The 112,895-nt window shown below is 70.5% G+C and carries 102 protein-coding genes, 1 tRNA gene and 1 pseudogene (2 of these 104 running past the window's edge); 53 read left to right on the top strand and 51 right to left on the bottom strand.

The genetic code is table 11. From position 1 onward, the window contains the following. The 3 genes in view from RUR_RS03540 to RUR_RS03530 are tightly spaced (at most 19 nt apart) and all read right to left on the bottom strand, a layout consistent with a single transcriptional unit that may run on beyond the window. On the bottom strand, positions 1-289 hold the start of the coding sequence (locus RUR_RS03540) for an ATP-binding cassette domain-containing protein (protein WP_283133389.1). Its footprint begins 668 nt before the window's first position; only the first 289 of its 957 coding nucleotides appear in the window; its start codon is at positions 287-289; its stop codon lies beyond the left edge, outside the window. After that, entirely contained in the window at positions 286-1,635 is a 1,350-nt protein-coding gene (locus RUR_RS03535) for an acetyl-CoA carboxylase biotin carboxylase subunit (RefSeq protein WP_283133388.1), read from the bottom strand. Before RUR_RS03535 ends, RUR_RS03540 begins: the two co-directional genes overlap by 4 nt. A gap of 19 nt (positions 1,636-1,654) precedes the next feature. Continuing rightward, positions 1,655-2,161: an acetyl-CoA carboxylase biotin carboxyl carrier protein gene (locus RUR_RS03530; RefSeq protein WP_283133387.1), complete on the bottom strand. Its 507-nt coding sequence runs from the start codon at positions 2,159-2,161 to the stop codon at positions 1,655-1,657. Positions 2,162-2,536: 375 nt separating this feature from the next. On the opposite strand from RUR_RS03530, the gene RUR_RS03525 reads away from it, so the two are divergent. Both RUR_RS03525 and cydB read left to right on the top strand, forming a co-directional pair. Beyond that, entirely contained in the window at positions 2,537-3,796 is a 1,260-nt protein-coding gene (locus RUR_RS03525; protein WP_346349009.1) for a cytochrome ubiquinol oxidase subunit I, read from the top strand. A gap of 26 nt (positions 3,797-3,822) precedes the next feature. After that, positions 3,823-4,785 carry a cytochrome d ubiquinol oxidase subunit II gene (gene cydB / locus RUR_RS03520; RefSeq protein WP_283133385.1) on the top strand — a complete coding sequence of 321 codons (963 nt, stop codon included), beginning with the start codon at positions 3,823-3,825 and terminating at the stop codon, positions 4,783-4,785. 15 nt (positions 4,786-4,800) lie between these two features. Here the strand turns inward: cydB and RUR_RS03515 are convergent, their stop codons facing one another. After that, positions 4,801-5,121 carry a PadR family transcriptional regulator gene (locus RUR_RS03515; RefSeq protein ID WP_283133384.1) on the bottom strand — a complete coding sequence of 107 codons (321 nt, stop codon included), beginning with the start codon at positions 5,119-5,121 and terminating at the stop codon, positions 4,801-4,803. A gap of 31 nt (positions 5,122-5,152) precedes the next feature. Next, the gene (locus tag RUR_RS03510; RefSeq protein WP_283133383.1) at positions 5,153-5,488 is read right to left on the bottom strand and encodes a hypothetical protein; all 336 of its coding nucleotides are present in this window, start codon (positions 5,486-5,488) and stop codon (positions 5,153-5,155) included. 617 nt (positions 5,489-6,105) lie between these two features. On the opposite strand from RUR_RS03510, the gene RUR_RS03505 reads away from it, so the two are divergent. Further along, positions 6,106-6,831 carry a hypothetical protein gene (locus tag RUR_RS03505; RefSeq protein ID WP_283133382.1) on the top strand — a complete coding sequence of 242 codons (726 nt, stop codon included), beginning with the start codon at positions 6,106-6,108 and terminating at the stop codon, positions 6,829-6,831. A gap of 77 nt (positions 6,832-6,908) precedes the next feature. On the opposite strand, the gene RUR_RS03500 is transcribed toward RUR_RS03505, so the two are convergent. After that, positions 6,909-7,307, bottom strand: coding sequence for a hypothetical protein (locus RUR_RS03500; protein WP_283133381.1), 399 nt, complete (start codon positions 7,305-7,307; stop codon positions 6,909-6,911). Positions 7,308-7,589: 282 nt separating this feature from the next. After that, positions 7,590-9,308, bottom strand: coding sequence for an acyl-CoA dehydrogenase family protein (locus RUR_RS03495; protein WP_283133380.1), 1,719 nt, complete (start codon positions 9,306-9,308; stop codon positions 7,590-7,592). Positions 9,309-9,488: 180 nt separating this feature from the next. Between RUR_RS03495 and RUR_RS03490 the strand changes: the two genes are divergently transcribed. The 7 genes from RUR_RS03490 to RUR_RS03460 all read left to right on the top strand — a co-directional run bounded on the left by RUR_RS03490 (position 9,489) and on the right by RUR_RS03460 (position 19,056). After that, the gene (locus tag RUR_RS03490; RefSeq protein ID WP_283133379.1) at positions 9,489-11,183 is read left to right on the top strand and encodes a fatty acyl-AMP ligase; all 1,695 of its coding nucleotides are present in this window, start codon (positions 9,489-9,491) and stop codon (positions 11,181-11,183) included. Between the two features lies 1 nt (position 11,184). Continuing rightward, on the top strand, positions 11,185-11,445 hold the full coding sequence (locus RUR_RS03485) for an acyl carrier protein (RefSeq protein ID WP_283133378.1): 261 nt from the start codon (positions 11,185-11,187) through the stop codon (positions 11,443-11,445). 14 nt (positions 11,446-11,459) lie between these two features. Beyond that, on the top strand, positions 11,460-13,676 hold the full coding sequence (locus tag RUR_RS03480) for a type I polyketide synthase (RefSeq protein WP_283133377.1): 2,217 nt from the start codon (positions 11,460-11,462) through the stop codon (positions 13,674-13,676). Positions 13,677-13,784: 108 nt separating this feature from the next. Next, positions 13,785-15,800 carry an ArnT family glycosyltransferase gene (locus RUR_RS03475; RefSeq protein WP_283133376.1) on the top strand — a complete coding sequence of 672 codons (2,016 nt, stop codon included), beginning with the start codon at positions 13,785-13,787 and terminating at the stop codon, positions 15,798-15,800. Then, entirely contained in the window at positions 15,797-16,483 is a 687-nt protein-coding gene (locus RUR_RS03470; protein ID WP_283133375.1) for an N-acyl homoserine lactonase family protein, read from the top strand. Before RUR_RS03475 ends, RUR_RS03470 begins: the two co-directional genes overlap by 4 nt. Before the next feature lie 302 nt (positions 16,484-16,785). Beyond that, positions 16,786-18,453, top strand: a complete 1,668-nt coding sequence (locus RUR_RS03465; protein WP_283133374.1) for an alpha/beta hydrolase — start codon at positions 16,786-16,788, stop codon at positions 18,451-18,453. Between the two features lie 69 nt (positions 18,454-18,522). Beyond that, positions 18,523-19,056: a hypothetical protein gene (locus RUR_RS03460; RefSeq protein ID WP_283133373.1), complete on the top strand. Its 534-nt coding sequence runs from the start codon at positions 18,523-18,525 to the stop codon at positions 19,054-19,056. Positions 19,057-19,224: 168 nt separating this feature from the next. Here the strand turns inward: RUR_RS03460 and RUR_RS03455 are convergent, their stop codons facing one another. Then, a complete protein-coding gene (locus RUR_RS03455; RefSeq protein WP_283133372.1) occupies positions 19,225-20,388 on the bottom strand; it encodes a cytochrome P450 in 1,164 nt (387 codons plus the stop codon). Positions 20,389-20,515: 127 nt separating this feature from the next. On the opposite strand from RUR_RS03455, the gene RUR_RS03450 reads away from it, so the two are divergent. After that, positions 20,516-22,528: an FAD-dependent monooxygenase gene (locus RUR_RS03450; protein WP_283133371.1), complete on the top strand. Its 2,013-nt coding sequence runs from the start codon at positions 20,516-20,518 to the stop codon at positions 22,526-22,528. 35 nt (positions 22,529-22,563) lie between these two features. Continuing rightward, entirely contained in the window at positions 22,564-22,815 is a 252-nt protein-coding gene (locus RUR_RS03445; RefSeq protein WP_283133370.1) for a PhdYeFM domain-containing protein, read from the top strand. A 636-nt stretch (positions 22,816-23,451) separates the two neighbouring features. On the opposite strand, the gene RUR_RS03440 is transcribed toward RUR_RS03445, so the two are convergent. After that, positions 23,452-25,053: an FAD-dependent monooxygenase gene (locus RUR_RS03440; protein WP_283133369.1), complete on the bottom strand. Its 1,602-nt coding sequence runs from the start codon at positions 25,051-25,053 to the stop codon at positions 23,452-23,454. 11 nt (positions 25,054-25,064) lie between these two features. On the opposite strand from RUR_RS03440, the gene RUR_RS03435 reads away from it, so the two are divergent. Next, positions 25,065-26,612, top strand: a complete 1,548-nt coding sequence (locus RUR_RS03435) for an FAD-dependent monooxygenase (RefSeq protein ID WP_283133368.1) — start codon at positions 25,065-25,067, stop codon at positions 26,610-26,612. Positions 26,613-26,678: 66 nt separating this feature from the next. Then, entirely contained in the window at positions 26,679-27,023 is a 345-nt protein-coding gene (locus tag RUR_RS03430) for a helix-turn-helix transcriptional regulator (RefSeq protein ID WP_283133367.1), read from the top strand. On the opposite strand, the gene RUR_RS03425 is transcribed toward RUR_RS03430, so the two are convergent. Then, on the bottom strand, positions 27,024-27,986 hold the full coding sequence (locus RUR_RS03425; protein ID WP_283133366.1) for a beta-ketoacyl-ACP synthase III: 963 nt from the start codon (positions 27,984-27,986) through the stop codon (positions 27,024-27,026). 205 nt (positions 27,987-28,191) lie between these two features. Here RUR_RS03425 and RUR_RS03420 point away from each other — a divergent pair, with 205 nt between their 5' ends. From RUR_RS03420 to RUR_RS03410, 3 genes are read left to right on the top strand one after another with little or no spacing between them, the layout of a single operon-like run. Beyond that, positions 28,192-28,644, top strand: a complete 453-nt coding sequence (locus RUR_RS03420; protein ID WP_283133365.1) for an anthrone oxygenase family protein — start codon at positions 28,192-28,194, stop codon at positions 28,642-28,644. Between the two features lie 23 nt (positions 28,645-28,667). Continuing rightward, positions 28,668-29,861: a cytochrome P450 gene (locus RUR_RS03415; protein WP_283133998.1), complete on the top strand. Its 1,194-nt coding sequence runs from the start codon at positions 28,668-28,670 to the stop codon at positions 29,859-29,861. Between the two features lie 2 nt (positions 29,862-29,863). Then, the gene (locus RUR_RS03410; RefSeq protein WP_283133364.1) at positions 29,864-30,232 is read left to right on the top strand and encodes a SchA/CurD-like domain-containing protein; all 369 of its coding nucleotides are present in this window, start codon (positions 29,864-29,866) and stop codon (positions 30,230-30,232) included. Positions 30,233-30,308: 76 nt separating this feature from the next. Here the strand turns inward: RUR_RS03410 and RUR_RS03405 are convergent, their stop codons facing one another. Both RUR_RS03405 and RUR_RS03400 read right to left on the bottom strand, forming a co-directional pair. After that, complete coding sequence (locus tag RUR_RS03405; protein ID WP_283133363.1) at positions 30,309-32,270, bottom strand: AfsR/SARP family transcriptional regulator; 1,962 nt, start codon at positions 32,268-32,270, stop codon at positions 30,309-30,311. Between the two features lie 307 nt (positions 32,271-32,577). Further along, positions 32,578-34,692, bottom strand: a complete 2,115-nt coding sequence (locus RUR_RS03400) for a heavy metal translocating P-type ATPase (RefSeq protein WP_283133362.1) — start codon at positions 34,690-34,692, stop codon at positions 32,578-32,580. Positions 34,693-34,863: 171 nt separating this feature from the next. Here RUR_RS03400 and RUR_RS03395 point away from each other — a divergent pair, with 171 nt between their 5' ends. Continuing rightward, positions 34,864-35,724 carry an LLM class F420-dependent oxidoreductase gene (locus RUR_RS03395; RefSeq protein WP_283133361.1) on the top strand — a complete coding sequence of 287 codons (861 nt, stop codon included), beginning with the start codon at positions 34,864-34,866 and terminating at the stop codon, positions 35,722-35,724. Between the two features lie 6 nt (positions 35,725-35,730). Here the strand turns inward: RUR_RS03395 and RUR_RS03390 are convergent, their stop codons facing one another. From RUR_RS03390 to RUR_RS03380, 3 genes are all read right to left on the bottom strand, one after another. After that, positions 35,731-36,216, bottom strand: coding sequence for an adenylyltransferase/cytidyltransferase family protein (locus RUR_RS03390; RefSeq protein ID WP_283133360.1), 486 nt, complete (start codon positions 36,214-36,216; stop codon positions 35,731-35,733). A 241-nt stretch (positions 36,217-36,457) separates the two neighbouring features. Further along, complete coding sequence (locus tag RUR_RS03385; RefSeq protein ID WP_283133359.1) at positions 36,458-36,727, bottom strand: metal-sensitive transcriptional regulator; 270 nt, start codon at positions 36,725-36,727, stop codon at positions 36,458-36,460. Positions 36,728-36,814: 87 nt separating this feature from the next. Next, complete coding sequence (locus RUR_RS03380; RefSeq protein ID WP_283133358.1) at positions 36,815-37,216, bottom strand: ATP-binding protein; 402 nt, start codon at positions 37,214-37,216, stop codon at positions 36,815-36,817. 168 nt (positions 37,217-37,384) lie between these two features. Here RUR_RS03380 and RUR_RS03375 point away from each other — a divergent pair, with 168 nt between their 5' ends. The 4 genes from RUR_RS03375 (at position 37,385) to RUR_RS03360 (ending at position 41,340) form a co-directional block, all read left to right on the top strand. After that, positions 37,385-38,221: a helix-turn-helix domain-containing protein gene (locus RUR_RS03375; protein WP_283133357.1), complete on the top strand. Its 837-nt coding sequence runs from the start codon at positions 37,385-37,387 to the stop codon at positions 38,219-38,221. Then, positions 38,218-38,424 carry a DUF397 domain-containing protein gene (locus RUR_RS03370; RefSeq protein ID WP_283133356.1) on the top strand — a complete coding sequence of 69 codons (207 nt, stop codon included), beginning with the start codon at positions 38,218-38,220 and terminating at the stop codon, positions 38,422-38,424. The genes RUR_RS03375 and RUR_RS03370 overlap by 4 nt, the downstream gene beginning before the upstream one ends. Before the next feature lie 506 nt (positions 38,425-38,930). Continuing rightward, positions 38,931-40,760, top strand: coding sequence for a DUF4082 domain-containing protein (locus tag RUR_RS03365; RefSeq protein WP_283133355.1), 1,830 nt, complete (start codon positions 38,931-38,933; stop codon positions 40,758-40,760). Between the two features lie 397 nt (positions 40,761-41,157). After that, complete coding sequence (locus RUR_RS03360) at positions 41,158-41,340, top strand: hypothetical protein (RefSeq protein ID WP_283133354.1); 183 nt, start codon at positions 41,158-41,160, stop codon at positions 41,338-41,340. Between the two features lie 21 nt (positions 41,341-41,361). Here the strand turns inward: RUR_RS03360 and RUR_RS03355 are convergent, their stop codons facing one another. The 7 genes from RUR_RS03355 to RUR_RS03325 form a co-directional block, all read right to left on the bottom strand. Continuing rightward, entirely contained in the window at positions 41,362-42,144 is a 783-nt protein-coding gene (locus tag RUR_RS03355) for a dioxygenase family protein (protein ID WP_283133353.1), read from the bottom strand. Beyond that, on the bottom strand, positions 42,144-42,428 hold the full coding sequence (locus RUR_RS03350; RefSeq protein ID WP_283133352.1) for a DUF2218 domain-containing protein: 285 nt from the start codon (positions 42,426-42,428) through the stop codon (positions 42,144-42,146). Before RUR_RS03350 ends, RUR_RS03355 begins: the two co-directional genes overlap by 1 nt. Before the next feature lie 85 nt (positions 42,429-42,513). Next, positions 42,514-43,158, bottom strand: a complete 645-nt coding sequence (locus tag RUR_RS03345; RefSeq protein ID WP_283133351.1) for a hemerythrin domain-containing protein — start codon at positions 43,156-43,158, stop codon at positions 42,514-42,516. A gap of 77 nt (positions 43,159-43,235) precedes the next feature. After that, positions 43,236-43,553 carry a hypothetical protein gene (locus tag RUR_RS03340; protein WP_283133350.1) on the bottom strand — a complete coding sequence of 106 codons (318 nt, stop codon included), beginning with the start codon at positions 43,551-43,553 and terminating at the stop codon, positions 43,236-43,238. Further along, the gene (locus RUR_RS03335) at positions 43,550-44,389 is read right to left on the bottom strand and encodes a DODA-type extradiol aromatic ring-opening family dioxygenase (RefSeq protein ID WP_283133349.1); all 840 of its coding nucleotides are present in this window, start codon (positions 44,387-44,389) and stop codon (positions 43,550-43,552) included. Before RUR_RS03335 ends, RUR_RS03340 begins: the two co-directional genes overlap by 4 nt. Next, complete coding sequence (locus RUR_RS03330) at positions 44,382-45,248, bottom strand: amidohydrolase family protein (RefSeq protein ID WP_283133348.1); 867 nt, start codon at positions 45,246-45,248, stop codon at positions 44,382-44,384. Before RUR_RS03330 ends, RUR_RS03335 begins: the two co-directional genes overlap by 8 nt. After that, positions 45,245-46,354, bottom strand: coding sequence for a CaiB/BaiF CoA transferase family protein (locus RUR_RS03325; RefSeq protein WP_283133347.1), 1,110 nt, complete (start codon positions 46,352-46,354; stop codon positions 45,245-45,247). Before RUR_RS03325 ends, RUR_RS03330 begins: the two co-directional genes overlap by 4 nt. Positions 46,355-46,752: 398 nt before the next feature. On the opposite strand from RUR_RS03325, the gene RUR_RS03320 reads away from it, so the two are divergent. The 8 genes from RUR_RS03320 (at position 46,753) to RUR_RS03285 (ending at position 53,590) form a co-directional block, all read left to right on the top strand. Further along, positions 46,753-47,715: an ABC transporter substrate-binding protein gene (locus RUR_RS03320; protein WP_283133346.1), complete on the top strand. Its 963-nt coding sequence runs from the start codon at positions 46,753-46,755 to the stop codon at positions 47,713-47,715. Between the two features lie 44 nt (positions 47,716-47,759). Then, complete coding sequence (locus RUR_RS03315) at positions 47,760-48,461, top strand: ABC transporter permease (protein ID WP_283133345.1); 702 nt, start codon at positions 47,760-47,762, stop codon at positions 48,459-48,461. After that, on the top strand, positions 48,458-49,207 hold the full coding sequence (locus tag RUR_RS03310) for an ABC transporter permease (protein ID WP_283133344.1): 750 nt from the start codon (positions 48,458-48,460) through the stop codon (positions 49,205-49,207). The genes RUR_RS03315 and RUR_RS03310 overlap by 4 nt, the downstream gene beginning before the upstream one ends. Before the next feature lie 106 nt (positions 49,208-49,313). After that, positions 49,314-50,036 carry an ABC transporter ATP-binding protein gene (locus tag RUR_RS03305; RefSeq protein ID WP_283133343.1) on the top strand — a complete coding sequence of 241 codons (723 nt, stop codon included), beginning with the start codon at positions 49,314-49,316 and terminating at the stop codon, positions 50,034-50,036. A 5-nt stretch (positions 50,037-50,041) separates the two neighbouring features. After that, positions 50,042-51,394, top strand: coding sequence for an amidohydrolase family protein (locus tag RUR_RS03300; RefSeq protein WP_283133342.1), 1,353 nt, complete (start codon positions 50,042-50,044; stop codon positions 51,392-51,394). Next, complete coding sequence (locus RUR_RS03295; protein ID WP_283133341.1) at positions 51,394-52,179, top strand: MBL fold metallo-hydrolase; 786 nt, start codon at positions 51,394-51,396, stop codon at positions 52,177-52,179. The genes RUR_RS03300 and RUR_RS03295 overlap by 1 nt, the downstream gene beginning before the upstream one ends. Continuing rightward, the gene (locus RUR_RS03290) at positions 52,164-53,036 is read left to right on the top strand and encodes a sulfurtransferase (protein ID WP_283133340.1); all 873 of its coding nucleotides are present in this window, start codon (positions 52,164-52,166) and stop codon (positions 53,034-53,036) included. Before RUR_RS03295 ends, RUR_RS03290 begins: the two co-directional genes overlap by 16 nt. Further along, the gene (locus RUR_RS03285; protein ID WP_283133339.1) at positions 53,033-53,590 is read left to right on the top strand and encodes a YceI family protein; all 558 of its coding nucleotides are present in this window, start codon (positions 53,033-53,035) and stop codon (positions 53,588-53,590) included. The genes RUR_RS03290 and RUR_RS03285 overlap by 4 nt, the downstream gene beginning before the upstream one ends. Before the next feature lie 491 nt (positions 53,591-54,081). Here the strand turns inward: RUR_RS03285 and RUR_RS03280 are convergent. The 13 genes and pseudogenes from RUR_RS03280 to RUR_RS03220 all read right to left on the bottom strand — a co-directional run. Next, a pseudogene (locus tag RUR_RS03280) lies at positions 54,082-55,320 on the bottom strand (MFS transporter); the annotation flags it as partial. 141 nt (positions 55,321-55,461) lie between these two features. Continuing rightward, the gene (locus RUR_RS03275; protein WP_283133337.1) at positions 55,462-56,892 is read right to left on the bottom strand and encodes an MFS transporter; all 1,431 of its coding nucleotides are present in this window, start codon (positions 56,890-56,892) and stop codon (positions 55,462-55,464) included. A gap of 3 nt (positions 56,893-56,895) precedes the next feature. After that, positions 56,896-57,633: a GntR family transcriptional regulator gene (locus RUR_RS03270; protein ID WP_283133336.1), complete on the bottom strand. Its 738-nt coding sequence runs from the start codon at positions 57,631-57,633 to the stop codon at positions 56,896-56,898. Positions 57,634-57,734: 101 nt separating this feature from the next. Beyond that, the gene (locus RUR_RS03265; protein ID WP_283133335.1) at positions 57,735-58,433 is read right to left on the bottom strand and encodes an isochorismatase family protein; all 699 of its coding nucleotides are present in this window, start codon (positions 58,431-58,433) and stop codon (positions 57,735-57,737) included. Between the two features lie 8 nt (positions 58,434-58,441). Then, positions 58,442-59,176 carry an ABC transporter permease gene (locus RUR_RS03260; protein ID WP_283133334.1) on the bottom strand — a complete coding sequence of 245 codons (735 nt, stop codon included), beginning with the start codon at positions 59,174-59,176 and terminating at the stop codon, positions 58,442-58,444. Then, complete coding sequence (locus RUR_RS03255; protein WP_283133997.1) at positions 59,173-59,943, bottom strand: ABC transporter permease; 771 nt, start codon at positions 59,941-59,943, stop codon at positions 59,173-59,175. Before RUR_RS03255 ends, RUR_RS03260 begins: the two co-directional genes overlap by 4 nt. Before the next feature lie 35 nt (positions 59,944-59,978). Beyond that, complete coding sequence (locus RUR_RS03250) at positions 59,979-60,971, bottom strand: ABC transporter substrate-binding protein (RefSeq protein WP_283133333.1); 993 nt, start codon at positions 60,969-60,971, stop codon at positions 59,979-59,981. Between the two features lie 32 nt (positions 60,972-61,003). Further along, a complete protein-coding gene (locus tag RUR_RS03245; protein ID WP_283133332.1) occupies positions 61,004-61,777 on the bottom strand; it encodes an ABC transporter ATP-binding protein in 774 nt (257 codons plus the stop codon). Further along, positions 61,764-63,458: a thiamine pyrophosphate-binding protein gene (locus RUR_RS03240; protein ID WP_283133331.1), complete on the bottom strand. Its 1,695-nt coding sequence runs from the start codon at positions 63,456-63,458 to the stop codon at positions 61,764-61,766. The genes RUR_RS03245 and RUR_RS03240 overlap by 14 nt, the downstream gene beginning before the upstream one ends. Then, a complete protein-coding gene (locus RUR_RS03235; RefSeq protein ID WP_283133330.1) occupies positions 63,455-64,879 on the bottom strand; it encodes an aldehyde dehydrogenase family protein in 1,425 nt (474 codons plus the stop codon). Before RUR_RS03235 ends, RUR_RS03240 begins: the two co-directional genes overlap by 4 nt. A gap of 69 nt (positions 64,880-64,948) precedes the next feature. Continuing rightward, entirely contained in the window at positions 64,949-65,923 is a 975-nt protein-coding gene (locus tag RUR_RS03230; RefSeq protein WP_283133329.1) for an LLM class flavin-dependent oxidoreductase, read from the bottom strand. 6 nt (positions 65,924-65,929) lie between these two features. Further along, positions 65,930-67,291, bottom strand: coding sequence for a dihydroorotase (locus tag RUR_RS03225; RefSeq protein ID WP_283133328.1), 1,362 nt, complete (start codon positions 67,289-67,291; stop codon positions 65,930-65,932). Beyond that, entirely contained in the window at positions 67,281-68,213 is a 933-nt protein-coding gene (locus tag RUR_RS03220; protein ID WP_283133327.1) for an alpha/beta hydrolase, read from the bottom strand. Before RUR_RS03220 ends, RUR_RS03225 begins: the two co-directional genes overlap by 11 nt. Before the next feature lie 199 nt (positions 68,214-68,412). Here RUR_RS03220 and RUR_RS03215 point away from each other — a divergent pair, with 199 nt between their 5' ends. Together RUR_RS03215 and RUR_RS03210 are read left to right on the top strand one after the other, a co-directional pair. Continuing rightward, positions 68,413-69,255, top strand: coding sequence for an ABC transporter ATP-binding protein (locus tag RUR_RS03215; protein ID WP_283133326.1), 843 nt, complete (start codon positions 68,413-68,415; stop codon positions 69,253-69,255). A 130-nt stretch (positions 69,256-69,385) separates the two neighbouring features. Next, complete coding sequence (locus RUR_RS03210) at positions 69,386-70,432, top strand: alcohol dehydrogenase catalytic domain-containing protein (protein WP_283133325.1); 1,047 nt, start codon at positions 69,386-69,388, stop codon at positions 70,430-70,432. A 525-nt stretch (positions 70,433-70,957) separates the two neighbouring features. On the opposite strand, the gene RUR_RS03205 is transcribed toward RUR_RS03210, so the two are convergent. After that, positions 70,958-73,672 carry a helix-turn-helix transcriptional regulator gene (locus tag RUR_RS03205; protein ID WP_283133324.1) on the bottom strand — a complete coding sequence of 905 codons (2,715 nt, stop codon included), beginning with the start codon at positions 73,670-73,672 and terminating at the stop codon, positions 70,958-70,960. A gap of 108 nt (positions 73,673-73,780) precedes the next feature. Further along, entirely contained in the window at positions 73,781-75,022 is a 1,242-nt protein-coding gene (locus tag RUR_RS03200; RefSeq protein ID WP_283133323.1) for a S8 family peptidase, read from the bottom strand. Positions 75,023-75,127: 105 nt separating this feature from the next. Here RUR_RS03200 and RUR_RS03195 point away from each other — a divergent pair, with 105 nt between their 5' ends. From RUR_RS03195 to RUR_RS03185, 3 genes are all read left to right on the top strand, one after another. Then, positions 75,128-77,707, top strand: a complete 2,580-nt coding sequence (locus RUR_RS03195) for a CHAT domain-containing protein (RefSeq protein WP_283133322.1) — start codon at positions 75,128-75,130, stop codon at positions 77,705-77,707. 96 nt (positions 77,708-77,803) lie between these two features. Further along, complete coding sequence (locus tag RUR_RS03190) at positions 77,804-78,385, top strand: RNA polymerase sigma factor (protein WP_283133321.1); 582 nt, start codon at positions 77,804-77,806, stop codon at positions 78,383-78,385. Between the two features lie 62 nt (positions 78,386-78,447). Next, positions 78,448-78,894, top strand: coding sequence for a hypothetical protein (locus RUR_RS03185; protein WP_283133320.1), 447 nt, complete (start codon positions 78,448-78,450; stop codon positions 78,892-78,894). Positions 78,895-79,280: 386 nt separating this feature from the next. Here the strand turns inward: RUR_RS03185 and RUR_RS03180 are convergent, their stop codons facing one another. Further along, on the bottom strand, positions 79,281-80,675 hold the full coding sequence (locus RUR_RS03180; RefSeq protein ID WP_283133319.1) for a S28 family serine protease: 1,395 nt from the start codon (positions 80,673-80,675) through the stop codon (positions 79,281-79,283). A 250-nt stretch (positions 80,676-80,925) separates the two neighbouring features. Between RUR_RS03180 and RUR_RS03175 the strand changes: the two genes are divergently transcribed. Together RUR_RS03175 and RUR_RS03170 are read left to right on the top strand one after the other, a co-directional pair. Then, positions 80,926-81,129: a hypothetical protein gene (locus tag RUR_RS03175; protein ID WP_283133318.1), complete on the top strand. Its 204-nt coding sequence runs from the start codon at positions 80,926-80,928 to the stop codon at positions 81,127-81,129. Further along, the gene (locus RUR_RS03170) at positions 81,126-81,515 is read left to right on the top strand and encodes a type II toxin-antitoxin system death-on-curing family toxin (RefSeq protein ID WP_283133317.1); all 390 of its coding nucleotides are present in this window, start codon (positions 81,126-81,128) and stop codon (positions 81,513-81,515) included. The genes RUR_RS03175 and RUR_RS03170 overlap by 4 nt, the downstream gene beginning before the upstream one ends. Before the next feature lie 173 nt (positions 81,516-81,688). Here RUR_RS03170 and RUR_RS03165 read toward each other — a convergent pair whose 3' ends face one another. From RUR_RS03165 to RUR_RS03155, 3 genes are all read right to left on the bottom strand, one after another. After that, positions 81,689-83,686, bottom strand: coding sequence for a Xaa-Pro dipeptidyl-peptidase (locus tag RUR_RS03165; protein ID WP_283133316.1), 1,998 nt, complete (start codon positions 83,684-83,686; stop codon positions 81,689-81,691). Between the two features lie 108 nt (positions 83,687-83,794). Next, complete coding sequence (locus RUR_RS03160; RefSeq protein WP_283133315.1) at positions 83,795-84,964, bottom strand: alpha/beta hydrolase family protein; 1,170 nt, start codon at positions 84,962-84,964, stop codon at positions 83,795-83,797. A 130-nt stretch (positions 84,965-85,094) separates the two neighbouring features. After that, positions 85,095-88,133, bottom strand: a complete 3,039-nt coding sequence (locus RUR_RS03155) for a glycosyl hydrolase family 18 protein (protein ID WP_283133314.1) — start codon at positions 88,131-88,133, stop codon at positions 85,095-85,097. A gap of 374 nt (positions 88,134-88,507) precedes the next feature. Here RUR_RS03155 and cas6 point away from each other — a divergent pair, with 374 nt between their 5' ends. From cas6 to RUR_RS03125, 6 genes are all read left to right on the top strand, one after another. Beyond that, positions 88,508-89,173, top strand: coding sequence for a CRISPR-associated endoribonuclease Cas6 (cas6, locus tag RUR_RS03150; RefSeq protein ID WP_283133313.1), 666 nt, complete (start codon positions 88,508-88,510; stop codon positions 89,171-89,173). 338 nt (positions 89,174-89,511) lie between these two features. Further along, complete coding sequence (locus RUR_RS03145) at positions 89,512-90,192, top strand: Crp/Fnr family transcriptional regulator (protein WP_283133312.1); 681 nt, start codon at positions 89,512-89,514, stop codon at positions 90,190-90,192. A 638-nt stretch (positions 90,193-90,830) separates the two neighbouring features. Then, the gene (locus tag RUR_RS03140; protein ID WP_283133311.1) at positions 90,831-91,637 is read left to right on the top strand and encodes a hypothetical protein; all 807 of its coding nucleotides are present in this window, start codon (positions 90,831-90,833) and stop codon (positions 91,635-91,637) included. Next, on the top strand, positions 91,634-93,817 hold the full coding sequence (locus RUR_RS03135) for a hypothetical protein (RefSeq protein ID WP_283133310.1): 2,184 nt from the start codon (positions 91,634-91,636) through the stop codon (positions 93,815-93,817). Before RUR_RS03140 ends, RUR_RS03135 begins: the two co-directional genes overlap by 4 nt. 33 nt (positions 93,818-93,850) lie before the next feature. Further along, on the top strand, positions 93,851-94,513 hold the full coding sequence (locus tag RUR_RS03130) for a TetR/AcrR family transcriptional regulator (protein WP_283133309.1): 663 nt from the start codon (positions 93,851-93,853) through the stop codon (positions 94,511-94,513). A gap of 159 nt (positions 94,514-94,672) precedes the next feature. Beyond that, positions 94,673-95,512, top strand: a complete 840-nt coding sequence (locus RUR_RS03125) for an MBL fold metallo-hydrolase (protein ID WP_283133308.1) — start codon at positions 94,673-94,675, stop codon at positions 95,510-95,512. A gap of 31 nt (positions 95,513-95,543) precedes the next feature. Here the strand turns inward: RUR_RS03125 and RUR_RS03120 are convergent, their stop codons facing one another. Together RUR_RS03120 and RUR_RS03115 are read right to left on the bottom strand one after the other, a co-directional pair. Beyond that, positions 95,544-96,365 (bottom strand): SAM-dependent methyltransferase, encoded by an 822-nt coding sequence (locus RUR_RS03120; RefSeq protein ID WP_428846926.1) that lies wholly within the window; start codon positions 96,363-96,365, stop codon positions 95,544-95,546. 394 nt (positions 96,366-96,759) lie between these two features. Beyond that, entirely contained in the window at positions 96,760-97,002 is a 243-nt protein-coding gene (locus RUR_RS03115) for a hypothetical protein (RefSeq protein ID WP_283133306.1), read from the bottom strand. Between the two features lie 50 nt (positions 97,003-97,052). Here RUR_RS03115 and RUR_RS03110 point away from each other — a divergent pair, with 50 nt between their 5' ends. After that, a complete protein-coding gene (locus tag RUR_RS03110) occupies positions 97,053-97,484 on the top strand; it encodes a DUF2000 domain-containing protein (protein ID WP_283133305.1) in 432 nt (143 codons plus the stop codon). A 10-nt stretch (positions 97,485-97,494) separates the two neighbouring features. On the opposite strand, the gene RUR_RS03105 is transcribed toward RUR_RS03110, so the two are convergent. Further along, positions 97,495-98,445, bottom strand: coding sequence for a DUF2867 domain-containing protein (locus RUR_RS03105; protein ID WP_283133304.1), 951 nt, complete (start codon positions 98,443-98,445; stop codon positions 97,495-97,497). 63 nt (positions 98,446-98,508) lie between these two features. Between RUR_RS03105 and RUR_RS03100 the strand changes: the two genes are divergently transcribed. Next, positions 98,509-99,195 carry a TetR/AcrR family transcriptional regulator gene (locus RUR_RS03100; RefSeq protein ID WP_283133303.1) on the top strand — a complete coding sequence of 229 codons (687 nt, stop codon included), beginning with the start codon at positions 98,509-98,511 and terminating at the stop codon, positions 99,193-99,195. 426 nt (positions 99,196-99,621) lie between these two features. Here the strand turns inward: RUR_RS03100 and RUR_RS03095 are convergent, their stop codons facing one another. From RUR_RS03095 to RUR_RS03085, 3 genes are all read right to left on the bottom strand, one after another. Continuing rightward, positions 99,622-100,074 carry a hypothetical protein gene (locus RUR_RS03095; protein ID WP_283133302.1) on the bottom strand — a complete coding sequence of 151 codons (453 nt, stop codon included), beginning with the start codon at positions 100,072-100,074 and terminating at the stop codon, positions 99,622-99,624. A 512-nt stretch (positions 100,075-100,586) separates the two neighbouring features. Beyond that, positions 100,587-101,051, bottom strand: coding sequence for a hypothetical protein (locus tag RUR_RS03090; protein WP_283133301.1), 465 nt, complete (start codon positions 101,049-101,051; stop codon positions 100,587-100,589). 88 nt (positions 101,052-101,139) lie between these two features. Then, a complete protein-coding gene (locus tag RUR_RS03085) occupies positions 101,140-101,634 on the bottom strand; it encodes a MarR family winged helix-turn-helix transcriptional regulator (RefSeq protein ID WP_428846922.1) in 495 nt (164 codons plus the stop codon). A 260-nt stretch (positions 101,635-101,894) separates the two neighbouring features. On the opposite strand from RUR_RS03085, the gene RUR_RS03080 reads away from it, so the two are divergent. The 6 genes from RUR_RS03080 (at position 101,895) to RUR_RS03055 (ending at position 107,513) form a co-directional block, all read left to right on the top strand. Next, positions 101,895-102,593 carry a response regulator transcription factor gene (locus RUR_RS03080; protein WP_283133995.1) on the top strand — a complete coding sequence of 233 codons (699 nt, stop codon included), beginning with the start codon at positions 101,895-101,897 and terminating at the stop codon, positions 102,591-102,593. Continuing rightward, complete coding sequence (locus tag RUR_RS03075; RefSeq protein WP_283133300.1) at positions 102,590-103,942, top strand: sensor histidine kinase; 1,353 nt, start codon at positions 102,590-102,592, stop codon at positions 103,940-103,942. Before RUR_RS03080 ends, RUR_RS03075 begins: the two co-directional genes overlap by 4 nt. 142 nt (positions 103,943-104,084) lie before the next feature. After that, a complete protein-coding gene (locus RUR_RS03070; protein WP_283133299.1) occupies positions 104,085-104,591 on the top strand; it encodes a hypothetical protein in 507 nt (168 codons plus the stop codon). Further along, entirely contained in the window at positions 104,588-105,634 is a 1,047-nt protein-coding gene (locus RUR_RS03065; protein ID WP_283133298.1) for a peptidoglycan-binding protein, read from the top strand. Before RUR_RS03070 ends, RUR_RS03065 begins: the two co-directional genes overlap by 4 nt. Then, positions 105,631-106,317, top strand: a complete 687-nt coding sequence (locus RUR_RS03060) for an ABC transporter ATP-binding protein (protein ID WP_283133297.1) — start codon at positions 105,631-105,633, stop codon at positions 106,315-106,317. Before RUR_RS03065 ends, RUR_RS03060 begins: the two co-directional genes overlap by 4 nt. Further along, the gene (locus tag RUR_RS03055; RefSeq protein WP_283133296.1) at positions 106,314-107,513 is read left to right on the top strand and encodes an ABC transporter permease; all 1,200 of its coding nucleotides are present in this window, start codon (positions 106,314-106,316) and stop codon (positions 107,511-107,513) included. The genes RUR_RS03060 and RUR_RS03055 overlap by 4 nt, the downstream gene beginning before the upstream one ends. An 87-nt stretch (positions 107,514-107,600) precedes the next feature. Here RUR_RS03055 and RUR_RS03050 read toward each other — a convergent pair whose 3' ends face one another. Then, on the bottom strand, positions 107,601-108,248 hold the full coding sequence (locus tag RUR_RS03050) for a leucine-rich repeat domain-containing protein (RefSeq protein WP_283133295.1): 648 nt from the start codon (positions 108,246-108,248) through the stop codon (positions 107,601-107,603). 442 nt (positions 108,249-108,690) lie between these two features. On the opposite strand from RUR_RS03050, the gene RUR_RS03045 reads away from it, so the two are divergent. Together RUR_RS03045 and RUR_RS03040 are read left to right on the top strand one after the other, a co-directional pair. Beyond that, positions 108,691-110,166 (top strand): alpha/beta fold hydrolase, encoded by a 1,476-nt coding sequence (locus tag RUR_RS03045; protein WP_283133294.1) that lies wholly within the window; start codon positions 108,691-108,693, stop codon positions 110,164-110,166. 29 nt (positions 110,167-110,195) lie between these two features. Continuing rightward, positions 110,196-111,029 carry a trypsin-like serine peptidase gene (locus RUR_RS03040; protein WP_283133293.1) on the top strand — a complete coding sequence of 278 codons (834 nt, stop codon included), beginning with the start codon at positions 110,196-110,198 and terminating at the stop codon, positions 111,027-111,029. Between the two features lie 58 nt (positions 111,030-111,087). On the opposite strand, the gene RUR_RS03035 is transcribed toward RUR_RS03040, so the two are convergent. The 3 genes from RUR_RS03035 to RUR_RS03025 all read right to left on the bottom strand — a co-directional run. Then, positions 111,088-111,957 carry a leucine-rich repeat domain-containing protein gene (locus RUR_RS03035; RefSeq protein WP_283133292.1) on the bottom strand — a complete coding sequence of 290 codons (870 nt, stop codon included), beginning with the start codon at positions 111,955-111,957 and terminating at the stop codon, positions 111,088-111,090. Between the two features lie 257 nt (positions 111,958-112,214). Continuing rightward, positions 112,215-112,288: transfer RNA gene (locus RUR_RS03030), tRNA-Pro, on the bottom strand. An 89-nt stretch (positions 112,289-112,377) separates the two neighbouring features. Then, positions 112,378-112,895, bottom strand: the end of a protein-coding gene (locus tag RUR_RS03025) for a SpoIIE family protein phosphatase (protein ID WP_283133291.1). Its footprint extends 1,120 nt past the window's final position; only the last 518 of its 1,638 coding nucleotides appear in the window; its start codon lies beyond the right edge, outside the window; it ends in the stop codon at positions 112,378-112,380.

Below are 112,895 nucleotides of genomic sequence, written 5' to 3'. Positions count from 1 at the left end.
GGTTCTCCCGGCCGGTCAGGTTCTCGTCGACGGCGGCGTACTGGCCGGAGAGCCCGATCACCCGCCGGACCCGGTCGGCTTCGCGGACCACGTCGTACCCGGCGACCCGGGCGGTGCCGGCGTCGGGTTCGAGGAGGGTGGTGAGGATCCGCACCGTGGTGGTCTTGCCCGCCCCGTTCGGACCGAGGAGGCCGAGCACGGACCCCTGCGGGACGGCCAGGTCGAGTTCGCGGAGCGCGGTCGCGGCGCCGTACCGCTTCACCAGGCCGGTGGTCTCGACGGCGTTCACGACGTCACCATCTGGTCGACGAGGCCGGTGTCGTGCTTGGCGTCCCGGAACCGGGGGTGGGCGATGACCTCGCGCAGGAACGGGGCGGTGGTGGAGACGCTCCGGCTCCGCACCACGAGTTCGCTGAGGGCCCGGTCCATCCGGGCGATCGCCTGGTCCCGGTCGGGGGCCCAGGTGATGAGCTTGGCGAGGAGCGAGTCGTAGTCGGCGGTGATCCGCATCCCGGAGTAGGCGTGGCTGTCCACCCGGACGAACGGGCCGCCGGGGGCGTGGAACTCGTCGATCAGCCCGGGGGTGGGCAGGAAGTTCCGCGTCGGGTCCTCGGCGTTGATCCGGCATTCGACGGCGAACCCGCGCGGCAGGACGTCCTCCTGGCGGATCGCGAGCGGCCGGCCGGCGGCGACGTTCAACTGCTCCCTGATCAGGTCGATGCCGGTGACCATCTCGGTGACCGGGTGTTCGACCTGGATCCGGCTGTTCACCTCGATGAAGTAGAACCGGTCGTCCCGGTCGACCACGAACTCGAAGGTGCCGGCGCCGACGTACCCGGCCTGTTTCGCCCCGCGGACCGCGGCCGCGCCCATCTCCGCCACCAGGTGTGGCGACAGGGACGGCGGCGGGGACTCCTCGATGAGTTTCTGGCGGCGCCGCTGGACGGAGCAGTCGCGGGCACCGAGGTGGACGACGTCGCCGTACCGGTCGGCCAGGATCTGCACCTCCACGTGGCGGGCACCCTCCAGGTACTTCTCCACGTAGACGCGGGAGTCGCCGAAGAGGGCGAGCGCGGCCGACCTGGTCTCGGCGTAGGCGCGCAGGAACTCGCGCGGTTCGCGGACCACGCTCATGCCGCGCCCGCCGCCGCCCGCCACCGCTTTGATGATCACGGGGTAGCCGATGCCGGCGGCGACCTCGGCGGCCTCCGAGCCGCATTCCAGCCGGGGCGAGCTGCCGGGGAGCACGTCGAGCCCGCTCGCGACGGCGAACTCGCGGGCCTGCCCCTTGTCGCCCAGGAGCGCGATGACCTCGGCGGACGGGCCGATGAAGGTGAGGCCGTGCTCCCGGCAGATGTCGGCGAAGTCGGCGTCCTCGGAGAGGAAGCCGTACCCGGGGTGGACGGCTTCGGCGCCGGTCTGCTGGGCGGCGGTGACGATCGCGGCGGCGTTGAGGTAGCTGCGCCGCCCGGCGGCCGGTCCGATCTGGACGGATTCGTCGGCGAAGCGGACCGGCGCGGAGTCCCGGTCGGCGGTCGAGTGCGCCACGACCGTCCGGATGCCGAGTTCCCGGCAGGTACGGGCGACGCGGAGCGCGATCTCGCCGCGGTTGGCTATGAGGACCGTTGTGAACATCGCTGTCCTTTTCCCAGGGTCATTCTGCGGTGGCCGGGACCAGGAGGAGGAGCGGCTGCTCGTACTCCACGGGGGTGCCGTCGGGCACGAGGACCTCCACGACGCGGCCGGGCCGGTCGGCCTCGACGGCGTTCATGAGCTTCATCGCCTCCAGGATCCCGATCTGGGTGCCGGGTTCCACGAGGTCGCCGACGTCGACGAAGGGCTTGGCGCCGGGTTCGGGGGACCGGTAGAAGGTGCCGACGGCCGGTGCCGGCAGGGTCCACGACCCCGGGTGCCGGGCCTCGGGTTCGCCGGGTTCCCGGCTATTCACCCCGCTTGCGGGGGCGGGTACGGCGACCGCGGCGCTTTCGCCGCCCGGCGGCCGTACCGCCCACTCGATCTCGACGGTGACCGCGCCGGCGTGCACCTTCACCCGGCGCAACGGCGCGGGGCCGACGCGGTCGAGCTGGGCGGCCCGCCGTACCAGGGTGTCGAGCAGGAGTTCGGTGTCAGGCACGGGGTCGGGGTGACGTGGCTCGGCCACGGGGCGCCTCCTCACGCGGGACGGGGTGGACGGGCCACTCCGCCGGCGGCTCGGGTGGCGGCGCGGGGACGAGGCCTGTGGACCAGCCCAGGTGTGCGAGCCCGTCCACCACCTGCCGCAGGGCCGCACGCAAAACTGTCCGGGTCATGTCGGGAGCATCGGGGCGGCGACTCTCGTCGCGGTCGACGTCCGCTCGTGGCGCCGGTCGATCCGCTCTTCAGTTCGTCGCGAGGGGGCGGCGGCAGGATGCGGGAGAGGGCTCGGTACGGCTGTCGCGGCGGTGCTGCGGACGGATAGTGCGCGAAGCCATAGAAAGGCAGACAGACTACATATAGGCTATCGACACTACTTGGCTGGAAGTGGTTGGGGGCTGTGATGGCACTGGACCTTGCGCGTCTCCAGTTCGCGTTGACGACGAGTTTTCACTTCCTCTTCGTCACGCTGACGCTCGGCCTCGCCCCGCTGGTCGCGATCATGCATACCCGGTACGTCCTCACCGGAAAGCAGATCTTCGAGCGGATGACGAAGTTCTGGGGTCAGATCTATGTGATCAACTATGCGCTCGGCATCGTGGTGGGGCTGGTGCTGGAGTTCCAGTTCGGGTTGAACTGGAGTGGCCTGGCGTACTTCGCCGGCGACGTGTTCGGCCCGCCCCTGGCGATGGAGACGCTGACCGCGTTCTTCATCGAGTCCACCCTCCTGGGCGTGTGGATCTTCGGCTGGGGCCGGCTCAACAAGGTCGTGCACCTGCTCGCGTTCTGGCTCGTCACGATCACCGCCTACGCGTCCGCGTACTGGATCATGATGGCCAACGGCTTCCTGCAGAACCCGGTCGGACATGTGATCAGCGACGGCGTGGCCCGGATCACCGACCTGGGGGCCTTGCTCACCAACCCGGCCGGGCTGAACGCGCTCTACCACGTCGTCGCCGGATCACTGGTCGCCGGCGGGCTGTTCGTCGGCGGGGTCAGCGCCTGGCACTTCCTGCGCCGTACCGAGGAGGTCGAGTTCCACCGGCGCTCGATGCGCCTGGGGCTGATCGTCTTCGGCCTCGCCGCGTTCATGGTCGTCGGGCTCGGCTACACCCAGCTCGACTTCCTGGAAGGGACCCAGCCGCTCAAATACGCCTCGATCTGGCGGGGCGAGGACCTGAACCAGCTCCAAGCCGAGATGGCCGCCAAGTACGGGCCGGGCGACTACATCCCGCCCAGCTGGATCGGCGGCGCCTTCACCGCGATGTACATCGTGGGCACCCTCTGCGAGTACCTGTTCTGGTTGCCGCCCCTGCTGCTCGTCCGCAACTTCCTGGAACGGCGCCGCATCCTGCTGCGGATCTTCGTCTTCCTCGTGCCGCTGCCGTTCATCGCCATGATCGGCGGGTGGCTGGTCCGCGAGGTCGGCCGTCAGCCCTGGCTGGTCTACGGGCACCTCACGGTCGCCGACGCGGTCGGCTCGGTGAGCACCGGAGTCGTCCTCACCTCCCTCATCCTGTTCACCGCGACGTTCGCGGTGCTCGCGGTGGTCGACTACCTGCTGATCGCCCGGGTCGCGCGACGGGGACCCGACGGGGTCTTCCTCGGCACGACGCTCGGGCGGGTGCTCACCCCGGAGGGTGAGCGGACGACGACTCTGTAACCACCCCTTCTGGACAAGGAGCGCAGATGGACGTCATCTGGCTGATCGCCCTCGGACTCCTGCTCGGCGGCTGGTTCGTGCTCGACGGCTTCAACCTCGGCCTCGGGATGCTCCTGCCGTTCCTCGGCCGGGACGAGGCCGAGCGGCGGACGGTCCTGGCCGCGATGGGCCCGTTCTTCCTCGCGGGCGAGGTCTGGCTGGTCGGCACGGCCGGGGTGCTCGCCGGGGCCTTCCCGTTCCTCGAGGCCGACCTGCTGCACGGCCTCTACCTGCTGATCGTGGCGCTCCTGCTCTCCTGGGTGCTGCGGGACGCCGGGGTGTGGTTCCGCAGCAGGCGGGAGTCGGCGCGGTGGCGGCGCGGCTGGGACCGGGTGATCGTGGGCGGGAGCTTCGGCCTGGCCGGGTCCGCCGGGTTGCTGATCGGCAACGTGCTCGACGGCGTTCCGCTCCGGGGCGCCTCGGAGGGGCTGGGTATCCTCGACCCCTTCGCCGTGCTCTGCGCGGCCACCGTGATCGCGATCTTCGCCGTGCACGGCGCGGCCTTCGGCGCCCTCAAGCTTCCCAGGGAGCACGCGCTGCGCGCCGGGCGGCTCGGGATGCGGCTCGTCCCGGTGGTGCTCGCCCTGGCCGGGGCGTCCACGGTGCTCGGGTTCCTCTTCACCGGGGTGCGCGAATCGGTCGTGCTGCCCTGGCCCGCCCTGGCCGTGGTCGTGATCGGTGTCCTGGCCGTGCCGCTCGCGGGCCGGATGCTCGCCGCGGGGCATGAGGTACGGGCGTTCGCGCTCACCGCGCTCGCCGCGGCGACGCCCGTGCTCACGGTGGGGGCCGGGCTGGCCCCCCGGCTGCTGGAGGGGGTGGCGCACGCGATGACCCTGGACCGGCTTTCGATGATGGCGCTCCCGGTCATCCCGGTGCTGGTCCTGCTGCAGGTCTGGATGTGGTGGGTCTTCCGCCGGCGTGTCGGCGCGGACTCGGTGGTGTTCTTCTGATTCCGGCGGGTGCGGTCAGGCGGGACCGAGCATGGTGCCGATGACGGTGGAGAAGGAGTGCCAGGCGTCGCGCTCGGCCGCGAGCGCGGTGCGGCCCGTCGCGGTCAGCCGGTAGGTGCGCCTGCGGCGCCCGCCGACCGTGCTCCACGCGCTGTCGAGGTATCCGATCCGCTCCAGGCGGCGCAGCGCGGGATAGAGGGTGCCCGTCGGGATCTCGACGGCACCCCCGCTCCGCTTCTGGAGGGCCTCCATAATCGCGTAGCCGTGGAGCGTCTCGCTTTCGAGCACGGCGAGGATGAGCGCGTCTACGTGACCACGGAGCTCGTCCGGCTTCATGTTGCTAGTCTACATGTTCGGGTTGTCGCGGCTAGTTCCCCAAGGCAATAGGTGTAATAGACAACAAAAGGTTCTCCTCCAGCTGAGACTCCAGCCGGTCCGTCACCTCCGGCAGGAAGACGGGGCTCAGCTCCTGCCCGGCGTCGAGCCGCTGAAGCAGCCGCTGCAGGCAGAACACCACCCAGGCATGGCCGGTGTACCGCTCCCGGTTGTGCAGCCAGGTGAGGACCGCGCAGGCGGCCGCGTGGCAGACGCAGTGGATCTTTGCCAGGGTGAGAGCGCGCTGGGACGTTCCGGTCCCGGTGGCCGCGCGCTGCACACCGGCGGGTCCGACGCCTTGGTGCTGCTCCTGGTGGACCCGTACCACTAGGGGTATGTGATCGGCGGGATCATGTTCGGCCTGTGGCTGCTCATGCTGCTCGACGGGCCCACCGCGACGCGTCCTGGACGGGGGTAAGTCGCTGAGCAGGGAAGCCACCAAGGGTTGATCGCCTCAGGCGGCCGGTACGCGGGTCCCCTGGCCGTAAGGCGCTTGGCTCGCTGGACCCGATCAATGGCCTTGGGATAGAGGTTTCTGCTACCACAAGCCAGTGGTCTCCACCCACCGGGTCAGACGAAGTCTCAGCAATGGACGAAAGGGAGATCCAAGGCAGAATCAGCGTCGTATAAACCTCTGAGTTGGAATCGGATAGCTAAGTTGACGGCCGGGCACACAGCGAGATTTAGCACGCGATTGTTTGCGATTTTGGTGTGTATCTATACCCATGAGCTGTTCGGTTGTTCATGAACTTCATGGCTGTTCGTCGCTATTGACTGCGAGGCTTGTCAATGGTGTTGACACATCTACAAAAGGCCTCGTGCTCTCCTAAATACTCGCCCGAGTAATGAGATTGGGTGAGTCGAATCGTAAGTCCTGCGAGCGGAGTCGCCTGGACAGCATATTCCGCCCGCAGGGCACCTTAGTGCAAGGAGGAGTATACTCCCATGCCTCTCAAAAGGCTCGTGTTTGCCGGGTTGTTCATCCTGGCAAGCATCTTGGTGCCGCTGGTCTCGAGTGCCTCTACTGCCTCTGCGGCGACTGACCTGCCTGTCTCCCTCGGGCTGCGTGGAGAGCGCGTCTCACCAGAGGGGATCGCCGCAGGAAAGACTCTAGAACCTGCTGTTCTGTCGGAGTCACATCCGGTACCGAAGACGAGGAAGGAACTACAAGATCAAGTCGATGAGGTGGTTTCTGGGCGGGGCGGGAAGCAGACGGCCCTGAACGAGATCACATGGACGTACCAGGACGGCATGGAGGTTCGCCTGCTTTTTCCTGCGCCGGCTCACCTCACGGCCGAAGTTCAGGAGTCTCGTAACAACGGGACCCTGGACACCTTCTACTCGTACGGGTGCCCCTATTCGAGCTCCGGCACTCGCTGGGCATGCATCTACGAGAACTACAACTTCAACGGACTCAGTTCAAACGCTGTGGGCCCTGGAAACGGTCGGATGTTGCAGTTCAGGGACATCCATGTTGTACAGGATCTGGGGCAATGGAATTTCAGGGACATGACCTCTTCTGCACGTGACACCACCGGATATTCGTTCTGCGGGTTCGATAGTGTTAGTGGCGGATACATCACGACATTCAGAGTTCGGAACGGTGGCCTCGGTGGCTTGGGTGCACTGAATGATAGAACCGACAAAATCGGGATAGGGTACAACTGCTAAGCATCTGACTACATGCAACCGGCTGGTTCTCCCCGGTCTCGGGGAGAACCAGCCTCGAGCTATGCGTACTGGATTGACTAATGCAGTACGGCGGATATTCCTATGAGAAATCCCTGCAGCATGGTGATTCCAATAGCGGTTCGAAGCGCCATGAGCTTCCATAGAAGTGTTCGCTCGGCATTCTCCGCAAGAAACTGCGGGGAGTTGTCATGGTCGCTGGTGGAGTGACTCGCCCGAGATGGTCTCGGGTAAGGTCGGCGCCAGAGGCCGGCAACCAGCAGGGCCGCTGCGCCAACAGCACATGCTTGGGAGATTAGGTTGGTTATTGCGGACAGTGAGCCAAATGTCGCAATCTGCCGCGCAATAGTAAACAATGTCCCTACGCCGACTAATGAGGCTACAATGGCGATGTCCACGTAAAAGATCTTGCGGCGATTGCGGGCAGTATTCGAGGGGGGTGGAATCTGCTCAGTCACGCAGTGACCGTAGCATGTCAACCAAGATTCAGGTATCTGTCCCATCATTTTTTGCCAAAAAAGTGATTTGGTGGCATATTGTATTGGGTCGAGTATCCATAAGAAGGCTGTCAAAGATGCTCTGTGCATCTCACGCTCGCCCTAACAGGATGTGTCACCCCCTTCTGGATTCGGTTGCTCGCGGCACTCTCAAGCGCACCGACCGACCGCCGGAGTATCACGGATTGATCCTCAACATGCCGGCGATGACGATCCCCATGGCGCGTGGTTATGGACAGACCGCTAGTTCGCCAGGGTAATCGGTGCGAGAGATAACAAAAGGTTCTCTTTCCGCTGGGTTTCCAGCTGCCGCTCCAGCTCGGGCAGGAGCGCGGTGTCGAGTTCGGCGGAGGCGTCCAGCCGCTGGAGCAGCCGCTGCAGGCAGAGCACCACCCAGGCCTGGCCGGCGTACCGCTCCCGGTTGTGCAGCCAGGTGAGGACCGCGCAGGCCGCCGCGTGGCAGACGCAGTGGATCTTTGCCAGGGTGAGCGAGCGCGCCGGGACGTGCCGGTCCCGGTGGCCGTCGGCCTGGGCGAGCACCTCCGCGGAGTAGCGGGCGCGCCAGCGGCCGAACTCCGCCATCACCGGCACCAGCGCCGTGGCCGTCCGATCCCCGGAGCCTGCCAGCCGGGCCACCTCGGCCACGGCCGGTTCCCAGCCCGCGGTGATCTCGTCGTGGCCGCCGTTGGTGAGCTGTAGGTCGGCGCCGCGGGGCTGCCAGGCCCGGGCGTCGCGGGAGCGGGAGAACAGCGCGGTCAAGGCGGGCTCGGGGTCGCCGCCGGGCTTGCGGTCCAGCACGAAGGGGAGCTGGGCGGCGATGGAGCCGAGGTTCACATGGCTGGTGCCTTCGAAGATCCCGGCGATGGCGTGGTCCCGCTGCAGCCGCTGGAAGGTGCGCGCCGCGACCGTGTCACGCAGGTAGTACCGGGCGCTCAGCACCGTCGCCAGGTCCGCGACGGCCTCCTCCGCCAGGAGCGGGACGAAGTACTTGACGATCGCCGACCAGAGGCTGAGCCGTCCCGGGGCCTCGGTGATGGCGCGGGTTGTGGGAATCGCCAGGCATTCGCCGATCAGCAGGTCCAGATAGGCACGGAGCAGGACGTCCCGTACGGCGGGCAGCTCGCTCGCCGGGGCGCCGTACAGCCGTCGCCCGGCGGCGTGCGCCGCGGCGATGCGCAGGCAGGTGTCCAGCGTGCCCAGCGACATGGCGGAGATCAGCGTCCGGGTGATCTGGAGTGCCTTGAGTGTCTGGACCAGCCCGGTGCCCTCGTGGCCGAGGAGCGCGTCGCCGGGGACGGAGCAGCCCTCGAAGACGATGCCGCTCAGGTCGTGACCGCGCAGCCCCAGGGTCGGCACCGCCGGCAGGTTGCGCCAGCCGCCGGGGGAGAGCTCCCTCTTGTCGACCAGCAGCAGGGAGAAGTCACGGCGTCCGGTCTTGGCGTAGAGGGTGAGGAACTCTCCCCTGCTCGCATTTCCGACCAGCCATTTCTCCCCCCGCAGGACGAAGTCGTCACCCTGCCGCTCCGCCGCGCAGGCGCATCCGGCGAGGTCGCTGCCGTGGTCGCGCTCGGACATCGCGAACGAGCCGAGCCCGCCGGTGAGGATATGCCCGGCGACGAGCCGCTGCTGGGCGGAGGTCCCCCACAGCCAGACCGGGTTCGCGCCGAGCAGGGTCGAGCCGTAGGCGACGATCGGCCGCAGGTCGCGGCGGGCAACGGAACGGCAGAGGGCGAAGAACTCCTCCAGGGAGCGCAACCGCCCCCCGAGCCGTTCGGGGACGAGGAACCGGTGGAAGCCGAAGGCGCGGAGCGCGGCCATGGCGGCCCACGGCATCTGCTTGGAGTCGTCGGCTTCGGCGAGCTGGACGTGGGAGAAGGGGCCGGTCGGCCGGGCCGGGTCGCCGAGCGCGCGCTCAAGGTCTTCCGCCGTCCGATAGCGGGTTCCGGCAATCTGATTTCTCATTCCGTTTCTCCTGCCGAGAGGAAATCGGGGTTAGTTTCCCCGCTATCCACCGCAGAACGATTGAGCGCGTGACCGGGGTTCTCCAGCGGGGATTGAGCGCAGCTATAGAACCGCCGCCTACGGTTCGGCTGAACCGATCTGGTGAGGTAATCAATGAAGGATCCGCAATTCACTGACCTTGTGGAAGTGGCCCGCCACCGGGTGGCGGCGCACGGGGACTCCGAGGCGCTGCGCTTCCTGGCAGGGACCGAGTCGGTGTCGCTCACCTACGCGGAACTCGACGACGCCGCCCGGCGGACGGCGGTCTACCTGCGGGGACGCCTCCCGGTGAGCGGGGGATCGGGAGAGCGGGTACTGCTGCTTTACCCCGCCGGAGTCGATTTCGCCGCAGGGTTCCTGGGCAGCCTGTACGCCGGGGCGGTGGCCGTGCCCGCGCCGATGCCGGAGGGCCACCGCTCCCATGTGGACCGTCTCCGGCGGATCATCGCCGATTCGGGTGCGCGCGTGGTGCTGACGGACCGGGCCGACGTCGAGGAGATCGCGTCGGCGTTCGGCGGTGCGGTGACCGTTCAGGGGACCGACGATCTCGCCGACGTGGATCCCGGTGACTGGCGGGCCCCGGAGCTCTCCGGTGATTCCCTGGCCTTGCTGCAGTACACCTCGGGGTCCACGAACGATCCCAAGGGCGTCATGGTCACCCATGCCAATCTGCTGCACAACATCGCGAAGATCCATCGCGAACTGGACATCACCCACCGCACCGCTTTTGCCGGATGGTTGCCCTTTTTTCATGACATGGGGCTTATCGGGCAGCTGCTCACGCCGCTCCTCGCAGGCGGTCGCCTCGTCTTCATGTCGCCGATCGCCTTCGTCAAGCGGCCCCACCTGTGGCTCAAGGCGATCCACGACCACGGCGCGGACATCGCCGTCGGACCCGACTTCGGCTACGACCTGTGCGTACGCCGGGTCACCGACACCCAGGCCGCCGGGCTGGACCTCTCCCGCTGGACGGCCGCGCTGAACGGCTCGGAGCCGATCTCGGCGCGCACCCTGCGCCGCTTCGCCGAACGGTTCGCCCCGGCGGGGCTGCGGCCCGAGGCGCTCCACCCGTGCTACGGGCTGGCCGAGGCGTCCCTGTACGTCACCGGGGACCGGAGGGGGCGCCTGCCGGTGATCCGGCGGGTGGACCCCGACGAGCTGGAGCTCGGGCGGTTCGTCCCCGTCGGCCCGGAGACGGTCTACGGCAGGGAGCTAGTCGGCAGCGGAGTCGTGGGCGACTACGACCTGCTCATCGTGGATCCGGGGTCCGGCGAGCCGCTCCCCGACGGCCGGGTCGGCGAGATCTGGCTCCGCGGCGGCTCCGTCGCCCGGGGGTACTGGCGGAACGCGCGCGCCACCCGGGAGACGTTCCGCAATACCGCCTCCGGCGGGCAGACCGGCTACCTGCGCACCGGTGACCTCGGCGTCGTCCACGAGGGCGAGCTCTATGTGACCGGACGCCTGAAGGACCTGATCATCGTGCACGGCCGGAACCTCTACCCCCAGGACATCGAGGCCGCGGTGCGGGCCGTCCATCCGGCGCTCGCCGCCGGCGCGGGCGCCGTCTTCCAGATGCCCGAACCCGAGCAGGAGCTCGTCGTCGTCCAGGAGGCCAAGGCCCGCGAGCTCGGCGACACCACGGCCGAGGAGCTGATCGCGCGGATCAAGCGGGAGATCGGCCGGGAGTTCGGTGTCGGCGTCGCCCAGGTCGTCCTGGTCCGCTCGGGGCAGGTGCCCAGGACGACCAGCGGAAAGGTGCAGCGTTCACTCACCCGCGGACTCCTGCTCACCGGATCGCTGGAGCCCGCCGCGACAACCACAGTGAAAGGGATCTGACATGAGCGTCGAACTCGCCGAGCGCACACCCGAGGCGCTGCGTGAGTGGCTGACCAACCGGGTCGCCTACTACCTGGACGCCGCGCCGGACGACATCGACCCCGAGACGCCGCTGGCGGAGTACGGCCTCGGCTCCGTCTACATCGTCAGCGTGTTCGGCGACTTCGAGGACCGGTACGGGCTGAGCCTGGAACCCACGCTGGCCTGGGACCACCCCACCATCGAAGCCCTCGCCGAACACCTGTCCACGATGCTCGCTTGAGGTGAGGCGACATCATGCGCGACGCCATCGCGATCGTCGGCATCGCCTGCCGTTTCCCCGGAGCGGCGGACAAGGACGACCTCTGGAGGATGCTGCTCGACGGTGAGGAGGCGGCGGGCCCGGTGCCGGACTCGCGCTGGCAGGCGGACCGCCTCCACTCGGCCTCCGGGGAACCCGGCACCGCCAACACCGTCACGGCGGCGCTCCTGCCCGACCTGGACGTCTTCGACAACGCCTTCTTCCGGATCGGCGCCGACGACGCCGCGGCCATGGACCCCCAGCAGCGGCTGCTCCTGCCGTGCGCCTGGCACGCCGTCGAGGACGCCGGGATCGACCCGGCGTCGCTCGCGGGCAGCCGTACCGGCGTCTACATCGGGGTGATGGGCACCGACTGGCTCTGGGACGCCGCGTCCTCCCCCGACCCGCGGGCCTTCACCGTCAAACACGGCGCGGGGCTCGGCCACCACATGGCGGCCAACCGCCTCTCCTACCACCTGGATCTGCGGGGCCCGAGCGTCGCGGTCGACACCGCCTGCTCGTCCTCGCTGGTCGCGGTGCACCAGGCCTGTTCGGCACTGATCCTCGACGAATGCGACCAGGCCCTCGCCGGCGGGGTGAACGCGGTGCTCACCCCGGTGAACAACGTCTACTTCACCCTGCTCGGCATCTCCGCGCCGGACGGCCGCTGCAAGCCGTTCAGCTCACTCGCCGACGGTCTGGCCAGGGGCGAGGGCGTCGGCGTGGTCGTGCTGCGCCGGCTCGACGACGCGCTCGCCGCCGGGCAGCGGATCTACGCGGTGATCCGGGGCGGCGCCGTCTCCCACAACGGGCGCAGCAACGGGCTCACCGCCCCCGCGCGCTGGGGGCAGCAGGAGGCGATCCGCGCCGCCTACCGGCGGGCGGGGGTGAAGCCCGCCGACGTGAGTTTCGTCGAGGCCCACGGCACCGGGACCCGCTTCGGCGACATGATCGAGGTACGGGCGCTCGGCGCCTTCCACGGCGGGCGCGGCGACGACCTCTGCGCGCTCGGCTCGATCAAGGGCAACCTGGGGCATCTCGAGGGCGCCGCGGGCGTGGCCAGCCTGATCAAGGCCGCGCTGGCGTTGCACCACCGGACGATCCCGCCGAGCCGCAACAGCGCCCCGGAGAACCCCGAGCTGCAGCTGCGCGCGAACGGCCTGCGGCTGGTGACCGAGCGGCTCGCCCTCCCGGCGGGCCCGGTGGTCGGCTCGGTCAGCGCGTTCGGCGTCTCCGGGACCAACGCCCACCTGGTGCTGGAAGGGGTCGAAGCGGAGGAGCCCGACACGCGGCCCGGGATCGGCGTCTTCACCCTCTCGGCGCCCGACCCCGAGTCGCTCCGCCGGAACCTCGCCCGCCAGGCCGATCACGTGGCGGCGCGGCCGGCCGGGGAACTCGCCGGGCTCTGCCGTACCAGCAACCGGGTCAAATCCTCCCTGCGCCTGCGGTTCGCCGTTCCGGCCCGGTCCCACCGAGGGCTGGTACGGTCCCTGCGGGACGCCGCCCGCGACCGTACCCTCCCGGACGACCTGGTGGGGAGCGGACGCGGCCCCGTCAAGATCGGGCTCTTCCTCGGCGGAGCCGGCGACTGGGCCGACGGCCGCGTGATCGGGGTGGGGGAGGGGCCGGAACCGTTCCGGCGCCACCTGGAGGAGGCGGAGGACGCGCTCTGCCGGAGGCTGGACGACTCGGGGGCCTGCTGCGGCACCGCGGAGGGGAGCGGACCCGGCGGGGAAGCCGCGTTCTGCGTCGGCTACGCCTTCGGCCGTACCCTCCTCGACCTCGGACTGGAGCCGGTCTTCGTGGCCGGGCACGGCGTCGGCCGGATCGCCGCCGACTGCCTCGCCGGGGCGATCCCCCTCGCCGACGCGGCGCGGCTGGTGATCGGCCTGCCCCGGCACGGTGAACGCGTCGTCCCGCGCATCCCGATCCTCGAGCCGGAGGAGAGCCAGGGCCCGGCCCCCACCCACCTGGTCCTGCTGGGAAACCCGGGAGGCATTGCCGAGCGGTTCCCCGGCGCCCGGCCGCTGCCCGCCCGCGTCGCGGAGGCCGGGGAAGACCTGCTGGAGGTGGTGGCCGCGCTCTACCGGGACGGGGCACGCCCCCTCTGGGAGGAGCTGTACCGCCAGGGTCCCGTCCCGCCGCCGCTCGGCCTCTACTCCTTCGCCGACACCCGGTTCCCCGTCCGCACCTCGCCGAGGCGCCCCTGGTGATCGGGCCCGCTTCGACCCGACCTCTACCGTGCCACGAGCCGGTCCGGTGAGCCTTGTGGTCTCCACCGAACAGGACACCGAGCAGGAAGACGAATCCCAGTGGACGACGTGAGTTCCGCCGTGGGCGTCCGGGCCACCCCCGCCCCTGCAGTCGTACCCTCCCCGATCGACGATGCGCCTCCGGCGTCGCCCGGTCGGCGCCGCATCCCGTTCACCGGCTTGATCGTGCTCGCCACCGCGTTCGCCGGTGCCCTGTACGCCTTCGGGATCACCGGTTCCCCCGCCAACCTGTACTACGCCGCCGCGGCGCGAAGCATGTCGCTGAACTGGGAGAACTTCCTGTTCGGCGCGTTCGACCCGAGCGGTTTCACCACGATCGACAAGAGTCCCGCCGGGATCTGGCCGCAGGCCCTCTCCGTCGCGCTGTTCGGCCCGCACGCCTGGGCACTGCTGCTCCCGCAGGTACTCGCGGGGGCGGCGACGGTCCCGATCCTCGCCGTCGCGGTACGTCGCTGGGCGGGGCCCGCCGCCGGTGTCCTGGCCGCCTTCGTGTTCACGCTCACCCCGATCACGGCGGCCACCGCCCGGGTCAACCTCCCCGACACCTTCCTCGTGCTCACCCTCGTCACGGCGGTCGCCCTGTTCCAGAGCGCCCTGGCGACCGGGCGGCTGAGCCGGCTCGTCCTCGCCGGGGTCGCCCTCGGCCTGGCCTTCAACGTCAAACTGGCGCAAGGGCTCGTTCTCCTTCCCGTCCTCGGCCTGGTCCACCTGTTCCGCGCCGAGGGACCGCTGCGTCGCCGCCTCGCCCATTCGGCCGTCTTCGGCGCGGTCACCATCGGGGTCTCCTCGCTCTGGCTGCTCGCCGTGGCGCTCACCCCCGCCGGCTCCCGGCCGTACGTGGACGGGAGCGTCGCCGACTCCGCCTGGCAGATGGCGTTCGGCTACAACCTGACCGCCCGGGCCGCGATCCCCGACATCCCCGAGGGGCAGGGCTTCCCCTGGCCGCTCGGCGACGGGCAGCCGATCCCGCTCAACCAGGGCGGCTGGCCGGGTCTGGAGCGGCTGCTCAACCCGCAGCTCGGCGGCCAGATCTCCTGGCTGCTTCCGCTGGCGGCGCTGCTGCTGTTCGCCGGGCTGCGGACGACCCGGAAACGGGGGCGCACCGACGCCGAGCGCACCGGCTGGTATCTGTGGGGCGGCTGGCTGACGCTGTACGCGCTGCTGCTCAGCGGGGCCGTGGGCATCCACCCCTACTACACGGTGGTCCTGACCCCGGCGATCGCCGCGGTCGTGGGCGTCGGTACGGTCCTGGCCGTCCGCGCCTGGCGGGAAGGGGTCCGGTTCACCTGGGTGCTCCCGGTGGGGATCGTCGTCACCGGGGCGTGGGCGACGGTGGTGCTCTCCCGGACACCCGACCACCTGCCCTGGCTCTCCCCGGTCGTCGGGACCGCCACCGCCGTCTCGGTCGTCGCGCTCGGGGTGTTCCGGTTCCGCCGGATCGCCCGGAGCGCCTCCCCGGCCCTGCTCGCCCCGGTGGCCGCCGTCGCCGTCGTCGCCGTGCTCGCCGCCCCGCTCGCCTGGACGCTCAGCACGCTCAACCCGCCGGGCAGCCCCCTGGCGACGTTCTTCCAGACCTTCGATCCGCTGGCCGGGCCGCGGCCCCCCGGCGACGCGCCGGCCGGCGAGGACTCGCCGCCCGCCCGGGGTGAGCTGCCGGGCACGGCCGACCTGTGGGGCATGATCCCGGTGGTGGATCCGCGCCTCCGCGACCTCCTGCTGGCCGAGCGGCGGGGCGAGCGCTACCTGATGGCCACCACCGGAGCCACCGCGGCCACGCCGTACATCGCCGGGCTCGGGCTGCCGATCCTGCCGATGGGCGGTTTCGCCGGGACCGCCCCGGCCCCCACGCCGGACGGACTCTCCACGTTGATCAAATCCGGTGAGCTGCGGTACGTGCTGCTCGGCGGCTTCCACTTCGACAGCCCCACCGGCCTGGCCCGCAAGCGCTGGCTGGCAGCCAACTGCTCCCGGGTCGAGCCGAGCCGGTACTCGGCCGATCCGAAGGCCGGGTCCGTCTCGGTCCTGTACGACTGCGTCCGCCATCGAACGGAGACAACCCGATGATCCTCCATCCGCTGCGGGTCGGCACGGTCCGGGCCACGGGCGGGCCCGTCGCCGCCTACCTGATCAGGACCGGCTCGGGGAACGTGCTGGTCGACACCGGCTACCCGGCCGAGCTCGGCGGCCAGGCCGACGGGCCGATCCGGGTGGCCGAGGGCGAGGACGTGGTCAGCCGCCTGGCCGCGCTGGGGTTCGCCCCCGCCGATGTCGCCCATGTGGTCTGCTCCCACTTCGACCCCGATCACGCGGGCAACCACGGGGCGTTCCCGGACGCCGAGTTCTGGGTGCAGGACGGCCACTACCGGGTCGCGACCTCGGGGACCGTCCCACGTATCGAACGTTTCCGGAAATATTGGGATCTGCCGGAGCTGCGGTATCGCCGTGTCACGGGCGACCACACCCTGCTGCCCGGCATCGAGCTCATCGAGAGCGGCGGGCACGTGCCGGGGCACCAGTCCGTCCTGGTCCGGCTCCCCACCCGCCCGGTCCTGCTCGCCGTCGACGCCATCCCCACCGCCGCCGCCCTCGACCCCGAGCGCCGGCCCGTCTACCCCTTCGACCTCGACGAAGCCGCCGTCCGCGCCGCCACCGCCAGACTCGTCAAGCTCGCCGAGTCGGAGAACGCCCTCATCGTCCACGGCCACGACCCCGTCCAATGGGAAACCCTCCCCGCGACCCTTTCCTAGGCCCGCGATCGTCCGGTACGGGCGGCGCGTGCCCCGCCATGCCCGAGTGGTCGAAGGCGCAGCCCGTACCGGACGACGACCCGCTTCCGGCCTGCGGCGGCTCAAGCGAGTTGGAGCCCAGGTTTCTCCGCCGGGAGTAAAGCCGGTGTGTCAGATTGGGTTGGCGAACCTTCGGCGCTGTGCCATTGTGATCACTCGTGGATACCGGGGTGGGATCCGCTAGGGCAGAAGAGCAAGCGCTCGGCCGGATTATTCGCATCGCAGGGGAAACGCATCGGCTCCTCGACGGACCGCTGGTGTCGATGAGCGGCCTGACCTGGGTCGGCGGTGGCTCCACCAAGTTCACCGACGAACTCACGCAGCGGCGGCGCGCCCTCCAGCAGGCGCTCACCGAAGCCATGGAGAACGTCGCGCATCGGATCAGACAGCTCGGCGGGCAGGTCCCGGCGCTCCCACGGGTGTCAACCCAAATCACCGTGGCCACCTCCCCACCGGGCTCGTTCACCGGCATCGACCCGGCACGGTTGGAGCACCTGATCGCCGAACTCCGGCGGGCCGGCGACCAGCTCACCCAGGCCGGTCCCCGGATCCACGGCGAACTCACCGCCCTCTGCGTGCCCGCGGCCCCCGGCCGGACCGTCGGGACAGCCGGGGAATGGGCGGCCGGCCAGGTCACCGACCTCGCCCGGCGGCTCGACGCGATCCGCCGTACCGGCCCCGAACTCCCGTTCACCGCGGGGATGACCGGATACGGGCTGTTCGGCGGGCACGCCCCCGACCCCGCGGGCGCCGGCAAACTCCTCGCGGAGGCCCAGACCGGGGACGACGCCTCCTTCGACCGGCTCATGAAACTCCAGGAACGCGGGACCGACCCCGGCCTGGCGGCCCGGATCAACACCTGGTGGATCACCCTGGACGCCGCGACCAGAGCCGCGTTGCTCGCAAGCGATCCCGTCGGGCTGGGCAGGCTCAACGGCATCCCGTCCGGGGTCCGCGACAGCGCCAACCGCACGGTGCTGGGGCAGCGCAAGGCCGCCGCCCAACGTGCCCTGAACGACATCCTGTCCCGCAAACCCGAAGGCTGGGAGGAGAAGGCGGCGGAACAACGCCGGATCCTCCAGCGGGTCGGCCAGGTGGAAGGCGGGCTGGCCGCCGGCGGGATCAACGGCCGTCCCGCGGCCCTTCTCCTCGCCTTCGACCCCGGAGGCCCGGTCGGCCGCGCCGTCATCTCCTACGGCGACCCCGACACCGCCGACCAGGTGGTCGCCTACGTCCCCGGCCTCACCACCAACCTGGACAGCGCCGCAGGGGACTTCGAAAGAGCTCGGAAGCTCTGGGACGAGACCCGTCGATGGGGCGAGGGACAGACGGTCGCTTCGATCGCATGGTTGGGTTATGACGCCCCGCAGCTCTCTGCCTCCGACATAACGAACCCGGGAAAGTCGGTGGTCCTGGACAACCCTGCGGAGAGGGGAGGGGCCATCCTGGCGGGATTCACCGACGGGCTGCGGGCCACCCATCGGGGGGAGGGACCGGACGGGCTGACGATCCTGGGGCACAGTTACGGGTCGCTGGTGACTGGAAAGGCGGCTGAGCTGAGGCCGGGTGCTTTGGCCGACCGGTTCGTCTTCGTGGGTAGCCCCGGGGTCGGGGTTCGTGAGGCGTCTCATCTTGGGATTGACCCCAGGAAGGTGTGGGTGGGGGAAGTGGAAGGGGATCCGGTAGCTGACTTTCGATGGTTCGGGCAGGATCCCAGTGAGCCGCACTTTGGCGCCCGTGCGCTCCCGGTAACGCAGGGACCGGTGACAAACCCCCACTCCAGCTACTGGGATGTGTATTCGACATCGCTGCAGTCCCTGGCCAAGGTCGTGACCGACCACAAGGACATCCACACTTGGCCGCTGCCGGACCCCTCGGAAGCGAACTCGAAGTACCCGAAGAGCCCGAAGAGAGGGTCACTATGGGAGTAACCCACCTGGTTCCTTGGGGGTCATCGCAGTCGGTCACGGTTGTATGCCGATAGTGGAGAAGGTGTGCTAATGCCCGGATTGCGTCAGGCGATCGCGGCGGTGGTTGTTCTTTCTGTGCTGACCGGTTGCGGACGGGGAATGACGATGCGAGACGACGACAAGCCGACCATCACACAGCCACAGGTGATCGCCCGGCTGGAAGAGCTGGTGCAGCAGGCCGTGGCGGGGGTCGAGCCCAGGCCTCGTTTGGAGCTGTTTGAGCCGTCGCTAACCCCGGCACACTGTTTGGATCCGACAGATGGGGGGTCGGAGGAGCGGTTGGTCCTGTCCCGCGGCTACTGGCTGCGTGATGTTCCGGCAGGGCGACTTGTTGAGGTTGCCCGGAAGATACAGCGTAACTGGGAGAGCAAAGGCTACTCGATCAGGAGCGCACGCGGTTTTGAGGAGGGTGAACCCGAGCTCAACGGCTTCAGCACACCTGATGAGTTCATCCTCGCCATGAACAAGTCGGATGATCAGACCCTCCATATCGGTGTGACATCCACCTGTTTCTGGCCGAACGGGACGCCTGAGCCGAGTCCTGCGGAAGGCACCGGATTCTAGCCTCGCCGCGGGTGAACCAATGATCGGTCAGTCGTTGGGGTTTTGTCAGATAGCCGCCGGTACGGGTGTTCTCGACCCCGGCGAAGTCGAGGGTTCTCCGTGGCGACCTCTTGTCGGAAGGTCGTCCGGGCCGACCGGCGTGACGCCGTACAGCCGCCGAGTCCGGTGCTAAGGGGAGTCCCACATCACCGGGAGTTCTCGCGGGCCGCGGATCATGCCGTTCCGGCGCCAGGGGATGTCGGTGAGGGGGGCGGCGAGGCGGAGCGAGGGGAGGCGGGCGGCGAGGACGCCGAAGGCGACCTGGAGTTCCATTCTGGCCAGGTGGGCGCCGAGGCAGCGGTGGATGCCGTGGCCGAAGGCGATGTGCGGGTTGGGGTCGCGGGCGATGTCGAAGACGTCCGGGTCGGGGAAGACGGCGGCGTCCCGGTTGGCGGAGACGGTGGCGGGCAGCACGGCCTCACCGGTCCGGATGGGTACGTCGCCGATGGCCGTGTCGCCGGTCGCCACCCGGATCGTGCCGCCGCTCACCGAGATCGGGGTGAAGCGCAGCAGCTCCTCGACGGCCGAGGGGACCAGGCCGGGGTGGTCCCGCAGCCGGGTGAACAGGGGCGGGCGGAGTAGCAGGACGACGGTCCCGGCGGCGATCGTGTTGGCCACGGTCTCGTACCCGGCGACGATCAGGGTGATGCCGAGGGAGACCAGCTCGTCCCGGCTGAGCCGGTTCTCCGTGGCGAGCGCGCCGATCAGGCCGTCCCCGCCGCCGTCGGCGATCAGGTCGGTGAAGTACGCCCGGAGGGCGGCGTCGGCGGCGCGGATCGCCTCGGGGGAGGTGCCGAGGTGGTCCTCGGTCCACCGGCGGAACCTCGGCCGGTCCCCCTCCGGTACGCCGAGCAGCTCCCCGATGACGGCGATGCTCAGCGGCCGGGCGTAGCCGGCGACCAGGTCACCGGGGGGACCGGCCGCCCGCAGGTCGTCCAGCAGGGTGTTCGCCAGCGCGTCGACCCCCGGGCGCATGGCCTCCACCCGCGAGGCGGTGAACGCGCCCATCACCGTCCGGCGGATCCTGGTGTGCTCGGGCGGGTCCATGGTGGTGAGGGCGCAGGGGTCCAGCGGGGCGGCGCGGAGCCGGGGCGCCCCTTCGGCGGCGGACGCGGCCCGGCTGAGCAGCGGGTCGGCGAACAGGCTGCGGTTGCCCGCGTAGCCGGTGACCAGCCATGCGCGGTCCCCGCTCGGCAGCCGTACCCGCGCCACGGGGCAGCTCCGCCGCAGGGTGGCGAACTCGGGTGCGGGCTCCAGCGGCACCGGGGCGGTGAGGGGGAATTCCAGCTCCATGCCGACGAGGGTGCGGCACGGCGGTCGACGCCCGCTGGAGTCCGGGGAGCACGCTCGATCACGCCTTGAGCCGGCCCTGGCAGGCTGCCACCCGACCGGCGGGGCCGCCGGAAAGGGAGGTAGCACGGTGTTTCCCCAGACCACACAGGTGCTTGTCGTCGGAGGGGGATTGGTCGGCCTGTCGATGTCGGCCTTCCTGTCCTGGCACGGGGTGGACTCGCTGACCGTGGAGCGCCGGCGCGGCCTGTCCACCCACCCGCGCGCCCGGGGGATCAACCCGCGGACGATGGAACTCCTGCGGGTCCTCGGGCTGGAGGAGCGGGTGCTGGCCGCCGAGTCGGCCCGGGCGCTCGCCGGGAACAGCGGGGTGATCGCCGCCGAGACCCTCGCCGGGCCCGAGGTGGGGGAGCTGCGGCAGGAGTACTTCATGTTCGGCTCGGCGCCGTACGCGGGGCTGAGCCCGTCCTCGTGGTGCATGTGCCATCAGGACGAGCTGGAGCCGCTGCTGCGGGGGCGGGCGGCCGAGCTGGGCGGGGAGATCCGGCTCGGCGTCGAGCTCACCGGGTTCGAGCAGGACTCAGCCGGGGTACGGGCGGTGCTGCGCGACGCGTCGGACGGCGAGGAGCACGTCGTCCACGCGGAGTACCTGATCGCGGCGGACGGGGCGGGAAGCCCGATACGGCGGAGTCTCGGCATCCCCTTCGACGGGGCGGGGACGCTCGGCCACTTCGTGAACATCCAGTTCGAGGCCGATCTGCGTGCCGCGCTCGGCGACCGCAGGTTCATCATGTGCTACCTCACCAAGGCGGGTGTGCCCTGCGCGCTGCTGCCGGTGAACAACGCCGACCGCTGGATGCTGCACGTGATGACCGGCCCGGACGGCGCGGCGGGTTTCACCGAGGAGCGCTGCCGGGAGCTGGTACGGGCCGCGGCCGGACTCCCCGAGCTGGAGGTGGCGATCAAGGGCGCCCTGCCGTGGGAGTCCGCGGGACGGGTGGCGGAGCGGTTCGGCGACGGCCGGGTGTTCCTGGTGGGGGACGCGGCCCACGTCATGCCGCCGACCGGGGCGTTCGGCTCGAACACCGGCATCCAGGACGCGCACAATCTGGCCTGGAAGCTCGCCGCCGTGCTCCGCGGCCAAGCGGGGGCCGCCCTGCTCGGCACCTATGACGCCGAGCGGCGCCCGGTCGCCGAGGCGACCGTGACCCAGGCTGTGCTGCGTTCCAGGGAACGGCCCCGGATCGGCGCGGGCGGGCCGCCCCCGGCCGCCGACCCGGCGATCGTCTCCGACCGGACGGTCGTGCTCGGCCAGGCCTACGACGACGGGGCCTGGGAGGACGTCCCGTCGGGCCGCGTCGGCACCCGGGCACCCCACGTCGCCCTGGCCGACGGCCGCTCCACGATCGACCTGTTCCGCCGGGGCTTCACCCTTCTGACCGGCCCGGACGACACGGCGTACCGCCGGGTTGCGGGCACCTGCGCGGCGGGTCTCGGCGTTCCCCTGGCCTGCTACGTCGTCGAGGACCCCTCCGTGGACAAGGCCGGGGCGACCCTGGTCAGGCCCGACGGGTTCGTCGCCTGGCGATCCGGCCCCGATCCTGTAGACCCGGCCCGCGAGCTCGGCGAAGCCCTGGCGCACGCGCTCCGCCGTACCCTCCCGTCGGAAGCCGACTCCGGTACGGCCGCGGCGCTTTCGGTGGGACCCAAGGATGTCCCCGGTTCGTCCGCGGACGCGATCCGCCAGGTCGGGGCGGCGCTCGCCGAATCCGTTCACGACGCTACGGAGGTGCTGGCCGATGCGGCGCCTCGCCCGGAAACCCCGCGGGTCCGGGTCGTCGTGTATCTCAGGGAAGGCGCGGACGAGCGCGGGTCGGTCGAGGCCGCCTACGGGCGTACCCGCGACCACCTGGAGGGGGTTCCCGGCCTGTACGGCGACGAGCTGCTCAAGGCCAAGGCCGGCCTTGGCCGCTACCTGCTCGTCATGGACTGGGCCAACCTCAAGGCCTTCACCACCTGGGAGCGCGAGCACCGCAGGAAGGGCCACCCCTCAGCCCTCCGCCCCTTCCAGGACCGAGACCGCCCCAACGGCCACTACGAGATCTACACCCTCACCGCCTCCCAGACGTTCCCCCCGTTTTAGCCCACCCTCGATGTTCGACGTGCTACATCTGGGTTATGGCAGCCATCACCGAACAGGAGTTCTTCGGCAACCTGGAGTCCATCCTGGACTCGGTGGAATCGGGCGAGACCTATCAGATCACCCGGAACGGCATCGGGATCGCGGAGCTCCGTCCGCTGCCCCGCCGACCACGCCTGACCGCGGAGGAACTTGTCGCCCGCCACCGCAGGCTGCCGAACGCCGACCCCGAGGAGCTCCGCCGAGAGCCCGACGGGCACCTTGGCACAGCCGGCCCTTTCGACAACTGAGAGCACTCCTCGACGAACACACGAGGCCTGGCCATGCCCAGCCCGTGAGACAGGGCAGGTCAGAGGCTATATCCGGTAAGCCCGAGACTCCCTACAGGGCTACCACATCCGGTTGTCGGTATAGCCGGCGGTGGACGGGTAGGCACGGCCGGGGGAGGACAACGCACGTGGGGACCGCGTTAAGCGAAGTCACCGTCAAGAACCAGTATCTTTGGGCCGAGCTCCGCTCGGCCGGCTCGAAACGCCGACAAGGCAGCGTCTTCCCTCCTGAATTTTGCGCCGCTGGCGCGGCGCAAGATTCACTCAGTCCAGACGCTGCCGCGTTTCGAGCGTGCACGTGCCTACCCAGCAAGACAGAGCAGGTCAGAGGCCGCACCCAGTAGGCCCGGGGGTTTCTATGTGGTATCCAGGTTCTGGTTGTCAGTATGGCTGGATGCTAGCTAGGTGCTTGAGGTGTTACGTCCGTATTCGCACGCCGCACGTCCTTTGCGGCGGGCGAATACGCGCGGCGGTTCGCGCCGGACGGTCTTTGTCCGGCGCGAACCGACCGCGGTCAATGTCAAAAAATACTGTTCTTGTAAGCCCGGACTCACCTGACGGGGGTACCGCACGTCCGTTGTTTCTCCTGGACTGTGCCTACAGGGCGAGCAGGCGGTCCACCACGTCCCGAAGCTCGGCATGCCCCCCGGCGGGGGAGCGCCAGGCGACGAAGCCGTCGGGGCGGACCAGGACGGCGCCTTCCGGGGTGAGGCCGTAGACGTCCGCGAAACGCCCGGTCACGTCCTGGACGTCGCCGTCCAGGAGGTAGGTGACGACGCCTGCGGCGTGTCCGGCTTCGGCCCACTCTGTGGCCTTGGGCGCGGCGAGCAGGACCGGGGCGGCGCCGAACAGGTCCAGGATCGAGTGCCGCAGGCCGTACCGCTCGACAAGGACATGCGGCGCCCGGGTGCCGGGCTGCCCGGTGAGCTCGTGCGGGGGCAGCGCGGCGGGCAGCGGCTCACCCGCCTCGACGGCGGCGGAGCGGTAGGTGTGTCCGAAGACCACCGCGTCGTAGTCGCACGGTTCGGCGAGGTACTCGGCCGGGACCGGGCGTCCGGTGCGGTCGACGAGCTGCAGGAGCGCCTGCCGCAGCGTGAAGTCGGCGACGGGGCGGCGTTCGGCGTCGTAGGTGTCGAGCAGCGCGTCCCCGGCCCGGCCCCGTAGTACGGCGGCGAGCTTCCACGCCAGGTTGTGCGCGTCCTGGATGCCGGTGCTGGCCCCGAACGCGCCGGTGGGCGGCATCACGTGCGCGGCGTCGCCGACGAGGAAGACCCGGCCGGCGCGGAAGCGCTGCGCGACGCGGCCTTCGATCTCGTAGGCGAGGGCGGTGGTGCCGTCGGCGAGCTGGGGTTCGACGGTGACGGCGAGGCCGGGGAGCCCGGCGGCGGCGCGGACGGTCTCGGCGCAGCGGTCGGGGGTGAAGTCGGCGAGGGTCTGTCCCTGTTCGGGGTGGTAGGGGATGCCGAGGACCCAGCGCCCTGCGCCGTCGTGCGGGAGCAGGACGGTGCCCGGTTCCGGCTCGGACAGGTGGGCGACTCCGATGTGCCTGCCGCGCATGGCCTGCCCGAGGTCGGCGGTGAACACGAAGTTGACGGTACGGCCGAGTCCGCCCGGTCCGGTCGCGGGGATGCCGAGCAGGTCACGGACGAGGCTGCGGTGGCCGTCGGCCCCGATCGCGTACCGGGCCCGGATCCGGCCGCCGCCGGCGAGGGTCGCGGTGACGCCGGTCTCGTCGTGGGCGAGGGAGACGAGCTCGGTGGAGAACCGGACGTCGGCGCCGAGCGCTTCGGCGCGAGCCCGTACCAGGATCTCGAGTTTGTCCTGGTCGATGGGGGCCCACGGGCAGGGACTGACGGCGTCGCCTCCGTTCGGCGGGGCGGGCGGGGTCATCGGGACGCGCCGCAGTTCCTCGCCGGTGAGCGTCTCCGCGTAGAGGATCTCGGAGCGGTCGTCGTAGACGCGGGAGCGGCCCTTGAGGATCGCCTCCTCCAGGCCGACCGACCGGTAGAGCTCGACGGTTCGCGGGTTGATCGCCCTGGCCCTCGGGTGGAGCAGTTCGTGCGGGCGCCTTTCGACGACCGTCGTCCCCACTCCGTGCCAGGCGAGAAAGACCGCGGTGGAGAGGCCGACCAGGCCGCCACCGACGACAAGGACTTCGCACTGCTCTGTCATCGCCAACCCCGGGGTAGTCGTCGTCACCGGTGTCGATCATGGGTGAGGCGGCTGGAGCGCCGGTCGAGGCCCGCTCTCGCGCCGGGGTCCAGGAGGGTGCGAGCAGGCTGGGCCACATTCGCGGCATGGACGTGGATGTGATTGTCGCCGGGGCGGGGCCGGTCGGTCTGACCGCGGCCGTGACCCTCGCCGGGTACGGCGTGCGCTGCCGGATCGTGGACGGGCGTCCGGGCCCGCAGCCGGGTACCCGGTGCTGCAACCTGTGGCCGGCCACGCTGTCGGCGCTCTCCCTCGCGGGGGTTCCCGTCGGCGAGCTGGCGGTACGGGCCCAGCCGATGCGGGCCAAGGTCTTCCATCTCGGCCGGGACGCCTTCCGGCACGAGTTGAACGAGCCGGACCACCCGTGGCCGACCCCGTTGATCTGCCCGCAGGAGGTCACCGAGCGGGTGCTCACCAGGCAGCTGGAGCGGCTCGGGGTCCGGGTGGAGTGGGGGGTCCGGGTGACCCGGGTGGAGCAGGACGACGACGCCGTGACGGCCGTACTGTCCGGAAAGGACACGGCTGAGGCGGCGTGGTTCGTCGCCGCGACCGGGGACGCCGGTACGGTGCCGGGTCTGCCCGGGCAGCCGCCCGCGACGCGCTATCCGGGGGTGGGGATCGCCCAGCTGGACGCCCGGGTGTTCCCCGCCGGGCGGTTCCCGCACGACGAGGAGCACGTGTTCCTGGTGGAGTCGGGGACGGCCGGGTTCGTGCCGCTGCCGGGTGGCCGGCACCGGATGTTCCTGATGACGGGCGACCTGCTCGACGGGGACGCCGAGCCGGGGGTGGCCCGGGTGGTGTCGGCGCTGCGGGACGCCACCGGGCTGGACATCCGGCCGGAGGCCGAGCCCTGCCTGTGGACGGCCCGGCCGAGGAGCCGGGTCGCGGGGTCGTTCCGGTCGGGGCGGTTCCTGCTCGCGGGCGGCGCGGCGACGCTGCTGCCGATGACCGTGCAGGGGATGAACAGCGGTGTCCAGGACGCCTTCAACCTCGGCTGGAAGCTGGCCCATGTGGTCCGGGGGTCCGCGCCGCCGTTCCTGCTGGACAGCTACGACGCCGAGCGGCGCCGGGTGGCGCTGGAGCTGGCGGAGCGTACCGGGCGGGTGCTGGAGTACGGCACCAGCGCCGACCCGGAGGCGACGCACCGGCCGCGGCTGAGCGTGGGGCGGGTGGACGTCCGGACCCAGCCGCCGGTGGTCTACCGGGAGAGTCCGCTGTCGGTGGACCGCTGGCCGGGCGACGATCGGGGGCTGCCCGGGATCGCGGCGGGCGGGCGGCCCCCGGCGGGGCTGGTTCCGGGGGTGTCGGCGGGGGGACCCGGCTGGACGCTGCTGGTCTTTCCCGGGTTGTCCGGGCGCGAGGGGCCGGCGGCGCCGGCGGCGCTGGCCCGGAGGCACGGCGCGGAGGTCCGGGTGGTGGCGGACGGGTACGCGCCGGTGCCCGCGATCTGCCTGGTACGGCCGGACGGCCACGCGGGGCTGTGCGGCCCCGCGGGTGACCTGGACTCACTGCGCCGCTACCTCACCGGAGTCCTGCCGGTCACCTGATTCTGAACAACAAACGAAAGTCGCATGATATGTAGGCAGTCGTACCATTATGTGTAGACTGCCTACATGGATGTGGATCCAGGGCAGGACGAGGCGGACGACCTCATCCTTGCCGTCCTCAGGGACCGTCAGCTGGAGGGCTACGCCGTCATGCAGGCGATCTCCACCCTCGTCGGCAGGCGGTTCACCCCGCCGCTCGGCAAGCTGCTCGGTTCGCTGCGCAGACTGGAGCGACTCGGGCTCCTCACCGCCTCCTGGCGGTTCTCGGCGGGCCGGCTGCGCCGCGCCTACCGGATCACCCGCGCCGGGCGCCGGGTGCTCGCCGGCCGGCGCAAGCGCCGCAAGGCGCAGGCCACGGCCGTGTCCCGGCGCGCGCGGCGCGCCGGCTGCTTCCTCGCCCGGGCCGCGTAGTCAGGGGACCGTCACCACCTGCGCCGCGTAGGTGAGCCCGGCGCCGAACCCCAGCAGCAGGGCGGGCGCCCCGGACGGGACCTCCCCGCGTTCGATCATGCGGGAAAGCGCCAGCGGGATCGACGCCGCCGAGGTGTTGCCCGACTCGACCACGTCCCGGGCGATGACGGCGGTACCGGCCTGAATCTTGGCGGCGATCGCCTCCACGATCCGCAGATTCGCCTGATGGGGGACGAACGCCGCCAGGTCCGACGGGTCCACCCCGGCCCTGCGGCACGCCTCCAGCGCCACGGGGTGGAGCGATGTGATCGCCCAGCGGAACACGGCCTGACCCTGCTGCCGGATCGACGAGTGCCGATCCTTGATGGTGATCTTGTCCCCGAGATGGCCCGCGCTGCCCCAGACCACCGGGCCGATCCCCGGCCGGGCGCTCGGGCCGACCACCGCGGCGCCCGCTCCGTCGGCGAAGATGATCCCGGTCGTCCGGTCGCCGCCGTCGGTCCACGCCGACATCTTCTCCGCGCCCACCACCAGCACGTGGCGGGCCGACCCGGCCCGTACCCCGTCGCTGGCCAGTGCGAGCGCGTAGCTGAAACCCGCGCAGGCCGCGTTGACGTCGTAGGCGCCGGGACTCGGCACCCCCAGCGCGTGCGCCACCTGGGAGGCGGCGTTCGGCATGCTGCTCTCGGAGCTGCAGGTGGCCACGATGACCAGGTCGATCACATCCGGGGTCAGGCCACCGGCGGCCAGCGCCTTGCTCGCCGCCGCCGTCGCCATGTCGACCACGCTCTCCCCGGGGTCGGCGATCCGCCGGGCGGCGATCCCCACCCGATTGCGGATCCACTCGTCCCCGATGCCGATCGACGGCGCCAGATCGGCGTTGGTGACCACGTTCGCCGGCTGATAGTGACCCATCGAGACGATTCGGGTGCCCGAAGCCCCCGGTGGCACCGACAAACCCATCACCAGGCCTCCATCCGCGAGACGGTTCGTCCGCACCGAGACTGCCCGCCCCCCTTAGCCCCCGGATCGAGCCCTCCTCGACGACCACTTGTCGCCGGTACGGCCTGCGGCGGCCGTCCCGTGGGCCCCGCGCCCCAGCGGGGCTCTAGCCCGCGGGCACATCCTGGTCCCGATCTCCCGGACCACCTCGCGGAGGAGAAGGACGTTGACGGGTCTGCTGAGCGTCGTGGCCCTGCTGGGCGGCGGCCTGATCGCCGGGGTGCTGTTCGCCGTCGCGCTGAGCACGGTGCCCGCGCTCATGGCGATGCCGCCGGGCCGCTACATCTACACCCACAAGCTGCTCGGCCGTAACTGGGATCCGACCATGCCGGCCATCGTGCTCACCACGACCGCGGCCGACGTGGCGCTGGTGTTCCTCGCCCCCGGCGGGCTCCCGGCCGCGCTCTTCCTGGTCGCCGCGGTCCTGCTCCTCGGCGTCTCCGTCGTCTCGCACCTGTGCAACGTGCCGATCAACCGGCAGATGCGGGCGCTGGACCCCGAGGACATGCCGGGCGACTGGACCGACCCCCGGCCGCTGTGGCGGCGGTGGCATCTGCTGCGCACCGCGCTGGCCGTACTCGCCCTCGTGGCCGGCAGCGTGGCCGCCACGCTCACCTGAAGGAGCCGAACGCTGTGAAGACCATGCCGGTCCTCGACTTCGACCCGCTCGACCCGGCTTACCGAGCCGACCCCTATCCGTCCTATCACCGGCTCCGGCGGGAGGCGCCCGTCTACCGGACCCCGCGCGGGCACTGGCTGCTGAGCCGGTACCGGGAGTGCGCGGAGGTCTTCCGGGACCGCCGGTTCGGGCACGGCAGCGGGCGGGTGCTGCAGGAGAACAGCTTCCGCCGGCCCGTGGAAGGCCGGAGCAAACCGTTCATCCTGCTCGACCCGCCGGAGCACACCCGGCTGCGTTCCCTGGTCAACAAGGCCTTCACCCCGCGCATCGTCGACCGGCTCGCCGGCCGGATCCAGGAGGTCGTCGACGCGCTCCTCGACGAGGTCGTCGGGGCGGGGCCGGTCGACTTCATGGCGACCTTCGCGCACCCGCTCCCGGTCACCGTCATCAGCGAGCTGCTCGGGGTGCCCGCCGCCGACCGGCACCTGATCAAAGAGCTGTCGCACGTGGTCGCCCGGGGCGTGGACCCCGACTTCCGGCACGAACCCGACCAGGTGCGCCGCAGGGCGGAGGCGTTCACCGCGTTCGACGAGTACTTCCGGGCCCTCATCGCCGAACGCCGGGACCGGCCCGCCGCCGACCTGCTGTCCGAATTGGTCGCGGCCCGGAGCGAAGGGGAGGGCCTCACCGAGGGCGAGCTGCTCACCACCTGCATTCTGCTCTACGTCGCCGGCCACGAGACGACGATGGACCTCCTCGGCAACGGGGTCCTCGCCCTCATGCGCAACCCCGGGGAGTGGCGGCGGCTCCGGGACGATCCGGGTCTGGCCGAATCCGCGGTGGAGGAACTGCTCCGCTACGACCCGCCCACCCAGATGAGCCGGCGGACCGTCCTCGCCGACGTGGAGATCGACGGGTATCCGATCGCGGAGGGGGAGCAGGTGGTCATCCTGCGCGGGGCGGCCAACCGCGACCCGGAGGTCTTCCCCGACCCGGACCGGCTCGACCTCACCCGCCGGGACAACCGGCACCTCGCCTTCGACGGGGGCATTCACTTCTGCGTCGGCGCCCCGCTGGCCCGGCTGGAGGGGCGGATCGCCTTCGCCTCCCTCGCCCGCAGGGCCCCGGGCCTGACGCTCGCCGGCGGGGAACTCGGCTACCGCGACAACCTGATCATTCGTGGCCTCGCGGCGCTGCCCGTGGACGCAAGGAGCTGACCATGCCTTTCACCGCCATCACCTACGACATCAAGCCCGGATACGAGGACGAGATCGCCGAGGTCTTCGCCCGCTTCCGCCGGGTTTCCGACCCGGTCGTCCGCAACGCCGCCGGCGAGGACGTGGGCCGGGTGCTCGGCACCGCGCTGTTCATCAAGGACGCCACGATGGTCCGCTTCATCGAGTACGAAGGCGACCTGGCGGAGGTCGCCCGGTACATGGCCGTCCAGCCCGGGGTGCGGGAAGTCGAGGAACGCCTGGTCCCCTACCTGTCCGCCCCCCGCGACACCGCCACGGTGGAAGGCTTCGCCGCCACCTTCGCCAAGAACACGATGCGCTGCCTCTCCCAGTTCTTCGCCCCCCGCGGGTAAGCGCCCCGCACGCCGGACAAGAGGCGGCGGGAACCGGGTGTCGGCCCGGTTCCCGCCGCCTCTTTCTCTGGGTTGGCTACGCGATCCTGCCCTGGACCTCGCCGTAGTCGAGGCCGGGGGTGCGGATCAGGGACTTCTTGGCGGCCATCTGGGTCTGGGCCGCCTGGTAGACGACGCCCGGCCGGGGAGCCGGAACCTCGGTGACCCGGGGCACCTCACTCAGGAGCGCGTCCAGCCGCTCCCGGGCGTAGAACCGGGTCAGCTCGGGGTAGGTGTAATGCACCAGCCCGGAGCCGTCGTGCCGGGTCACGAGGAGGAGATGGCTCTCCACCAGCCGTCCGAGCATCGTCTCGGCCGTGTCGGCGTCGCAGGTGAGCAGGGTGGCGGCCTTGGCCGCCGTGAACTCGCCGGCCGGGAGGAGGCTGAGCACGCGGAACGCGCTCTTCTCCGACTCGCCCAGCCGCTGGTAGCTGCTGTCGTGGCTGGCCCGTACGTCCAGGTCGCCGACTCGGAGCATGCTGAGGCGGGTCCGGGAGTTGGCCAGCTGGTCGGCGAGTTTGCTGAGCGGCCAGCCGTGGGTGGCGGCGAGCCTGGCCCCGGCGGCGCGGAGCGCGAGCGGGAGCCCGCCGCACATCGCGACGATCCGCTCGGCCGCCTGGCGCTCCATGCTCACCCGGAACTTGCCGAGCGTCCTGGTGAGCAGCTCAAGCCCCTCGTCCGGCTTGAGCATGCCGAGCGTCACGCTTTCGGCGCCCACCGGGATGTGGAACCGGCCGGTCACGATCACCGAGCATTCGGCGGACCCGGGGAGCAGCGGAAGCACCTGTGCGGCCGACCTGGCGTCGTCCAGGACGATGAGGACCTGGTTGCTCGCCGTCCAGGTGCGGAAGAGCTTGCTGCGTTCGCTCAGCGTCGCCGGGATCTCCTCGGGGGCGATCCCCGCGGCCCCGAGGAACTGGGCGAGCACGTCGGAGGGGTGGACGGGGTTGTTGCTGAGCCCGCGGAGGTCGGCGTAGAGCTGACCGCCGGGGAATCCGGCGCGGACCCGATGGGCGAGCCGGACGCCGAGGGCGGTCTTGCCGGAGCCCGGCATTCCCGCGATCGAGACGACCCGGGGCGCGGTGCCCCGGTCGCCGCCGGGAAGCAGCGCCCGTTCGAGCCGCCGCAGGATCTCCTCCCGGCCGGTGAAGTCGGCGATGTCCGGGGGGAGCTGTGCCGGTGGCAGGCGCCTGGGCCTCGCCGGTCCCGCCGGCGGTGCGGCGCCGACTGCTCTGACCTGGACCTCCGGTGCCGGTGGGGAGTCCGAGGACAGCAGCATCTGGTGGAGTTCGGCCATCTCCGCGGAGGGTTCCAGACCGAGTTCCCGGATCAGTGTCTTTCTCAGGTCCTGATAGGCCTGGAGCGCCTCGTACCGTCTGCCGGATCGGTGAAGCGCCAGCATGAGCTTGCCGTGGAACGCCTCGTGCAACGGGTGCGCCGAGATGAGGGTTTTGAGCTCGCTGATGAGCTCGCGGTGCCGCCCCAGCCGGAGATCCGTCTCGATTCTCAGCTCCAGGGCCCGCAGTCGGCGCTCCTCCAGCCGGGTGATCTCGGCGGTGAGGATCTCCCCCGCCTCGACGTCGGCCAGAGCAGGCCCCCGCCAGAGCGAAAGTCCTTCGCTCAGCAGGGCCGCCGCCTTTTCCAGCTCGCCCGCGTCGAAGGCTTCCTGTCCCTCCGCCAGGAGCCGTTCGAACCGGCGATAGTCCAGATCGTCCGGTGGGACGACGATGACGTACCCATAGGCTTTGGTACGCAGCATCTCGCCAAGCTGATCTTCCGCCAAGATTTTTCGCAGCTTGTAAATGTAGGTCTGGAGCGTTGCCAAAGCGCTCTGCGGTGGATTCTCTGCCCACAGCTCTTCGATGAGTACGCGCGTTTGAACGATGTGATTGTGTCGAAGTAGGAGAAGTGCCAGCACCTGGCGGATTTTTGGTGCTGTTGGCGTGAGATCCCCACTTCCGCACGTGACTTCGAGTGCCCCCAGTATGTGGAACTGCATACTCGCTCCTAAGGACTCCACCGTCTTGTGGTGGAGCCGATTGCCTTCACCATTCGAATGGCGGCTTTTATCCCGCCACTTCCAGGCTTCAAGGAACGATTTTCAATGATAGCTTCCCGGGTATATGTAGGCAAGCTACATCGAGTCGTGTTCAGGTCGTTACAATCTGTATATAAATGGAGCTGGGGGGCTGTTTTTCCGGGGGTGGTAGATCAAATACACTTCACCGCACGACATTCGGAGCGCCGAATGCCGTGCGGTGTAGCTTTAGTGGATGAAATGCCTCCTCATTCAAAATTGAGCCGTTTCACATTGAGTGGGCGTGGGTGCCCTTCTCCGGCTCCGCGACCGACTTCGGGCGGAGGTCCAGACGGCGCAGCAGCTGGGCGTTGAGCGCCACCACGATCGTGGAGAGGCTCATCAGGACGGCGCCGATCTCCATGGGGAGGACGAAACCCACCCCGGCCAGCACCCCCGCGGCCAGCGGGACCGCCGCCACGTTGTAGCCCGCCGCCCAGATCAGGTTCTGCTGCATCTTCCGGTAGACGCCCTTGGAGAGCGTCCGCACCCCGAGCACCGAACGGGGGTCGTCCGAGGCGAGCACCACCCCGGCCGACTGCACGGCCACATCGGTGCCCGCCCCGATCGCGATGCCCACGTCCGCGCGGGCCAGCGCGGGCGCGTCGTTGACCCCGTCGCCGACCATGGCGACCCGGAGCCCTCGCGCCTGCAACTCGGCGACCTTGGCGTCCTTGTCCTCCGGCAGGACCTCGGCGAAGATCTCGTCCACGCCGAGTTCGGCGCCGACCGCCTCGGCGACCTGCCGGGCGTCCCCGGTGATCATCGCCACCCGGATGCCGGCCGCGTGCAGGTCCCGTACGGCCTGCCGGGACTCCGGCCTGATGCCGTCCTCCATCGAGACCGCGCCGGCGACCGCGCCGTCGGCGAGGACGTACAGGACCGCGGCGCCGCGGCGCTTCCACTCGTCGGCGTGGGCCAGGACCTCCTCGGGCGGGACGGCCCCGCTCTCCCGGAGCAGGGTCGGGCCGCCCACCGCGATGCGGGCACTGCCCACCAGGGCCGTCACCCCGCGTCCGGTGATGGACTGGAAGTCGGTCGCCTTGGGCAGGGCGCCGCGGGTGGACGCGGCTTCGACGATCGCCTTGGCCAGGGGGTGCTCGCTGTCGGATTCGGCCGCTCCGGCCACCGCGAGCAGCGAGTCCTCGGTCCACCCGGCGGCGGGCGCGACCCCGGTGACGGTGGGCCGTCCCTCGGTCAGGGTGCCGGTCTTGTCGAACAGCACGACCTGGACGTCACGCATGCGCTCCAGCGCCTTCCGGTCCTTGATCAGAATGCCCTGACCCGCGGAGAGCTCGGTGGAGATGGAGACCACGAGCGGGATGGCGAGTCCGAGCGCGTGGGGGCAGGCGATGACCAGCACCGTGACGGCCTGTTCGACGGCGGTGCCGCCGTTGCCGAGGATCGACCAGACGAGCAGGGTCAGCAGCGCCGCCCCGGCCGCGTAGTAGAACAGGAGGGCGGCGGCCCGGTCGGCGAGGACCTGCCCGCGGGAGCGCGAGGCCTGCGCGTCGGCGACCAGGCGCCGGATGCCGGCGAGCGCGGTCTGCTCCCCGATCGCGTCCACCTTCACCCGGACCGAGTTGTCGGTGGCGACGGTGCCGGCGACGACCCGGTCGCCGGGGGTGCGCGCCACGGCGCGGGACTCCCCGGTGATCATGGATTCGTCGAATTCGGCCGTCCCCTCGGAGATCACGCCGTCGGCGGGCACCCGGCCACCCGAGCGGACCAGGACCAGGTCGCCGACGCGCAGATCCCCGGTCGGCACCCGCTCGACGCCGCCGTCGGTCACCCGCTCGGCCTCGTCGGGCAGGAGCGCGGCGAGCGCGTCGAGGGCGCCCGAGGCCGCGCCGAGCGCGCGCATCTCCAGCCAGTGGCCGAGCAGCATGATGTCGATCAGCAGCACCAGCTCCCACCAGAAGTCCAGCCGGTGTGAGGCGAGGTGGAGGGAGGCGGCCAGGGAGGCGACGAACGCGACGCTGATCGCGGTGGAGATCAGGAGCATCATCCCCGGCTCGCGCCGGGAGATCTCGTACTTCGCCCCGGAGAGGAACGGCAGGCCGCCGTAGAGGAAGACGACCGTGCCGAGCACCGGGGCGACCCAGGTGGAGAGCGGGAAGGTGGGTACGGTGTATCCGACCAGGTGGGCGAACATGGGGCTGAGGCCCACCACCGGAACGGAGAGGAGCAGGCTCAGCCGGAACTTTCGCCGGAAGACCTCCCCGTGGGCACCGTGCCCGGCGTGCTTGTCGTGGTCGCCATGGCCTTCGTGGGCGGCCTTCCCCTGCGGCGCCTGGCCGTGGGTTGTGTGCCCCGCGTGTGGGTCATGGTCCAGATGGCTCATGTGGTCCATGTATGTCCGCCCCTCCTACTGAAAAACCTGCGCCGAAGAATCAGCACGTCACAGTGGTGAACATATTACCCCCCAGGGGTATTCCGGGCGAATCGGAGGCCTGGTGCGCGGGACACTGGTCTACCCTGACCGGGAGACCGGGCGCGGCCGACGGAGGCGGACATGAAGATCGGATTGCAGATCCCCGATTTCACCTGGCCCACCGGACCCGCCCGCCTGGGTCCCGAGCTGGCGGCGGTGGCGGCGGCCGCGGACCAGGCGGGGTTCGACTCCCTCTGCCTGATGGACCACTTCTTTCAGATCCGGTACCTGGGACCGCCCGAGCACGACATGCTGGAGGCGTACACCACTCTCGGCTTCCTCGCCGCGCACACCTCGCGGGTGAAGCTGATGACCATGGTCACCGGGGCGATCTACCGGCAGCCGGCCGTCCTGGCGAAGATCGTCTCCACCCTCGACGTGCTCTCCGGCGGGCGGGCCTGGCTGGGGATCGGCGCGGCCTGGAACGAGGAGGAGTCCCGGGGACTGGGGCTGGACTTCCCCCCGCTCGCCGAGCGGTTCGAGCGGCTGGAGGAGACGCTGGAGATCTGCCTGCGGATGTGGCTCGGCGACGAGCGGCCCTACGCGGGCAGGCATTATCGGCTGGAACGGCCTCTGGGCGTTCCAGCGCCGCTCACCAAGCCGCATCCGCCGATTCTGATCGGCGGCGCCGGCGAGAAGAAGACGCTGCGTCTCGTCGCCAGATACGCCCAGGCGTGCAACCTGTTCCCCGGCCCCGAGCTGGCCCGGAAGCTGGAGGTGCTCCGCGCGCACTGCGAGCGGGAGGGCCGCGACTACGACGAGATCGAGAAGACCTGTCTGTACGCCTTCGACGCGAACGACCCCAAGAAGATCGTGCGGGAGCTGCGGATCCTGGCGGCGAGCGGCGTCCAGACCGTGATCGGGTCGGTCGCGGACGTCTGGCGGGTCACCCCCGTGGAGGTGATCGGGCGCGAGGTGATCCCCGCGGTCGCCGGGCTGTGACGCCGCTCAGATCTCGGTGAGCTCCAGCAGGCTGTCCAGCATCGCCGTCGTGGACCTCCCCTTGGTGAGGGAGATCTCCCACGCCTCGGCGCCGAGGCTCTCGGCCCCCCGGCGTTTGGCGTCGGCGTAGGTGTCGCCCCGGGTGAAGGCGAGCGCGGCCGGGGCGAGGGGGCGGAGCAGCTCCGCGTAGTCACCCCATCCCGCGCAGGAGGGCGGACCGGAGATCACGAACACCCCGGCCGTGCAGCGCAGGGCGGCCAGGATCTCGGCCCGGTCGTCCGCGGTGTTGACGGGCCGGCCCGGGCCCTTCCAGGAGCGCACCCGCAGGTCGTCCTCGACCCCGATGACGAGGGGGAGGCCGCGTGCGGCCACGTCCGTGAGGAAGCGGACGTGCCCCACGTGGAGGAGGTCGAACACACCCGTCACGATCACCGAACCCGGCGACCGCACCGGCTGGCCGTACCATCGGCTGGTCAGCGCTGCCTCATCCATGTTCCCGATCCCCCCGCATGGGCTAGGTGCGATCCCCGGTCAACCAAAGAGCGCGCGGCCGGTCTCCGCTATTCCGTATCTTTCGGGTCCGGCCACCGTGGGGATCGTCGCCCGGTACGGACACGTCGCGGTTGCGCGCCGTACCGCGTCGCGGCGGACGGCACGGTTCAGAGCGTACGACGGCACGGGCCGTCCGGCTCACGCGCCCCCGCCGTACCGGACGTGTGCCCCGGAGCCGGGGTCAGGCGAGGGAGAGGAAGAGTTTCTCCAGCTCGTCTTCGCTCATGGGGGGCTGCTCGCCGCGGTTGCGGGCGGCCTGGCAGTGCCGCATCCCGCTCGCCACGAGCTTGAACCCCGCGCGGTCCAGCGCCCGGGAGACCGCGGCCAGCTGGGTGAGCACCGCGGTGCAGTCACCGCCGTCCTCGATCATCTTGATCACACCGGCGAGCTGCCCGTGGGCGCGGCGCAGTCGTACCAGCGCCTCTCCGGTCAATGCAGGGCCCATCTCCATGGGCGGATTATACCGGAGGGGGTAAATCTCCACCGGTGTGCCGTCCCCACCTGCCCCGCCGCAGGTGGGGACGGCGGCCTGTGGGGGCTACCGGTCACGGAGCTCGAACCAGACCCCGGGGTCGGGCAGGGTGCGCACGAGTCCGCTGCGGGCGGCGATGAGCTCGACCAGGTGGAGTCCTCTGCCGAGGGTGACCCCGGGGACGGCCCAGCATCCGCAGCCGGGGGAGAGCACGGTGACGCCGACGGAGTCCGGTTCGGCGCGGACGGACACCGTGAACTCGGGGGTGTCCCGGCCGAAGACGCAGATCTGCGCGTGATACATGATCACTGTGGCGAGCTCGCTGGTGAGCAGTGCGGCGTCGTAGAAGCAGGGATGGTTCCGCCCGAGGAGGTCCGCGAGGAACCGTCGCGCGGCACCGACATCCCGATACGCCCCGGGGAAGCGGTGCGATACCGGAATTCTCTCCGACAGGTTAAGGATTGTCATCCTGCGGTCACTCCCTGTATATCCAACAGGCCGTCAGGTATGGGCAGGCGTGGCAGACTTCAGCCATCGTGACCCGGCCGCCGAGAAAATGCAATACTGCAGACGCAATATTTCAAAGTATCTGCCGACTGCCGGGAGCCGATCATGCACCTCCAAAGGGGGAGACCTGTGGCGAGTCCCACGGTACGGCTGCGGCGTCTGGCCAGTGAGCTGACGCGTCTCCGCAAGGTGTCGGGCCTTTCCCGCGAGGAGGTGGCCGAACGGCTGGAGCTCGCGCCCTCCACCGTGTATCGGATCGAGACGGGGCACACCCGCCCACAGAGCAGGACGATCCGGGACATGCTCGACCTGTACCGCCTGGAGGGGGCGGAACGTGAGGCACTCCTCAACCTGGCGAAGGAAGCGGGACGGCGCGGCTGGTGGCACGCCTTCGGGGACGTCGTCTCCGGGCCCTACATCGGGCTTGAGGCCGAGTCGTCCTCGCTGCGCAACTACGAGCCGCTCATGATTCCCGGGCTGCTGCAGACTGAGGGGTACGCGCGGGCGGTGGTGAGCGCGGCCCTCGTGGAGGACCCGACCGAGATCGAGCGCCGGATCGCCCTGCGGATGGAGCGCCAGCGGCGGCTGATCGGCCCCGGGCACTTCACCCTCTGGGCGGTCGTCGACGAGGCGGTGCTCCGCCGGCCGGTGGGCGGGCGTGAGGTGCTGCTTGAGCAGCTGGCCCAGCTGGTGGAGACGGCGGCCCGGCCGAACGTCACGATTCAGGTCGTACCGTTCGAGGTCGGTGCCTATCTCGGCATGGGGAACCCCCTGGTGATCCTCGGGTTCCCCGACCCCGAAGACCCCGACGTGGTTTTCCTGGAGAACATGGGAGGTGAGCTCTACCTGGAAGACTCCGGGCTGATCAGCAGATACACGCAGGTGTTCGATCACCTGAGGGCTGCGGCGCTCGGCCCCGAGCAGTCAATCGCCAAGATCCAATCGGTAGAGAAGGAGATGACATGAGCGACAACCCCGGCACGCAGTGGCGCCGGTCGAGCCGGTCGAACACGCAGGGCAATCAGTGCGTCGAGGTCATCGTGGGCAGCACCGTGGTGGCGGTCCGCGACTCCAAGGACCCCGACGGCCCGCGGCTCGTGTTCACGCCCCGTGAATGGGAGGCGTTCGTCGGCGGCGTCAAGGACGGCGAGTTCGACCTGACGGCGTAGCCCGGTCGGCCGCGGAGGACTCCCGGCGGGGAAGCACCGGAAACAGGACCGGTGGTGTGCGGGAGAAGCGCACACCACCGGTCCTGGAACGACTGTACGCCGTGTCGCCGGAACTCCGGGTCGGAAGGGTCGCGCCGGTGTTCGCCCCACCGTCGTCGTGCCACGCGGGAGCCCACCCGCCGGACGACGGCGGTGATCGGCGCCTCGCCTCGGGTTTGCGGGGCTTCGCCACGTTTATCTCCGGCCGGGACGCTGTCTCCGGCCGGGACGCGCGCCGGTGCCGGAGGAGGTGTCGTCACCGGAGGAGACCAGGTGAACGCGCACGGCGATATTTGGTGGGTACCGGTGGGCCGAATCACCGATTAAGTCCTTAAATAGTGATTGCTTTGGCTCGTTTGGCTTGTGGGATCGTGCCTCAGCCGTAACATTGGCCCCGCACAGACTTACCGACAAGCGATACCGCCAGACATTGATGAACCGAGCGCCACTGGCGCGGAGGTCCGCTCATGAGTTCAACGAACGATCACCGCCACGACGGTCCCGAGCGCGAGCCACGGCGCCGCGTCTCCCGGACGACGATGGCGGCCCTGCTGACGAGTGCCCTGCTGGTGGTGACGGTCCCGGTGGCGATCTGGGCGCTGCGCAACGCGCCCAAGCCGGAGGGGACCGCCCCGGTGGCCCCGGTCCCGGTTTCGGTCGAGGAGATCCTGGAGGCCAGTTTCTGGGAACCCGCGGGCCAGGTCAAGGCGCGCAAGAACGCGGACCGGGCCCCCGTCGAGCTGGGGGTCAAGTTCACCCCCGACCGGGACGGCGCCGTCACCGCGATCCGGTTCTACAAGGCCTCCGGTGAGCGCGGCAAACACGTCGGGACACTCTGGGACGCCCAGGGCAAGGTGCTCGGCCGGGTGAACTTCGGCCGCGAGACCAAGTCGGGCTGGCAGCAGGCCGCGTTCGCCACCCCGGTGAACATCAAGGCCGGACGGGTCTACACCGTCTCCTACCACACCACCTACGGCACCTACGTCGCGTCCCGGGACTTCTTCAACAGTCCGCACACGGCCGGGCCCCTGACGGCTCCCGCCGGCGGCAACGGCGTCTTCGCCTACGGCAAGACCAGCCGGTTCCCGGCGAACGCCCACCGGTCGAACATGAACTACTACGTCGACCTGGTCTTCCGGTACAAGACGCTCCGTACGGTCCCGGCTCCGACCGGCAGCCCGAGCGCCCCGTCCACCCAGGTCCCCGAGGCCCCCCGGCCCACGGTGACCCCCAAGCCGACCGTCAAGCCGTCGCCGACCGCGACGGTCAAGCCCACCGAGCCCACCGAGAATCCGACGCTGCCGAGGGATCCGGAGGAGACCCCGACCGCGAAGCCCACCACCAAGCCCTCGCCCCCGGCGCAGACGCCGACCGAGAAGCCCACCCAGAAACCGACCGAGAAGCCGTCGCCGCCGGTGGAGACGCCGACCGAGACTCCCTCGACGGAGCCGCCGACGAACAACCCGGTCCCACCCTCGGGTGACTTCCCGAACGAGTCCAACACCGGCCCGGCCGCGGGCACGCTCAAGAAGATCCCCGGTGGCCAGATCCGGGAGAACGGCAAGGTCCTGGACGGGGTCGAGATAACCGGCGGCCTGGACGTCTACGCCAACAACGTGACGATCCGCAACTGCCGCATGATCGTCGACGGCTACTGGGCGATCCAGCTCCGCGACGGGTTCACGGGCCTCACCGTGGAGAACTGCGAGATCGGGAGCAACGGGAGCCGCCTCGGCATCGGCATCAGCAACGCCGGGGATGGGGCGATCTTCGTACGCCGCAACAACATCCACGGCACCAGCAACTCCGGGGTCACCACCTCCAACGGGGTGGTCGAGGGCAACTACATCCACTCCCTCAAGCGGGTCGACTCGACCGACCATGTGGACGGAATCCAGAACAACGGGTCCAAGGCGAAGGGGTCGCTGCTGATCCGCGGCAACACCGTGATCAACCCCGGCTACGAGACCAGCGCCATCATCCTCGGCGCGGCGTTCGGCCCGATCCACGATGTTCGGGTGGAGGGCAACCTGCTGGGAGGCGGCGGATACTGCATCTACGGCGGGGCCAAGCACGCGGGGCACGCCTACGCCCCGTACAATGTTGTGATCAAGGACAACGTCTTCAGCAGCGCGGTCTTCGCCAAGTGCGGGGCCTACGGGCCGGTGGCGCACTTCGACGAGGGCGCCCCCGGGCACGTCTGGAGCGGCAACGTCTGGGAGGACACCGGTGTGACCATCGGGCCCGACGGCAAGTCCGAGACCCCTGACCCGAACCCCAAGGCGACCTCACCCTGATCGGATGTCAACCGCGGCGGGTGGTCCGGATCGATCCGGACCACCCGCCGTTTTCTTGCGGGCCGGAGCCGGTACGGCGGCGGTTCGGCCCCGACGTGTCCGTACAAGGCGGGATGGGACCGGGTCACCCATGCCGGATATCCCTTTCGTCTCCCGTCGGGACCGGGGAGCGCATAGGGTCTCGCCGACGGCGCGCGAGTGGTTGCGGGGAATCGCCGAGGGCGCCGTAGACCTTGATCTCCCGGGTCCCGGATCACCGGTGGTGGCACGGGATGCCGTGGCACACGGCGGATCCCGGCGCCCGTGGCGGGAAGCCGGGATCCGGCGAGGACATGCCCTGGTGTATCGATTGTTATGGAGGGAGGATTAGGGAGTGTTATGCCAAATGTGTAATGGGGTGCGCCCCGCAAGAACAACCGCCGACTACACGCTCGCCCGGGCCAGGCAGATCCTGCGCCACGGGCTCTGCTCGTGCGCCACGACTCCCGAGCCTCAGCAGGCGCCTGCGCCGCTTCCGGTGCGGGAGATCGGTCCGGAGCCGGTACGGGCACAGCCCGCGAGTGTCATCGAGTCCCGTTGACCGGCCCGCGGGCCCGTACCGTCAGTTGAACTGGAAGGAGCGCTTCGCCAACCCGTACCAGTAGCCGTCGATCACGGCGTCCTGGGTGCGCAGGTCGTCGACTCCGGCGCCCAGCGCCACGAAGAGGGGGGCGAAGTGCTCGGTGCGCGGATGCGCCATCCGGGCCGCGGGCGCGCGGTGCCCGAAGTCGAGGAGCGCGTCCACGTCGTGGGCGGCGACGGTGCGGTCCACCCATTCATCGAACTCCGACGACCAGGTGGGCGGGGTTCCCCCCGATCCGAGCGCCGGGTTGAACGCGCTGAGGTTGTGCGTGGTGAAGCCGCTGCCGACGATGAGCACCCCCTCGTCCCGGAGCGGGGCGAGCCGACGTCCGATCTCCAGGAGGGCGGACGGGTCGAGCGTCGGCATCGAGACCTGCAGGACCGGGACGTCGGCCTCGGGGTACATCTCGGCCAGCGGGACGTAGGCCCCGTGGTCCAGCCCGCGGGCCGGTTCGTCGTGCACCGGAATCGCCGGGGAGCACAGGAGTTTGCGGACGTCGTCCGCGAGCTCCGGGGCGCCGGGCGCCTCGTAGCGGACCTGGTAGAAGCGCTGGGGGAAGCCCCAGAAGTCGTAGATCAGGGGCACGGTGCTCGTCGCCCCGAGCGTGAGCGGTGCCTCCTCCCAGTGCGCGGACACCATGAGGACGGAACGGGGGCGGGGCAGGCCGGCGGACCATTCGGCCAGCTGGCGGGTCCACACCGGGTCGTCGGCGAGCGGCGGGGCACCGTGGCTGAGGTAGATCGAGGGCATCCTCCCGGTCATCACGCACGTTCCCAGGTCACGGTGAGCTCGCTCCGCTGCCCGAACCGCTCCAGGTGTCGGCCGAGGACGTCCTCGATCACGGCGAGGGTATCGGCGTTCTCGGCGACGGCCCGCATGACCAGCCGGTCCGTCCCGGGCTCCAGGAAGCCCGCCCCGCCTTCGAAGACCAGCCGCCGCCCGGTCTCGGTGTCCTCCACCGTGAGCTTGCGGCCGAGGTGCGCGGCGAGCTGCTTGGCGTACCGCGCGGGCGCGTCGGTGACCACCGTCGCCGTGGAGTTGAACATGCCTGCCTCCGGGAAGTAGTTGAGCGTTCAATACTCTCTACGCATCCCGTAACAGGGCGACGGGCGGAGAAATTCCGCCCCGCAATCACCTGGGGTGTTCGCGGAGAAACGTGCTCCGCCGGCGGTACTCCGCCCGCAACTCGGGCAGCCTGGCCCGCAGGCCTTCCGGCAACGTGGCGAAGACCCGTTCGGCGACCGCCGGGTCGAGGCCGTCCTCGATCCACGGCAACGCCTCCGCCGGAGGGGGCGGCGGCGTTCGATCACCCAGCCGCAGCCCGTCCGCCGACCGCTCGTTCATCACCGGCACCAGATGCTCCTCCTCGGTGTCGAGGTGGGCGTCGAGCAGGTCCTTGAGCCGGGTGAACAGCGCGACCCCCTCCCGGACCCCGCCCGGCTCCGGCAGCGCGGGCAGGACCCGGGCGACCTCGGCGAGCAGCACGTCGAGCTCGTGGTGTTCGGCGTCCAGCCGGGCGAGCACGCCGGCCAGCGCCGGTTCCTCGGCCAGGAGGAGCGGGAAGATCAGGTCGTCTTCAAGCCGGTGGTGCCGGTCCAGCATGTCCGCGTAGAAGGCCCAGCTCCCGGCGAGCTCGGCGGCGGCCTCCCCGTCCGCGGGGCCGAGCGCGGCGACGGCGGCGGGATAGCGCGCCGCGTCCCTGCGCAGCCCGTGGTGGATGAGGAGGAACATCGACGCCGGGGTGACCTCCCCGGCTGAATCGAGGATCTGTGCCATGGTGTCCCAGACTCTAGTGGAGGGTGATCGCCGGGCGACTCGGAGTCTTCCGCCCGGCGATCACGTGCGGGGGGTTCTCAGGTGGCGCAGTCCGGGTAGCCGTGGGCCCGGGCCTTCACCCGGTAGTCCTCGACCAGCTCAGGGCGGGTGATCTCGGGGACCCAGACCGCCTCGGCGAAACTCCACAGCAGATAGGGGTGGGCGCCGAGGCCGTACAGGGCGCCGTAGTCCCGCCGCTCCAGGGCGGCCCGCTCCTCCGCGGTGAGCGCGGAGGCGGGTCCGGCCGCGGCGACCCAGGAGGCGACGAAGCCGGGGGGATCAGCCAGGTAGGCGCGGTGGCAGTCCCGCTCCATGTTGACGTCCCGCATGAAATGGTTGATCGCGTAGATGCTCACGACATCCGCCATTCGAAGAAGGGCGAGGTCGCGAACCGGGAGTGGGCCCCGTCGGCGTAGCTCGCCGGGGCGCCCTCGGCGACCCCCATCGTCACCAGGAAGTTGAGGAACTGGTGGGTGACGTTGCCGGCGTCCCGCATCCGGTCGTAGGTGAGGGAGGCGATCGCCTTCTCCACGTCGCCGTCGCGCATCCAGCCCACCGCCTCCTCGTCGAAGGCGCGGTCGGGGGAGCCGGCGAAGTGCCGCGGCCCGCCCACCTCGGTGGCCAGGTGCCCGCTCGCCACCACGGCGACCCGCCGGTCCAGCGGCGAATCCAGGATCGACTGGCGGATCGCCGTACCGACCTCGAAGAACCGGGAGGCCTTCGGCAGGGGCGGCGCCATGCAGTTGGTGAAGACCGGGACGATCGGGATGTCCAGCTCCGGGGTGAGGTAGAGCAGCGGGAGCAGGATGCTGTGGTCGGCCCGGAAGTCGTCGGACGCGGCGAAGTCGATTCCGCGCTCCATGCCCCCGCCGAGCAGGTCCCGGGCGAGGTCCCGGTCGCCCTTGAGCGTCGCCTGCGGCAGTCCGAACTCCCGTTCCTCGTTCCAGAAGGTGGCCGGGATCGTCGACTCCTTGCCGATCAGGAAGGACGGCATGTTGTCGTAGAACCACTGGGTGAGGTGGTCGGTGGCTACCACGACGAGGACGTCGGGCCTGGCCTCGGCGATGCTCTCCCGGAGCCGGAGGAATCCGTCCAGGGTGGGGCGGAGGTCGGCGGGGACGCTCTCCCCGCCGAGGAGCCGCCAGAGCAGCGGGTTGTGGGTCGTCCCGTAGACGCCGACGAGCTCAGACATCGGCCAGTCCGAACAGGCGGAGCGCGTTGTCCAGCAGGATCTTGCGCCGGGAGGTCTCCTTGAAGCCCAGCTCGTCGAACTCCTTCATCCAGCGGTCGGTGTCCAGGACCGGCCAGTCGGTGCCGAAGAGCATGCGGGAGGTGGTGATGCTGTTGGCGTACCGGACGACCTCGGCGGGCCAGTACTTGGGCGCCCAGCCGGACAGGTCGATGTAGAAGTTGGACTTGTGCCAGCAGGCCGCGAGGTTGTCCAGGTGCCACGGCCAGGCCGGGTGGGCGCTGATCACGTTCAGCTCGGGGAAGTCGGCGGCGACGTCGTCCAGGTACGGGATGGGCCTGGCGTACTCCAGTTTGTATCCCATGCCGCCCGGGCTGCCCGCCCCGGCGCCGAGGAAGCCGCCGTGGAACATCACCGGCAGCCCGAGCTCCGCGCAGACCTCCCAGATCGGGTAGAAGCGCCGGTCGTTCGGGAGGAAGCGCTGCCGGCCGGGGTTGAGCTCGCCCACGCCTTTGATGCCGTACTCCCCGTGGCAGCGCCGGATCTCCTCGATCGCGGCCTTGCCCTTCCAGGGGTCGATCCCGGCGAAGGCGATGAAGACGTCGGGGTGCTCGGCCTGCGCCCGGCCGAGCAGGTCGTTGGGGGCGCCGCGCACCCCCGACTGGGTCTCGTCGTCGGAGTTGACGATCACGGCCATCATGCGCCGGTCCCGGTACATGTCGGCCTGCTCGGCGAAGGAGACGGGGACGCGCTCCTTGCCGAAGTGGGTGCCCATCTGGCCGCGTCGCCGGCCCATCGCCGCGAGGAACTCCTCGGTCTGGGGGTGGGTGTGGACGTCGATGGCCACAAGATCCTTGATCACAGCACCTCCTCGTTGTGCTCGCCCAGCGCGGGCGCGGGTCCGGGTTCCCCCCGGGGTATGCGGCGGTCATGGGTGGAGAACCGGGTGCCCGGACGGGGGACGTTGTTCTCGATGAGCCCCATGTGGACCACCTGGGGATCGCGGACCAGGTCGGCGACGGTGTTGAGCGGCCCGTGCGGGATGTCGGCCGCGGTCAGCAGTTCGAACCACTCGTCCCGGGGCCGCTTGGCCGTCTCCTCCTTGAGGATCGCGTCCAGCGCGTCGTAGTTGCGGTAGCGCTGCTCCCGGGTGGCGAACCGCGGGTCGTCCGCGAGGTCCGGCCGGTCGATCACCTTGAGCAGGCCGAGCCAGAACTTCTCCGGGACCGACAGGTGGACGACGAAGGGGAGTCCCTCGTTGCCGACGCACCCGTAGGCCTGGGCGCGGGCGGCCCGGGTTCCCGGTTGCATCACCGCGCCGGTGTCCAGGTAGGTGGAGACCGGTTCCACCAGGAAGTCGACGAGCGCGCCGAGCATGGAGACCTCGACCCGCCGGCCGGGGCCGCTCTCCCCGCGGGCGTACAGCGCGGCGAGGATCCCCTGCATGGCCGACATGCCGGACAGGAGGTCGGAGAAGGCCGGGCCGAGCGGCCGGGGGGATTCGAGCGGGACCAGCGTGCCGTACATGCCGCCGAGGGCGGAGATCACGGTGTCGTACGCGGGACGCCGGGCGTACGGCCCGCCGGGCCCGAATCCGGTGATGGAGCAGTAGACGAGACGGGGGTTCCTGGTCTTGAGCACGTCCCAGCCGAAGCCGAGCCGGTCGGCCACGCCGGGCCGGAAGTTCTCGATCAGAACGTCGGCGCCGTCGGCGAGCCGCAGGAGCGACTCAAGACCTTCGGGGGTTTTCACGTTTAGGACGACTGATCGTTTGCCACGGTTGTACGCCCCGAACTGCGGACTGTACGGGCGTTCGCCGCCACCCTCCCAGCGGCGCATGGGATCGCCGTCGGGAGATTCGACCTTGACGACGTCGGCGCCCAGGTCGGCGAGCAACTTGCCCGCGTACGGGCCGGAGATGTACTGCCCCAGTTCGATGACGATCAACCCTGCCAGTGGACCTGCCATTTGCACCTCAGCTGATTGACCCTGGCGAAAATTGGATTCAGTATACGACATGACACATCTGTGCCCAGAGGGGGAGAAGTGGATCTTCTCTGTCCGTCGGCCACAGCTTCATCTCAAACGGTGTTCCTTCCCGCCAATCTTCTGTAGCCTGGGCAATTGCCAGCTCACACGATTTATGCCATCTTAAGACCCGATTTTCCTACAAGTTAAATAGGGAATAGTGTATGTGGCACCTGAAAAAACGGTCAATGTATCCAACTGGCGTCGCGTCAACGCGGAGGAAGGTGGGTCGGCCGGTCCTCGGCGCCTTCCTCGGTCTCGCCACCCTGCTTGCAACAGGGTGTGGAGACAATATAGACGCCACTGAACCAAACGCGGCCAAGGCGGCTCCGACCGCCGTGACGGCTCCCGCGTCAGTCGAGGAGCTGAAGGCGAAAGTCGAGGGCAAGGAGCTCTCGATCGCCAGTGCAGCATTCCCCAACCCCACCCTGACCGGGATGTACAAGACGCTGGAGCTGCTGCAGAGCGACTTCGGCGTCAAGGTCAACTTCCGCCTCATGGACTCCTCGCCCATGAACGCGGCGCTCATCTCCGGTCAGGTCCAGATCGGGCACGTCTCGCTCGGCGGCATGGCCGCCGCGGTCGAGGCCGGCGCCGATCTGATCGCCGTTGCGGGCAACGACCAGAAGAACGCCTTCCTCGTCGCGGCGCGGGCCCCCGCCAAGACCCTCGCCGACTTGAAGGGCAAGCCGTTCGCGGTGTCCCAGAACCTCAGCTCGATCGTCGGCCAGACGGCGCAGAAGTGCTTCGCCGCGGCGGGCCTCGACGTGAAGACCGACACCCAGCTGCTGCACCTGGGCAACATCGGGCAGATCGTCGAGTCGATGGAGAGCGGCAAGCTCTCGGGCGGTATGTCGGCGACCTTCCGCCAGATCGAGCTCGACCTGAAGAAGCCGGGCACCTACACCACGGTCTGCAAGGGCTGGGAGGCCAACCCGCAGCTCAACGACGTCTGGGCGGTGAGCCGCGCCTGGCTCGCCGAGAACCGGGACATCGCGATGGCCCTGGCCATCTCCGAGATCAAGGCGGACCGGTGGACCCACGAGAGCAAGGCCGAGTGGGTCGCGCTCGCGCAGGCCAAGATCGAGGGGCTGACCCCCGAGGCCGCGGAGGCCAACTACGCGAACCTCGTCACCGAGCTTGATTCCTGGCCGGTCAACGGCAGCCTCGACCAGAAGATGTGCGACTACACCCTGGCCACGTCCCTGGAGTTCGGGGTGCTGAAGAAGCGGTTCGCCTGCACCGATCTGGTGACCTTCGACTACCAGAAGGCCGCAGTGCAGTTCCTGGGAAGTAAGTAATGGTACGCGACTGGCTGGTAAGGATCGCCACCTTCTGTGCTCTCTTGCTGGTTTGGCAGTTGGTCGCGCAGCAGATGTCGGCGGCGATCCTGCCCACCCCGCAGCGGACGGTCAACGCGTTGATCGCCTTGATCGAGCGGGGTGAACTCCAGACCGCCTGGGGTCAGTCCGCCGTTCAGGTGGCCGTCGCGATGGTGCTGTCCGCCCTGCTCGGGGTGGGGCTCGGTGTTCTGTTCGGTTGGTATCGAAAGCTCGACCAGCTCTTCTCCCCGCTGTTCGGATCCCTCTTCCTGATGCCGCGGGTCGCGCTCATCCCGTTGATCGCCCTCTGGTTCGGGCTGCAGGACGTCGCCAAGGTCATGCTGATCATGGCGTTCAGCTTCTTCGAGATCTTCTTCACCGTGCGCAACGGCGTGAAGAGCGTCGAGAGCGAGTACGTCGACGTGGCGCGGGCCTACTGCGTGCCGCAGGGCAGGACGCTGCGCACCGTGGTGATGCCGGCGATCCGGCCGTACATCATCACGGGTCTTCGCCTGGGCCTGGTGTACGCGCTGGTGGGCGTGGTTCTGGCGGGCTTCTTCCTGGAGGCCAACGGAATCGGCGGCATGATCTACGATCTCGGCTCCAACTTCCGGACCGCCGAGCTGATGGCCGCGCTCTTCTCCGTCATGGTCGTCGGTCTCGCCGTGAACCTCGGCCTGCGTCAGCTGGAGACCCGGCTCACCCCCTGGCAGGTGTCCCGATGAACAAGTACCTCCTCCCGGCCTCCGGGGTCGCGGGTTTCCTGATCATCTGGCAGATCGTCGGCGCCTTCCAGGGAGACTTCCTCTCCTCGCCCACCCGCATGGTCGGGGAGATCGTTTATCTCACCACCGAAGGCGGCCTGATCGGGCTGGTCCTGATCACCCTCGGCACCATGCTGATCGGCTGGGTCCTCTCGATCGTCATCGGGGTCTTCGTGGGCTTCCTGATCGGGCGCTATCGGATCATGTCGGTGATCCTTGAGCCGTATCTGATCGCGAAGTACTCCGTGCCGATCATCGCGCTGGTTCCGCTCCTGGTGATCTGGTTCGGGATCGAGGAAGGCTTCCTGATCGCCACCATCATCATCGCCACCGCGATCATGCTGGTGTTCCCCACCGCGGCGGGTACCAAGGAGACGGTGCGGACCTACGACCAGGTGGCGCGTGCCTACTCCATCTCGGGGTGGCACTTCTTCATCAAGATCCTGCTCCCCGGCTCACTGCCGTTCATCGCGACCGGGTTGCGGATCAGCGTCCAGCGGGCGCTGATGGCGGTCATCGTCGGTGAGTTCCTCGTCGGCTACAACGGGCTCGGGACACTGCTGAAGGACGCCCGGATCCGGCTGGACGCGGACGAGGTCTTCGCCGTCGCCTTCATCGCGCTGCTGGTCGGCGCCGTGCTCACCGGTGCGGTCGGCTATCTCGATCGCAGACTCTCCTCTTGGCGTCCGGTAGCCGTGACGTCGTAGAAAACCCCCTCGAGTGGAGCGAACAACCCCCATGAGTACATCGAAGATCGAGATAGATGGGGTCGGGAAGTCCTACGTCTCAGGAAAACGTCGCGACCGAAAGGTCGTGAACGCTCTGCAAGGCGTGAATCTGACGATCGCCCCGGGTGGCTTCGTCAGCCTTCTCGGCCCCAGCGGTTGTGGCAAGACCACACTGCTCAAGTGCCTGGACGGGCTCATCCCCATCACCGACGGGGAGATCCGGGTCGGCGGTAAGGCGATCAAGGGTCCCGGCCGGGACCGGGCCTTCGTCTTCCAGGACTTCCGGCTCTTCCCCTGGCGCAGCGTCCTCGGCAACGTCTGCTTCCCCCTGGAGACCACGGTCTCCTCGCGCGCCGAGCGGGAGACGACCGCCAGGAAGTACATCGAGATGGTCGGCCTCTCGGCGTTCGAGAAGCACCATCCGCACGAACTCTCCGGCGGTATGCAGCAGCGGGTCGGGATCGCCAGGGCGCTCGCCGTCAACCCCGACATCCTGCTCATGGACGAGCCCTTCGGCGCGCTGGACGCGCAGACCCGTGAGCTCATGCAGGTCGAGCTGCTGCGGATCTGGGAGCTCACCGGCAAGACGGTCGTCTTCGTGACCCACAGCGTGGACGAGGCGATCTTCCTCTCCCAGCGGATCGCGGTCTTCTCGGCCCGCCCCGGCCGGATCTCCGCGGAGTTCGACGTGCCGTTCGGCTACCCCCGCAACGAGCACACCGTCCGCGGGGACGGTCGTTTCGTCGAGCTGAGACACGAGATCTGGGGCCTGCTCAAAGGCGACCAGAACTCGTCCTTCTCCGAGTGATTCCGATGACCTCCAGGACTGACATGCATCTGCTCATCCAAGGCGCGCACGCCTTGACCATGGACCCGGATCTCGGCGACCTCGCCGGGGCCGACATCGAGATCCGCGACGGTGAGATCGTCGCGGTCGGAGCCGGGCTCGACGCCCCGGGCGCCGAGGTGATCGACGCGACTCAGATGATCGCGATCCCGGGCTTCGTGGACACCCACTGGCACATGTGGGGCACCCTGCTCCGCGGTGTGATCGGCGACGGGCCGAAGAACGGCTGGTTCGCCAGGAAGGGCAAGCTGGGCCCGTACTTCACCCCCGAGGACACCGCCCTCGGCGTACGGCTCGCCGCGGCGGAGGGCATCGCCGCCGGGGTGACCACCGTGCACGACTGGGCGCACAACATCCTCGGCCCCGAGCACGCGGACACCAACCTCCAGGTCCACCACGAGCTGGGCCTGCGGGCGCACTTCTCGTACGGGGCGCCGTCCGCCCACCCCTCCATGTCGGCGGAGGAGATGCGCCGGCTGATGGGGGACCGGGGCAAGGGCTTCGACGAGGCGATGGACTTCGCCGACGTGAAACGGATCATGGGTTCGGCCACCGAGCTGGTGAGCGTCGGGGTCAACCTCCGCGGTCCGGCCCGCTCCTCCCGCGAGGTCACCGGGACCGAGTTCGCGGCGGCGCGGGAGCTGGGGCTGCCGATCGCCATGCACTGCGCCGGCACCCGCGCCGAGGTGGCGCGCATCCACCAGGTCTCGCTCCTCGCCGAGGACGGGCTGCTCGGCCCGGACCTGCTGCTCGCGCACTGCCTCTACCTGCCCGACCACGACAAGGCGCTCGTGGCGGAGCACGGCGTCCCGGTCTCGATCAGCCCGCTGTCGGAGCTTCGCCTCGCCATGGGCTTCCCGCCGCTGCTGGACCTGCTGGACGCGGGGATCTCGGTGAGTCTCTCGCTGGACACCACGGCGATCAGCGCGTCGGCCGACCCGTTCCAGGCGATGCGGGTGGTGCTGGGCATCGCGAACTCGCTCCGGGGGGACGCCGAGGCGGTCACCCCGCGGGACGTGCTGCGGATCGCGACCCTGGAGGGCGCCAAGGCGCTCGGGCTCGGTGAGGTCACCGGCTCCCTGACGCCGGGCAAGCGCGCCGACGTGGTGCTGATCCGCACCGACCGGCTCAACCTCGCCCCGGTTGTGGACCCGGCGGTCGCCGTGGTTCATTCGGCGCAGCCGGAGAACGTGGACACGGTCCTGGTGGACGGGCGGGCGCTCAAGCGGGGCGGCAGGCTCACCACGGTCGACCCCGAGGCCGTCGTGGCCGACGCGGAGCGGGCGCTGGCCGAGCTCTGCGGCAGGGCGGGGTTCTGATGGCGTTCTCCGTGAAGATCGGCGACTCCGAGGTCGTCGCGCTCCGGGACGGGCACCACCCGCTCAACTGGGGGTGGCACTTCCCCGAGGTGGGCGGTGAACAGGAGGAGTGCCTGCTCAACTTCGGCGGCTTCCTGGTGATCACCGGTTCCACGGTGACCCTGGTGGACACCGGCTGGGGCCCGTACGCCGGCCCGCCGGGCGGCCTGGACCGGGACTGCAACCTGCTGGAGGAGATGGCCTCCGTCGGGATCGGGCCCGGCGACGTGGACCTGGTGGCGATGACCCACCTCCACCCGGACCACATCGGCTGGAACCTGATCCTGGAAGACCGGGTGCGGCCGCGCTTCACCAAGGCGCGCTACCTGGTGCCCCGGGCGGACTGGGAGCACTACAAGGCGCTGCCGGAGAAGCACCCGAACATCGTTCAGCAGGCGATGCCGCTGGAGGACCTCGGGGTGCTGGAGCTCATCGAGGACGGCCACGCGGTGACGTCGTCGCTGAAGGCGGTGGCGATGCCGGGGCACACCCCCGGGCACACCGGCTTCCTGCTGGATGCGGGATGCTTCCTGCTGGGCGACCTGGCCCACCACCCGCACGTGCTGGAGGAGACGGGCTGGATCCAGCGGTTCGACTGGAACCCGGAGCTGGCGGTCGAGTCCCGGGAGCGGGTCTTCGAGCAGGTGGAGCGGGACGGGACACTCGTGGGGCTGGGACACTTCCCGTATCCGAGCCTCGGACATGTGATCAAGAATGAGGGGAGACGGCAATGGAAGCCGCTGTGAACGCGCTGGTGAGCCCGGACTGGCTCGCGGAACGGCTGGACGACGGCAAGACGGTCGTGGTCGAGGTTCAGTACGAGCCCGACGTGGACGAGTACTCCGCGGGGCACATCCCGGGTGCGCGGCATGTGTTCTGGAAGGACCTGTTCTGGGATGCCGACATCCGGGAGTTCGTCACCCCGGAGCAGATGGCGGAGATCCTGGGCGGCCTCGGCGTCGGCCCGGACACCACCCTGGTGCTGTACAGCGGCCGCGGACAGTTCGCGATGTACGGCTACTGGGTGTACAAGGTGCTGAACGGGCACGCCGACGTCCGGGTGCTCAACGGCGGCCGGGCCAACTGGAAGGCATCGGGGTATGCCTTGACCACGGACATCCCTGTTTACGCATCGGTGTCGTATACCCCCTCCCGTACCCGGCGGGACGACTCCACCCGGATCCGGCGGGAGGAACTGCTCGGGCTCGTCGGCAAGCCGGAGGTCCTTCTGCTGGACGGCCGGTACCCCGAGGAGTATCGCGGGGAGCGGGTCAAGCCCGGGGAGGGCTTCGATCACGGCGCGGAGCGGTACGGCCGTATCCCCGGCGCGGTCAACCTGTACTTCCGGGACCTGGTCGACGTCGCGAGCGGGCGGTTCACCGTCAAGGAGCCGGCCGAACTCGAGGCGATCTTCCGGGCGGCCGGGGCGGCACCCGACCAGGCCCCCGTGGTGGTCGCCTACTGCCGGCTCGGCCACCGGGCCAGCATGCTCTGGTTCGCCATGACCCAGGTCCTCGGCTGGGACAACGTCAGGGTCTACGACGGTTCGTGGACCGAGTGGGGGAGCATCGTGGGCTCCCCGATCGAAAGGGAGACCCGATGAGCGACTGGCCCGAGGTCGGTGTCTGGGAGCTCGACCCCCGGCACACCAGCATCATCTTCACCGTCGGCCACCTGGTCGTCTCCCGGGTCCGCGGCCGGTTCGACGCCATCTCCGGTTCGTTCGAGGTGGCCCCCGACTTGGAGCGGTCCCGGCTCTCGGTGACCATCGACGCGGCGAGCATCAACAGCGGGGTCGCCAAGCGCGACGGCCACCTGCGCTCCGCCGACTTCCTGGAGGTCGACCGGTATCCCGTCATCACCTACGAGTCCGAGGCGGTCCGGCTCGGGGAGAACTCCGCCTTCCGGGTGGACGGCGTGCTCACCATGCACGGGGTGACGCGACCCGTCTCGCTGGAGGCCGAGTTCCTGGGCGCCCACGCCGACGGCGGAGTCCCGGTCACGGCCTTCTTCGCCCGAGCCTCCCTGATCAGGGAGGAGTTCGGCCTCACCTTCAACCGCGTCCTGGAGGCCGGCGGCATGGCCGTCGGCAGCCGCATCGACATCGAGATCACCGCCGAGGGCCTGCCCGCGGGCTCCACCCGAAAGGTCGACTGATCCCGGTACGGCCGGCCCTCACCGGCCCGGCCCCCACGTGGTAGGCCCGGGGCTTCCTCCGGGGTTCTCCGATCCTGGGTGCGAGTACGGCTGGACCTTAGGGCCGGTCGCGCTACGTCCGGCCGTCGGCCCACACCTGGCAAGGCCGGGGATTTCTCCGGAGTTTCCGGGTCCTGGGTGTGAGCACGGCTGGACCTCAGGGCTGGTTGCGCCACGTCCGGCCGGCGGCCCACCCCTGGTAAAGCTGGGGCTTCCTCCGGGGTTCCCGGGTCCTGGGTGTGAGCACGGCTGGACCTCAGGGTCGGTCGCGCTACGTCCGCACTTCTCGCGCCGCGTACTTTGCGGCGCGAGAATGCGCGCGGCGGATCATGCCGGATGTTCGTTATCCGGCATGATCCGCCGCGGTCGATGTCAGAAAACACAGGCTTGTAAGCCCGCAGGCTGCTAACACGGTCCGCACGTCCGTGGTTGAAACCCCGCCCGCCCCGCACCTAAGGAGCGGGCTCGCTGGGCTCCACCGTGGGCGCGGGCGCTCTGCGGCGTAGCACAAGGGCCGCGGTGAGGGCGATCGCGACGGAGACGGCGCCGCCGAGGATCAGGCTGGAGCGGGGGCCGAAGGTCTCGGAGAGCCATCCGGTCATCAGACCGCCCAGGGGGTTGGTGCCGAACACGACGAGGTAGTAGAAGCCGACCACCCGCCCGCGTACCGCCGGGTCGGCGGAGACCTGGACCACCGTGCTCGTGGTCATGGTGAGCACGAGCATGGCGACCCCGATGGGCAGGAGGGCGGCCATGAAGGCGGCGTAGGTCGGCATGGCCCCGGAGACGACCTCCAGGACGCCGAACACGGCCGCGGCTGCCACCACCCGCCTCGGGCCGGGCCGTTCGAGGCGGGCCGCTATGAGGGCTCCGGCGAACGCGCCGCAGGCGAGTGTGCTCGACAGCAGCCCGTACGCGTCGGGTCCCCGTCCGAACTCGGCGGTCGCCATCAGCGCGGTGGTCAGGGAGAAGTTGAGGCCGAACAGCGAGACCACCCCGATGACGGTGAACACCAGCACCAGGTCGCGGTCGCTCCGGATGGTGGTGAGGCCTTCGCGGAGCCGGGGTTTCCCGGCGGAACCCCGGGTGGGTCCCGCCTCCGTCGTGCCGGAGAGGGTGAAGGCCCAGACGACCGCCACCAGGCCGTACAGCAGTCCGTTGGCCACCAGGACCGGCCAGGTGCTGTCCGCGAAGGCGATGGCCAGCCCCGACAGCGCCGGGCCGACCACCCGGCCCACGTTGAAGAGCGCCCCGGTCAGGGCGATCGCGTTGGGCAGCCGGTCCGCGGGCACGATGTCCCCCACGTAGGCCTGGCGCACCGGCTGGTCGACCGCGGTGGTCGCCCCGAACAGCAGGGCGAGCAGGTAGACGTGCCACATCTGGACGGTGCCGGTCGCCACCAGCAGCCCGAGCAGTCCCGCCTGCGCGCCCATCAGGATGTGCGTCCAGATCAGCACGCGCCGCCGCGGATACCGGTCGGCGATCACCCCGCCCCAGAGGCTGAACAGCAGGATCGGCGTGAACTGCAGCGCCGTGACGGCGCCGAGCGCGATCCCGCTGCCGGTGAGCTCCAACGTCAGCCAGTCCTGGGCGACCCGCTGCATCCACATCGCCGTGGTGGCTCCGGTGAACCCCCCGGCGAAGATCCGGAATCCCCGATGGCGCAACGAGCGAAACATGCGCATGCCGGCTGTCGACCTCCCATCCGTACGGCCCCGCGGCTCCCGTGGAGATACCCAGGTGGCGCCGCGGGGCGGTCACCGGGACCCGGGTGCTCCGTCAATCGTCCGGCCGACCGCTCGGAAAGCTCTGGAGGCGGCGTCCGGGCGTCGTCAGGAATCGGCGGGCTTGAAGCGGTGGGGCATGATGAAGATGAGGATCAGCCCGGTGAGGGAGATCGCGATCATGGTGAGGAAGACGTTGTGCGTCGCGTCGGTGAGCGCCTGCCGCACGAACTCCTGGCCGGTGCCGCCCTGCAGGGCCTCGACGACCTCGTCGATGGAGGCGGGCGTCCCGGGTGGGACCCCGGGCCCGGTGAGCCGGTCGGCCAGGGTGGAGTTGGCCACGGCGGCGAAGATCGCCGTACCGACCGCGCTGCCGGCGATCCGGGAGAACACCACGGTGCCGGTGGCCAGGCCGCGCCGATCCCAGCCGACCACGGATTGGCCCGCGACGAGCGTGGAGACGTTGAGCAGCCCCAGCCCGAACCCGCCGACGAAACTGCACGTGCCGATGTAGAGCACCGACGAGGAGCCGTCCGCCTGGAGGAACATCAGCGCTGAGACGATCATGAGGGCGATCCCGGCGAGGCCGGTGTTCCGGAAGCCGATCCGCATGTACAGCAGGGAGGACAGGCCCGCGGCGAGGGGCCAGCCGAGGGACTGGGCGGCGAGGGCGAAACCGGCCGCCACCGCGCCGGCGCCGATCGCGCCCTGCACGAAGGTGGGCAGGTACACGGTGGGGCCGACGAAGGTCATCCCCACCACGGCACTGCCGGCGAAGGAGCCGAGCAGCACCCGGTCCCGCCAGACCCACGGCGGGATGACGGGCTCGGCCGCCCGGCGCTCCCAGAACAGGAACGCGACGAGCAGGGCCACTCCCGCGCCGATCAGCGGATACGCCATGAGCTGCAGGCCGAGCATGATCGAGCCGACCCCGAGGATCAGCAGGACCATCCCGAGGACGTCCAGCCGATGCTCGGCCCGCTTCTGCGCCGGCTCGCGGAGCCGGAGTGTCAGGACGAGGAGCGCGGCCCCGCCGACCGGCAGGTTGAGGAAGAGGATCCAGCGCCAGGAGGCGTACTCGGAGAGGATCCCGCCGAGCGCGGGCCCGGCCAGCGCGGACACCCCCCAGACGGTGGACAGGATCGCCGTGATCCGGCCGCGTTCGGCGAGGGGGTAGAGGTCGGCGGCGACGACCTGGATGATCGGCTGCAGGGCTCCGGCGCCCAGCCCCTGGACGATACGGGCGAGGATGAGCATCGGCATGCTCGTCGAGAGCCCGCCGAGGAGCGCGCCGACCAGGAAGACGCCGGTGCCGATGAGCAGCATCGGCTTGCGCCCGTACATGTCGGCGAGACGCCCGGCGACGGGGGTGCACACGGCCTGGGCGAGCATGTAGCCGGCGATGACCCAGGGGAAGAGGGAGAAGGAGCCGAGGTCGGAGACGATGGCCGGGACGGCGGTCGCCACGATGGTCTGGTCCATCGCCGCCAGGGCCATGCAGAGCATGAGCCCGGCGACGACGGGTCCGCGCTTACTCATGGGTCATGCCGGCGCGGTCTTGCGTTTCCGGCGCTTGGCCGGCGTGCGGTCGGTCTCCGCCTCTTCGGACAGGACTCCGATGATCTTGCGTGAGACCTCGTCGAGGTGGTCGCGCAGGTGGGCCTCGGCGGCGTCGGCGTCCCCCCGGGCGGCGAGCCGGGCAAGCTCCCGGTGCCCGTTCGTCCCGTGGTCCACCCGCAGCCCGAGCAGGTAGCGGCCGACGGAGTTGCGCAGGTCTTCGATGATCTCCACCGCGACCGGGTTCTCCTCGATGTCGTAGAGCTCCCGGTAGAACGCCACCCGCTCGTCCACCAGCGAGGACGTGTCGTGCGGGGCGTCGAGGGCGGTGCCCAGATCCCGCAGGCGGGCCGCCCGCGCGGAGGTCATCCGGGCGATCGACTTGCGCAGCGCGTAGGTCTCCAGCAGCGCGCGCAGCTCGTAGATCTCCCGCACCTGCTCCACGGTGAGGGTGCGCACCACGGCGCCCTTGTGCGGATGAAAGGAGACCAGGCCCTCGGCCTCCAGCTGCATCAGCGCTGTGCGCACCGGAATCCGAGACACCCCGATGCGCTCGGCGAGCTCCTCCTGGCGCAGATGCTCACCAGGAGCCAGCATGCCGGCGATGATGCACTCGCGGATGATGTCGTAGGCCATCTGCCCGACGGTTTTGTAACCACCGGACATTCGGCTGACCACATCGGCGAATGAGGGCTCGGCGGTGCCGGACTTGCGGACCACCATGACGACTCCGTCCCTCCCGTTGGGACCCAAACATTGAATCCAATCCAAGCACACCCGGATAAGACCCGCCGCCATCGGGCGGGTCCATCCCGGTGCCTGCCCTATGTTCCCTTTAGTCGATCAACGTCGGGGGACGCCTTGAGCGCGGCCTCCACGTCGCCGACGGGCAGAACGTCAGCGTACTTTGCATCCATATCAAAGAGGTTGGCACGGTGGGCGATGGCAAATCTGTCAAAAACCGCCTCCTCCGGCACGATCATCCGATAGCCGTTCGAGAATCCGTCCACCACCGAGGCTCGCACACATCCGCTGGTGCTGCCCCCGGTCGCGATCAGGGTGTCGACGCCCCGCTCGATCAGGTAGGCGAGCAGCGGTGTGCCGAAGAACACACTCGGCTTGGTCTTGCGCAGCACCAGATCGCCCTCCCGCGGCGCGAGGACGGGGAGGATCTCGTTCCCCGCCGGGGTGTCCTCGTGCCGCCGGGCGTTCTTGTCCTGCCACCGCCCGGCCGTGGCCAGGTCCTCGATCCCCTTGGAGTAGATCACCGGTACCCCGTGGTCCCTGGCCGCCGCGATGAGCCGCCGGATGTGCTCCGCGGCCTCCCACGCGGCTTCGCCGCAGCTGTTGCGCCAGCGCCGGACCGAATCCAGGATCGGCTCGGGCTCCGGCCCGCAGAACGCGACCGTGACGTCGATCACCAGCAGCGCCGCCCGCGCACCGAAACCCATGTCCCGCCCGTATCCGGACAGGCGCAGCACCTCACGATCGTGATCGTCCAGCAGGCTTTCCCATGCGACCACAAGCACTCCTATTCGTTCCAGGCGCTGGCCCGGGTCTCCAGGCGGGTCAGCACGACGTACGACACGATCGACAATCCGAGGATCACCACCAGCACCGCGTAGAGCTGGACGACGTCGAAGGTCTGCGAGGCGACGGTGACGAGCTTGCCGAGCCCCACCACCCCGATCACGATCTCGGCGCTGACCAGGCCTTTGATGCCCTGTACCACGCCGATGCGGACCCCGGTGAGCAGCAGCGTGGCGGCCGAGGGGACGACCACGTACCGGAGCCGTTTCAGCCGGGAGGCGCCGAAGGCGGAGGACATCTCCACCAGGTCCCCCGGAACCTCCTTGATCGCGGTGACCCAGGTGAGGATCACCGGGAAAAGGGCGAACGCCACCACGGTGACGATCCGGGTGGTCTCCTCCAGTCCCCAGATGAAGGTGAAGACCGGGATGAGCGCGATGTGTGGTGTGGCCATCGAGGCGTTGATCAACGGGGAGAGCGCCTCGTCCAGCACCTCCGAACCGGCGAGCAGCAGCGCGCTCACCCCCGCGACGACGAAGACCACGACCATGCCGATCAGCAGGGTGACCAGGCTGCCGCCGACCACGCCCAGCGCCCCGGTGGTCGTCAGCTCCCAGAGCTCGACCGCGACCGAGTCCACGGTGGGCAGCCACGCGGGGCGGAGCGCGACCGCGATCAGCTGCCAGAGGGCGATCAGCCCGGCGGCCGAGAGCAGTTCGGGCCGGACGAACCTCATACGCCCCCTCCCCGCATCCGGTTGAGCAGCCGGCGCTCGGCCAGGTGGGCCAGGCCGATCAGCACGGCCCCCTCGATCAGCACCGCGAGGGTGACCGCGTACAGGCTGGCCCCGGCGAACTGGGAGCGGTAGGTGACGAGCAGCCCGCCGAGTCCGGCCGGGATCAGCGTCAACTCGACGACGATCATTCCGGAGACGGCCCGGGAGAGCCCGATGCGCAGACCGGTGAAGATCGGCCCGAGCGCGGCGGGCAGCACCACGGTCTGCCACACCTGCCGCCGGTCGGCGCCGAACGCGCCGGCCATCTCGATCAGCTCGTGGTCGACCACCCGCACCGCCGCCCGCGCGTTGAGCACCACGACCGGCAGCGCGAACAGCATGACCACCGCGACCCGGGCGGTGAGGGAGAGGCCGAGCGCGACGATGACCACCGGTACCACCGCGATCATCGGCACGACCATCATGAGGTCGAACAGGTAGCTGAACGTCCGGTCCACCAGCCGCCGCCGTCCCAGCACCAGCCCGATGCCGAGCCCGAGGACCACTGAGAGCGGGAAGCCGATGAGCATCGACTGGTTGCTCAGCCACATCGCCTCGGCGATCGTCCCGTCGAGGGTGTGCTCCCACAGCGCGGACAGGACCGAGGAGAAGGCGGGGATGAACACCTCGCCGTCCGCGCGGCCGTACCACTCCCAGGCGAGCGCGACGAGCAGGACGATCCCGGCGCGGATCCCCCAGACGGCCGTGGTACGGCCGCCGCGGGACATCCGCACCGGTCTCACCCTTGCGTTGCCGATCGCGCTCATGAACTCTCGCGCACCAGCTGCGGAGCGCAGCACTGTTCGACGGTGGGCACCGCCTTGAGCAGCTCCGCCTGGCGCAGCGCCTCGATGGTGGCGTTGATGCGCGCGTCGTCGAACGCGCCGTCCTCAGGCCAGACCCTGGCGGCGGTGTAGACCTTGACGAGCTCGGCCGCGCTCTCCGGGGTGGCCTTCGGCACCTTGGCCACGATGGCGGCGGTCAGCGCGGCGCCGTCGGAGTAGGCGGCCTTGTTGGCGGCGATGACCGCCCGGAGGACCTCCTTCACGTAGTCGGCCTTCTCCAGTCCCTTCACGCTGGTGAACACCATCGAGTCCATGATTTCGGGGTGCTTCTCGGGGACGTTGTAGATGATGTGGAACTTGCCCGGCGCCAGCTTCTCCAACTCGGCCACCTCGGAGAGCTGGATCATCGAGGCGTCGAGCTGCCCGGCGGCCAGGGCGCGGATCCGGTTGGCCGAGCCGGGGACCACCAGCATCTGCGGCTCGGATTTCGGCGGGCTGTTCTTGAGCGCCAGCGAGGTGTAGAGCGAGGTGGCGGAGACTTTGGCGTGGATGCCGATGCGCAGTCCGCCGAGGCCGCTCGGGTCCTTCACCGCGACGGGGGCGGCGAGCACGTATCCGGGGAGGTAGGCGGTCATCAGCGCCTTGATCGGCACGTTCTGCTGGGTGGCGGCCAGGACCGCGCTGGCGTTGGCCACCCCGAAGTCGGATTGACCTCGGGCGACGGCTTGGATGGCGTCCTCACCGCTCTGGTGGAACTCCTCCTTGGTCTCGAAGCCCTTGGCCTTGAGGGCGTCGAGGGCCTGGGAGATCGGCACCTTCTCGGTCTGCTGGACGGCGGCCGAGTAGGACCAGGTGATCTTCTGCTTGGGGGCGTCGCCGCCGGTGGAGAGGCCGGGGTCGGAGCCGCAGGAGGCGACGAGGACGGCGGCCAGGGCAAGGGAGAGGGGCAGGGACAGGGGGGTGGATCTCATGGAATCCCTCACATGCCTTTTTCCTTGGGGGGTCAGTCAACCCGCCGTTCCGCGAGGATGGCGTGCTTGATCAGGTTCCAGACGTACTCGACGCTCGCCGCGAACTCCGCGGTCCGCTTGACGTCCAGGGTCCGGGGACGGGGCAGGTCGACCGGGATGATCTCCCGGATCCGGCCCGGATGCGGGTCCAGCACGACCACCCGGTCGGCCAGGTAGATCGCCTCGTCCAGTTGGTGGGTGACGAACAGGATGGTCTTCCTGCGTCTGGCCCAGATGGACAGGAGCTCGGCTTGGAGCACCTCCCGGGTCTGGGCGTCGAGTGCGGCGAACGGCTCGTCCATCAGCAGCAGGTCGGGGTCGAGCGACAGGGCCCGGGCCAGGTTGACCCGCTGCCGCATGCCGCCGGACAGCTGTCCCGGATACCGGCTCTCGCTGTCGCCCATCCCGGTGAGCGTCAGCAGCTCCCGGGCCTTCTCCCGTGCCTTGGCCCGCGGAACACCCTGAAGTTCCAGCGGGAAGCCGACGTTGTCGATCACCGTCCGCCAGGGCAGCAGCCGGTCGTTCTGAAAGACGAACCCGCGGCGGGTGCTCGGCCCCCGCACCGGTTCGCCGTCGGCGAGGACCTCGCCCGCGGTCGGGCTGAGCAGCCCGTGGACCAGGCGCAGCATCGTCGTCTTGCCGCAGCCGCTCGGCCCGACCACGGTGACGAACTCCCCGGCCTGGAGATCGAGACTCACCCCGGACAGCACGGGCTCGGGTTTCCCCGGGAACTCAAGCCCGACGTCCCGGAGTTCAAGGACGCCCATCGTCGCCTCCTGTCTGTACGCCGACCAGCACCGGACGGCGTTCTTTCGTCACGGTCGCCACCGCCCGCTCCAGCGCTGCGGGCAGGTCGTCCGGCCTGGTCACCGGTGGTTCCGCGGTGACGCCGAACGAGCGCGCCATCGCCGTCAGGTCGACGGCGGGTGCGTCGACGGCGGTACCGATCAGGCGCCGTGCGGGATCGCGGCCCCGGTGGACCGCGATCTGTTCGGCGTGGCGCACCGAGTTGCCGTACACCCGGTTGTCGTCCACGACGATCAGCAAGGGGAGCCGGTGGTGCGCCGCCGTCCAGAGCGCCTGCGGGCTCATCAGGGCGTCGCCGTCCGACTGCAGGTCCACGACGAGCCGCCCGCCGGACCGATGGGCGAGGGCCGCGCCGATCGACGCGCCGAGGCCGTACCCGAGTCCGGCGCCGCCGGATCCGCCGAGGTAGGCGTCGGTCCGGCCGATCGACCAGAGCCGGTGGGTCCAGTCGCCCAGGGTGCCGTTGGCCAGCACCCGGTCGTGCCCGCGGGTGGCCTCGTCGACGGCGTGCGCGATCCAGGCCCGGGGGTCGTTCTGGGACGTCGCGGCGGCGCGCCAGGCCGCGCGCCGCCGCGACGTCCGTTCCCCGAGCCGTGCGGACCGCGTCCGCGCCTCTTCCCGCGGAGCCCCTTCCAGGAGGTTCTGTACGGCGACCCGCAGCGCCCGCAGCGAGGGCGCGGCCCCGGCCGGGACGGTGAGCGCGGTGGGGGCGATCCGCTGCAGGTCGGCGGCCCAGGCTTTGACCGCGAAGGAGAGCGTGCCGATCTCGGCGGTCCAGGCGCCGGGGACCCCCCGGAAGTCCGGCCATTCCACGGCCACCGCCACGTCGGGGTCGAGGGACCCGAGCCCGGTGGCGTTGAGCGGATGACCGGTGGGGAAGCAGAGCGCGGGCCGGTTGTACTCCTGCACCGGCTCGACCACGGCGGCGCCGAGCAGTTCGGCGAGTGCCGTCAGGTCCTCCAGCGCCCGCTGGTCCCGGTCCACCCCGCCGACCATGAACAGCGGGCGTTCGGCTCCGGCCAGCCGGTCGGCGAGTTCGGCGATCGCGGCCGGGTCCGGGGCGACCGGCCGGGGGAGGGCGTAGTCGGCGACGGCGGGCGGCCGGAAGCCGTCCGGCACCTCGCGTTCCTGGATCTCGCTGTCCAGGCAGACGTACACCGGCCCCGGCGGGGTTCCCACGGCCAGCCGGTGCGCCCTGATCAGCGACTCGGGCACCGCCTCCAGGGAGCCCGGCTGGTCGTCCCAGCGGGTGTAGTCGCGGATCTGCAGCGCCTGGAGCGAGGCGGTGTGGATGCCGTCGATCCATGGGCGGCGCCGCGCGGCGTCCACCGGCCCGGTCCCGCCGATCAGCAGCATGGGCACCCGGTCGCACCAGGCGTTGTAGATCGCCATGGTGGCGTGCTGGAGCCCGACCACGTCGTGCAGGCCCACCGCCATGGGCCGCCCGGCGGCTTTGGCGTAGCCGTGCGCGACGGCGACGGAGACCTCCTCGTGCAGGCAGGTGATCAGCTCGGGCCGGCCCAGGTGGACGAGCGAGTCGTGCAGGCCGCGCAGCGAGGCCCCCGGGGCCTGGGCGAGGTGGGCGATCCCCAGGTCGGCCAGGAGCCCGGCCACGACGTCGGAGCCGTAGGCCGCGCTCATCGGAGCACCACGTTGACGGTTTTGACCTGGGTGTAGTCGAGCAGCTCCTCCAGGGACTCCTCCCGGCCGAGCCCGGAGCCCTTGACCCCGCCGAACGGCATCGCCGGGAAGTGCGTGGAGGTGTCGTTGACCCAGACGTAGCCGGCTTCCAGCTCGCGGGCGACCCGGTGTGCCCGGCCGAGGTCGGCGGTGTAGACGGCGCCGGTGAGCCCGTACCCGGTGTCGTTGGCCAGGCCCGTCGCCTCCTGCTCGGTGTCGAAGGACAGCACCGACAGCACCGGACCGAAGATCTCGTCGGTGGCCAGCGGGCTGCCGGGGCGGACCCCGGTGAACAGGGCGGGGGAGACGAAGTGGCCGCGGTCCAGGCCGTCCGGGCGGACGCCGCCGCAGACCAGGGTTCCGTCACCGGGCGGGGCGGCGATGTGGCCGAGGACCCGGTCGCGGTGGGCCGCCGAGATCAGCGGTCCCATGACGACGCCGGGCCGGAACGGGTCGCCGACGCGGACCTCCCGGAAACGCGCGCGGATCCGCTCGGTCAGCTCTCCGGCGATCGCGGGGTGCGCGAGCAGGCGGGAGGTGGAGCCGCAGGACTGGCCGGCGAAGGCGAGGTTCATCCCGCGCACCGCGCCCTCCGCGGCGAGCTCCAGGTCGGCGTCGGGGAAGACGATGAGCGCGTTCTTGCCGCCGAGCTCCAGGGAGACGTTTTTCACACCGGTCTCGGCGGCGCCGCGCTGGATCGTCCGGCCGGTGGCCTGGCTGCCGGTGAACGCGATCCGCCGGACCAGCGGATGCCGTACCAGCGCGTCGCCCGTCCGTCCGTCGCCGGTGACCACCGACAGCGTGCCCGGGGGGAGGACCTCGGCCGCGAGCTCGCCGATTCGCAGCGCCGACAGCGGGGTGAGCTCGGAGGGTTTGAGCACCACGGTGTTCCCCGCCACCAGCGGGGCGGCGATCTTGGAGATCGCGAACATGGCCGGGTGGTTGTAGGCGATGATCCGGGCCACGACGCCGTACGGCACGCGCTCGGTGAAGTGCAGGCCCGCCGCGGAGGCGGGCACGGTCTCCCCGCGCTGCAGCAACGCCCAGTCGGCGAACATGCGCATCCGGTCCAGGCCGGTGACCAGGTCGGCGCGCATCATCCACAGCGGGACCCCGGTGTCCAGCGTGTCCAGCCGGGCCAGTTCGCCCGCGTGCCGCTGCAGCAGATCGGCCAGGGCCCGTACCCGATCCGCGCGGTCCCGGGCGGCCCGCCGCCGCCACGCGGGCCAGGCGGCGTGCGCGGCGAGCACCGCGGCGTCCACCGTGCGGGGGTCCGCGAAGGGGACCTCGGCGAGGTGCTCCTGGGTCGCGGGGTTCTCGGTCGCGTATCGTCGGTCACCGGTGACCAGGTCGCCGCCGATGAGCATCCGCCAGTCACGCACGTGGTGCACCTTCCTCACGATGCCGCCGCGGACCGCGCGGCCACCCGGCGGTGGCCGCGCGAGGTCCCGCTACCGGAGCTGCGGGAGCACCTCCGTGCCGATCAGCTCGATCTGCTCGAACCAGCGGTGGTACTTGAAGCGGAAGTCGAAGACCAGGTGCTCGACGCCGGCCGCCTCGAACTTCTTCACCTCTTCCACGAAGTCCGCGGGGCTGCCCGCGATGAGCTGGCCCTCCAGGTCCTCCACCGTCTCGAACCGGCCGGAGGGCGGCTTGACCGCGAACTTCGCCTTGTTGGCCCAGGCGAGCAGGCCGGGGACGTTGACGTCCTTCAGCGCCTCCTCGCGGGTCGCCTCGATGGAGCTCGGCGGGATGACCGCCACGGTCGGCATGGGGCGGCCGTTCGCCTCGGTCATCTCACGCATGACCGAGACCCGCTGCTGGATCGAGGCGAGCGAGATCCGGCCGGGCATCCAGCCGTCCGCCCACTCGGCGGCCAGCCGGGCCGAACGGGGGGTGGCGCCGCAGTACCAGAACGGCACCGGGCCGCCCACCGGCTTGGGCTCGATGCTGATGTCGGTGAAGGTGAAGTTGTCGTCGGAGTACGACACCTCGTTCTCCAGCGCCACCTTGCGCAGGATCTCGGCGTTGGAGCGGACCAGCGAGACCCGGTCCCGGTCGCCCCAGCCGATCGCGTCGAACTCGTGCTGGAAGGTGCCCGCGCCGAACCCGAGGATGACCCGGGGGCCGACCAGCTGGGTCATCGTGCCGAGCTGGAGGGCCGTGGTCAGCGGGTGCCGGAACGGGATCAGCGACCCGGTGCCGAGGGAGATCTTGCTGGTCACCGCGCCGATGGCCGTCAGCGTGGTCAGCGCGTCGTAGAACTCCCGGTTGGGCGCCTCCATCTCGCCGTGCGGCTCGAAGACCAGGTGGTCCCGGACCCAGACGGAGTCGAAGCCCAGCTCTTCGGCCCGGATCGAGCCGTCGATGATGTTCTTCTTCGACGCGTGTTCCCCGAAGTGGGGGAGTAGCAGGCCGAATTTCATGGCTTCCTATGCCTTCTTTCCGTGGCCGGGCCGTCCCACGACCTGGCCTTCGTCGTAAACCTCGACACCGCGCACGAACGTGCGGTCGATGCTCACCTCACACCGCTGCCCGTCGTACGGGGTCCACCCCACCTTGGACAGCACGCCGTCGTTGGTGATCGTCCAGGGCTTCCCGGTATCGGCGATCACGATGTCGGCGTCCAGGCCGGGCAGGAGCGCGCCCTTGGTCGAGCCGAGCCCGAAGTGCCGGGCGGGCGCCGTGGCCACCATCTCGACCACGCGCTCCAGGGTCAGCTCGCCCTTGGTCACCGCGTCGAGGAGCAGGGGGTAGAAGTACTGGATGCCGGGGGTGCCGGTGTGGGAGCTCCACATCTGCGTCCAGCCGATCTCCTTCTCCTCCCGGGTGTGCGGGGCGTGGTCGGAGGCGCAGACGTCGATGGTGCCGTCGCGCATCCCCTCCCAGATGGCCGCCCGGGCGTCGTCGGGAACCCAGTAGGAGAGCGCGTACGGGCCGAGCCGCTCCACGTGCTCCCACTTGGACAGGAACGGCCCCCAGTGGTTGACCTCGCAGGTGACGTCGACCCCGCGGGCCTTGGCCCGCCGTACCGCGTCGATGGAGCGCCGGGTCTGCATGTGCGCGAGGTGGATCGGGCAGCCCGACGCCTCGGCCAGGCGGAGCACGACGTCGATGGCGGTGTCCCAGATGACGCCTTCGCGCTCGGCGTAGGCCTGGGCGTAGGCGGCGGGGGTGTTCTCCCCCCGCTCCAGGTACCGGCCCTCGATGTAGTCCATGAGCGCCTGGTCGTGCGGGTGGATGATGAAACGCTTGCCGGTGCCGGCGATGGTGTCCATCATGCGCAGCAGGTCGCCGTGGTCGTGCATGCCGGTGCCCGCCGGGTGCGGGTAGGTCCGGCCGGTGTCGACCACCATGTAGACCTTGAACGCCCGGATCCCGGCCTTGGCCATCAGCGCGGCCTGGTCGGGCAGGGTCGCCGCCGGGTTGTGGTTCCAGTCGACGATGCAGCTGTTCTCGTAGAGGCCGAAGACCTCCTCCAGCGACTGCATGGTGGTGGTCGGCGGGTTGAGGTTGGGCATCCCGAAGATCGTCGTCACACCGCCGGCGGCGGCCTGGCGGGACGTGGTGAGGATGTCCTCCTTGTGGGTGAAGCCGGGCTCCCGGGTGTGCACGTGCACGTCGATCATGCCGGGCAGCACGAGTTTGCCCGCCGCGTCGACGACCCGGCCCCCGGTGGGCACGGCGGAGTCCACCAGGCCGGCGATCTTCCCGTCCGAGACCAGGACGTCCGCCTGGACCGAACCGGCGGGGGTGACCACCGTGCCGCCGCTGATCCGCAGGTCAACCGCCATGTGCCACGACCCCCTCAGGTGTGCTGATCACGAGGTTGGCGGGGCCGAGGTGCCGGTCGAACCAGTCGACGATCCGCGGGGTGGTGCTCGTCCAGTAGCGGTCGTAGGCGGCGTAGTGGGTGGTGTGGCGCTGCATGATCATTTCCTTGGGACCCCGCGCGGCCTCGTAGATCTTCTCCGCGTGGTCGGTCGGCGTGGTCGCGTCCCCCTCGATGCCGATGACGAGCAGCGGCGTGGTGAGGGTGGCCGCGGCCGCAACCGGCTTGTAGGCGAGGATCTCCTCCACCGCGGGCGCGAACTCGATCGACTCGGGGATCCGGCCGTCCACGTCCGCCTTGACCTTGGTCTCCCGCCGCTCCTTGGTGGGGACCATGATCTCCTCGCGCGGGTGCACGAGGCGGCCCTTCCCGGTGGTCACCCGGTCCCTGCGGTCGGCGGCCACACTCGCCAGGAAGTCGAGCCACTCGTACTCGCTGCGCATGCGGTGCAGCCAGTCCTCGCCGTCGGCGACCGGGAGCTGGCTGACCGCGGCGCGGACCCTGCGGTCGGCGGCGGCCAGCAGGACGGCGTTGCCGCCGCCGGTGCCCCCGCTGCCGAAGACCCCGATCCCGTCGGGCAGGACGTCCTCGCGGGTGGTCAGGTAGGTGACGGCCGAGCGCAGGTCTTGCAGCTGCTTGACCGGGGAGAGGACCGAGCGGTCCCCCTGGGAGTCGCCGAAGCCTCGGTAGTCGAAGACGAGCACCGCGAAGCCCGCCGCGACGAGCGCCTCGTGATATCGAACATACAGCTTGGCGTCTTTGAGGCCGAGCCAGCCGGGACCCTGGACGATCGCCCGGTAGGGACCGGTGCCGTCCTCTGGGGTCCGCCATAGGGCGGAGATGCGGTCGCCCTCGCTGTACCAGCTCACTTCTTCGGTGCGCATATGCCTTCCCGGACCTTGACGGGCCCCGATGGCCCGAAGCCCTTTAAGGGTGAATCTTGTATCCAATCTTGTCAATATGGTGGCAAATTCGATCTCTATGGTCCTGATCAGCCTACTTGACCAGCAATTCGATAGTTGAATATTGTAGCCATCTCTTCTCGTCGTGATCTCGGCACCGGGTGGAGAACGGAGAGACTCAATGACCAACAGCCCGGCCACGGCACCGGCCGACCCCGTGGCGAAACACGGTCGCGATTCGATCATCCGGATACGCGACCTGACGGTGCGGTACCACGTAGCCCGTACGGGTTCCTGGCTCACCGCGATCGAAGGAATCGACCTCGACGTCTACGAGGGCGAGTTCCTGACCGTTCTCGGCCCCAGCGGCTGCGGCAAGACGACCATGCTCAACTGCGTGGCCGGACTCGTGAAACCCACCGGCGGCGAGATCGTCGCCGACGGCCGGAAAGTCACCGGCCCCGGCCCCGACCGGGCCGTCGTCTTCCAGGACTACGCGCTGCTCCCCTGGCGCACCGTCGAGGACAACGTGCGCTTCGGCCTGGAGATGCAGCCCCGGCTCCGCCAGGGAGCCGCGGAGAAGATCGAAGAGGCGATCGCGCTCGTCGGGCTGACCGGCTTCGAGAAGTCCTACCCGCGGGAGCTCTCCGGCGGCATGCAGCAGCGCGTCGGGCTCGCCCGCGCGCTCGTCGCCGACCCGAAGATCCTGCTGATGGACGAACCCCTCGGCGCGGTCGACGCGCTCACCCGGGAGGTCATGCGCAACGAGCTCGAGCGCATCATCGAGGCCACCGGGAAGACCGTCGTCTTCATCACCCACAGCATCGACGAGGCCATCCAGCTCGGCGACCGGATCGTGGTGTTCAAATCCCATCCCGGCGCCATCCGCGAAGTGGTCGACGTCGACCTCCCCCGGCCCCGCGCCGGGAACACCAAAGGCGACGGGTACGCCGATCTCCGCCGCCGGCTCTGGGAGGCGCTGGAAGGCGAGGCCCGCGCCGCCGCCCGCGGAGACGGCGAATGAGCCCCGCCGACCAGAGAGGAAACCCCGTGAACCCCTCGGCACCCCGCCGAACCCCACCGGCCGGACCGTCCGGTCACCACCCCCAGGCCGCCGGGACCACCCGGCGAAACCTCGGCATAGCGTGGCGCGCATGAATACGAGGCTCACCATGAGAGCCGCGCGACTGCCCGAGGCGGGCGGCCCCGACCTGCTCACCGTCGAGCAGGTCGGGGTGCCCTCACCCGGACCCGGGGAAGTCCTCATCCGGGTCCACGCGGTCGGCGTCAACCAGCTGGAGCGGCAGGTCATGGCCGGGGCGCCCCTCGGCCGCCCGGTGCTCCTGCCCAGGACCGTCGGCCTCGACCCGGTCGGGGTGATCGTCGAATGCGGGGCGGGCGTGCCCGCGGAACGGGTCGGCGAGCGCGTCGCGGTCAAGCCGAACGTCCCCTGCGGCGGCTGCTCCTTCTGCGCGGTCGGCCGGGAGGCGGACTGCTCAAGCCAGTACGTCCTCGGCATCCACCGGGACGGCGGCGCCGCCGACTACACGGTCGTCCCCGCCGCCGTCGCCTTCGACATCGGGGACATTCCCTTCCCCGACGCGGCCGCGGCGATCCACAGCATCCCGATCGCCCTGCACATGATCAGGCGGGCGGGCGGCTTCGAGCCGGGCACCCGCGTCCTGGTGGCCGGCGCCACCGGCGCCCTCGGAATCGCCTGCGTCCAGGTCGCCGCCGCGCTCGGCGCGGAGGTGACCGCCGGGGTGCTGAAAGGCGAGCCCGTGGCGGCCCTGCCCGGCCTCGGCGCCACCGCGATCGTGGAGTACGACCGCGAGGACGCCACGCCGCTGGAGGAGGCCGGACGCGGTGTCCCGCTCGCCCTGGACGCCACCGGCAGCGGGGTGATGATCGCCGCCATGCTCCGCTGTGTCGCCTGGGCCGGTCACGTGGTCGTCGCCGCGGCCCTCCCCGAGTCGGCGTTCACCGTCGACACGCGGCACTTCTACACCCGCCGGGTCACCCTGCACGGCTGCGCCGCCGCCGACTACACCGACGTCGTGGACGGGCTTGACCTGGTACGGCGCGGCCTCATCCGCCCCGTCGTGGCCGTCACCCTCCCCCTGGAGGAGATCCGCGAGGGCTTCGAGATGACCAAGCGCCGGGACCACATCGGAAAGGTCGTCCTGGCGATCGAGCCTTGACCCGGCCCCCGGAAAGCGATAAAGATCCATATACGGGCGTGAGCCGTTGAGTTTCCCAGGTCAACGGCTCACGCCCCGTGCCTTTTGGCCGGGCGGGGGTCGCGGGATGCCGGACGCCGTGCGCGTGCGGCCGATCCGGGGGCGGCCGCGGCCGGCGTCCCGGATGCGCGTTCCCGGGGAAACCCAAGGGTTTTCCCCGGGTGTTCCCCCGAGGCTGGGGAACGGGGGAGACGGTTAGCGTGGACATCGCGCGTCAGTTGGGGACACAACCCGTGAGGGGGGAGCGTCGGGGTCGGACCGGCATGTTGGGAGACGTGCCGGGTCCCGCCTCGACGCGGACTGACGCGTGCACCACGCCGTGGAGGGATGTGCCCGTGGCCGAGGGGTGATCGGCCCGGGCACAGGGTGCCCCACCCCGTGGGGGACGCTCCGCCCGGGGGGAGTCAGGGCGGTCATCCCTTTCGGCCGAGCCGTCCGTCCGCGGGCCGGTGCGCATCGGCCCGGACCGTGTCGGCTCCGCCGTGGTCAGGCGCGGGTGTCGGGGAAGCGGGCCGCGAGCGCGGCCCGGGAGGGCACGTCCAGCTTGGTGAAGACGTTCCCCAGGTGGTACTCGACGGTTTTGACGCTGAGCACCAGCTCCTGGGCGACCTGGCGGTTGGTCATCCCGGTGGCGACGAGCCGCGCGGTGGCGTACTCCTGCGGGGTCAGGCCGAGCCGGTCGTTCCCGGCCCGCCGGGGCGTGGCCCGGCCGCAGGCCCGCAGTTCGTTCTCGCCGCGTTTGACCGCCGGTGCGGCGCCGAGGCGCTCGAAGATCTCCACCGCGGATTGGAGTTGCTTCACCGCCAGCCGCATCCGGCCCGATCGGCGCAGGAAGGCGCCGTACTCCAGCCGGAGGAGCGCCTCCTCAAGCGGGACCTCGCCGTCGCCGGCCCGGGCGAGCCCGGTCTGGAAGAGGTGGTGGGCCTGTTCGCCTTGTCCGGTGGCGGCGGCGAGGAGTCCGTGCAGGCGGTCCGCGGCGGTGAGGACGGACGCCTGGCCCCGTTTGGCGGCCAGCGCGGTGTGCTCCTCCAGGACCGTGCTCGCCTCCTCGTACCGGCCGAGGCGGATGAGCGATTCGGCGAGGAGCTCCCGCCAGGGCAGGATCCCCGGCCCGTCGATCCGGGGGTCGGTGAGCAGCGGCCGGAGTACGGCCACGACGCCGCGGTGGTCGCCTCGGACGCCGAGGCTGAGCGCCTGCGCGGTGGCCGCGTAGGCGACGCTGGTGGCGTCGCCGAGGGTCTGCGCCCACGCGGAGGCGGCGGCGGTGTGCCGGTCGGCCTGCTCCTGGTTGCCGCGGAGCACGTAGGGGTAGGCGGCGACGGCGTGCACGACGGCCAGGAGCCAGCGCTGCTCGGAGTCCTCGGCGAAGGAGACCGCCTGGTCGGCGTGGAAGACGGCGTCGTCCCAGAGCCCGGCGCGGAACTCGGCTTCGGACAGGAAGCAGGTGGCGAGCAGCCCGAGCTGGGGCTGTCCGGCGCGCAGATGCCCGGCCGCGGCGGCGGTGAGGTCGGTGAGCGCGTCGTCCAGGTCGCCGCTCCACAGCCGGAGCACACCGCGGGCGACGATCCCGCCGACGGGGTGGGGGCCGTCCTCGGCGGGGGCCGGCAGGTCCCGTACGGCCGCCAGGCCTTCCTCGGGCCGTCCGCAGATGCCGAGGCCGAGGGCGAGGACGTCGCGCAGGCTGGATTCGGCGGCGGTCTTGTCGAGTTCCATCGCCCGTTTCGCCCAGGAGACGGCTTCGGTGCCTTTGGCCCGGATGAGGGAGAGCCAGGCGAGCTGTTCCGCGGTGTCCCGGGAGAGCCGGCGGTTCCGGCGGGCGTCGTTGTCCCGCCACGCCTGGCCGAGGAGCTGTTCGGCGTGCTCGTGCCGGCCGGAGGCGAGCGCGAGCCGGCCGAGGACGTACTGGCGCCGCGCGCTCGGCCGCATCGCGCCCAGCGCCTCGGCCATCCCCGCCGCCTGGGCGACGTCCCCGCCGAGCAGCTGGTGTTCGACGGCCTTGAGGACCCGCTGTTCGCGGAGCGGGGCCGCTTCGGTGAGGCGCGCGGCGAGCATGAGCCGTTCGGCGGCGACGGAGTACTCCCCCGCCGCGGCCTTCTCCTCGCCGAGCCGGTCGAGTTCCGCGGCGATCGCGGCGTCGGGCCCACCCGCGGCGGCCGCGCGGTGCCGGAGCTCCTCGGCCCGGTCCTCCATGGCAGCGGCTGCTTCGGCGTGCAGGTGGGAGCGGCGGGCGGCGCCCAGGCTCTGGTAGACGGCGGCCCGGGTGAGCGGGTGGGCGAGGGCGATCGTCGGTCCGCCGTCGGCGACCCGCTCGCACAGCAGGCCCGCCTCGACGGCCTCCTCCAGCGCGGGCAGCGGGTGTTCCACCCCGCCGATCCGGGCGGCGAGGTGGAGGGGGCGGGAACTGCCGAGCACGGAGGCCGCCTCGACCAGGTGCCGGGTCTCCTCGGCGCAGGCTTTGAGCCGGGCGAGGACGAGCAGGGCGTACGACCGGGGGGCGGGCAGCGAGGAGTCCAGGTCGCCGAGGAGTTCGGCGTTGGCCTGCTCCAGCATGGCGCGGGCGTGCAGCGGGTTGCCCTCGGTGTGCTCACGGAGGCGTTCGGCGGCGCGGGCGGGGAGCCGGGCGAGCCCCATCCCCTCGCCGAGGTCGGCGAGTTCGGCCGCGGTGAGGCCGGACAGGTGGAGCCGGACGGTGCCGTCGCCGGCGAGGAGCCTGCGCAGCCCTTCGGGGAGACGCGGGTCGCCGGCCTCGGGGGTGGTGACGACGACGAGGACCCGGTCGGCGCGGAGCCGCCGCAATGCGAACGTGAGGGCCTGGAGCGACGGGGTGTCGGCCCAGTGGGCGTCGTCGACGAAGACGACGACGGTGCCGCGGTCCTGGATCTCGCCGAGCAGGTCGAGGACGGCGGAGCCGACGGCGAGCGCGTCGGCGCCGCCGACGGGTCCGGTGGCCTGCGCCTCGCCCATCAGCTGGTCGAGGATCCCGTACGGCAGGCTCGCCTCGTCGGTGTCCCCGCTCGCCCGGAGCACGCAGATCTCCGCGCCGGCCCCGCTCAGGAACCGGCGGACGAGCGAGGTCTTGCCGATTCCCGAGGGGCCGTCGATGAGGACCAGGCGCGGGCGGCCGTCCACGGCGTCACCGAGCGCCGCCTCCAGCGCGGCGAGCTCATGCCGGCGACCGACGAACACGGTGCCATGCGACATGTTGACATTCACTCTCTGCTGGGCCCAATGCTTCCACCCATGTAGAGCGTGGTCGCCACGCCCTGATACACCTCGCACACGGTGATCTTTAAGGTCTCTTAAAGTCGATCAGAGAACCTCGGTGTCGGGGAGCAGGATCGCCCCGACCCCGGGCACCGCCTGCGCACGGGCCTTGACCAGCAGGGCTTCGGCGGCCTGCCGCCCGTTCTCGCCGGTCAGGGACATGCGGGTGGCGATGAGCCCGGCCACCAGCGGGGTGGCGAAGGAGGTGCCGGACCAGCGGGCCAGCCCGGTGAAGGTCCGCCGCTCACCGGTGTGCGGCGGCTCGGTGCAGGTGTACACGCCGGTCGCGTAGGCGTTCACCAGGTCCTCCCCGGGGGCGTACACGTCCACCCACGCGCCGAAGTTGGAGAAGTCGGCCCGGTGCCGCCAGTTCGCCGAGAGGGCGCCGACCGAGATGACGCCGGGGAACGCGGCCGGCCAGAACGCCCGGCGCTCCCCGTTGTTGCCGGCGGCGGCCACCACCACGGTCCCCTTGTAGTGCTTGAGCCGCTCCCAGAACGCCTCGAACCCGAGCGGGGGCAGGTTGTTCCGGGTGGTCCCGCCCGCGGAGATGCTGATGACGTCGGGGAAGGAGTCCAGGGCCTGGTCCAGCTCCCTGATGATCTCCGATTCGAGGATGGCGCCGGCCCGGTCCAGGTGGCTGGCGACGTAGACGTCGGCGCCCGGGGCCACGCAGCGGAGCACCCCGGCGACGAAGGTGCCGTGCCCGGTGTACTCGCCGATGGCCTGGCCCGGTACGTGCGGGTCGACCTCCCCGGTCACCCCGGCCAGCCAGGGGTGGGTTTCCGCGTCGTCGAGGAGGCCGGTGTCGACGACGTGCACGGAGACGCCGAGCCCCCCGTTCCCGGGACGGGGTTCGGGGTCCAGCCGCACCCGGCCGCCGACCTCGTGCGGCTCCTCCGCGGGGCAGAGCATGATCGGGGTGACCGAGAGGACGTGGTTGGGGGTGGCGACGCCGATGCCGAACGCCGCCTCGACCCGCTCGACCGCCTCCAGCGCGGCGACGCCGTCGCCGAGACCGAGCAGCGTCACCCCGTTGATCAGGCTGTCCCGGGTCTCGGTCCCCTCCAGCAGGGCGCTGACCCGATCCACGTCCTGGTCCCGGACGAGGACGACCCCCTCCTGGTAGAAGAAGTCCGCCTCGGCCAGGCGCGACCCGGACCCGGAGTTCGTCCCCGCGGCGACCGCGCCGCCGACCCGGATCTCGATGCTCTCGCGGTGGAAGGCCGCCACGACCAGCCCGGTCTGGGCTTCGATCTTCGTGGCCGGGTTTTCCTGAGGGGACATGTCTACCTCGCATGACTGGCGCTATGAGGACGCAAGATCTACCATCATGGCGTGGCCGGGGGAACCCGAATTCCAGGCAATGCGCATGATTTGTTGCCCCTGGCGATGTCGCGTCCCAGGGACGCGCTTTTGCGTGCCCGGGCCCTGCTCGCCCAGCGTCCCGGCCCGCTCGACGCCTCCTACGCGCATCAGGCCGCCGGCATCGTGCTCCGCGACTTCGGCGACGTGGAGGCCGCGATCCGCGAGCTCCGCACGGCCGCCCGGCTGGCCCGGGCGGCGGACTCGCGCGACCGGGAGGCCGACGTCCTCGCCACCCTCGGCATCGCCCTCATCCAGGCGGGCCGCACCCCCTCCGGGCTGGCGGTGCTGGACCGGTCGGTGGGCCAGGCCGGCGCGGGACTTCTCGGCCGGGTGCTGATGCGCCGGGGTGGGGCGCTCTGGGTGCTCGGCCGATACCGGCAGGCGCAGGAGGACCTCGGCCGCGCGGTGCGGGCCCTGCAGCGCGACGGCGACACCGTCTGGCTCGCGCGGGCCCTGATGGGGCGGGCGCTCGCCCACCTGTCGCTCGGCGCCACCGAACGCGCCGACGCCGACTTCCGGGCCTGCGAACGGCTCTACGCCGAGACCCGTCAGGAGCTGGAGCAGGCGGCGGCGATCCACAACCGGGGACTCGCCGCGTTCCGGTCCGGGGACCTGCCGACGGCGCTGACCCGGCTGGACGACGCCGCCCCGCGCTACCAGGCGCTGAACGCCCCGATGGCCGACCTCAGCATCGACCGCTGCGCCGTCTACCTCGCCGCCGGGCTCTCCGGCGACGCACTGCTGGAGGCGTCCGCCGCGGTGGAATCCTTCGACCAGGTGCGCGGGCAGGCGACCAAGAAGGCCGAGCTGATGCTCACGGCCGCGCACGTCGCCCTCGCCACCGGCGACCCGCGATCGGCGTGGGAGCGGGCGCAGGCGGCGGCCCGGCTGTTCGGCGCGCAGCGGCGGCCCTGGTGGCAGGCGCAGGCGCGGCTCGTCCTCGCCGAGGCCAAGTACGCGAGCGGCCAGGTCGGCGCCCGCCTGCTGCACGAGGTGGGCCGCGCCGCGCAGAGCCTGGACCGGCTGGGGTCGGGCGACGCGGCCAGGGCGCACCTGCTGGCCGGGCGGGTGGCCCTCGCGCTCGGCCGGGCTGCCGACGCCGACGCCCATCTCGCCACCGCGGCGCGGACCCGGGGGAGCGGCGCGGCCCTCTCCCGGTCCAGCGGCTGGCTCGCCGAGGCGCTCCGCGCCCGGGCGGCCCGGAGCCCGCGCCGGCTGCTGCACGCGTGCCGACGCGGCCTGGACGTCCTGGACAGCCATCTGCTGACCCTGGGCGCCACCGAGCTGAGGGCGCAGGCCACCGCGCAGGGCGCCGAGCTGGCGGCGCTCGCCCAGCGGCAGGCGCTGGAGACGGGAGGTCCCCGCGACCTGCTCCTCTGGAGCGAACGCTGGCGGGCCACCGCGCTGCGCATCCCCCCGGTCCGCCCGCCCGACGACCGGGAACTGCGGGCCGAGCTCACCGCGCTGCGGGATGTGACCAGCCGCCTGGAGCGGAGCGGGAGCCCGGTGAGCCCCCGCGGGGGTGCCCTGCGGGGCGGGCCGGGCACACTCCACCGCGAGCAGCAGCGGCTGGAGGCGGCGATCCGGGAGCGGCTGCTGCGGACCCGCGGGACCGGGCGCCGCGACGACGGCGTGTTCACGGTCCCCGCGCTGCTGGACCGGCTCGGCGACGCCCGGCTCCTGGAGATCGCCGAGATCGACGGCGAGCTGCACGTGCTGGTGTGCGGGGACGGCCGGGTACGGCGGCTGAGCGCCGGCCGGGCCGCGGACGCGGCGCGGGAGATCGAGTTCGCGCGGTCGCGGCTCGTCCGGCTGGCGCACAACCGGTCGGCCGACCTGTCGGTGCTGAACGCCACCGGGGCGCGGCTGGAGCGGATCCTGCTCGGCCCGGCCGTCCGGGAGCTCGGCGAGGGACCGATCGTGGTCGTGCCGCCCGCCAAGCTGCTCTCGATCCCGTGGGCGCTGCTGCCCGCCCTGACCGGCCGGGTGTTCAGCGTGGCGCCGTCGGCGACGGCGTGGCTGCGGTCGCGGGGGGTGCCCGCGCCGGTCCGGCGCGACGTCGTCCTGGTGCACGGGCCGGGGCTGGGCAGCGGCGCGGCCGAGGTACCCAAGCTGATGGCCGAGTACGGCGACGCCACCTCGCTCGGCGACGGCACGGCGACGGCCAAGGCGGTGCTGGAGGCGATCGACGGAGCGTGGCTCGCGCACATCGCCGCCCACGGCACGTTCCGCTCGGACAGCCCGCTCTTCTCGTCGCTGCGCATGGACGACGGGCCGCTCACGGTGCACGACTTCGAGCTGCTCGGGCGGGCCCCGTACCGGCTGGTCCTGCCCAGCTGCGACTCCGGGCGGCTGGCCTCGGCCGGGGCGGACGAGCTGCTCGGCCTGACCAGCAGCCTCGCCCCGCTGGGGACGGCGGGGATCGTGGCCAGCGTGGTCCCGGTGAACGACGAGGCGTCGGTGGATCTGATGCTCGCCCTGCACCGGGGGCTGCGGACGGGGCTCGGCTTGGCCGAGTCGCTCCGGGACGCCCGCCGTGAGCTGGGCGGGTTTCCGCTGGGTGCCGCGACGGCGGCGTCCTTCCTGGCCCTGGGCGCCGACTGAGAGTTGTTCATCCGGAATAGCATTTGATGTCTGGATGAAGGTGGGCACTATGATGTCGGCGACCATCGACCTGAGTACCATAAGGTCCCGCCACCCATGACGACGGAAGCCCTCAACGTGCACCCTGAAGAGGCCGCCGACCTCCTCAAAGCCGCCGACGGCGATCCAGGAGCCTGGCAGAGAATCGTGGAGCGGTTCAGCGGACTGGTCTGGTCGATCACCCGGGGACACGGACTCGACAACGCCGACGCCGCCGACGTCTTCCAGACCACCTGGCTCCGGCTCGCCGAACACCTCGGCCGGATCGAGCACCCCGAACGCCTCGGGGCCTGGCTCGCGACCACCACCCGCAGGGAGTGCGCGAAGGTCCTGCGGGCCATACGGCGGGTGACACCCACCGCCGACATCACGTTCCTCGAACACAACCTGCGCGACGACTCCGCCGAAGACGTCGTGGTGGAAGCCGAACACCAGGCGGCGACACAGGATCGGGAACGCCGCCTCTGGGAGGCGCTCCGGGAGATGCCGGGCCGGTGCGGCGAGCTCATCCGGGTCATGCTCAGCTCCCCGCAGCCGAGCTACGCCGAGATCGCCGAGACGTTGAGCATCCCCATCGGCAGCATCGGCCCCACCCGGGCGCGCTGCTTCGACCGGCTGAGAAGAAAGCTCACCCCGTGACGTATCAGGGAGCGGCCCTGACGCTCATAATGACGTGGGCTTGACGACAGGAGTGGCCGGCCGTGTATGAGGAGATCCAGGACAACGCCCTCGAGGCGGAGCTCAGGGGGGTCGTCGCCCGGCGCGACCCGCTCCCGCCCGAGTTGTTCCAGGCCGCGCTCGACGCGTTCGCCTGGCGCAGGGTCGACGAGGAACTCGCGGAACTGACCTTCGACTCGTTCGCCGAACAGCCGCTCGCGCTGGTCCGCGGCGCGGAGCCCCGGCTGCTCACCTTCGAATCGGACGCGATCGGCATCGAGCTGGAGATCACCGAGGAACGCGCGCTCGTCGGGCAGCTCATCCCGCCCCAGCCGGCCACCGTGGACATCCGCCAGGTCTCGGCCACGATCGCCGTGCAAGCCGATGACATGGGACGTTTCACCACGGGTCCGCTCTCCCGAGGGCCGATCAGCCTCCGCTGCTCCTCCAGCCGGGACCTGCTCGTCGTCACCGACTGGGTCACCGTCTGACCGGCCCGCTCCGCCCGGCGGGGTTTCGACCCGGCTGTTCCGGGGATGCCGAACCGGTGTCCGCGCCGGGTCACCCCGCCCCTCTCGCCGGGTGGCGCCTCGACGACCCGGATCCGATCCGCGCGCCGCCGGGTCGCGGCCGATCGGACCCTGCTTCCCCGCGGCCCGATCGGCGGACCCGCGTGCCGCGCCGGATCGCGTCCCCACGCGGATGACGCATCATCCGCGTGGGGACGTGGTACCGGCCGGGCCCGCTTCCCCGGGCCCGGCCGGGCCACACGCCGCTTCGGCACAGCCGGGAGCGGCGGCTGAGGCTTCGTCCGGACCGGGCTCCGCCCGTACGCTGAGATTCTTCCGCAGACCCGGGTCGTTCACACCTTTCCCGGTCAGAGAGGACGGCGCTCGTCCCGCGGGTCACGCCGGTCGAGCTCGGGGATGAACGAGGGGGCCCTGGCGTCCAGCGCCGGGCCGGTCTGTGCCCAGCGCCGCAGCGCCGTCGTCGCCGAGGCCTGGTCGGCCGCGGTGAGCCGGGCGATGCTCGCCCCGTGGTTGGACCCCGGCGCGGTGAAGGTGAACGAGTCCCGGCGGCTCGGGTGGAACGGCTCGGCGCTCCACGGGTCGTTCGCCCCGTTGACGAAGAGCATCTGACCGGAACGGGTACGGACCCAGTGGTCGACGTCGATCATCGGCCGTGGGTCGTGGCCGCGGCGCAGCGCCGGCGGCAGACTGGAGTTGGCCTGGTAGAGGCCCGGGTAGCGGAGCAGACCGCGCAGGTGCCGGAACTTCAGGCCCGGCGCCCCCAGCTGGGTCGCCGCCTGGTAGAAGTACGGGGCGTACGGGGTGATCCCCTGGTCGGAGTAGAACGAGAAGCCGGTGATCCGGTCGATGAACGCGTAGATCTCGTCGGTCGTGGCCGTGGTCGCGGGCACGCTCGCGCAGTCAGTCTGGGTGGAGTACTGCCAGAACGCCCAAGCCGTGTCGAGCACCGTCATCTCGAACGCCTTGTCCGCGGTGCCGAAGACCTCGGTGAAGGTCAGCCCCTGCTCGGCCGCGGCGGCCTCGGAACGCCGTACCAGCTCCTCCCGTCGCAGCAGCGCCTCCCGCTGGAGGTCGTTCAGCGCGGCCCGGCAGGCCGGGTCGGTGCCGACCTGCGCGAAGAAGCGATCGTAGGCGTGGTCCTCCCGGTCGATCACGTCGTTCGGCGCCACGTAGGCGACCGTCCCGTCGACGTCACCCGGGTAGAACCGGCGGTGGTAGACCGAGGCCATGCCGCCTTTGCTGGCCCCCGTGGAGATCCACTTGGCCGGGTAGAGCGGCTTCAGCGCCCGGACGATCCGGTGGTGGTCGGACGCGGCCTGCCAGATGTCGAGCTTGCGCCAGTCCGCGGGGTCGGGGCGGGACGGCAGGAAGAAACGGTGCTCCACCGAGATCTGGTTCCCGTCCACCAGCCGGGTCGGCTCGGAGCGGAACGCGTAGGTCGGCATGTTGTACCCGGTGGTGTGCAGCACCATCGGCGCGTCGGCCGACCTGTGCAGCAGCTGCAGCCGCTGGCCGAAGGTGCCCTGCGACGGGCGCCGATGGTCGGCGGGCTGCCGGTACTCCAGGAAGAACAGGCGGAAACCGGGGGAGGGCTGGGTCTCCGAGACGACCGTCAGGCCGGGGATCACGGCGAGTTCGTCGGCGATGTCACCTGCCTGCGCGGGGGTGGCGGTGAGCCCGATCGTCCCCGCGAGAGCGGGCACGAGCAGGACAGGGAGGATTCGTGTCTTCCAGGTGGGCAACGGATCTCCTCGCTCCAATGGCCGTACGGGGTCCACGGCCGATCAGCGCGATTCTGACGCAAAAGTGAACAGAGTGGTAATAGTGCTTAGTCATACCATTGAGGCAGGGTCAAGGCGCGATGGTGAGGGCGGCCTTGTCGGCGTGGTCCCGGGGCTTGGACGCCTTTCCGGATCCCCCCAAGCGGAAGAAGCACGGCGACGACGGGCGCGTGACCATAGTTTGGTATCAATCAGTGGTATCAATTCGCGTATGGCTGAGACCCTGCTGCGTCTCCCGGACGAGACCTACGAGCAGATCAAGCAGATAGCCGGTGGGGACGCTCAAAGCGTCAATTCCACGATGGTCGTCGCGATTGAGGAGTACATCATCCGGCGCCGACGTGAGCGCTACGAGGTCATGGGTCGGAAGATCGCGCAACGCGATCGGGAATTGCTGGACCGCCTGGCGCGATGACCTCGTTCCCAACGACGGAGGACATCCTCGCTCTGGCCGGCGCCGTGCTCCAGCCAGTCGACGTGCGCGACGGCGGTCAGCTGCACGCGGCGGTGCTGGGTCCGCAGACGTCGGTTTTCGGTAAGGACGCCTATCCGGGCCGGTGGGAGAAGGCGGCCGCGCTGATGCACAGCATCGTCCTGGACCATCCCTTGGTGGACGGCAACAAGCGACTCGGCTGGGCCGCTGCCGTCGCCTTCCTGGAGGACAACGGGGAGACCCTGGCGTACCAGGATGTGGACGAGGCCGAGAGCCTCGTCGTTTCGCTTGCGAAGGGCGAGCCGGACGACATCCCAGACCTGGCTCACCGGCTTCGGGGCCTCTGCCGTCGGCCTGGAGCGGAGTAGGGCGCGAATCCGGCCGGTTGGCCGACGGCGCCTCGGCGGGCGAGCAGACCTCCGTCGGCGTTCACGGCGATATCAAGTTTCCGGACGAAGGGGAGATCCGCTTTCGCTCGACCGGCAAGCACCGGCGGGGGCGGGTCCGAATGGACCCGCCCCCGGGCGAGAAAGGTGCGGGGTTACTTGAATTCGACGTCGGGGACGGGGATTTCGACGTCGGACGGGCCGCGCCAGACGCCGCCCGGTTCGGGGGTGAACTGGAGGTCACCCGAGCGGGCGGCCGGGGCGTCGCCGGAGGTGTTCACCTCGGCGCTGAGGCCGGCGAACGGGACGTTGACCCGGCTGCCCAGGAACTGGACGGTCACGGTCGGCGGCGGGGTGTACCGGTCGACGGAGGTGTAGGAGCGGTCGGAGGCGGCCAGGACGAGGGCGAGCCGGTGCCCGGCCTTCACCGTGTAGTCCAGGGGCAGGGTGTTCCAGCGCACCTTGTAGACCTGGCCGGGGACGGCGGGGGTGTTGGCGGTGAGTGAGGAGCGGTTGGTGATGTCGATCCAGCCGCGGGCGATGATCTCCACGGGGGCGCGCCGGGTGATGGTGGCCTGGCGCCGGTAGCAGGCGTCGTCGAGGGTGCTGCTTTCGCCGACGCAGCTCTCCTCGGGGAGGGTGGTGAGGCCGCCGCCGCGGGTCCAGTCGACGCGCTCGTCCTCGCCGTAGTCGACGAGAAGCGCGGTCAGGTTGACCTGGGGCTGGTCGACGGAGGCGCGCAGTTCGACGGTCGGGGTGCCGCTGAGCCGGATCCCCTTCTTGAGCGGGGTGCTGACGAAGGCGAGGCGGTCGGCTTTGGGGACCGTCGGGTCGGAGACCATCTGCCCTTCGGTCTGGTTGGGGTTGTCGGTGATGGTGGCGGAGCCGGAGAATGCGGGCATCAGCCCGAGTTTGCCGTCCTTGTTCGGCCACAGGGGTAGGGGGAGCGCGGGCGCGGGCCAGTCGCGCTGGGTGATCCAGGTGGACGGACCGGTCTGCAGGTCGACGCGGGGCTCGCGCATGATCTCGTTGTCGATCTTGTAGAGCCAGCGGTCGAACCAGCCGTGCAGGGTGTCGGCCCACTCCTCCCGGCGGTAGTCGAACGGGTCGGAGTGCCCGTACTGGGAGAGCCAGAGCTTGCGGGGCACGCCGTTCCTGGCCAGCGCCTTCCACCACTCGGAGAAGTGGTCGGCCTTGACGTTGGTCTCGCCCAGGCCGTGTACGGCGAACACGCTCGCCCGTACCTTGGCCGCGTCCTTGATGTAGTCGCGCTGGGCCCAGAAGGCGTTGTGGTTCCCGGTGGCGTCCTCCTGCTCGACGCCGAGCCGGTCGCGCACCGCCTGGCATTTGGCGTCGGGGTCGGTGTCCACCACGTTGGTGAGGTACTGCGCGTAGTTGCGGTTGTAGAGCACCCCGTTCATCCGGGTGTACTTGTACCAGCTGCTGATCGCCGCGATCGGGACGATCGTCTCCAGACCGCGCACCCCGGTGGCCGCGACGGCGTTGGGCAGGGTGCCGTCATAGGATTTGCCGATCATTCCGGCTTTTCCGGTGGCCCAGGTGGCCTTGACCTCGGTGCCGTCGGCCCGGTAGCCCTTGACCCGGCCGCCCAGCCAGTCGATGACGGCGACGCCGCCGATGACGTCGGCCTGCCCGCCGAGGTCGGGGCAGCCGTCGGACTTGTTGGTGCCGACCATGTCGACGAGGAGGACCGCGTAGCCGCGGGGGACGAAGTAGTTGTCGTAGTGCATCGGGAACTTGGCGGGGGTGCCGTCGGCCTCGTACGCCTTGCGCTCGGATTCGTTGCCCCGGCCCAGGTTGTCGAAGTACGGGCTCTCGTCGATGATCACGGGGACCTTCAGGCCCCGCTCGGTCTCCCTGGGGCGGATGATGTCGACGTTGACCCGGTCGAGCTGTCCGTCGGCGTCGCTGTCGATCGTGGTCTGCACACGGACGCTCTCCCGGATCGCGTCCCCGTAGGAGAAGACGGGCTGGGTGCGCCCGTCGACCACCTTGATCTGCGGGGAGACCTGGGCGAGGGCCTGGCCGCCGATCGGGAGGACGGCCAGGCTCGTGGTGACAAGCGCTGCGGTGGCCGCGGCGAGGATGCGTTGTGCGCTCCGTGATCCGCGTCGGGGGGTTATGGATGACAAATGCTGCCTCCTGGAGTGATCAACCACAAAAGTCAGCAATATCCCATTTTGACCCCATGTTCAACGGATGCCATGTAACACATCACCGGCCTCGGCGGACATCACCCGTCACGTGGTCCAGCGGAACGCCACCTCGGGGAAAGCGGTGGACGGGCCGTCGAGCAGCGGGCTCGACTCGCCGCGCAGGTGCATGTTGAAGAAGGCCCGCACGTAGGAACGGGTGATCGTCGCGGCGCGTCTGGCCCCCAGCGTGCCGAAGAGCGCGGCGAACTGGTCGGCGGGCAGTTTCCACAGTTCGGCCGGCTCCACGAAGAACGGCCCGTCGACCTGGCTGTAGTGGCCGGAGCCCAGAACGGCCAGGTGCCGCCCCCAGCCCCGGTGGTTGGCCTGCAGCCGGGTCCAGGTCGTGTGCTCCCCGTCCGCCGTGGACAGCAGGAACGGGCGGTCCAAACCGGACTCGGGGAACCGGGAGCCGAAGAAGGCGCCGTCCAGGTTGACCCCGGCGCGGATCCGCTCGTCGGTCAGCATCAGCTCGCCCGCCGCCGAGCCGCCCATGGAATGGCCCAGCACGCCGACCCGCGTCGCGTCCAGGATGTGGCGGGACCGCCCGGTACGCCGGCGGAGGAACCACTCCAGGGTGAAGGCGAGGTCGGCCACCCGGGTCTCGATGTTCAGCCGGTCGTCGGCCTCCGTCGGCACGCGGGGCAGCACCGAGGCCACCAGCCGTCCCCGCGGGAACTCCACCGTCCCGGCGTCGTAGGTGTGGTCCACGGCGATCACCACGTAGCCGTGGCTGACCAGGTCCTCCACGAGCGCCGTGGCGTTCGACCGGCCACCGCCCCACCCGTGGCTGAACAGGATCACCGGCCAGCCGCCCGGCCGGTGCGACGGCGGCGCGTCCAGCCGGGCGTGCGGGACCAGGCGGCTGAGCGACCCGGGAGCGGCGTCGAGGCTGCGCTCCAGGGCCGCGAGCGAGCCCGGGGCCATGTACGGGGCCGTCGGCAGGCCGTGCCGGCGCCGGGCCGGGTACCAGATCTGCGCCATCAGCTCCCGTGACCGCCCGTCCCCCGCGTAGGGGTCCGTCCGATCGTGGTCGATCAGGTGGGCGATCGAGGTGCCGACGGGGAGCGGGCCCGTCGGGGCGGGAAGCCGGATGTCGCCGGTCGGCGGCGCCTGCCACGCGGCCCGCGCAGGGCCGGCCTGCGCCGTCGCGGGGGTGGCGGGGAGAGCGGCGCCGAGCAGCGCGACACCCCCAAGGACGACGATGCGACGGGACATGAGGCTCTCCGACATGGATTAGGGCCCCTTTCCAAGGGTTTGGGACTTGCGGTGCGGGTGGTGCCGGGGGCCGATCGCCCGGAACGTGTGCCCCGGGCGATCGGCGTCGGCGGAGGGGGTCAGGGGACCGCTATGGCGTGGTCCGCGGGTTGTCGGTGGACAGGCGGTAGGAGGTCCCGCCGAAGGTCACCGTGTAGTTCGACGGTGTCGAGATCGGCAGGTCGTACCGGAGCTGGACCTCCTTGGAGGCTCCGGGGGCTATCGGTTCCCAGGTGGGCAGGGTCAGCCGGACCCGATGGAACTCACCCCGGAAGCCACCCCGGTTGTTCCCGGTGTGTCCAGGTGTGACGGCCAGGGTCCAGCCGGTCTGCTGGGTCATGGTGGGCGGGCCGGAGACGGCGATGTCGAACTCGAACACCGCACCGCCGGGGATGGTGGTGGTCGAGTTGTTGGTGAACTTCAGCTTGGGGCTGATCGGGTAGTTCGCGTCACCCACCGCGAAGCCGTGCACGTCGGCCTTGACGTTCAGCACCCCGGTCGGCATCGTCCGGTTGGCCTTGGTCGCCCCGTACGGCGCGGCGGTCTTGAAGGTGTCGTAGATCTTGGTGGTGAGCGTGTCGCCGAAGTAGTACTCGCCCGCCCCGTTGTCCCGGGTCGGGTGGTAGGCGTAGTCGCCGGCGAGCTCCCAGATCATGATCCCGCCCAGGCCCTTGCTCGCCACGTAGTTGGCCTTGGTCTGGATCGACTGGTCGTCGTCGTAGGTGAGGAACACCTTCTTGGTGGCGTTCCACAGCCACGGGGCCGCCATGGAGGCGGAGTACCTGGCGGCGTAGGTGCCCGAGAGCCGGTCGGCCGGGTCGGTCGTCGGCGTCAGCCCGTACGCCTCGCGGTAGCTTCCGGCCTTGCCCTCGGCCAGGTTCTTGATGTGCCAGATCGGGTTCTGGCCGCCGGAGACCTCGTTGCCGTTCGCGTCGGTGTCGTACCAGAGGTTGTCGATGCCGATCGACCCGTTGCCGCAGGGGATCTGCGAGCCGACGTGGCTGCCCGTGCCCGGCGGGCATTGGGTCTGGTTGGGCAGCGGGGCCCTACCCCACAGTCCGTCGGTTCCGCCGTTGACCCCCTGCCAGCCCCGGCTGTAGTAGCCGACGCCCAGGTTGATCCGGCCGGCTTGCATGGCGCCGCGGAAGTAGTGCGCCGCCCAGTCGCCGTTGAGGTAGCCGATCCCGCCGTACAGGCCGTAGACGTTCCAGTACAGCATCTCGGCGTCGGTGCCGTCGTCGTACAGCGCCATCTGCGGGCCGACCATGTCGTTCCACGCGCCGTGGAAGTCGTAGGTCATCATGTTGAGGTAGTCCAGGTACTGGGTGACCTGGTAGGTCTCGCTGCCCCGCAGGATCCAGCCGGAGGCGGTGGCCGCCACGGTGAGCATGTAGTGCTTGCCGTCCGCCGCGCTCGCCGCGTCCAGCTTCTCCCGGAGCGTCTTCATCAGGTTCACGTAACCGGCGACCAGGGTGGCCCGGCGCGGGGTGGCGTGCTGGAAGTCGTCCGGGTGCCCGGCGTTCGGGGCGGAGGTGGCGTACTCGTAGTCGATGTCCACGCCGTCGAACCCGTAGGTGCGGATGAACTGCACCGCCGAGTCGGCGAAGGTGTTGATGCCCGCCTGCGTGCTGGTCATCGTGTAGAAGCCGCCGCTCGGGATCCGCGTGCCCGCATCGTTGATGTAGCCGCCGGACTCGGCCCAGCCGCCGACCGAGATGAGGGACTTCACGCCGTGCTGGCGCTTGTACTTGTTGAGCAGGTTGAAGTGCCCCTTGTACGGAAGATTCGCGTCAAGCTCCGCACCCGGCACGCCCGGCCAGTCGATGCCCGTGTGGGGGTTGGTCGGGGTGTTCGCGCCGACCGAGATCCGGTTCTGCGGGTCGACGTGCGCGAACGCGTAGTTGATGTGGGTCATCTTGGTCCACGGGATGTCCTTCGCCAGGTACGCGGGACGGCCGTTCTTGCCGTGCCGCCAGCTGGCGAAGTAGCCGATCACCCGGCGCGGATGGTCGGCGCCCATCTTCTCCCGGCCGCCTGTGTCGTAGACCGTGCAGTACGGCACGTTGACCCCGGGCGTCTTGTACAGGCCGTCGGGTCGGCACGCCTCGTGGTCGGTCGGCTGGACGTCGGTCCGTACGGTCACCGTGCCGGAGAAGGGGGAGAGGTTGTTCGCCCCGTCCTTGGCCCGGACCTTGAAGGTGTACTCGGTGTCCGCGGCGAGCCCGGTGATCTGGCTGGTCGGGGCCGGAGGAGCGCCGGTCACGGTGCCCGCGGAGACGTCACCCGTGGCGGTGACCCGGTAGATCTGGTACTCGGTGACCCCGCGGTTGTCGGTGGAGGCCGTCCAGTTGAGGGTGACCGACGAGCTCGTCTTCGAGCCGACCGTCGGGGTGCCGGGCGTCGTGGGCGCCTGGGTGTCCGGCGGCAGCGCGATCTGGGTGCGGATGCTCAGCGTCCCGGAGAAGGGGGACTGCTGGTTGATGGTGTCGCGGGCCTTCAGCTTGAAGGTGTAGGGCGTGTCGGGGGTGAGACCCGTGATGACGGTGGAGGTCGGCGTGGCGGCGACCTGCTTGACCATGCTCTCGCCCTGGTACACGTCGTACCCGTTGATCCCGTGGTCGTCGGTGGAGGCGGCCCAGCTCAGCGACACCGTCGTGTCCGTGGAGGTGCCGGTGGGGGTTCCGGGCGCCGTGGGCGGGTTGTCGACCGGGGGAGCTCCGCTGCACGGGTTGCCGTTGATCGTGCAGTTCGTCGGCGGTGTGGTCGGGCCGCCGCCGATGAAGGAGAAGCTGTGCGGGGCGGTCGACCCGCCGGCGGGCACGCTCTGGTTGTAGTAGGCCGGGGTGACCCGCACGTGGTTGCCGGTCTGGGTGACGGTGCCGTTCCAGGGGTTGGTCACGGTCTGCCCGGCGGCCAGGTCGAACTCGAGGGTCCAGGTGGTCGATGCGGTGGTGCCGGAGTTGCGGACCTCGTAGGAGCCGAGCCACCAGCTCCCGCGGTCCGCCGCGCTGAAGTGCGCGGTCAGCGAGGCCGCGGCGTTGGCGGGGGTGGCGGTCACGACCGCACCGAGCGAGGCCGTCGCCAAGGCGACGCCCACGATCAGTGATCTCCATCGGCGGAGACGGGTCATCGGTTGCTTCCTCTCGTGAAGGTGGGGGGTGGAGTCACGGCCGCCTGGGGTCGTGACACTTCAGAGGTGAAGGCAGGGTGGACACTTACCAGGATAAACTCTTAGTAAAGTTTCTTATTAGTTTCGGACGTTAGAACCGGCCTAACCTGGAGTCAAGACCCAAAAGCTCGCCAAAAGGGCTTATGTCAGTAGATAGGCCCTGCGTGCTGGTGAAACGGTGTGTCACGTGGGGAGCCCGGAGTGTATCGAGTCGATCACAGGACCGTCCGTTCCCCGGTCGCCGGTCGCGCCGAGGTGTTAGTCGTTGGGGGACGGCTTCCGCGACAACAGGACAGGGTGGGTCGGCGCACGTGCGGTTCCGGGTGGATGTGGCGGTGAACGTACCGGAGATGAGCTGGGCCGACGTCCACGGGCCGGCGCGCGGGGTCCTCTACGACCTGCTGGAGGGACAGGACCCGGCACTGTCGGAGGAACTCCACAACTCCGGCTGGGCGGGGACGCCGCTCCGGCCGATCGGGATCTCACCCCCGCTCTTCGACGGGGTGGAGCGGCGCAAAGGCGTCTACGCCACCGGCGGCAAGGGGCATGTCTGGATGGGGTCGCCCGTCCCCAGGATCGCCGGGTGCCTCCTCGCCGGGCTCGCCGGCCGGGAGCGGATCCGCTGGGGCGGCACCTGGATGACCCTGCTCGGCGTACGGGTCGGCGCCCCGTCCGAGCACTCCTCGGGGGTCGCCGAGTTCGGCACGCTCTCCCCGGTGCTCCTCAAGCACGAGGGCCGGTACCTCCTCCCGGACGACGAGCCCTTCGCCGAGCGGCTCCGGCACAACATCCGCCACAAGGCCGACTGTCTCGGCCTGCCGAACGAGGTCGAGGTGGAGGTCCTGGAGCAGGGACCGAGGCGCCGCTTCGACATGCCCAAGGGGTGGCGCATCGGCGCCTGCGCCCGGGTCCGGGTCGGTGCGGCCCCCGAGCTGCTCGACGCCCTGCACGCCTGGGGGCTCGGCCTGTCCACCATCGAAGGCTTCGGCTGGATCCGCTGATCGGGTGGGTTTCGGAGTACGAGCAAGACCGCGTCGCCGACCCGGAAGCTCACTCCCTGTCCGCCGGCACGCTCGCCGCAGGCCCGGTCACCGTCGACGCCATGACGGCCATCGCGCCGGATCACCGGCTCGCCGGGCATCCGGATTTCCCGTCCACGAGGTCGTGAGCCACCCGGACCACGGGGGCGACGTGCGGACGGGCACCTCGGTGCAAAAGAGATCGTCGGGAAGCCGATGAAGCCCATGTGACGGCACGATCGGAGATATAAGATGCCGCCCAAGCCGGGGGCGGGACCGTGCCAGATTCGCAGGAATGGATTCCGTAAACAGGACGGCCCATGGACCTTAACGGCTCGACCCTCCCACCCGAGACCTGGAACGTGCTTGTCACAGCGGGGGCTCCCGGCGGCTACCAACCCGGTGACGTGCTGCTGCATCAAGGCGCCGAAGAGGACAGCGTGCTTGTGCTGCTCCGAGGCCTGGTCAAGGTCACCCATGTGGATTCCGAAGGGCACAAGGTCGTCCTCGCGCTGAGGCGGCCGTACGAGCTGCTGGGGGAGCTGGCACTCCTGGGTCCCCGCCGCCGTTCGGCCACGGTGACGGCGACCGAGGTCTGCACGGTCAGGAAGATCTCCGGTCCCCGCTTCACCGAGCTGTGCGAGCAGAACGGGCTCACCGCGGCCATCTGCGGTCACCTGGCGAGCCGGGTGCTGGAAGGCCAGGATCTGCGGACCTCGATCCTCACGCTCCCCTCGCCCCTCAAGGTCGCCCGCATGCTGGTGTGGCTCGCCGAGTCCTGCCTGCCGCGGTCGTCCGAGCGGGGCGCGCCGAACACGGCCGAGATCCCGCTCAATCAGACCGAGCTCGGGGGGACGGTCGGACTGTCCCGGAGCGCCGTCGCGAAGGTGCTGCAGCGGCTCCGGGACGAGCGGGTCCTGGACACCGAACGCAACCGAATCATCATTTACGACCTGGCCAGGCTGAGGCGGATCGCGGAGGCCAAGGCTCCGTCCCGGTGAGGGCGGGGACGGAGCCGGCGCCGTACGGCGGTGCGGTTTGGGGGCCGGATGACTGCTTTCCCAGCACCTGGTGTTGCTATGCGCCTATTTCAGTTCTTCTCTTAATGATCATTCTATGTCTTGGAATTTGATGCCTTGAACGTCTATTTCTGGACATTGGGATTCCGGAGTTTGGGGCATAGTTGGAGCGCTGGCTCGTTTGGTCCCCGCCAACCGAATAACCAGAAACCGCTTTATGGTGATGTGTCCAGAATTCCTAACCTAAGAGGAAGTGTCGGATTCTTCCTGCTTGGGCTGGCTCTGGGGTGATACAAAGATGTATGACCACGGAATAGTGCGAGATTCTATGCATATGATCATTTGGTGTAGACGCCGGTAGGCGGCGCAGGCCGGGAACGGGTCACGACCCGTGACGGGCCCACCACGAAGAGGTCGCCCCTTCGCGGCGGTGAGCGTGACTCAAGGCCCGGGCCCCGGAAGCGGCCGGCCCGCGCAATCGCCGTACGGCAATCTCCATATCCCGGACGGTCCGGCCTATTCCTCAGGCCGGGCCGCCGTGGACGTATCCCTCGGCACCGGAGACCCGAAACGGTCCGGGGAACCACGTTTCTTTCCGAATTCAAGTAATGGGAGGCTTCATGCCCAATTCCGCGCTTGTCGCCCGGCTGGTCTGCGGATTCGACGTCCAGAAGTACAGCGAGCGCAGCACCCGCCGGCAGGAAGAGATCAAACTCGATGGAAATCGGATGCTCGGCGAGGTCGCCGCATCGTTGGGCATGGACCGGGAACTGTGGCTCAAGCGTCCCACCGGCGACGGCGAACTCGCCGTCCTCCCACCCGACGTCGATCTCGTCACGATGGTCGGGCGCTTCGTCCGCGAACTCGACGCCCGGCTGGCGACGCACAACCGGGACCGGGTCCCGGACATGCAGATCCGGCTCCGGGTCGCCATGCACCTGGACACCCTCCGGACGCATTCCTTCGCCGGGCACGCGCTCATCACCCTGGGCCGGCTGCTGGACTGCGCCCCGCTCCGGCGGGCCCTCGTCCTCGGCGACCGAGCCCAGCTGGCCCTGCTCGTCTCCGAGCCGGTCTACCGGCAGGTCGTCTGCTCGGAGCTGGACGGCCTGCGGAGCGAGCAGTTCCGCGAGATCGGCGTGCGGATCCCCGCGAAAGCCTTCAACGTGCCCGCCTACCTGCACATCCCGGGGTACGACATGCGGACCTTCACCCTCCCGGACGAGATCGGGTACGGGCCGGAGGCTGCGGCGCCGGGCCCGGAGGCGGCCGGGTACCCCGATCCGTTCCGCTCCCGGGCCCAGGAGCCGGAGATCCGGAAGGGGCCGGAGTGGGGGCCGCGTTTCACCATGCGGCTGACCGGGCGGCACGCCCGGGGCTATCAGGCCGATTCGATGACCTTCACCGAGGGCTTGGACCGGTCGTGAGCGGCAGCGGGGGAGCGGCCGCCCCGGCGGCCACCGGCCCCGTCGTGCTCCGCCGCCTGCCGGAGAGGTCGGTCCCGGATCCGGCCACGGCCGAGCCGCCGCAGGCCGTACCCACCGGACCCGGCGGGGATCCGGCCAGGCACCCGGACGCGGCCGGCCGGCCACCCGATCGGGAGGCCCCGGCCGGTGACGACGGCAAACCCCCGCGCCGCGGGACCGAGCCGGGCTCGGGCCGAACCCTGGAGGGCGCCCCCGAGGAGCCGGAACACGAATCCGAGGTCGCGTTGCACGCCAGGACCCAAGGATTCGGTACCCGCGACGGCGTCCTCGGCGAACGGCCCGGCGACCGGCCGCGTGGACGGGCGGCCTTCTTCACGGGCGGCGGTCCCGACCTCCCCCGGGCGGGCCCGCTCACCCCGTGGCAGGTCCGGCGGCTCCAGGCCACCCTGGTGGAGACCCCCGCCGAACGCGAACTCGTCCGCGGCCTCTCCCGCGACCCCGTCCGGATCCTGGCCGGCGCGCCGGGAACCGGCCGTACCGTCACCGCGCTCGCCGCGGTCGCCCGGCACGCGGTACCCCGGGGGACCGATCCGACCGGCCGGGTCCACCTGATCGAGGGGCTGCCGCCCGATCCGCGCCACGCCGCCGGCCTCCCCGCGAACTCAGGGCTGGTCCTGGTCCTTCGCGCGGCGGCCGGACCGCCGGGCCGGGGACCGCTCGCCGACCTGGCCCGGACCCTCGCCGAGCGGCGCGGCGTCCTGGTGATCGTCGCCGACACGGCGCCCACGGCCGACGCCGGCCGCCTCGTCCGGCACACCCCGCCGGGGCCGGACGAGGTGTTCGACGCCCACCTGAGGGCCTGGCTCGGCCCCGTCGGCGGCGCGGCGGTCCGGGCCGCCCCCGGCGTCGCCGCCGAGATCCGGCGGTGCCGATCCCTGCGCGAGGCGGCCGGGCTCGCCGAACGCCTGGCCGCCGGGTTCCTCGACGGCCTGCCGGTGGCGGAGGTCCTGGCCGAGCCGGTGCTCGCCGAGGAGCTGGCGGCCTGGCAGACCGGGTTCGGCGCCTCGCCCGGGTGGCGGCGGACGTTCGCCGTCGCCGTCGCCGTACTGGACGCCATGCCGCTGCCGACGGTCGTCCGCGCGGCCGAGGACCTGTACGGGCTGCTGCCGCGCCGGGAAGCGGAACCGCCGGACACCTTCGGCGGGCCGGCCGGCCGGTGGTCGCCGCTGGTCGGGGTGGCCGAACAAGAGAACGGGCCGGGCCGGGGCCTGGTCGCCCGCCTGCGTCACCCCGGGCTGCGGGAGCCGATCCTGCGCTCGGTGTGGCGGGCTCGTCCCGGTCTGCGGGACCCGGTGCTCACCTGGATCCACGGCCTGGCCGGCCACCCGGACGTCCGGGTCCGGGTCAAGGTCGCCCAGGCCGTCGCCGAATGGGCCCGGCACGACTTCCCGGCCGTGCTGCGCGCCGTGCTCGACGTGGGGGCACGGGACGGGAGGCTTCGGCCCCGGCAGGTCGTGGCGTGGGCCCTCGAGGCGCTCGCCTTCGCCGACGACGGGGTCCTCGCGGACCGGGTGCGCCGCCTCGTCGGCGACTGGGCGGGCGGCGCCGACGTCCGGTGCCGGGCGACGGCGCTCGCCGCGTACGGCACCTTCCTCGGCGCGCGTTACCCCGGCGACGCGTTCGCCGGGATGCGCCGGGTCGTCGAACGGCGGCTCGGACGATTCGACGGAGGAGACGAAGCCATGACGGAACGGGATGAAGAAGCGATCATCGGCATCGTCCGGCGCTCGCTGCTGGACCTCTTCGCCGCAGGCGCGCAGGCGGAGGTCGTCTGGACGCTGGCCGAATGGGCCGGCCGGCGGCACCCGCCGTGGCGCAAGGCCGCGGCGGACTGCCTGGTCAGGCTGGCCACCCGGCGCGGCGACCGGCCCGGCTTGCCGGTGCTCATGGAGCTGGCGGACGAGCGGCCGGAGCTCCGCCTGCCGATCGTGCTCCTGTGGCGGAACGCGCTCGAGTCTCGGCATCCCCGGGCCCGGCAGGTTCTGCACGACCTGGCCGCCGACGCCGATCGGACCACGCGATCGGGCCCCGGCGGCGGCCCGTCCGCGGAGGCCCGCCGGTTTCGGGCCCTCACCCGGTGGCTCCTCACCGAGCTCGGCGAGGAGCCGGATCCGGGTTGACAGGTTCCGACATGCTGTTCATTAATGAACGACATGTTTGATATCGATGACCGTGACCCGGCGATTCCGGCAAACGTCCCGGCGGAGCGGCTTGATCGGCGGGTCCGGCGGACCAAACAGGCCATCCGCCACGCCCTGATCGAACTGATGCTGCGGAAGGGCTACGACGGGGTCACCGTCACCGACATCATCAACGACGCCGACGTCGGGCGCTCCACCTTCTACTCCCACTTCGCCGGCAAGGAGGAGGTGTTCCTGGACATCCTGGAAGACCTCGGGGAGGCCTTCGGCAGCAAGGTGCCGCTCAGGCCGGGCCGGGTGTTCGCCTTCAGCCTGCCGCTCCTGGAGCACATCGATCAGGAGCGGCACCTGGTCCGAGCCCTGCTGGGGCGGCACAGCGGGACGGCCATCCAGGGCCGGATCCGCGAGATCCTCGCCGAGGTGGTCCGGGCCGAACTGCTCGCCGCGCTCCCGGCGGGGGCCGCTCCGCCGCCCGACCTCGACCTGACCGTGACCTGCGTCGTCGGCGCCTTCATGGGGCTGATCGCCCGCTGTGTGGACGAAGACGTCGTGGAGACGCCCGCTCAGCTGAACGCCGCCTTCCACACCACGCTCGGACCGGGCGTGTCCGCCCTCCTCCGGACCGCGTCGGCCGTACCGGACCGGAATCCCCGTGGCCGGGGGAGCTCCGGCTGACGGCCGTACCGGATGTGGTTTCCTGATGAAAGGTCGGCATCTGTCCGGTATTGGCTGGTCAGGTGAGGTCTATCGATTGACGCTCCGGTACGGGCTGTGCGCATCCTTGGCCGTCACCCCCCGCCGCCCGGTCTTTCACCACGCCGCCGAGGAGCCCGTATGCCGTTGCACACCCCGACCCAGCCGGAGCCCGTCGTGGTCGGCGAACGTCGGGTGATCCCGCTCGTGGACGCCGCCGGTGACGTCCTGCCGCCCGCCCGGCTGTTCCCGCAGGTGGCCGAGGACGAGCTCACCGCGCTGATCGCCGAGGCGGACCGGTCCGCCCCGATGATCGTTCAGGGGTTCGCGATCGTCGGCGCGGGCCGGACGATCGTCGTGGACACCTGCCTCGGCGGACGGAAGCGGGGAAAGGGGCCCTTCCCCGGGTTCACCTCACGCTGGCCGGCCACCCTCGCCGCGGCGGGGATCGCACCCGAGACCGTGGACACCGTGGTCAACACCCATCTCCACCACGACCACGTCGGGTGGAACACCACCGACGACCTCAAGCCCATGTTTCCCGAGGCCCGCTACCTCGTCGGCGCCGCGGAGTACGAACACCTGCGCAGCGGCCGGATCCGGCACGCGGCCCGGGTCGCCGACAGCGTGCTGCCGATCGAGGCGGCCGGTCTGCTGGATCGGGTGCGCGGCGAGCACCACATCGACCAGGCGGTACGGCTGACGCCCGCGCCCGGCCACACCCCGGGGCACCTGATCGTCGAGGTCGTCGGAGGGGGCCGGACGGTGGCGATCACGGGGGACCTGCTCCACCATCCGCTGCAGCTGACCCGGCCCGACCTCTCCTCGATGCTGTGCGGGAGCGACCGGGAGGCGGCGCGGACGCGCCTGACGACCCTCGGCGATCTGGCCGATCGCGGGGCCGTGCTCCTCGCCTCGCACTTCTCCCGGTCGGGGGTGGTGTGCCGGTCGGACCGCGGATTCGAGCTGCGGGAGGGGTGAGCGCGGGCCGGCGGGGAGCCGGCCCGGGCGATCAGGGTTTGCGGGCGAGGCCGCAGAACTGGTAGACGGGCGCGGGCGTCTCGCCCGCCTCGGGCCGCCACAGGGAGCAGCTGACCACACCCGGTTCCAGGAGCTCCAGTCCGTCGAAGAGCCGGATGAGCTCCTCGCGGCTGCGGAAGCAGATCTTCGGTTCGCCGTGCTCGTTCCACAGGCGCAGGGACTCCAGCGCGGCCTCGGTGTTGACCTCGCTGGTGGGGTGGGCGATCGCCAGGTGGCTCCCCGAGGGGACGGCGGCGACGAGCCGGTCGATGATCTCGACGGCTTCGTCGTCGTCGGTGATGAAGTTCAGGATCCCCAGCAGCATCAGCCCGACGGGCCGGCCGAGGTCGAGCGTCCGGGAGGCGGCCTGGACGACCTGCTCGGTGTTTCGCGCGTCGGCCTCGATGTAGTCGGTCGCCCCTTCCGGGGTCCCGTTGAGCAGGGCGCGGGCGTGAATCAGGACGAGCGGGTCGTTGTCCACATAGACGATGCGGCTCTCGGGTGCCAGCTCCTGGGCGACCTCATGGGTGTTTCCCGCGGTGGGCAGGCCGGTGCCGAGGTCCAGAAACTGCCGGATCCCCGCGTCGGCCACCAGATAGCGGACGGCTCGCCCGAGAAAGGCGCGGTCCGCCCGGGCCGAGGTGATGATGTCGGGAATGACTTCCCGGATCTGTTCACCCACCTGGCGATCGGCGGCGTAGTTGTCCTTGCCGCCCAGCCAGTAGTTCCAGACACGTGCCGTGTGGGCGACTCCGGTGTCCAAGGCGGTCCACTGCTCTCCGGGGAACTCGGGTGAAGTACCAGTCACAGGCATCTTCCACTTGTGAAGGGGATTCATCGGTTGATGACACATTAACTGGTGGAGAGAGCTACCCCTACCGGTATTTCGGATATTTTCAGGAGAAGTTGGGAAGACGTCCAGGAATTCGCTCCGGCCGTGCCAAAGAGGACCGGATGGCGGCCCTGACCAGCGGGATCGTCCGACCCCGGGAAAAGGCGTCCGGGTTTCTAGAACCCGCCAGGCTGTAGCTGGCTAAAAGGGTGTTTTGTGGAGCTATTAGCCGGATTATCTGATGTATGAACGCCATGGCACGGTCTGTCGAAGACGCCATCCGCATTGGAACGGCCGGTCACGATAGGAGAAGTCCACCGGGCTCCTTCACGGGCCGTTCGGTGCTGCTCAAGCCCCGTCTCCTGGCCGGCACCGCCTACCGGCCGCCGGCCTGACGGCGGGGCCGGCCGCGGCCGGCCCAGATGCCGGGCGAAGAACCGGGCGTAGGCTCCCGGACCCACGCCGACGATCCGGGTGAAGTGCCGGGTGAGGTGGGGCTGGTCGTGGAAGCCGCATGGGCGTGCATCGGATAGACGTGGTCGACGAAACGCGCGTGGAAGACCTCGCTGACCCCGGCGATCGCGGGCCGCCATGCGGTGACCTCCTGGCGGGCGACCACGCAAAAATCGTACAAGACCCCGGTCGCGGGCCGGGGACAGAATCTCCCGCATGGAAACCGACGAGATGCCCGTCCGCTTCGACACGAAGATCGCGGTGCTGCTCCGCGAGGACATGCCGGCCTGGCAGCGGCTCAACGTCACCGCCTTTCTGGTGAGCGGGTTCGGCACCGAGGCCCCCGAGGTCGTGGGGGAGCCGTACCAGGACGCCGACGGTACCGGCTACCTGCGGATGTTCCGGCAGCCGGTGATGGTGTTCGAGGGGACGAAGGAGCTGCTGACCGCGGCGCACTCCCGCGCGCTCGGCCGGGGCGTCCATTTGTCGATCTTCACCGCGGACCTGTTCGCCACCGGCGACGACCGGAGCAACCGGGCCGCCGTCCGCGCGGTGGGCCGTGACCGCCTGGACCTGGTCGGACTGGCCGTCCACGGCCCGCGCAACGCGGTGGACAAGATCCTCAAAGGGGCGTGGAAGCACCCCTGAGCGGCATCCTTCAGCGGGACAGCGCCGTCCCGGCCCGGTCGGCCACGGCGGGTGCGGTCGCCATGGTGTGCCGTACGGCGGACGGGTACAGCCGCCGCAGGACCGCCCAGCGAAGGGCGCCGGCCCGCGAGTGGGCCCGCACCGTGGTGGTGAGGCGGACCCGGGAGTCGACGACGCGGACGCCGATCCGCAAGGACAGGTGCCGGAGGTCCAGGCCCAGGACCAGCTCGTCCTCGGCGGTGGCGAGCACCGGGAAGCCGGTCGCCGGATCCGGGGCCGGTCCGGCCAGGGCGTCGTGGAGCCGCCTGAGCCGGGTCGTCCCGCCGAGGAGCACGCGGGCCCAGGCCGCCGGGTCGACGCTGTCGGAGGGGAGCAGCGGGGTCGCGTAGGAGTCGCCGGCGGCGGTGGGCTCCAGCGCCGAGGAGAGGAGGGGACCGGGATCGATCCGGCGCCGGGTGACGTGGCGGCGGCGCAGGCGCGGGGCGAGCCACCGCGCCCATCGCGTGGTGGGTTTGCCGCGGTTGGCGGTGCCGGTCACGGTGCGCTCGATGTGGTCGAGCATGTCCTGGACCGCCCCTTCGTGGATGGGGCGGATCAGCAGCGGCCAGCTGATCCGGCCCCAGAGGGTGGGCCGGGCTTTGATCGTGTGCCGGAGGACGGTCCGCGGGGCGCCGCTTTCGGGGTCCGCCGATTCGACGACCTCGAACCAGTGGTGTCCGACCAGCCCGACGCCGGGTTCGAACCGGAACCGGATGAATCTGCAGGGAGTGTGCTCGACCACGGTGTAGCGGACGGGGCCGTGCCCGCCGCGTGACCCGACCTGGAGTCCGTTGTTCAGGGCGATCGGCTGCACCAGGTCCGAATGCCAGATCTCATCCCGTACCGTGCCCAAGGTCTCCAGCATGTCGCCCAGCTGTTGTGGGGGTACGGGAATGGCCCGCTCATGTACGTTGACGATCACGACGTAACCTCCCCGGTATCCATACGCACCCGTATGGTCGGTCGCATACGGTACCGTATGGACATGTCGGCCGTACGGGCAACCAGCAAACGCCTCTCCACCGGGGACTGGACCGAGTCCGCCTACCAGGCGTTCATGGAAGGGGGCCTCGACGCGGTGGCGGTCGAACCCGTCGCCAAACGGCTCGGCACCACCAAGGGCAGTTTCTACTGGCACTTCAAGGACCGCGGTGAACTGGTTCAGGCGGTCCTGGACCGCTGGCTCCGGGGCACCGAGGAGATCATCGACCGGCTGGAGGGGATCGACGATCCGCGGCACCGGCTTCAGGAGCTGTTCGGCATCGTGCATCACCTGAGCTCCTGGGCGCGGGCCGAGATCGACCTCCTGGGGAAGGTGGGCGACCCCCGGGTCTCCCGCGCCGTTCGCGAGGCGGGCCATCGGCGCCTCGGATTCATGGCCGCCTGCCTCCGCGAGATCGGCCTGGCCGAGGAGGAGGCCACCGACGGCGCGCTGCAGGCGTACGCGCTCTGGGTCGGCCTGCTTCAGCTCACCGCGGCCGTCCCCGACCTGCTTCCGCCCGCCGCGGACGCCCGGCGGTTCGGCGAGGCGACCGGCGCGCTGTTCACCCGCCTGTTCCCCGCGGAGCCCGGCGGCGAGGATCGCGGACGGCGGCCGACCGGCGATCGCCGGGAACTCCCCGACGCCGGACACACCGAGGTTCGTCTCGCCGCGGGCTCCGGCTCGTCCTGACGCCCGGCCCGGCTCGCCCCGAGCCGAGTCTGGCAAGGCCTGCCGCGGCTCGCCGTGGCCGTCCCGACCTGCTCCCTTCAGCCGCCGACACCCGGCGATTCGGTACCACCACAAGTACCCTGCGCGGCCACCTCATTCGTACTCCGCTCTCGGGAGAGCGCGGACCCTGGCGCAGTGGAGTCGACCTGTTAGGGTGTTTTGGCACGGCCGCCGGCCATATCGGCCGGCCGGGCCGCCGCCTGGACTGTCTCAGGTGGCTCGACGGCCAACCCGTGCCACACCCCTGTCGTCTACCGAGAGTACGGGCGGGTCCGGCCTTATCCGCGATTTCCGGGTTCTTTGTTTCAGGCGTGTGCGAGACGCGCGAACATCGCGAGGGGAGCGCCCGGATTTCCGAACGCTCCCCGACAAGCCGGTGTGGGCAAATTATTGCCAGTAAACCGATTCGACGTTGGCGCGATAGGTGACGTTCAACTGCCCGCCGGAGTTTGGTGGGATTCCTGCGCAACTACCGGTGTAATTGACGCCGGTGCAGATGACGGCGGTTCTGACGCTGTCGTAATTCCAGGCCCAGCGGGCAGTGTTTCCGACGGTGAGTCCCCGGTTTACGCCCGGTGAAAGGTACTGGTTGTTGTTTAGATTAGCGTCGTTGGTGGAGAAGTCGGACAGGCTCTGGTTGCCGACGGACTGAGCGGCAAAGCAGATCTCACCGCCACTGCAGATACCATCCTGGTTCGCCATGATGGAGGAAGAGCTCTTCACCAAAGCTGAGCCGGAAGCCTGGCTTGGCGTGGTCGCCATCACCGCTGCGGACCCGATGGTGAGTACGACGGCTCCAAGGATGCGCCAGCCAGGTTTGCGGCCTGCGGGGGTTGACATTCTTGCTTCCCTCCGATGCTCTCATCCATTTCCGAGCAACATTATGGGTGGGTCGGATGAGGGTGGCCAGGGTTCGTGTCGATTGTGCCCCGCTCGTGGCGTGTCAAATTTCTACAGTTTTGACTTCTGGTCTGCTGAATATCTATTGGGAGGCCAAGATTGGAATATGTAGGCGGGACTTAATCCATCCTAGAGGCCGCTAGTGGATAATATGGTGTGTCGGATAATGGGGAATTCATGGCACGTGCTGTGGCGATCACCGATCACTCCGTACGGTCGGAGTGTTCCGGCGAACGCCCGTACGAGATGTTCCGCCAGGTCGGTGACGGGCAGTTCGGCGGTGGCCCGTGGGGTCGCCGGCACGACCAAGGCGTCGATCACCCAGAGGTTTTCGCCGCGGTACACCTTCCCACTCGCCCGATGAGGCTCGGCGGTTCGGCACCGCGACGAGCACTCTCTTCGCCCACTTCCTCCGCACACCGTTCCCGGGCGACCCGCGCCCCGGCGCGGGATCACACGGCGGAGCCGGGGCGGACGATCATGAGTACCACGACGATCGCCCAGAGCAGGTTGTAGATTCCGGCGAGCATGGAGAGAGTGCGCAGTCGCCGCCCGTCGTCGGGTTCGCCAAGCGCTTCGCGCTGCTTCGGGTAGATCTGGGTGGCAAGAAGTCCGCCCGCGACGGCGGTGAGGACCATCGAGACGGTGATCCAGATCTCGCCCATGCGTCCTTGGGCCGTGGCGAGGACGATGCCGGCGGCGGGGACGACCAGCCCGAAGAGGCTGTATCCCCGGGTGATGCGATGCAGGGCGACCGCGGTCGCCCGGTTGCGCTCTCCCGGGTCCGGCGACGACGTGCCCGCGGGGGAGCCGGCGGCGACCGGTGCGTAGCGGGGAAACAGGCTCGTCGCGACGGCCGAGCCGCCGACGAACACAATGCTTGCGAGCACGTGCAGCGACAGCAGGACGTGTTCCATGGCGGACCCTTCTCCAGAACCTTCAGGCTGCCTGAAGCATAATCAATACTTCAGGCGCCTTGAAGGTTGGGGCGAATTCGCCAAGGGGTCAGGGTGTCTGCTCGCCGGCGAACGCGCTGCGGACGGTCCGGCCGACCTCCCGCAGGACGGGGTCGGCGTCCGGTCCGAACAGGCGATCGTCGACCTCGGCCACCGCCTTCCTGGCCTCGTTCAGGAGACGGGCGCCCTGGGGGGTGACCTCGATCGCCGAGGCGGCCCCGGCCCGGGCGGTGTGGTCGCGCACCAGCCCGGCGACGACGAGGGCCTTCACCGCGCCGTGCACGCTTTGGACCGTGGTCCCCGACATCCGCGCCAGGTCGCTGAACGACACTCCGGGCACGCCCGCGATGTGACCCAGCAGGCCGAGCCTGCCGACCGTGAGGTCCAACGGCGCGAGGGCGCCGTTGAGCTCGGTCTCGACCCGTCGTGCCAAGGTGAGCACCACGATGGAGGCGCTTGTCACGGGCGGGGTGGGGCGGCCGTCGTCGATGCTCACCCCCCTAGTCTCTCCCACGGCGTCGGCCGGGACTTCCGCGGCGCGCATGGTCGCAGGGTTCCGGCGAACGCCCGTACCCGATACTCCGCCGGGACGACGGCGAGGAGCCGTGCACCCGCCACCTCGACACGGCGAACGTGCCCGGTCGGCCAGGGCGGCGATGAGCCCGCCGAAGTACCGTGATAGGCACGCCGGGCCGTACCCGCGCGATCCTGATCCTGCGGTCGGCGGCCGTTCAGCTCGCACTCAGCCGCGCTGCGCACGATGGCGTTCCGGGGTCGCTCACGAAGGGGGCAGGGGTGGTCGAGATCCGACGGACGCCGGAGGCGCGACTGCTCGTGGTGGAGGACGAGCCGGACATCCTCGAACTGCTGTCGGCCAGCCTCCGCTTCACCGGCTTCGAGGTCGTCGGTCTGCCGAGGGGGGTGGGCGCGGTGGAGGCGGTGCTGCGGCACCGGCCGGACCTGATCGTCCTGGACGTCATGCTGCCTGACATGGATGGGTTCGAGGTGATCCGGCGGCTGCGTTCGGGTGGCGACCGGACCCCGGTGCTCTTCCTCACCGCCCGCCACTCGGTCGACGACCGGATCAAAGGCCTGACGCTCGGCGGCGACGACTACGTCAGCAAGCCGTTCAGCCTCGACGAGGTGGTGGCCAGGATCAGGGCCGTACTGCGGCGCTCCCACGACGGGTCCGTCGAGCCGCCGCCACGGCTCAGCTTCGCCGACATCGAGCTGGACGAGGTGAGCCACCAGACCTGGCGCGGCGGTCAGCCGATCCAGCTCTCGCCGACCGAGTTCAAACTTCTGCGCTACTTCATGCTCAACGTCGGGCGCGTGCTGTCCAAGCCGCAGATCCTGGACCACGTCTGGGCGTACGACTTCCGCGGCGACGACGGCATCGTGGAGAAGTACGTCTCCGCGCTCCGCCGCAAGGTCGACCACCGCGACCCGCGGCTGATCCACACCCTGCGCGGGGTCGGCTACGTGCTCAGGCCGCCGCGGTGAAGCGGGCGTCGCTGCGGGTCAGGCTCACCGTGACCGTGGTGCTCCTGGTCACGGTCGCCGCGGCGGCGATCGGCGTGGTGAGCGTGGTCGTGCTCCGGGACCGGCTGCTCCAGCGGGTGGACGACCAGATCGGCCGGACCGCCGAGACGCTGCGGCGGGACATGGAGGACGACCGGCCCACACCGGACGGCAGGTTGCGGGTGTACGTGCCGAGCGACGTCCAGGTGCTCCGGCTCGCCGCCGACGGCACCGTCACCGCGCGTTCCCGCGACGTCGACCCCCGGATGGAGTCCGCCCTGCCCTCGCCGGTGCCGCAAGGCCGGTTCACCGCCGGCGGGTGGCGCGTGCTGGCCGGGGACGGGCTGGTGGTCGCCATGCCGCTGACCGACGTGACGGAGACCGTCCGGCAGATGGCCTGGCTGGACGCGCTGATGGCCCTGGCCGTGATCGTCGTCGTGGCGGCCGCGGGCGTGGTCGTGGTCCGCGGCAGCCTTCGCCCGCTCCGGGAGATCGAGGAGACCGCCGAGCTCATCGCGGCCGGCGACCTGTCCCGGCGGGTACGGCAGGCGGAGGAGTCGGCGCCCGGTACCGAGGTCGGGCGGCTCGCCCGGGCGCTCAACGGCATGCTGGGGCAGATCGAGACGGCCTTCCTGGCGCGGGAGGCCTCCGAGGAGCGGATGCGGCGGTTCGTCTCCGACGCCGGGCACGAGCTGCGCACCCCGCTCACCGCCATCCGCGGATTCGCCGACCTGTACCGGCATCGGTACGGCGAGCACGAGCTGGTCGCCAGGATCGCCGGGGCCGCGGGCCGGATGGGGCTGCTCGTCGAAGACCTGCTGCTGCTCGCGAGCCTGGATCAGAGCCGCCCGCTCCGCCGTGACCGGGTCGATCTGCTGGCGGTGACGGCGGAGGTGGTACGGGAGACCGGCCTCCTGGCCCGCGACCGCGCCTTCGACCTCGTGGTGGCGGGGGCGAACGCGCCGCAGGTGATCGGAGACGAGTCCCGGCTGCGCCAGGTGGTCGCCAACCTGGTCGGCAACGCCGTACGCCACACCCCGCCCGGCACGGCCGTCACGGTACGGCTGACGGAGGGACGGCTGCCCGAGGGCGGCCCGGCGGTGCTGCTGGAGGTCGCCGACCGGGGACCGGGGCTCCACGCCGAGCAGGCGGAGCGGGTGTTCGAGCGGTTCTACCGCGCAGACAGGGCCCGCTCCCGCGACGAGGGCGGCACCGGTCTGGGGCTGGCCATCGTGGCCGCGTTGGCCCAGGCCCACGGGGGTGTCGCCGAGGTGGACAGTGTGCCGGGCCATGGTGCCGTGTTCCGCGTCCGCCTTCCCGCCGCCGACTGACCGATCGGCCCCTGCCAGCCGTACACCCTCCAAAGCAAGACCGGACGCCCGGGAACATTCTGCGGGTTTTCCGCCAGGAGCGCCGTCGCGGTCAGGTTCGGCCGGGAGATTGGCCGCACATCCGACACGGAGGTGATCGACGATGGGACCACGGAGGTCCACGATCCACGGCGGTGCCGTTCTGGCGGTGGCGCTCCTGCTCGCGGGCTGCGCGTCGCAGGCCGTACCGGCCGGGAACGCCGCGCGGGCGAGCGCGAGCGGCGGCACCGAGGAGAGCCTGGCCGACTGGATGACCTGCATGCGGGAGAACGGCGTGCCGGTCGAGGACCCGCGGGAGAGCGGCAGGTACAACGCCGCCGAGACGGGGGTCGGCGCGGACGTGCTGGAGAAGGCGCAGGAGGCGTGCCGCCGGTATGTGCAGTCCGCGGCGGGGGACCGGCCGGGCGCCGGGGACCCCGGGGTGCTGGACGCATACCTCGCCTACGCCGCCTGCATGCGCGAGAACGGCGTCGACCTGCCCGACCCGGCCCCCGACGCCGCCGGGGAGATCGTGCTGAAGCCGGGGGCCGCGACCGACTCGCCGCAGTACGTCAAGGCGGAGAAGGCGTGCGAGGGGAAGAAGCCGGGTGGGGGGAGCGGGCCCCGGTGAGACGGCGGACGTTGATCGCGTCGGGTTTGGGGGTGGCCGTGCTCGGCGGAGTCGCCGCGGCCGCGGTCCTCGGCACCGAGGGCGGCGGTGTCGCGGGGGAGGCCGCCGCAGCGACGCCCGCCACCGTCGCCGTCGAGCGCGGCGACCTCGTCGACACGGTGACCGTCGGCGGCACCCTCGGCCACGGCACGCACCGCCCGGTGGTCAACGCGGCCGCCGGCACGCTCACCGCGCTGCCCGCCGCGGGCGCGGTCGTCCGGCGCGGCGCGCACCTGTACGAGGTCGACCGGGAGCCGGTCGTGCTGATGTACGCGCCGAAACCCATGCACCGCACGCTCCGGTACGGCGTCCCCGGCGGCGCCGACGTACGGCACCTGGAGGCCAATCTGCGGGCGCTCGGCCACAAGGTCGACGTGGACGAGCGCTTCGACCCGGCCACCGTGGCCGCCGTGCGCGCTTGGCAGAAGGACGCCGGCCTACCGGTGACCGGCGAGGTCACCCGCGCCCAGGTGGTGTTCCTCCCCGGGGAGGTCCGGGTACGGGAGCCGGTTGCGGCGGTGGGGGCGGCGGCCCGGCCCGGGCAGACCGTGCTGACCGTCACCGGGACCCGGCCGGTCGTCACCGTCGCCCTGGACGCGGGACGACAGAACCTGGTCGGCAAGGGCGCCCCGGTCAAGGTCGAGCTCCCCGGCGAGGTCGTCGTGGCGGGGAAGATCGCCAAGGTCGGCACCGTGGCCAAGACCGACGAGGACGGCGGAGCCACCGTGGACGTGGAGGTCACCATGGACGATTTGAGCACGACACGCGGCCTGGACCAGGCCCCCGTCAGCGTGGAGCTCCGCGGCCGGACCCGCCGCGACGTGCTGTCCGTACCGATCGAGGCGCTGCTCGCGCTCCGCGCGGGCGGTTACGGCCTGGAGGTGGTCGAAGGCGTCGCCGTACGGACGATCCCGGTGACCGTGGGCGTGTTCGCCTCCGGGCGGGTCGAGGTGTCCGGCACCGGGCTCCGCGAAGGTGTGCTCGTGGGGGTGCCCGCGCCGTGACCACCCCCATCGTCTGCCTGGAGAACGTGGTGAAGACCTACCCGGGCGGGGTCTGCGCGCTGCGCGGCGTGAACCTGGAGATCCACCGAGGCGAGCTGCTGGCCGTCGTCGGTCCGTCCGGCTCGGGCAAGTCCACGCTGCTGCACATGATGGGCGCGCTGGACCGGCCGACCTCCGGCCGGGTCCTGCTGGCGGGCCACGACGTGGCCGCGCTCCCCGACCGGAGACTGTCCGGGCTGCGCGCCTCGCTGATCGGCTTCGTGTTCCAGCGGTTCCACCTCGCGGCCGGCGTGCCGGCGCTGGACAACGTCGCAGACGGCATGCTGTACGCCGGGGTGCCGCTGCGGGAACGACGCGAACGGGCGGCCGCCGCGCTGGAACGGGTCGGGCTCGGCGGACGCGTCACGCACCGGCCGCACGAGCTGTCCGGCGGCGAACAGCAGCGGGTCGCGGTGGCCCGGGCCGTCGCGCGTCGCCCGCTGGTCCTGTACGCCGACGAGCCGACCGGCAACCTGGACAGCGTGGCCGGCGCCGAGGTGCTCGACGTCCTGCGCGACCTGCACGCCGACGGCACCACGATTGTGATCATCACCCACGAGCAGGAGGTGGCCGCGGCCGCGGGCCGCCAGGTACGGGTGCACGACGGGCACATCGTCGCGGACGTGCCCGGAGGCGGGCCATGACGGATCCCGCCGCTTTCCCCGTGTCGCGGCTGAGGCCGTCCGATCTGCTCCGCGTCGGGGCGGCGAATCTCCGGGTGCGCAGGCTCAGGGTCCTGCTCGCCTCGCTCGGCATCGCGATCGGCATCGCCACGGTCCTCGCCGTCGTCGGTGTCTCCTCCTCCGGCCAGGCCGACCTGCTGCGTCGGCTGGACGAACTGGGCACCAACCTGCTCACCGTCAAGGCCGGGCAGACCCTGCTGGGCAAGGACGCCAAGCTGCCCGCCGAATCGGTGGCCATGGTCGGCAGGATCTCCTCCGTGTACGCCGTCGCCGCCACCGGTGACCTCACCATGGGTGTCTACCGGACCGACCGCATCCCCGCCGACCAGACCCGCGGAATCTCGGTACGGGCCGCGGGCCTGACCCTGCTGACCACCGTCCAAGGCGAGGTGGCGGCCGGTCGGTGGTTCACCGCCGCCACCGAGCGCCATCCCACGGTCGTCCTGGGCGATCTGGCGGCCGCCCGGCTGGGCGTCCGCGCGCCCGGCGGCACGGTCTGGCTAGGTGGGCGCCGGTTCACCGTCCTCGGCGTCCTGAAGCCGGTACCGCTCGCCCCGGGCATCGACCGGGCCGCGCTGGTCGGCTGGACCGCGGCGCGTGACCTGCTCGGATTCGACGGCCACCCGACCACCCTGTACGAGCGGTCGACGCCCGAGGAGGTCGAGGCGGTCCGCGCGGTGCTGCCGCGCACGGTCAACCCGGAGCACCCGGAGGAGGTGACGGTCAGTCGGCCCTCGGACGCGCTGGCCGCCCGGGCCGCCGCGTCGGGCGCGTTCACCGGCCTGCTGCTCGGTCTCGGCGCGGTCGCCCTGCTGGTCGGCGGGGTCGGCGTGGCCAACACCATGGTCGTCTCGGTGCTGGAGCGGCGCGGGGAGATCGGGCTGCGCCGGGCGCTCGGCGCGACCCGCGGCCACATCCGGCTGCAGTTCCTCACCGAGTCGCTGCTGCTGTCCGGGCTCGGCGGGCTGGCCGGTCTGGTGCTCGGCGCCGCGGTGACGTCCGGATACGCGCTGGCAGGCGGCTTTCCCACCGTGCTGCCGTTCTGGGCGGTGGGCGGCGGCCTGGCCGCGACGCTGGTGATCGGCTCACTCGCCGGGCTCTACCCGGCCGTACGCGCGGCCCGTCTCTCCCCGACGGTGGCCCTCGGCGCGACCTGAAACCGTTCCGGCCTTCGACCGGATGGCCGCCTTCTGGGGTGGCGATGTCCTGGCCAAGGCGCGCAGGAGGCGCGGGCCCGCAATCGGTTAGCGACCGTCGGAGCCGAACCAGGCGACATCGGTGAGGTTCCCCAAGGACTCGGGCAGAGCGGTCAACCCGTTGCCTTCCAGGTCGAGCAGTTCGAGGGTGGTGAGGTTTCCCAGCGAGTCGGGTAGGACGGTCAACCGGTTGCGGCGCAAGTCGAGCGATTTGAGGGTGGTGAGGTTTCCCAGCCATTCGGGTAGGTCGGTCAACTGGTTGCTGCTCAGTCCGAGCCAGGTGAGTGTGGTCAGGTTCCCAGGCGAGTCGGGTAGAGCGGTTAGCTTGTTGTCATACAGGTAGAACCAGGTGAGTGCGGTGAGGTTTCCCAGAGAGTCGGGTAGGGCGGTCAACTGGTTGCCGCTTAGTCCGAGCCAGGTGAGTGCGGTGAGGTTCCCCAGCCACTCGGGGAGAGCGGTCAACCGGTTGCCCCTCAGGTCGAGCCAATCCAGGGTGGTGAGGTTCCCCAGCCATTCGGGTAGAGCGGTCAACCGGTTGGCGGACAGGTCGAGCGATTTGATGGTGGTGAGCCGGGCGAGTGACTCGGGTACCGTGCTCAGCTGGAGACCGGACAGGTCGAGGTCGGCCGATCCGTTCTCCAGGCACTCGGTGATCCGTGTGACGGCGATCGCCTGGTCCGCCTCGGAGTTCGTCATGGTCTGCCTTCCCCTTGTCGCCCGCGAGCCTGGGCCCGCCCCTGCGCCGTACCGGTCTTCGTCGTCTCCTCGGCCGCTCGGGCACGAGGGTCGGCGACGACGCTAGAGACCGGCACTGGAGAACGACTTGCACGTCGTGGGACGGCCCGGCCGCAGACGGCCGTCATCGACCTGTCGGCCGTCGTCGGCGGTACGCCCGGAGCCGACGAGCAGCGAGACGCAGTACCGACGTCGGCGGGTGGCACGCCCACCCGTTCTCATCCCCGGAAGCGGGCGATGGGATGAACGGGGCCGGCTGACCGACGCCGGTGAATCGGATGGACGACTGCGTGGCGGCTGATACGGGGTGGATACATGTGGTGCCCAGGATGGCCGGAGTACGCCTGACGGCGTGCCTCGTGTGCCGTAGGGCACGCGGGCAAGACCACCGAAGGGTGCGACGATGCTCAGCACTCGTCATCTCTCACGTGCCGCGCTGACGCTGGCCGCGACCGTGTGCCTGACCGGCCTGCCGGCTGAGGCCGGTACGGCGGGCGCGGCGACGGAGTCGCTGGACTGGAAGAGATGCGCCACGACAGCCAAGGACTGGCCCGTCGAGAACGACCCCGGGACCGAATGCGCGATGCTGACGGTCCCGATGGACTACGCGAACCCGCGAGGCCGGACGATCAAGATCGCGGTGAGCCGGCTCAAGGCCACCGACCCCGGCAAGCGCCGCGGTGTGTTGGTGATCAGCCCTGGCGGTCCCGGCATCTCCAACATCACCGCCCCTGCGTCGTATGCCGAGGGCGGCCTCGGCACGCTGGCCGGCGACCACGACCTGATCGGGTTCGACCCCAGAGGCGTGGGCTACAGCGACAAGATCAAATGCCAGGAGGGTTCCCCCGGGGAGCCGTCACCCGGCGCGTCCGCCAAGGCCAGGGCGAAGGCCGTCTTCGACGCGATGGCCGCCTCCAACAAGCGGTGCACCGCGATGGATCCCGGCTTCGTCCGGCAGTTGACCACCACGAACATCGCCCGTGACGTCGATGCGATCCGCGCGGCGCTCGGCGCACCGAAGATCGGTTTCTACGGGGTGTCGTACGGCACCGCGGTGGGCTTGACCTACCGGTCGATGTTCGACGACCGGGTGGACCGAATGTGGGTGGACTCGGTGATGCCACCCGTCATGGACCTCGCCGCCATGGACGCCGACGCCGACGCGGTCGGCGAGAAACTCTTCGAGGGGTTCCTCACCTGGCTGGCCGGGCGCGACCACGAGTACCACTTCGGGACGACCGCCGCCGCGGTCCGCACGACGATCTTCGCCCTGCGTGACCGGCTCGACCGCAAGCCGCTGGCGGTCGGCAAGGAGACCCGGCTGGACGGCGGCTGGGTCAGAGGGCTGCTCGGTATGGACGCCGGCGGCTGGGCCGCCTCCGCCAGGGATCTGGCCACCGTCCGGGAGGGCGGCATTCCACGGTCGGCGCGGCCGGACCCGGCCGCCGCGCAGGTGTTCGGCTTCGACGACACGCCCTTGGGCATGAACACCACCCAGTACAACGCGATCTTCTGCAACGAGGGGACCGGCGGGCGCGACTTCGAACAGGTGTGGGCCGATGCGCAGGATCGCCGGCAACGCTTCCCGGGCACCGGCGGCAGAATCGAGTTCACCGGCTGGTGCGCGGGATGGCCGTGGCCCGCACGCCCGTGGCAGCCGGTCAAGGGGAGCAGCCCGCTGCAACTGTCCGGCCACGTCGGCGAATCCACCACACCGTACAGCTGGGCCGTGGACGCCGGGAACGCCGTCGGCGGAACCCTGCTGACGATCCAGGACGCCGCGCACGGCTCGCTGCGCCGGCTGCCCTGCGCCGCGAAGGCGATCGACTTCTTCCGTACCGGACGCACCAGCGGGGGCACCTGCCCCGGCGTGCAGTGACCCAGCCCCCTCCCATGAACGGACTTCAGATGCGCGGATTTCGGCGAATCGGCGCGGTGCTCGCCGCCGCCCTCCTCGGCCTGTCGCCGATGACGCACCCGGCGCAGGCCGCGACCGTGGACCTGGCCGGCAGCGTCGACGTCAACGGCTGCTCGGGAGCGCTGGTACGGTTGCCGGCCTCCACACCTGACGACCCGGCCCTCGTCCTGACGAACGGACACTGCTACGAGGGCGCGTGGCCGGTCCCCGACGAGGTTCTGGTGGACCAGCCCTCCCACCGCCTGTTCGAGCTGCTCGGCGCCGACGGCAAACCCGTGGCCGCCCTGCACGCCGCCAGAGCGCTCTATGTGACCATGACCGGCACCGACATCGCGTTGTACCGGCTCGGCACGACCTACCGGCAACTGGAGCGGGACCACCGCATCCGGCCGCTCACGATCTCGGCGCAGCGCCCCGAGCCGGGGAAGAAGATCCGGGTGGTATCCGGCAGCCTGAAGAAGGTCTACTCGTGCGCCGTCGACTGGCTCACGTACCGCGTCCTGGAGACGGGCTACATGACCAAGGACGTCCTGCGCTACACGTCGGCCTGCAAGACCGGCCCCGGCACCTCGGGCTCCCCGGTCCTCGACGCGGTGAGCGGCGAGGTCGTCGGGATCAACAGCACCAGCAACCGCGACGGCGGCAGGTGCACACTGGACAACCCGTGTGAGATGAGCCGCGACGGCGTCGTCACCGCCCGCAAGGCCGCCGGCTACGGCACCCAGACGTACTGGCTCACCACGTGCGTCGCGGCCGGAAACAAGATCGACCTGAACCGGCCCGGCTGCCTGCTGCCCAGACCCGGCCCACCGTCCACCGAGTGATTCGAGCCGTGACCGGCGAGGCGGGAAAGCAACAGAGCGCCACGTCTCCGGTCCGCTGTCACCTGGAGATCAGCCGGTAGCCGTCCCGGTGTAGCTCGTGGAGGGCCGCGAGGCTCTCCAACGCTTCGGGCGGGACGCTCAGCTCGTTGCCGCTCAGGTCGAGGAAGGTGAGGGCGGTGAGGTCACTCAGCCACTCGGGAAGGGTGGTCAGCCGGTTACCGCTCAGGCTGAGTGTGGTGAGGGCGGTGAGGTTGCCGAACGTGTCGGGTAGCGCGGTCAGCCGGTTGTTTTCCAGTGCGAGCTTTTCGAGGGCGGTGAGGTTGCCCAGCGACTCAGGTAGAGCGGTCAGTTCGTTGAAACCCAGGTGGAACCAGGTCAGGGCGGTGAGGTTGCCCAGTGACTCGGGAAGGGCGGTCAGCCGGTTGCCCAACAGGCTGAGCATGGTGAGGGCGGTGAGGTTGCCCAAGGTCTCGGGAAGGGCGGTCAGTTTGTTGCCGGCCAGGTTGAGGCTTTTGAGGGCGGTGAGCTTGCCCACTGATTCGGGTAGATCGGTCAGCCTGCTGTCGCACAGATGGAGATCGGTCAGGTGAGTGAGGTTGCCCAGCCACTCGGGCAGGGCGGTCAGCTCGGTCTCTTCCAGGTCTAGCTCGGTGAGGGCGGTGAGGTTGCCCAGTGAGTCGGGCAGGGCGGTCAGTTCGTTACCGAACAGGTCGAGCCCGGTCAGGTGAGTGAGGTTGCCCAGTGACTCGGGCAGGACCGTCAGCTTGTTGCCGCTCAGGTTGAGTGCGGTCAGGTGAGTGAGGGCGGTGAGCGATTCGGGAATCGTCTCCAGGCGGAGACGGGACAGGTCGAGTGTGGCCGATCCGTCTCGCAGGCACTTGCCGATCCGTTCGGCGGCGACCGCCTGGCCGTCTTCGGACCTGACCATGTCCTCTCCTCGTCGTTGCCGGTGTTTCCGGGCTCGGTCTGTCGCGCCGGATGCGGGGGCTGGTGACGAGGCTAGGGGCCGGTACTGGGAAACGGCTTGTAGATCACTCCAGCACATTGAGGATCATCAAGAGCTTCCACCGTAGATCAAGCTTTTACACAGCGATCATCGTAGGTCGGGCGAAGGAGCCACCAGGGCATAAGTAAAGGCCCGATGAGTTGGGGATTTACTCCCCTTCATCGGGCCTTGGTGCACCGTCGGGACGACAGGATTTGAACCTGCGACCCCTTGACCCCCAGTCAAGTGCGCTGCCAAACTGCGCTACGTCCCGGTGCCCGTCGTGACGGACGTGATAACCATAGCGCACACCGGGCCTTGATGCGTATTCGGTTACCGACGGCGGTCTCCCGAGTCACCCGGTCAGGGGGTGGTCCGGGCCAGGAGGATCGCGACGTCGTCGTGGTCGGCTCCGTTGGGCAGCGTGGCGATGAGCGAGTCGCAGATGGCGTCGAGGGACCGGCAGGGCTTTTCGAGGATTTCCCGGATCCGGGCGATGCCGTGGTCGATGTCGGCGTCGCGCTTCTCCACCAGGCCGTCGGTGTAGAGGAGCAGCGTCGCGCCCGGCGGGACGGAGTGACGGCTGGCGCGGAAGGTGGCGGGGAGGGCGGTGCTGGCGACCCCGAGGGGGAGACCGGTGTGCACGTCCAGGAGCCGGGTGCCGCCTTCGGGGAGGAGCAGGATGGGCGGCGGGTGCCCGGCGACGCTGATGTCGCAGATCCGTTCCCGCGGGTCGTACAGAAGGTAGAGGCAGGTGGCGAACTGGGCGTCGTCGAGGTCGTCGGCGATCTCGTCCAGGCGCCGCAGGACCTCGTTCGGGGACATGTCGAGGGTGGCGAGGGTGCGCGCGGCGGTGCGGAGCTGGCCCATCGCCGCGGCGG

The organism is Rhizohabitans arisaemae (assembly GCF_025996515.1).
In the GTDB taxonomy this organism is placed as follows: domain Bacteria; phylum Actinomycetota; class Actinomycetes; order Streptosporangiales; family Streptosporangiaceae; genus Rhizohabitans; species Rhizohabitans arisaemae.
The sequence above is the reverse complement of the archived record's forward strand: the minus strand, read 5'-3'. Positions and strand labels throughout refer to the sequence as shown.

What these genes read in the sequence shown, in the direction of transcription:
- RUR_RS03535 (WP_283133388.1), bottom strand. Translation starts at nt 1,635, where the DNA reads ATGTTCACAACGGTCCTCATAGCCAACCGCGGCGAGATCGCGCTCCGC.
- RUR_RS03525 (WP_346349009.1), top strand. Translation starts at nt 2,537, where the DNA reads ATGGCACTGGACCTTGCGCGTCTCCAGTTCGCGTTGACGACGAGTTTT.
- cydB (WP_283133385.1), top strand. Translation starts at nt 3,823, where the DNA reads ATGGACGTCATCTGGCTGATCGCCCTCGGACTCCTGCTCGGCGGCTGG.
- RUR_RS03515 (WP_283133384.1), bottom strand. Translation starts at nt 5,121, where the DNA reads ATGAAGCCGGACGAGCTCCGTGGTCACGTAGACGCGCTCATCCTCGCC.
- RUR_RS03505 (WP_283133382.1), top strand. Translation starts at nt 6,106, where the DNA reads ATGCCTCTCAAAAGGCTCGTGTTTGCCGGGTTGTTCATCCTGGCAAGC.
- RUR_RS03495 (WP_283133380.1), bottom strand. Translation starts at nt 9,308, where the DNA reads ATGAGAAATCAGATTGCCGGAACCCGCTATCGGACGGCGGAAGACCTT.
- RUR_RS03485 (WP_283133378.1), top strand. Translation starts at nt 11,185, where the DNA reads ATGAGCGTCGAACTCGCCGAGCGCACACCCGAGGCGCTGCGTGAGTGG.
- RUR_RS03480 (WP_283133377.1), top strand. Translation starts at nt 11,460, where the DNA reads ATGCGCGACGCCATCGCGATCGTCGGCATCGCCTGCCGTTTCCCCGGA.
- RUR_RS03470 (WP_283133375.1), top strand. Translation starts at nt 15,797, where the DNA reads ATGATCCTCCATCCGCTGCGGGTCGGCACGGTCCGGGCCACGGGCGGG.
- RUR_RS03465 (WP_283133374.1), top strand. Translation starts at nt 16,786, where the DNA reads ATGAGCGGCCTGACCTGGGTCGGCGGTGGCTCCACCAAGTTCACCGAC.
- RUR_RS03460 (WP_283133373.1), top strand. Translation starts at nt 18,523, where the DNA reads ATGCCCGGATTGCGTCAGGCGATCGCGGCGGTGGTTGTTCTTTCTGTG.
- RUR_RS03455 (WP_283133372.1), bottom strand. Translation starts at nt 20,388, where the DNA reads ATGGAGCTGGAATTCCCCCTCACCGCCCCGGTGCCGCTGGAGCCCGCA.
- RUR_RS03445 (WP_283133370.1), top strand. Translation starts at nt 22,564, where the DNA reads ATGGCAGCCATCACCGAACAGGAGTTCTTCGGCAACCTGGAGTCCATC.
- RUR_RS03435 (WP_283133368.1), top strand. Translation starts at nt 25,065, where the DNA reads ATGGGTGAGGCGGCTGGAGCGCCGGTCGAGGCCCGCTCTCGCGCCGGG.
- RUR_RS03430 (WP_283133367.1), top strand. Translation starts at nt 26,679, where the DNA reads ATGGATGTGGATCCAGGGCAGGACGAGGCGGACGACCTCATCCTTGCC.
- RUR_RS03425 (WP_283133366.1), bottom strand. Translation starts at nt 27,986, where the DNA reads ATGGGTTTGTCGGTGCCACCGGGGGCTTCGGGCACCCGAATCGTCTCG.
- RUR_RS03415 (WP_283133998.1), top strand. Translation starts at nt 28,668, where the DNA reads ATGCCGGTCCTCGACTTCGACCCGCTCGACCCGGCTTACCGAGCCGAC.
- RUR_RS03410 (WP_283133364.1), top strand. Translation starts at nt 29,864, where the DNA reads ATGCCTTTCACCGCCATCACCTACGACATCAAGCCCGGATACGAGGAC.
- RUR_RS03405 (WP_283133363.1), bottom strand. Translation starts at nt 32,270, where the DNA reads ATGCAGTTCCACATACTGGGGGCACTCGAAGTCACGTGCGGAAGTGGG.
- RUR_RS03400 (WP_283133362.1), bottom strand. Translation starts at nt 34,692, where the DNA reads ATGAGCCATCTGGACCATGACCCACACGCGGGGCACACAACCCACGGC.
- RUR_RS03395 (WP_283133361.1), top strand. Translation starts at nt 34,864, where the DNA reads ATGAAGATCGGATTGCAGATCCCCGATTTCACCTGGCCCACCGGACCC.
- RUR_RS03390 (WP_283133360.1), bottom strand. Translation starts at nt 36,216, where the DNA reads ATGGATGAGGCAGCGCTGACCAGCCGATGGTACGGCCAGCCGGTGCGG.
- RUR_RS03385 (WP_283133359.1), bottom strand. Translation starts at nt 36,727, where the DNA reads ATGGAGATGGGCCCTGCATTGACCGGAGAGGCGCTGGTACGACTGCGC.
- RUR_RS03380 (WP_283133358.1), bottom strand. Translation starts at nt 37,216, where the DNA reads ATGACAATCCTTAACCTGTCGGAGAGAATTCCGGTATCGCACCGCTTC.
- RUR_RS03370 (WP_283133356.1), top strand. Translation starts at nt 38,218, where the DNA reads ATGAGCGACAACCCCGGCACGCAGTGGCGCCGGTCGAGCCGGTCGAAC.
- RUR_RS03365 (WP_283133355.1), top strand. Translation starts at nt 38,931, where the DNA reads ATGAGTTCAACGAACGATCACCGCCACGACGGTCCCGAGCGCGAGCCA.
- RUR_RS03355 (WP_283133353.1), bottom strand. Translation starts at nt 42,144, where the DNA reads ATGACCGGGAGGATGCCCTCGATCTACCTCAGCCACGGTGCCCCGCCG.
- RUR_RS03350 (WP_283133352.1), bottom strand. Translation starts at nt 42,428, where the DNA reads ATGTTCAACTCCACGGCGACGGTGGTCACCGACGCGCCCGCGCGGTAC.
- RUR_RS03345 (WP_283133351.1), bottom strand. Translation starts at nt 43,158, where the DNA reads ATGGCACAGATCCTCGATTCAGCCGGGGAGGTCACCCCGGCGTCGATG.
- RUR_RS03335 (WP_283133349.1), bottom strand. Translation starts at nt 44,389, where the DNA reads ATGTCTGAGCTCGTCGGCGTCTACGGGACGACCCACAACCCGCTGCTC.
- RUR_RS03325 (WP_283133347.1), bottom strand. Translation starts at nt 46,354, where the DNA reads ATGGCAGGTCCACTGGCAGGGTTGATCGTCATCGAACTGGGGCAGTAC.
- RUR_RS03310 (WP_283133344.1), top strand. Translation starts at nt 48,458, where the DNA reads ATGAACAAGTACCTCCTCCCGGCCTCCGGGGTCGCGGGTTTCCTGATC.
- RUR_RS03300 (WP_283133342.1), top strand. Translation starts at nt 50,042, where the DNA reads ATGACCTCCAGGACTGACATGCATCTGCTCATCCAAGGCGCGCACGCC.
- RUR_RS03295 (WP_283133341.1), top strand. Translation starts at nt 51,394, where the DNA reads ATGGCGTTCTCCGTGAAGATCGGCGACTCCGAGGTCGTCGCGCTCCGG.
- RUR_RS03290 (WP_283133340.1), top strand. Translation starts at nt 52,164, where the DNA reads ATGGAAGCCGCTGTGAACGCGCTGGTGAGCCCGGACTGGCTCGCGGAA.
- RUR_RS03285 (WP_283133339.1), top strand. Translation starts at nt 53,033, where the DNA reads ATGAGCGACTGGCCCGAGGTCGGTGTCTGGGAGCTCGACCCCCGGCAC.
- RUR_RS03275 (WP_283133337.1), bottom strand. Translation starts at nt 56,892, where the DNA reads ATGAGTAAGCGCGGACCCGTCGTCGCCGGGCTCATGCTCTGCATGGCC.
- RUR_RS03270 (WP_283133336.1), bottom strand. Translation starts at nt 57,633, where the DNA reads ATGGTGGTCCGCAAGTCCGGCACCGCCGAGCCCTCATTCGCCGATGTG.
- RUR_RS03260 (WP_283133334.1), bottom strand. Translation starts at nt 59,176, where the DNA reads ATGAGGTTCGTCCGGCCCGAACTGCTCTCGGCCGCCGGGCTGATCGCC.
- RUR_RS03255 (WP_283133997.1), bottom strand. Translation starts at nt 59,943, where the DNA reads ATGTCCCGCGGCGGCCGTACCACGGCCGTCTGGGGGATCCGCGCCGGG.
- RUR_RS03250 (WP_283133333.1), bottom strand. Translation starts at nt 60,971, where the DNA reads ATGAGATCCACCCCCCTGTCCCTGCCCCTCTCCCTTGCCCTGGCCGCC.
- RUR_RS03245 (WP_283133332.1), bottom strand. Translation starts at nt 61,777, where the DNA reads ATGGGCGTCCTTGAACTCCGGGACGTCGGGCTTGAGTTCCCGGGGAAA.
- RUR_RS03240 (WP_283133331.1), bottom strand. Translation starts at nt 63,458, where the DNA reads ATGAGCGCGGCCTACGGCTCCGACGTCGTGGCCGGGCTCCTGGCCGAC.
- RUR_RS03230 (WP_283133329.1), bottom strand. Translation starts at nt 65,923, where the DNA reads ATGAAATTCGGCCTGCTACTCCCCCACTTCGGGGAACACGCGTCGAAG.
- RUR_RS03225 (WP_283133328.1), bottom strand. Translation starts at nt 67,291, where the DNA reads ATGGCGGTTGACCTGCGGATCAGCGGCGGCACGGTGGTCACCCCCGCC.
- RUR_RS03220 (WP_283133327.1), bottom strand. Translation starts at nt 68,213, where the DNA reads ATGCGCACCGAAGAAGTGAGCTGGTACAGCGAGGGCGACCGCATCTCC.
- RUR_RS03215 (WP_283133326.1), top strand. Translation starts at nt 68,413, where the DNA reads ATGACCAACAGCCCGGCCACGGCACCGGCCGACCCCGTGGCGAAACAC.
- RUR_RS03210 (WP_283133325.1), top strand. Translation starts at nt 69,386, where the DNA reads ATGAATACGAGGCTCACCATGAGAGCCGCGCGACTGCCCGAGGCGGGC.
- RUR_RS03205 (WP_283133324.1), bottom strand. Translation starts at nt 73,672, where the DNA reads ATGTCGCATGGCACCGTGTTCGTCGGTCGCCGGCATGAGCTCGCCGCG.
- RUR_RS03200 (WP_283133323.1), bottom strand. Translation starts at nt 75,022, where the DNA reads ATGTCCCCTCAGGAAAACCCGGCCACGAAGATCGAAGCCCAGACCGGG.
- RUR_RS03195 (WP_283133322.1), top strand. Translation starts at nt 75,128, where the DNA reads ATGTCGCGTCCCAGGGACGCGCTTTTGCGTGCCCGGGCCCTGCTCGCC.
- RUR_RS03190 (WP_283133321.1), top strand. Translation starts at nt 77,804, where the DNA reads ATGACGACGGAAGCCCTCAACGTGCACCCTGAAGAGGCCGCCGACCTC.
- RUR_RS03175 (WP_283133318.1), top strand. Translation starts at nt 80,926, where the DNA reads ATGGCTGAGACCCTGCTGCGTCTCCCGGACGAGACCTACGAGCAGATC.
- RUR_RS03170 (WP_283133317.1), top strand. Translation starts at nt 81,126, where the DNA reads ATGACCTCGTTCCCAACGACGGAGGACATCCTCGCTCTGGCCGGCGCC.
- RUR_RS03160 (WP_283133315.1), bottom strand. Translation starts at nt 84,964, where the DNA reads ATGTCCCGTCGCATCGTCGTCCTTGGGGGTGTCGCGCTGCTCGGCGCC.
- RUR_RS03155 (WP_283133314.1), bottom strand. Translation starts at nt 88,133, where the DNA reads ATGACCCGTCTCCGCCGATGGAGATCACTGATCGTGGGCGTCGCCTTG.
- RUR_RS03145 (WP_283133312.1), top strand. Translation starts at nt 89,512, where the DNA reads ATGGACCTTAACGGCTCGACCCTCCCACCCGAGACCTGGAACGTGCTT.
- RUR_RS03140 (WP_283133311.1), top strand. Translation starts at nt 90,831, where the DNA reads ATGCCCAATTCCGCGCTTGTCGCCCGGCTGGTCTGCGGATTCGACGTC.
- RUR_RS03130 (WP_283133309.1), top strand. Translation starts at nt 93,851, where the DNA reads ATGTTTGATATCGATGACCGTGACCCGGCGATTCCGGCAAACGTCCCG.
- RUR_RS03125 (WP_283133308.1), top strand. Translation starts at nt 94,673, where the DNA reads ATGCCGTTGCACACCCCGACCCAGCCGGAGCCCGTCGTGGTCGGCGAA.
- RUR_RS03120 (WP_428846926.1), bottom strand. Translation starts at nt 96,365, where the DNA reads ATGCCTGTGACTGGTACTTCACCCGAGTTCCCCGGAGAGCAGTGGACC.
- RUR_RS03110 (WP_283133305.1), top strand. Translation starts at nt 97,053, where the DNA reads ATGGAAACCGACGAGATGCCCGTCCGCTTCGACACGAAGATCGCGGTG.
- RUR_RS03100 (WP_283133303.1), top strand. Translation starts at nt 98,509, where the DNA reads ATGTCGGCCGTACGGGCAACCAGCAAACGCCTCTCCACCGGGGACTGG.
- RUR_RS03095 (WP_283133302.1), bottom strand. Translation starts at nt 100,074, where the DNA reads ATGTCAACCCCCGCAGGCCGCAAACCTGGCTGGCGCATCCTTGGAGCC.
- RUR_RS03090 (WP_283133301.1), bottom strand. Translation starts at nt 101,051, where the DNA reads ATGGAACACGTCCTGCTGTCGCTGCACGTGCTCGCAAGCATTGTGTTC.
- RUR_RS03085 (WP_428846922.1), bottom strand. Translation starts at nt 101,634, where the DNA reads ATGCGCGCCGCGGAAGTCCCGGCCGACGCCGTGGGAGAGACTAGGGGG.
- RUR_RS03070 (WP_283133299.1), top strand. Translation starts at nt 104,085, where the DNA reads ATGGGACCACGGAGGTCCACGATCCACGGCGGTGCCGTTCTGGCGGTG.
- RUR_RS03055 (WP_283133296.1), top strand. Translation starts at nt 106,314, where the DNA reads ATGACGGATCCCGCCGCTTTCCCCGTGTCGCGGCTGAGGCCGTCCGAT.
- RUR_RS03050 (WP_283133295.1), bottom strand. Translation starts at nt 108,248, where the DNA reads ATGACGAACTCCGAGGCGGACCAGGCGATCGCCGTCACACGGATCACC.
- RUR_RS03045 (WP_283133294.1), top strand. Translation starts at nt 108,691, where the DNA reads ATGCTCAGCACTCGTCATCTCTCACGTGCCGCGCTGACGCTGGCCGCG.
- RUR_RS03040 (WP_283133293.1), top strand. Translation starts at nt 110,196, where the DNA reads ATGCGCGGATTTCGGCGAATCGGCGCGGTGCTCGCCGCCGCCCTCCTC.
- RUR_RS03035 (WP_283133292.1), bottom strand. Translation starts at nt 111,957, where the DNA reads ATGGTCAGGTCCGAAGACGGCCAGGCGGTCGCCGCCGAACGGATCGGC.